Here is a 115,343-nt window from a genome sequence, read left to right on the forward strand (position 1 = left end):
AAGCTAGTAAGATCCCTGAAAGATGATCAGGTTGATAGGTTCGAGGTGGAAGCATGGTGACATGTGGAGCTGACGAATACTAATAGATCGAGGACTTAACCATATAATATGAAGCAAATGTTATCTAGTTTTGAAGGAATATACCTTCATCAGTTTGGTGATGATGGCAGAGAGGTCACACCCGTTCCCATACCGAACACGGAAGTTAAGCTCTCTAGCGCCGATGGTAGTTGGGACCTTGTCCCTGTGAGAGTAGGACGTCGCCAAGCAAGAACCTAAGTCATTTTGACTTAGGTTTTTTTGTGCATTTTTATTTTCTAGTAGAAACAATGAGATGTTATAAAGGCAGGCTTGATAATGGCAGCTATTACTGTAATCAAAAAGAATAAATATGGTGATATAATCGTTTATTCTATAATGATCCTATTTTTAGTTGAATATGAAAAATAAAATAATCTTAATTCTAATAAGGTCATACACAACATAAAGGTAAAAATAAAGAACTGTTATTGTGATAAGTTATAAATATTGAAAATAAAATTCGAGTAGTGATTGCAGTTTTACTGAATGGTTATATAACTGAATCTTTATAAGATGTTAGCCTACCAATCTATTTTAAATCCCTTTTTCCCTTGTATATACTTGCATTTCTTCTTTTAAATACAACTAAAACACGAACGTTATTAATAAGTTATAAAAAAACATTCGATTATTTATTGACATTGTTTATGAAATGTTGTTAATATAGCCATAGAAACAATATTATATCGCACCTCATATAATCGCGGGGATATGGCCTGCAAGTCTCTACCTAACGTCCGTTATTCGTTAGACTATGAGGGAAAGTCACTCGGTATTTTCTATTCACAAGGGATACGTATGCCTGGATAGAGCGCTTTCTCTCATAGTAGTGGAGAAAATGTTCTATGTCAGGCTTTTTTTATTTGAATCGGGGGGATTCTAATATGAAATCACTAGTTGGAATCATAATGGGAAGCACGTCAGACTGGGAAACAATGAAATATGCTTGTGACATTTTAGATGAATTACACATTCCGTATGAGAAGAAAGTTGTATCCGCTCATCGGACTCCAGATTATATGTTTGAATATGCAGAAACAGCTCGTGAACGTGGATTAAAAGTTATTATTGCTGGAGCTGGTGGAGCCGCTCATTTACCAGGAATGGTTGCAGCGAAGACGAATCTTCCTGTAATCGGCGTTCCTGTTCAATCAAAAGCGTTAAATGGTCTAGATTCGTTACTCTCTATTGTTCAAATGCCAGGAGGAGTTCCAGTGGCAACTGTAGCGATTGGTAAGGCTGGTTCAACAAATGCAGGACTACTTGCAGCACAAATACTTGGATCATTTCATGATGATATACATGATGCATTAGAACTGAGACGAGAAGCAATTGAGAAAAATGTGCGTGAAGGTAGTGAACTACGATGACAAGAATCATTTTACCAGGAAAAACAATTGGAATTATTGGTGGTGGCCAACTTGGAAGAATGATGGCACTAGCAGCGAAGGAAATAGGTTATAAAATTGCTGTACTAGATCCGGTAAAACATTCACCATGTGCACAAGTTGCTGATATTGAAATTGTTGCAGCATATGATGATTTGAAAGCGATTCAGCATTTAGCAGAAATAAGTGATGTTGTCACATATGAATTTGAGAATATTGATTATAGATGTTTACAATGGCTTGAAAAATATGCGTACTTACCACAAGGTAGTCAGCTATTAAATAAAACGCAAAATCGTTTTACAGAAAAGAATGCAATCGTAAAAGCTGGATTACCAGTAGCACCATATAGACTTGTGCAGAAGCAAGATGAACTTTTAGAAGCAATTACGGAACTTTCCTTCCCTTGTGTGTTAAAAACAACAACAGGAGGATATGACGGAAAAGGGCAAGTTGTTTTAAGAAGTGAAGTAGATGTTATAAGAGCAAAGGAACTGGTAAGTCAAACTGAATGTATTCTAGAAAAATGGGTGCCATTTGAAAAAGAAATATCAGTTATTGTAACTCGCAGTGCCGGTGGTGAAACGAAGGTATTTCCAGTAGCTGAAAATATACATGTAAATAACATCTTACATGAATCCATCGTGCCAGCTCGCATTACTGAAGCACTTTCACAAAAAGGAATCGCATATGCACAGGTACTTGCGGATGAACTTCAGCTTGTGGGAACACTAGCAGTAGAGATGTTTGCTACGGTAGATGGTGAGATTTATATTAATGAATTAGCACCAAGACCTCACAATTCAGGACATTATACAATCGATGCATGTGAAATAAGTCAATTTGGGCAACATATTCGAGCGATCTGTAATTTACCTCTAGGAGAAACAAATTTGTTAAAACCAGTTGTCATGGTAAACATTTTAGGCGAACATATAGAAGGGGTCCTAAAGCAAGTGAATAGATTTACCGGGTGTTATTTACACTTGTATGGAAAAGAAGAAGCAAAAGCACAGCGTAAAATGGGACATGTAAATATTTTAAGTGAAAATATTGAAGTTGCTTTAGAAAAGGCGCAGAGTTTGCATATTTGGGACCATCAAGAACAACTTTTGGAGGGAAAAATATGATTAGTCGTTATACACGCCCTGAAATGGGTGCGATTTGGACGGAAGAAAACAAATTTAAGGCATGGTTAGAAGTTGAGATTTTAGCTTGTGAAGCATGGGCTGAGCTTGGTGATATTCCAAAAGAAGATGTGAAAAAACTTCGTGAGAATGCATCATTTGATATTGATCGCGTTTATGAGATCGAGAAAGAAACACGCCATGATGTAGTTGCTTTCACTCGTGCGGTATCAGAAACGCCAGCGTTAGGTGAAGAGCGTAAATGGGTTCATTACGGTTTAACATCTACAGACGTAGTAGATACAGCGTTATCTTACATTTTAAAACAAGCGAATGAAATCTTATTAAAAGACTTAGAGAACTTTGTTACCATCTTAGCTAACAAGGCAAAAGAGCATAAATACACAATTATGATGGGAAGAACACATGGCGTTCATGCAGAACCAACAACATTTGGTTTAAAGCTTGGTCTTTGGTATGAAGAAATGAAACGTAACTTAGAACGTTTCAAACAAGCAGCTAATACAGTTCGCGTTGGTAAACTTTCTGGTGCGGTTGGTACATACGCGAACATTGATCCATTCGTAGAAAAATATGTTTGCGAAAACTTAGGATTAGAGGCAGCACCGATTTCAACACAAACATTGCAACGTGATCGTCATGCACATTACATGTCAACACTTGCACTAATTGCAACATCTATCGAAAAAATGGCAGTTGAAATTCGTGGTTTACAAAAAAGTGAAACTCGTGAAGTAGAAGAGGCCTTTGCGAAAGGACAAAAAGGTTCTTCTGCAATGCCGCATAAACGTAATCCGATTGGCTCTGAAAATATGACTGGTTTGGCTCGTCTTATCCGTGGTTATATGCTAACTGCTTACGAAAACGTTCCGTTATGGCACGAACGTGATATTTCTCACTCTTCTGCAGAACGCGTTATTTTACCAGATGCAACAATCGCATTAAACTACATGTTAAACCGCTTCGGTAATATCGTGAAAAACTTAACGGTATTCCCAGAAAACATGAAACGTAATATGACACGAACATACGGTTTAATTTATTCTCAGCGTGTAATGCTTACGTTAATTGATAAAGGTATGGTACGTGAAGCAGCGTATGATATCGTACAACCTAAAGCGATGGAAGCGTGGGAGACCCAAGTACAATTTAAAGAACTTGTAGAAGCTGATGAGCGCATTACAAGTAAATTAACACAAGAAGAAATCAACGAATGCTTTAACTACGAGCATCACATGCAACACGTTGATACAATCTTTGAACGTCTTGGATTGAACTAGGCTGAAAATCTTATATGGCACAGAATAGAGTCATTCTGTGCCATTCTTTATAAAAATACTATTCATATTTTTCAAACTACAGGGGGCTTGCGAAATGCAAAAGCTAGAATTGCTGTATGAAGGTAAGGCAAAAAGAATTTATCGTACAGAAGCAGCAGATATGGTTTGGGTAGAGTACAAAGATAGTGCTACTGCTTTCAATGGGGAGAAAAAAGCGACAATTACAGGAAAAGGTCGTCTGAATAATGAGATTACAACTCTTTTGTTCAGAAAGTTACAAGAAGTAGGAATTAAAACACACTTTGTTGAGAAGTTATCAGACACAGAGCAGCTAGTGCAAAAAGTTAGCATTATTCCGCTAGAGGTTGTCACAAGAAACGTAATTGCAGGAAGTCTTTCAAAGCGATTAGGAATGGAAGAAGGAACTGTACTTGCAGAACCAATCGTAGAATTTTACTACAAAGATGATGGTTTAGGAGATCCGCTTGTAACAGAAGATCATATTCGTGTGTTAAACGTTGCAACGCCAGAGCAAGTAAGTACATTACGAGAAAAGGCTCTACAAATCAATCAAGTATTGATTGAGCACTTCGCAAGCTGTCGTGTAAGATTAGTAGATTTTAAACTAGAATTTGGGTTAACAGAAGAAGGCGAAATTGTATTAGCGGATGAAATTTCACCAGATACTTGCCGTTTATGGGATGAAGAGAGCAATGAGAAATTTGATAAAGATGTATTTCGCCGTGATCTTGGTAATTTAACAGAGGCATATGAAGAAATTTTAAAACGTTTAGGGGGAGCTTCACATGTATAAAGTTAAGGTATATGTAACATTAAGAGAGAGCGTATTAGATCCACAAGGAACAGCGGTGAAAGGTGCTCTTCACAGTCTTTCTTTCACAGAAGTACAAGATGTGCGTATCGGTAAATATATGGAGTTAACAATTGATAGATCAGTAACTGATCTAGATAGCAAGGTAAAGGAAATGTGTGAAAAACTATTAGCAAACGTTGTAATGGAAGATTTCCGTTACGAAGTTGAGGAGGTTGTCGCACAGTGAAATTTGCCGTAATCGTTTTTCCGGGTTCGAACTGTGATGTTGATATGTTTCATGCAATTAAAGATGAGCTTGGCGAAGAGGTAGACTACGTTTGGCATGATGCAGAGAATTTAGATGAATATGACGCAATTCTTTTACCAGGAGGTTTCTCTTACGGGGACTATCTTCGCTGCGGTGCCATTTCTCGCTTTGCAAATGCAATGAAGGCTGTGCAAAAAGCAGCTGAGCAAGGAAAGCCGATTTTAGGCGTATGTAACGGATTTCAAATTTTAGTTGAATCAGGATTGCTACCAGGTGCATTAATGCGAAATAAAAACTTAAAGTTTATGTGCCGTACAGTTCAGTTACGTGTAGAAAATAACGAAACGATGTTTACATCGCAATATGCAAAAGGTGCAGTAATAAACATTCCAATCGCGCACGGTGAAGGGAATTACTATTGTGATGAAGCAACTCTTAAAGAACTAGAAGAAAAGAATCAAATCGCATTCCGTTATGTAAATAATCCAAACGGAAGCGTTTCAGATATTGCAGGTATTGTAAATGAAAAAGGGAATGTACTTGGCATGATGCCACATCCAGAGCGTGCTGTGAATGAAATTCTTGGCGGCGCTGAAGGTTTAAAAGTCTTTCAATCTATTTTGAAACATTGGAGGGAAACATATGTCGTTAATGCTTGAACCAAATCCAACACAAATTAAAGAAGAACGTATATATGCGGAAATGGGGCTAACAGACGAAGAGTTTGCCATGGTTGAAAAGATTTTAGGTCGTTTGCCGAACTACACAGAAACAGGATTATTCTCTGTTATGTGGTCAGAGCATTGTAGTTATAAAAACTCGAAACCAGTTCTTCGCAAGTTCCCAACGACAGGAGAGCGCGTCTTGCAAGGACCTGGCGAAGGTGCAGGGATTGTAGATATTGGTGATAATCAAGCGGTCGTATTTAAAATGGAAAGTCATAACCATCCTTCAGCAATTGAGCCATATCAAGGTGCGGCAACGGGTGTTGGTGGTATTATTCGCGATGTATTCTCTATGGGAGCACGTCCAGTAGCTTTATTAAACTCTCTTCGCTTTGGTGAACTACAATCACCACGTGTGAAATATTTATTTGAAGAAGTAGTTGCAGGGATTGCAGGATACGGTAACTGCATCGGCATTCCAACTGTGGGCGGAGAAGTACAGTTTGATCCATGTTATGAAGGAAACCCACTTGTAAATGCAATGTGCGTTGGTTTAATTAATCACGAAGATATTAAAAAAGGGCAAGCACACGGTGCTGGTAATACAGTGATGTACGTAGGTGCTTCAACAGGACGTGATGGTATTCACGGTGCAACTTTCGCATCAGAAGAACTATCTGAGAGTTCAGAAGCGAAACGTCCAGCGGTACAAGTAGGCGATCCATTTATGGAGAAACTTTTGATTGAAGCATGTTTAGAGCTGATTCAATCTGATGCTCTTGTCGGAATTCAAGATATGGGAGCTGCAGGCTTAACATCATCTTCTGCAGAAATGGCAAGTAAAGCAGGAATGGGCATTGAAATGTATTTAGATGATGTACCGCAACGTGAAACAGGTATGACGCCGTATGAAATGATGTTATCTGAATCACAAGAACGTATGTTGATTGTGGTGAAAACAGGTAGAGAGAAAGAAATTGTAGAGCTATTTGAAAAGTATGGTTTAGCAGCAGTTACGATGGGGAAAGTAACGGAAGATAAAATGCTTCGATTATTCCATAAAGGTGAAATGGTAGCGGAAGTTCCAGCAGATGCATTAGCAGAAGAAGCACCAATTTATCATAAGCCTTCAAAAGAGGCAGCTTATTTTAAAGAGTTCCAAGAAATGAAAATGGAAACACCGAGAGTGGAAAACTATAAAGAAACATTACTAGCTTTATTACAGCAACCAACGATTGCAAGTAAAGAGTGGGTATATGATCAATATGATTACCAAGTACGTACTAGCACGATTGTTACACCTGGATCAGACGCTGCAGTTGTACGTGTGCGCGGGACAGAAAAAGCATTAGCAATGACAACAGATTGTAATTCTCGTTACATTTACTTAGATCCTGAAATGGGCGGTAAAATTGCAGTAGCTGAAGCTGCGCGTAATATCGTATGTTCTGGCGGGGAACCACTTGCAATTACAGACTGTTTGAACTTTGGTAATCCGGAAAAACCAGAGATTTTCTGGCAAATTGAGAAATCAGTAGATGGTATGAGTGAAGCTTGTCGTACATTACAAACTCCAGTTATTGGCGGAAACGTATCAATGTACAACGAACGTAGCGGTGAAGCGGTGTATCCAACACCAACCGTTGGTATGGTCGGTCTCGTTCATGACTTAAAACATGTAACAACACAAGAGTATAAGCAAGCTGGAGATCTTATTTATGTAATTGGGGAAACGAAAGCTGAATTTGGCGGAAGTGAATTACAGAAGATGGTATACGGTAAAATCTTCGGTCAATCACCAAGCATCGATTTAGAAGTAGAATCAAAGCGTCAAAAACAATTACTAGAAGCAATTCAAGCGGGACTTGTTCAATCTGCACATGACGTTGCAGAAGGCGGATTAGCAGTTGCGATTGCTGAAAGTGCAATTGGCGCTAAAGGCTTAGGTGCTACCGTGAAATTAGATGGGGAAGCAACAGCAGCATTATTCGCGGAATCACAATCACGCTTTGTTGTAACAGTAAAGCGTGAACAACAAGAAGCATTTGAAAAAGCAGTCGAAGCAATTCAAGTTGGGGAAGTCACAGATACAAATGAAGTAACAATTTATAATAAAGAAAATGAAGTGTTACTTACAGCAAACGTTGATGGAATGAGAAAGGCTTGGAAAGGGGCAATCCCATGCTTGCTGAAATAAAGGGGTTAAATGAAGAATGTGGCGTGTTCGGAATTTGGGGGCATGAAAATGCAGCACAAGTTACGTACTACGGATTGCATAGTTTGCAGCACCGTGGGCAAGAAGGCGCAGGCATTGTTGTCAATAACGGGGAGAAAATTGTTGGTCATAAGGGATTAGGTTTAGTATCAGAAGTGTTTTCAAGAGGTGAGCTAGAAGGATTAAACGGAAGATCGGCAATTGGTCACGTACGCTATGCAACAGCAGGCGGAAATGAGGTAGCAAATGTACAACCATTATTATTCCGCTTCTCTGATCATAGTATGGCATTAGCTCATAACGGGAATTTAATTAACGCAAAAATGCTTCGCCGTGAATTAGAGGCAGAAGGAAGTATTTTTCAAACGAGTTCAGATACAGAAGTACTACTTCATTTAATTAAACGTAATACAAAAGGTTCACTAATCGAGAGTGTGAAAGATGCGTTAAATAAAGTAAAAGGTGCATTCGCTTACCTATTGTTAACAGGTAATGAAATGATTGTTGCGTTAGATCCGAATGGGTTCCGTCCACTTTCAATTGGGAAAATGGGAGATGCATACGTTGTCGCATCTGAAACATGTGCTTTTGATGTAGTTGGTGCAACATACATTCGTGACGTAGAACCTGGAGAACTACTTATCATTAATGATGAAGGTATTCAAGTAGATCGTTTTACAAATGATGTAGAACATGCGATTTGCAGTATGGAATACATTTACTTTGCACGCCCAGATTCTAATATTGCAGGCATCAACGTTCATGCGGCGCGTAAAAGTATGGGGAAACGTTTAGCGGCGGAGGCTCCTATTGAAGCAGATGTTGTAACGGGTGTACCTGATTCTAGTATTTCTGCGGCAATTGGTTATGCAGAAGCAACTGGCATTCCATATGAATTAGGATTAATTAAAAACCGTTATGTCGGTCGTACATTTATCCAGCCATCGCAAGAATTGCGTGAGCAAGGGGTAAAAATGAAGCTTTCAGCAGTTCGAGGAGTAGTTGAAGGAAAACGTGTTGTTATGATTGATGATTCTATTGTACGAGGAACAACAAGTAAACGAATTGTCCGTATGCTTCGGGAAGCAGGAGCGACAGAAGTGCATGTGAGAATTGCTTCTCCACCACTTAAGTATCCTTGTTTCTATGGAATTGATATTCAAACAAGAAAAGAATTAATCGCAGCAAACCACTCTGTAGAAGAAATACGTCAAATCATCGGTGCAGATTCGTTAACATTTTTAAGTGAAGATGGCTTAGTTGATGCGATTGGTCGTCCATATGAAGGGAAATACGGCGGCTTATGTATGGCTTACTTTAATGGCGATTATCCAACGGCTCTTTATGATTATGAGCAAGAGCTTTTAGAAAGTATGAAATAAAAAGCGAAAAGCTTCTACTTTACTTTAAGTAGAAGCTAGCTTTTCTTAAAACATACTTTATAGAGAGTGCCCGCTCCTTGGGTGGGAGAAATTAAAAGACGAGGTGTAAAAAACGATGGCGAATGCATATAAGCAAGCAGGAGTAGATATTGAAGCTGGATATGAAGCGGTATCTCGCATGAAAAAACATGTACAAACAACAATGAGAAAAGAAGTACTAGGCAGTCTTGGCGGTTTTGGAGGTATGTTTGATTTATCAAAAATGCTACTCGAAGAACCTGTATTAGTATCTGGAACAGACGGTGTGGGTACAAAATTGATGCTCGCTTTCATGATGGATAAGCATGACACAATTGGTATTGATGCAGTAGCAATGTGTGTAAATGATATTGTTGTCCAAGGAGCAGAGCCGCTTTTCTTCCTTGATTACATTGCTTGTGGTAAAGCAGAACCTAGTAAAATTGAAAACATCGTCAAAGGTATATCAGAAGGTTGTCGCCAAGCGGGCTGTGCGCTTATTGGTGGAGAGACTGCTGAGATGCCAGGTATGTATTCCACTGAAGAGTATGACTTAGCTGGTTTTACTGTTGGTATTGTTGATAAGAAGAAAATTGTAACAGGTCAGTCTATTGAGGCTGGTTATGTGTTAATTGGCTTAGCATCTAGTGGTATTCATAGTAATGGGTATTCTTTAGTACGAAAAGTGTTGTTAGAAGATGGACAGTTATCTTTAGATCGTATACATGGTCGTTTGGAACTACCTCTTGGTGAAGAACTATTAAAGCCAACGAAGATTTATGTCAAACCTATTTTAGAACTATTGAAAAAATATGAAGTGTACGGCATGGCACATATTACAGGTGGAGGCTTTATTGAAAATATTCCACGTATGTTACCAGAAGGAATCGGTGCAGAAATTGAACTAGGATCTTGGCGAATTCAACCGATTTTTAGCTTGCTTCAAGAAGTTGGAAAACTAGAAGAAAAAGAGATGTTCAATATTTTTAACATGGGTATTGGTATGGTAGTCGCAGTAAAAGAAGAAGATGCAAAAGATGTTGTTAAGCTTCTTTCAGAGCAAGGAGAAAAAGCACATATTATTGGACGTGCTGTAGAAGGATCGGGTGTTACTTTTAATGGAGGCATAGGACTATGAGTAGATTGGCAGTCTTCGCCTCTGGAAGTGGGTCTAACTTCCAAGCACTAGTTGATGCAGTGGAAGAAAAAAGATTACATGCTGAAATGAGTTTGTTAATATGTGACCAACCTGAGGCACGTGTTATTGGACGGGCGCATTATCATCATGTTCCATGTTTTGCTTTTTCAGCGAGACAATATGAATCAAAAGAAGTATTCGAAAATGAGATATTAAAAAAATTGCGAGAATACGAGATTGATTGTGTTATTTTAGCGGGATATATGCGTCTTATCGGGCCAACATTACTAGAAGCATACGGTGGAAAGATCATTAACATTCATCCATCATTATTACCAAGTTTTCCAGGGAAAGATGCGGTGGGACAAGCGCTAGAAGCAGGTGTGAAAGTAACTGGCGTGACGATTCATTACGTAGATGCAGGAATGGATACAGGACCGATTATTGCACAAGAAGCAGTAACTATTTCAGAATCGGATACGAGAGAGAGTTTACAAAAGAAAATTCAGCAAGTTGAACATAGATTGTACGTAGATACGGTGAACGAAATCGTTCAATCTATGAAAGAGAAGGCTGTTAAATAACATGCAACTAGGGGTGAAGGATAAATGAAAAAGCGTGCATTAGTAAGTGTTTCAAATAAAACAGGTGTTGTAGAATTTGTTAAAGGGTTACTTGAGCAAGGGATTGAAGTTATTTCAACAGGTGGAACGAAAAAATTATTAGAAGAAAACGGCTTACAAGTGATTGGGATTTCTGAAGTAACAGGCTTCCCAGAAATTATGGATGGTCGCGTGAAAACATTACATCCAAACATTCATGGTGGTTTACTTGCAGTACGTGATAATGAAACGCATGTGGCGCAGATGAATGAACTAGACATTCAGCCAATCGACTTTGTTGTTGTAAACTTATACCCATTTAAAGAAACAGTTGCTAAACCTGATGTGACATTCGCTGATGCAATTGAAAATATTGATATCGGTGGTCCAACGATGATCCGTTCAGCTGCGAAAAATCACAAGTTTGTATCAGTGATTGTCGATCCAACAGATTATGATGTTGTACTAGCTGAGCTAAAAGAAAACGGTGAAGTTACAGACGAAACAAAACGTAAATTAGCGGCAAAAGTATTCCGTCATACAGCAGCATATGATGCATTAATTTCAAACTATTTAACGGAACAAATGGGAGAAGAAAGCCCAGAAACATTAACAGTAACATTCGAGAAAAAACAAGATTTACGTTATGGTGAAAATCCACATCAAAAAGCAACATTCTATAAAGCTCCATTTGCAGCAACCTCTTCTGTTGCATATGCAGAGCAGTTACACGGAAAAGAACTATCTTATAACAATATCAATGATGCAGATGCAGCGCTGAGCATTGTGAAAGAATTTACAGAACCAGCAGTAGTAGCTGTAAAACATATGAATCCATGCGGGGTTGGCGTTGGAGCTGATATTCAGGAAGCATATACACGTGCTTACGAAGCGGATCCAGTATCAATCTTTGGTGGTATTATTGCAGCAAACCGCAAAATTGATAAACGGGCAGCAGAAAAGCTGCATGAAATTTTCTTAGAAGTCATTATTGCACCTTCATTCTCAGAGGAAGCATTAGAAGTGTTACAAAGTAAGAAAAACTTACGTCTATTAACTGTTGATATGGCTAAAGTTACAACAGCTAGTAAGAAGTTAACTTCTATTCAAGGTGGTTTACTTGTACAAGAAGAGGATACATTAGCATTAGAAGACGCAACAATCACTATTCCAACGAAGCGTGAACCAACAGAACAAGAATGGAACGATTTAAAATTAGCATGGAAAGTTGTGAAACACGTAAAATCTAATGCAATTGTTTTAGCAAAAGATAATATGACAATTGGTGTTGGTGCTGGACAAATGAACCGCGTTGGCTCAGCCAAAATTGCCATTGCGCAGGCTGATGACAAAGCACAAGGTAGTGCCTTAGCATCTGACGCATTTTTCCCAATGCCAGATACAGTAGAAGAGGCTGCGAAAGCAGGTATTACAGCAATCATCCAACCAGGCGGATCAATTCGTGATGAAGATTCTATTAAAAAAGCAGATGAGTATGGTATTGCTATGGTATTCACAGGAGTACGTCATTTCAAACATTAATAGAAATATACAAGCACATGAAATTTTATCGGCACAAATTCAAATATATTAGCGTTTCGACATGAGATATCGACTTATCTACAAAATACAACACGGAAAATAGGATGCTCCTATTTTCCGTTTTAAAAAGTGGAGGATGAAATATGAATGTTTTAGTAATCGGCCGCGGTGGGCGTGAGCATGCTTTAGCTTGGAAGTTTGCACAATCTGGGCAAGTGGGAAAAGTATATGTAGCACCAGGTAATGAGGGTATGCGAGATGTGGCAACGCCAGTCGATATTGATGAAAACGATTTTGACGCACTTGTTCTGTTTGCGAAAGAAAACAATATAAGTTTAACATTCGTTGGTCCTGAAATTCCACTTATGAATGGAATTGTCGATCGTTTTGAAGCAGAGGGACTTCGTGTTTTTGGCCCGAATAAAGCAGCTGCTGTAATTGAAGGAAGTAAAGCTTTTACAAAAGAATTGATGAAAAAATACGATATTCCAACGGCGGCATATGAAACATTTACGAACTATGAGGAAGCGGTAGCATACATTCAAAAAGTCGGTGCACCTATTGTTATTAAAGCGGACGGTTTAGCAGCTGGTAAAGGTGTAACAGTAGCAATGACGTTAGAAGAGGCACTCAAAGCTGTAAAAGAAATGCTACAAGACGTAAAGTTCGGTGAGGCGAGTAAAAAGGTTGTGATTGAAGAGTTTTTAGATGGACAGGAATTCTCTTTAATGGCATTCGTAAATGGAACAACTGTTTATCCAATGGTAATTGCACAAGATCATAAACGTGCTTTTGACGGTGACAAAGGGCCAAATACAGGAGGAATGGGTGCGTATTCTCCAGTACTGCAAATTCCAGAATCAGCAGTTCAGGAAGCAATTGAGACAGTTTTACATCCAACTGTTAAGGCAATGATTCAAGAAGGCCGTTCATTCACAGGTATTTTATACGCGGGTCTTATTTTAACAAGTAATGGTCCAAAAGTAATTGAATTCAATGCTCGTTTTGGTGATCCAGAAACAGAGGCTGTATTACCTCGTTTAGAAAGTGATTTAGTTGATGTATGTAATCGCGTATTAGATGGAGAAGAATTAACATTGAAATGGTCCGAAGAAGCGGTTATTGGTGTTGTTCTTGCCTCAAAAGGATACCCAGAAGCATATGAAAAAGGTGCTGTGATTCGTGGGTTAGATACATTAGAAGATGTAATTGTCTTTCATGCAGGTACAGCTATGAAGCATGGAGATTTTGTAACCAACGGTGGTCGTGTGTTATTTGTTGCTTGTAAAGCAAAAGACTTACAAGCAGCGAAAGATAAAGTATATAAAGAGATAGAAAAAATTGAGAGTGATGGTTTGTTTTATCGAAGTGATATAGGATACCGTGCAATTGAAAAGGTTGCTAGAAGCTAACATGTTTTATGTTAGCTTCTTTTCAGCTTTGTCTCAGTTTTTGGAGAACATATAAAAGTATCATCATATAGTTTTAGAACGAGATAGGAAAATGAGGGTAATTTGTTGAAAGTTTTCAATAAAATCATAATCTATTCGCATTTGTATAAACTTGTTTTTTCGTTATTTGTTTGCATTTTAGTTCACCAATTAATAACAATAAGATTGAAATAACTAATGTAAGTGCAGCACCAATGAGTGGAAAATAGAAGCTTTGCGTTTGTTTCGCAATGATACCTGTAAAGATTGGCCCAATAATTTGGCCAATGCCGTAAATACCGGTTGTATAACCAATAATTTTATTGCTATCATTCGGCTTAATTCTTTTTGCTTCTGTCGTTGTTAAAATTGTGATACCTACAAAAGTAGCGCCAAGCAGGAACGCACTTAAAAATGCTCCGATCACGTTTGGTATTAGGATGGGAGAAAGTACGCTTATCATTTGCAAAATGTAGGCAGAGATGAGCGAGTTTGTTGTCCCATACTTTTGAGCGATGTTTGCCCAAATATAGCTAGATGGAATAACAGCGATACCAACAATAATCCAGCTATAAGATGCATAAAAAGGAGATAGTGTAATTCTTTCTACGATAGTGACGAGGAAAGTTCCAGTAATAATATAGCCAAAACCTTCAAATCCATAAGCTAAAATGAGCCAAAATAAATACTTTTTTCTATAAGTCGTATCTATTGTAGTAACTTTTGATTTTTGTATAGTATGTGTAGTATCTTCTTTTAACCATTTCCATACAAAAATAGCTAAACTAAAGCTAATAAGACCTAATCCAATCCAAGCGCCTTGCCAATACCAAAGTGAGTTTAATAATGGAGCAAATAATCCAGCCAAAATAATTCCGATGCCAACACCACTGTAAATCATCCCGCTTAGTACAATCTTATTCCGATGAAATAAATAATCTAAAACAATGCTGGAAGCAAGAACAAATACGATAGCACTTGTGAAACCACCAATAAACCGAAGCGGAAACCAAACAAAAACTTCAGAGGTAAAACCCATAAAAAGGGTCGAAAGAACATTAAGAAGTAAACAATAATGTAGCACTTTTTCACGATTTTGAAGCGTAATGAATCCAATAAAGAAGGCGCCAAGCAGGTAGCCAAGATAGTTACTTGAGGCTAAATATCCAGCGAGATCTTCCTCTACATGAGCTTGCTTTTCCATAAAAGAAATAATCGGTGTGTAGGCAAAGCGACTAATTCCCATAACAGCGACTAAAGAAAATATGCCAGATAGAATCATTTTCCATGTCTTTGTTTCGTTCATATAATCCCCTCTTCTTGAAACAGCTTCTAATACATATGATAGGCGAATATGTATAGCTCGTAAAATGCTGATTTTTAATGTGTAATATCAAAAATAATGATATGAATAAAGAGAGGATTAAAATATGAATTTACAAGATTTTGAAGCTTTTTATATGGTAGCGCAAGAAAAAAGTATTTCAAAAGCAGCAATACGGCTTAATTTCGTTCAATCGAATATAACAGCTAAAATAAAAAGGTTAGAAGTAGAATATGAAACGCAGTTATTTTATCGACATAGAAATGGAGTGACATTAACGCCTACAGGAGAGACATTGCTGAAATACGCTGAAAAGATGATTCACTTATTGGATGAATCTAAAAGAGAGATTAAATATACGAATTTATCAGGAGGGACGTTGAAAATCGGGGCGATGGAAACGGCAGCAGCAGTTAGGTTGCCGGGTATTCTTTCAAATTATCATACAAAATATCCCGAAGTTGAAATTGCACTGCAAACGAATAGCACAGAAGAATTAACGAAAAAGGTACTGTTACATGAATTAGAAGGGGCATTCATAGCTAATAGTACAGATGATCCAGCACTCGAAAAAATTGAAGTGTTTCAAGAAGAAATGATGCTCTTGTCAAAGAGGCATTTAGTATTAGATTGTCATGATATAAATGAACAGTCTTTCATCGTTTTTCAGTCAGGTTGTTTTTATAGGAAAGTATTAGAGGATTGGTTGCTATCAGAGGGAATCGTTCCAAAGAAGGTAATGGAGTTAAATTCTTTAGATGGTATTATTGGCTGTGTGAAGGCTGGATTAGGGGTATCTATGCTTCCAAAAGAGGTGGCAGAACAGTTTGATTCGTACGGGGAGCTTGTGCGCACACCATTATTAAATGAAAATAGGTTTATTCCAACGTATTTTACTTATCGGAAAAATAGTGTAAAAACGGCGGCGTTATATAAGTTCATTGAGGAAGTATCTTCTATACGAGAAGAGAAGAAGAGAGGATTTTCATAAATAATAAAAAAGGACCACTAAAAAATTATAGCGGTCTTTTTTTCTTAGGAATCCTTCTCTTTTTTCAGTCTTCCTTGTTGCTTTGCCATTTCTCGAAGTAAATACTCGATGTGAGCGTTAACACTGCGAAATTCATCATTCGCCCATTTTTCGATGACTGCGTGTAATTCAGGATCGATACGTAATGGAAAACTTTTCTTTTTAGCCATAATACATACAACCTTTAGTATAGACTTCCTGTGTTAATAACGGGTTGTGCTCCTTTGTCTGAAACGATGGCAACTAATAAGTTGTTAACCATGTTTGCTTTACGCTCATCATCTAAATCAAGTATGCCTTCTTCATCTAGCTTTTGAATAGAATCTTTAGCCATTTGAACAGCGCCTTCAACAATTTCTTTACGTGCAGCTAATACCGCTTTTGCTTGTTGACGTTGAAGCATTGCATGAGCAATTTCCGTTGCATAAGCTAAATGTGTTAAGCGAGTTTCTAATACTTCTACACCAGCAATTTCTAAGCGTGCTTCTAATTCACGCTTTAATTCCTCAGAAATTTCTTCAGCATTTCCGCGTAGTGTGACGCAAGTATCATCTTGGAAATTATCATACGGATATTTCGTTGCTACGTGACGAATAGCTGTTTCACTTTGAATCTCTACAAATTCGTCATAATGTTCAACCCCGAAAATTGCTTTTGCTGAATCGACAACTTTATAAACAACAACAGCTGCAATTTCAATTGGATTTCCATCGACATCGTTCACCTTTAGTTTTTTACTATTAAAGTTTTCTACGCGAAGGGAAACAGTTTGACGAAATGATAAAGGAATCGTTAAATATAACCCGTTTTCACGGATTGTACCTAAATAGTTACCGAAAAATGTAATTACTTTTGCTTGGTTTGGCTGAACAATGCCAATACCTGTTCCAAGAATGGCTGCTAAAATAAGACAAAGTGCAGCTACTACAAATATTTCTTGTACGAGACAAAATACACCAATACCTGCTAAGGCTAAAAGTCCGATAACGCCTAGAAAACCATTTACATAAAATACTTGTTTTTCTTTCATACGAATCGCCTCCTTTTGATATAAAAATGATATCACTTTTATATCATTAAATACAAGGGGTAAAGAACTAATTTTCTGAAAAAAGGAATAATGCCTATTCATGTCATCAATGAACTTGAATATTACTTTTTCTTGTCCTATATTCCGTTCTAAAGTAATATATAGGGGTTATTTAATGTTTGTAATAGACAACAGGGGGAATACGTATGAAAAAAGTGTTTAAATCATTGACTTTAGTCATGATGATCGGATTAGTAATGAGTGTACTGACTGGATGCTCTAATCCGGATGATACTGTACAAGAATTTTTGACAACAGTAAAAAATGGAGATTTTAAAAAAGCGAATACTTTTGTTTATGAAAGTAAGGATGGATACGATTTTAACAATTTAAACAAAGAGCAAGATGGTATCGATGGGAAGCAAATCTTTAGTGCGATCGTAAAGAACTATAAATTTGAAAAGCCAGAGCAAGTGTCCAAGAAAGATGATACAGCAAAGGTTAAAGTAAAGATTACTTCGGTTGATATGGCTATTGCCACTACAAAGACAATCGGAGAGGTCATGCCTATGGCCTTTGCAAGTGCGTTTAGTGATAACAAAGACCAATCAGAAAAAGCAATGGAACAAATGATGACGACAAACCTTGTGAAGAATTTGTCTGATAAAGATGCGGCAATGGCGACCCGTGAAGTTACACTAAATTTAAAGAAAGATAAGGAAGGTAACTATAAAATCGTTTCTGATGAAAATTTACAAGAAGCATTGCTTGCAAATTCAAAATCAATAGATAAAATGTTTGGCAATAAAAATGAATAATTATGATATGTAAAATAGTGAAGAGGTCACCTAAAAGTAGAAATTTCAGGTGACCTCTTGGTTTACGGCAATAAATTAAAGAAGACTTAGCCGCCCACTGCAGCAGCTAAGTCTCTTTGAGAGCATCTTACATCGTGACAAATGATTCAAAGCGGTTTTGCCAGGATTACTTCCTCAATCGCTGACTCAATCTCTTTGTCAGAAGCATCATAACTTCCTTTTGACTGCTGTGCGTCAGGACTGGAAGTGTGATTTACTTCTTCTTGTTTAGCATGTCCTTTTTTAGTAAAATCCATGCTAGGTATTTTAACGGCACCAAAGTTCATGTATTTCCCTAATTTACATGCTTCAGTAATAGGACAGAAACGCAAAATTCCTTCTGCAATTTTCATCGCACCAAGCCACAGTAAAACCTTTGACCAAGTGCACCATGGTTTACGTGTAAGTTTCGCTGTACTACAACTTAGCGCGACAAAACCGAGTGTAATTCGAATTAGAGCATTCAGTATTCCGATGTTTTGCTTCATCAATGAAAACACTCCTTCTTCATTAACTTAGAAATAGCAAACGCTATTTCAGTTGTTATTATTCCATGTAAGTTTTGCGATATGTAATCCAACATTTGACGGTGAAAAAGATGTTGGATTGGGCGTGTGTATAGGTGTCTTTTTTTGTTATAATGTAAGAATGCATAAAAGGAAGTTTAAAAAGTCCGGTCAAGATAACCTCCTTTTTAAACAAGCACATAAAGGTGATTAGATAAAAGAAAGGGTGTTTTCATGTACGACATTTCACAGTGGAAACATGTATTTAAGCTTGACCCAAATAAGGAATTAAGCGATGAGCATTTAGAAATGATTTGTGAATCTGGAACAGACGCAGTAATTGTAGGCGGAAGTGATGGAGTAACGATAGATAATGTATTACATATGTTAGTGAGCATCCGTAGATATGCAGTTCCTTGCGTGTTAGAGGTTTCTGACATTGAAGCACTTACACCAGGTTTTGATTTTTATTACATCCCAAGTGTTTTAAATAGCCAAAAAGTAGAATGGGTAACGGGAATTCACCATGAAGCATTGAAAGAATTTGGGGATATTATGAACTGGGATGAAATTTTCATGGAAGGATATTGCGTTTTAAATCCAGAAGCAAAAGTAGCTAAGCTTACAGAAGCAAAATGTGATCTAACAGAAGATGATGTAATTGCATATGCACGTATGGCGGACAAGCTTCTGAACTTGCCGATTTTCTATATGGAATATAGTGGAACTTACGGCGATGTTGAACTTGTTAAAAATGTAAAAGCTGAATTACAACAAGCGCAGCTGTATTACGGCGGGGGGATTTCAAATGCAAAAGAGGCAAAAGAAATGGCTCAGCATGCTGATACAGTCGTTGTTGGAAATGTAATTTATGATGATATAAAAGCAGCGTTACAAACAGTAAAAGCTGTAAAAGGAGAGTAGGTGAAGGCACATATGAGTATAACTGATAAATTATTAAATGGTTTAAACCCGCAGCAACAAAAGGCAGTACAAACAACAAACGGACCACTTCTACTAATGGCAGGCGCTGGTAGTGGTAAGACGCGTGTGCTAACGCATCGCATCGCATATTTACTTGGTGAGAAAGGTGTAGCACCGTGGAATGTATTAGCAATTACCTTTACAAATAAAGCAGCTCGTGAAATGCGAGAGCGTATCGATACGCTTGTTGGCCCGGAAGCAGAAGATATTTGGATTTCTACGTTCCACTCAATGTGTGTGCGTATTTTACGACGTGATATTGACCGCATTGGGATTAATCGTAACTTTACGATTTTAGATGCAAGTGATCAACTTACTGTTGTGAAAAAAATTATGAAAGAGCGTAACATCGATCCGAAGAAATTTGATCCACGCTCTGTTCTTTCTGGCATTAGCAATGCAAAAAATGAATTGTTATCTGCTGATAAATACGCAAAGCAAATTTCGATTGCTGATCCATTTGAAAAATTAATAAGCGATGTATATACAGAATATCAAAAGCGTCTTTTGAAAAATAATTCATTAGACTTTGATGATTTAATTATGACGACGATTCATTTATTTGAGCGAATTCCAGAAGTATTGGAATTCTACCAGCGTAAATTCCAGTATATTCATGTTGATGAGTACCAAGATACGAACAGAGCACAATACATTCTTGTAAAGAAATTAGCTGCTCGTTTTAAAAATCTTTGTGTTGTTGGTGATTCTGATCAGTCTATTTATCGCTGGCGTGGTGCGGATATTTCTAACATCTTGTCATTTGAAAAAGACTATGAAAATGCACAAGTTATCTTGTTAGAACAAAACTATCGTTCATCACAAAATATTTTAAATGCAGCTAACGCCGTCATTGAAAAAAATTCAAATCGTAAACCGAAAAAATTATGGACAGACAATCAAATTGGAAGTAAGATTTCGTATTACCGTGCTGCAACGGAAAAGGATGAAGCATATTTTGTAGCGAAAAAAATTCGCGATGAAATTCAAATGGGAAATCGGAAATATACAGACTTTGCGGTTCTGTATCGTACGAACGCGCAGTCTCGTATGGTCGAGGAGATTTTCTTAAAGTCCAATATTCCGTATAAAATCGTCGGTGGCATTAAGTTCTATGATCGTAAAGAGATTAAAGATATTTTGGCTTACTTACGTTTAATTGCAAATCCAGATGATGAGATTAGTTTTGCTCGTATTATTAACATGCCGAAGCGCGGAATCGGTGCCACGTCTATCGATAAAATCATTAACTACGGTGTACAAAATGGGATTTCATTAACGGCTACAATGGATGAAATCGAGCATGTTGGAGTAAGTGCCAAAATCACAAAAGCAGTAAAAGAATTCGCAAGTCAATTACACAATTGGGTAAACATGCAAGAATACTTATCTGTTACAGAACTAGTAGAAGAAGTGATTGAAAAAACAGGTTACCGTGACATGCTAAAGAATGAACGTTCTTTAGAAGCTGAAGGAAGACTTGAAAACTTAGATGAGTTCTTATCTGTTACGCAAACATTTGAGTCGCAAAGTGAAGATAAGAGTCTTGTTGCTTTCTTAACAGATTTAGCTCTTGTTGCAGATATAGATCGTGTAGATGAAGATCCAACTGCGGGTGAAGAAGTTATTTTAATGACGATGCACTCGGCAAAAGGACTAGAGTTCCCGGTTGTCTTTATTATTGGTTTAGAGGAAGGGGTCTTCCCGCATACTCGTTCTCTTATGGAAGAAGATGAAATGCAAGAAGAGCGCCGCTTAGCTTATGTAGGTATCACTCGTGCGGAAGAAGAGTTATATTTATCAAATGCTCAAATGCGTACTTTATTTGGTAGAACAAATATGAATGCAGCTTCTCGATTTATTTCAGAAATTCCGACGGAGTTATTAGAGCCATTAAATGAAACAGCACCAAAGCGTGAAACATTTAGTGCAAAAGGAAGAACGGCTAGCGCGACGACAATGACAACACGTTCTCGCTCGGCATTTGTACGTCCGGCAGTGAAAACAACAGGAGGAGAGCAAATTGGCTGGGCTGTAGGTGATAAAGCTTCCCATCAAAAATGGGGAGTGGGTACAGTTGTGAGTGTAAAAGGAGAAGGAGATGCAAAAGAATTAGATATTGCATTCCCAAGCCCGATTGGTATTAAACGTTTATTAGCAAAATTTGCACCTGTAACGAAACAATAGAAAGGAATAAGGATATGTCAAAAGAACAGGTAAAGCAGCGTATAGAAGAACTTCGTGATATGTTAAATGCATTTAATTATCAATATCACGTATTAGACAATCCTTCTGTTTCTGATGCGGAATATGACCGCGATATGCAGGAGCTTATAAAATTAGAAGCAGAGAATCCAGAATTTTTAACAGAAGACTCTCCCACTGTTCGAGTTGGGGGAGCAGTGCTTGATATATTTGAAAAAGTAACGCATAAATCACCAATGTTAAGTTTAGGAAATGCCTTTAATGAAGGAGATTTACGTGACTTTGATCGCAGGGTACGTCAAGGAATTGATGGTTTGAATGTAAGATATATATGCGAACTAAAAATTGACGGTCTGGCTGTTTCCCTTCATTATGAAAAAGGACGCTTCGTTCAAGGGGCAACACGTGGTGATGGTGTAACTGGTGAAGATATTACGCAAAACTTAAAAACAATTAAAGCGATTCCCCTTCGTTTGAAAGAAGAAGTAACATTGGAAGCGCGCGGCGAAGCATATATGCCCAAGCGTTCATTTGTGAAATTAAATGAAGAGAAAGAGCAAAATGGTGAAGCTGTTTTTGCAAATCCACGTAATGCAGCAGCAGGATCACTCCGTCAACTTGATCCGAAAGTTGCTGCGAAGCGGAATTTGTCTATGTTTGTGTATGGTCTTGCTGATGTAGAAGAGAAGACAATTGCATCACATAGCGCGTCATTGGATTTTTTAGGTGAACTTGGATTTAAAACGAATCCAAATCGCCGCATATGCGAAACGATTGACGACGTAATCGCTTATGTAGAAGAATGGCAAGAAAAGCGCCCAAATCTTGATTATGAGATTGATGGGATTGTAATTAAAGTAGATGATGTAGCGTTGCAAGAAGACTTAGGAACAACAGCGAAGAGCCCTCGCTGGGCGATTGCATATAAGTTCCCAGCAGAAGAAGTCGTAACGAGATTAACAGGTATTGAACTAAGCGTAGGACGTACTGGTGTTGTGACACCAACTGCAGAGCTTGAACCAGTTCGAGTAGCTGGAACAATTGTCCGTCGTGCATCTTTACATAACGAGGATTTAATTCGTGAAAAAGATATTCGAATTGGTGATTACGTTGTTGTGAAAAAAGCTGGAGACATTATTCCAGAAGTGGTTAACGTTATTTTTGATAAACGCACAGGTGAAGAAGAAGAGTATCATATGCCAACTCATTGTCCGGCTTGTGATAGTGAACTTGTTCGTTTAGAAGAAGAAGTAGCTCTTCGCTGTATTAATCCAGCCTGTCCAGCACAAATTCGTGAAGGACTCATTCATTTCGTTTCCAGAAATGCGATGAATATTGATGGACTTGGAGAGCGTGTTATTACACAGCTTTTTGAAGCTGATTATATTCGAACATTTGCAGATTTGTATCCACTCACGAAAGAGCAATTGTTACAATTAGAGCGCTTTGGTGAAAAGTCAGCTTCTAAATTAGTACAGGCAATTGAAGCGTCTAAGGAAAATTCGCTAGAGCGTCTATTGTTTGGTCTTGGCGTTCGTCATGTTGGCGCTAAAGCGGCACGTACGTTAGCTGAGCATTTTGAAACGATGGACCATCTTGTAAAAGCAACAGAAGAAGAGTTAAAAGAGATTAATGAAATTGGCGAGAAAATGGCCCAATCAATCGTAACGTACTTTGATAATGAAGACGTATTACAATTGGTACAACAATTTAAAGAGTACGGCGTTAATATGACATATAAAGGTTTAAAACGTGCTGATTTACAAAATGTCGAATCTTATTTCGCTGGAAAAACAATTGTTCTAACAGGGAAACTAGAAATTATGGGCCGAAGCGAAGCGAAGAAACAGATTGAAGCGCTAGGTGGAAAAGTAACAGGTAGTGTGAGTAAGAGTACTGATTTAGTCGTGGCTGGTGAAGCAGCAGGATCAAAATTAGCACAAGCAGAGAAGCATAATATTGAGGTTTGGAATGAAGAGAGGTTCTTACAAGAGCTGAATAAGTAAGAGGTGCAAACTTACCATGAAAAAAATAGCGTTAGCGGTATTAAGTCTAGGTCTACTTGTAAGTGGATGTAGTACAGGCATAAAAAAAGAAGAAAAAGTTGTTGAGAAGTCAGGGAACTCAAAAGAACAAGCGATTGTTCCGAAATATTCTATTTCTGAGGATTATTATAAAACAACAGTGCCATTTGATCCAGGTTCTGCACGTGGCTTAGTTGTACAGGGACTAAATAGTCGTCTAGATATAGATGAATTTGAAACTGGATTAATGCGTATTGCGAAAGAATCGTTTAGTACAAAGGATTATCTATTCAAAGGTGGTAAATATTTAGATAAAGAAACAGTTCAAATGCTTGTAAAGAGGAAGCGTACAGATGCGGAGCAAAAAGAGTTAGAAGAGGGTCTGAAAAAAGACGCAGTGAAAGTTCCTAACATTGGATTGAATCCAATGTTACAAGAAGGCTCAGAATCATTAGAGGTTCGAAATAAAAAAACACCAATGTATCTTTCGAATATTTTAGAGCATGATTATTATAAAAAAAATGGCGATCAAGTCGAATTAGGTGGCATTGTGGTTGGCCTTGCAATGAACTCAGTTCATTATTTTACTGAAGAACATGGGTACCCGCGTGAAACGGAAATTAGTGAACAAGAGATGCTAGAAAAGGCTAAGCCAATGGCACAAGAAATTTTGAAAGTGTTACAGAAAAATCCAGACACGAAAAAAGTTCCAATTACGTTTGCGATCTATCGTCAAGGACCGAAATCGACACTCGTACCAGGGAAATTTGTATCTTACGTGCAAGTAGATAAAGGTAGTGAAAGCATAGGGGATTGGAAAGCAATTAATGAAAAATATTACTTGTTCCCTTCGGAATCAGCTAAAACAGATGTACGTGAAGACTATACAACTGTAGAAAACTTTAAAGCGAAACTGAGCGAGTATTTTAAAGGTGATTATACAGCTGTAGTTGGTACAGGGTTTTATAACGATGATCAATTAAAAGAAATGAAGATAGATATTCCGGTTCAATTTAACGGAAAAGCAGAAGTAATTGGATTTACGCAATATGTTGCAGGACTTGTTATGCAATACTTCCCGAATTATGTGAAAGTACAGGTGACCATTAAATCGGTGGAACGCCCAGAAGCAATCATTATTCGTGATGCGAAGCAAGATGAACCATTTGTGAAAATTTTAGATTAAGAAAAAAGCTGTTCCGCTTTGGAATGGCTTTTTTTTTGCTGTAATTTTGTTATAATTTTTAATGTTGTGAACAAAAAGGGGTAAGGAGAAAAGACATGGATGAGTTAAGTTTACAGATTATTGTATTACTCGTTGCTTTTGGTTTTTTGGCCGCATTTATTGATTCGGTTGTTGGGGGAGGAGGGCTTATTTCACTTCCAGCACTTATGTTTGTAGGCTTACCACCAGCTTCGGCAATCGCGACAAATAAGTTAGCTTCGACGATGGGGTCATTAACAAGTACAATTTATTTTATCCGTTCAAAAAAAGTTGATTTTCGTATAGTAGGAAAGTTAATCCCATTAACTATTATTGGGGCTGTTTTGGGAGCTTTAGTTGTAAAATTTATTCCACCAGATATTTTACGTCCACTTGTACTGGTTATGTTGGTATTTATTGCAATTTATATTATTGTAAAAAAAGATTGGGGAAGTGTCTCCACCTATAAAAAGATGACAAAAGGAAAAACATTAATGTTTTACTTCGTTATTTTAATTGTAGGATTTTATGATGGATTTTTTGGACCGGGGACAGGATCATTTTTAATTTTTGCATTTTTATTAATTGGTTTGGATTTTATTCGAGCAGCTGCATCTGGAAAAGTTTTGAATTTCGTTAGTAATATTGTATCTTTAATTACATTTTTATTTTTAGATATTATTCATTTTGAATACGGTATTATTATGGGATTATCTATGATTTTAGGAGCATATTTAGGATCGAAGTTTGCTGTACAAAAAGGTGTTGGATATGTTCGTACTTTATTTTTATTAGTAACAATTCTATTAATTGGAAAAAACATTATGGAATATGCTCATATTATTTAGCTTCATACGTACGTATGAAGCTTTTTTTAATTATTATATTTTAAAAATTAATTAATTTTTAAAATATAAGTCTAGGAATATTTGAATAAATCTAAATTATCGTGTAGAATAATGTTGTAAAATGTAAACGTTTTTCTAAGGGGAGGCTAAAAAGAATGGTAGTAGCATACAAACATGAGCCATTTACAGATTTTTCAGTAGAGGCTAACAAGTTAGCGTTTGAAGAAGGTTTAAAGACAGTAGAATCTTATCTTGGACAAGACTATCCATTAATTATCGGGGGAGAAAAGATCACTACAGACGAGAAAATCGTTTCTGTAAACCCTGCAAATAAAGAAGAAGTTGTGGGTAGTGTTTCAAAAGCAAGCCGTGAATTAGCTGAAAAAGCGATGCAAGTGGCGGATGAAACATTCCAAACTTGGAGAAAGTCAAAACCAGAAATGCGTGCAGACATTTTATTCCGCGCTGCAGCAATCGTTCGTCGTAGAAAACATGAGTTCTCTGCTATTCTTGTAAAAGAAGCAGGTAAACCATGGAATGAGGCGGATGCTGATACAGCAGAAGCAATCGACTTTATGGAATATTATGGTCGTCAAATGTTGAAATTAAAAGACGGTATCCCAGTAGAAAGCCGTCCAATTGAATATAATCGTTTCTCTTACATTCCATTAGGAGTAGGTGTTATCATTTCTCCTTGGAACTTCCCATTCGCAATTATGGCGGGTATGACAACAGCTGCAGTAGTTTCTGGTAACACAGTATTACTAAAACCAGCTAGTACAACTCCTGTAGTAGCAGCGAAATTTATGGAAGTGTTAGAAGAAGCTGGTTTGCCAGCTGGCGTAGTAAACTTCGTTCCAGGTAGTGGTTCTGAAGTTGGTGACTACTTAGTAGATCATCCCCGTACACGTTTCATTAGCTTCACTGGATCACGCGATGTAGGTATTCGTATTTACGAACGCGCAGCAAAAGTAAATCCAGGCCAAATTTGGTTAAAACGTGTTATCGCTGAAATGGGCGGTAAAGATACAATCGTTGTTGATAAAGAAGCAGATCTTGAATTAGCAGCAAAATCTATCGTTGCATCTGCATTTGGATTCTCAGGACAAAAATGTTCTGCTTGTTCTCGCGCAGTAATTCATGAAGATGTATACGATCATGTATTAAATCGTGCTGTTGAATTAACAAAAGAATTAACTGTGGGTAACCCAGCTGAACAAGGTCTAAACATGGGGCCAGTTAATGACCAAGCTGCATTTGATAAAGTAATGAGCTACGTTGCAATTGGCAAAGAAGAAGGTAAAATCGTTGCAGGTGGAGAAGGAGACGACTCTAAAGGATGGTTTATCCAACCAACAATCGTTGCTGACGTTGCGGAAGATGCTCGCTTAATGAAAGAAGAAATCTTCGGACCAGTAGTAGCATTCTGTAAAGCGAAAGACTTCGATCATGCGCTTGCAATTGCAAATAATACAGAATACGGTTTAACAGGAGCTGTTGTTTCTAATAACCGTGAACATATCGAAAAAGCACGTGAAGACTTCCATGTTGGTAACTTATACTTCAACCGTGGATGTACTGGTGCGATCGTAGGTTACCAACCATTCGGTGGCTTTAATATGTCTGGTACAGACTCTAAAGCTGGTGGACCTGACTATATCGCACTTCACATGCAAGGAAAAACTACTTCTGAAACATTATAAGTTTAAGAAGTGTGAGAAAGACCTTCCCAGAGTGGTGAAGGTCTTTTTTATTTTTTTTGTAACCACACCTTGTAACAAATTATGGTAAATGATAGTATAGAATATGAAATGTTCTGAAAAATCCCTATTATTAGATGGTAGTGAATAATATACAGTACTGAATGATAAAATTTATATGGATCGTAATTTTTAATAATTGTATCGAAGGTATAAGAAAAAATAAGAGAAAGGGGGTGCTATTATATGAAGAAGATTATTCTAATTGCATTATCATTGCTCTTTATTGGAGGGATTGGTGTTGGTGCAATGACTGTTTTCGGATTAGCTTTTAACAAAACTGAAATTCATAAAAAAGAAACGGTGGCTGGTGAGAAGATTGATGAAATTGAAGTAAAGACTTCGGCAGCAGATGTTGAAATTGTTGCAGTTGATTCAAAAGATATTGAAGTGTTACTGGATGGAGAGATAAGCAAAGAGCTAGTAGATAAATATAAATTTGGGGTGAAAGAAGAAAAAAATAGATTGAATGTTACATTTAGTAAAGGTATAAATTCTGTTGGTTGGGAAACTGGGACTACTACAGGAGTCAAATTACAAGTGAAAGTTCCCAAAAAACTATATGAAAATATAAAAGTAATTACATCATCAGGAGATTTTGTAGCGAAGGAAATTGAAACAAAGATAGCCGAATTAAACACTTCTTCTGGAAATGTATCACTATTACATGCGAAGATAAATGGGAAATTAACGGTTGAAACGTCTAGCGGAGCAATTGAGACAGACAAAAGTGAAGTTGAAGTAGTGAAATTGAAAACCAGTAGTGGGAAAATTAGTGTAGATGGTTTGCATACTAAAGAAGCCGTATTCACAACATCGTCGGGGGATGTTGAGTATAATGATCGTAGTTTGCAAGGGGAGATAGAATGTAATACATCCAGTGGGGATGTTGAGATGAAATTTGATGATATTCCTGAATCTTTAAAAGTTGAATTTGATGGGAGTTCTGGTAAGGCGGATCTAGACATTACAGATCTTTTATATAAAGAGAAATCAAAGCATAAATTGATTGGAATAAAGGGAGCAGGAGAAAATAAAGTGAAAGTAAAAACAAGTTCGGGGGATTTTAAGTTACGATAGTTTGTGAATAACAGTAAAAATCATGTCTTCAATTGAGGAAGACATGATTTTTTTAGTTCAGACGAGACTTCTTAAGTTGAAAAACTCTTCTGTGCTCATAACATCTGCATATACGGTGTTCAAACTTGCTAAAATTGTATTATGGATATAGACAGCAGGGATGGTAGCATTTTTAAAGAGAAGATCTTTTGTTGCGCATGCATCGTGTATAATCGTGCAACGAAAACCGAAATCAAAAGCGGCTCTTACTGTGGCATCAATGCACATGTGAGTCATCATCCCGCATATAATGACATGTTCAATTTCTAAGTTTTGTAATTGCTCTAGTAAATTTGTTTCTCGAAAACTGTTTGGGTAGTGTTTGAGAATCACAGTTTCATTTTGTAAAGGGCGAACATTTTCATGAATATGGACACCTTCTGTATTAGGAAGAAAAAAGGTAGCAGTTTCTTTCATAGATACATGTTGGATATGAAAAATAGGTTGGTTCACTTCTCGGAAATGCTGAAGTAGTTGACTTGCATACTCGCTAGCTTCAACGGCACCACGTAGTTCCATTTTGCCATTTGGAAAATAATCATTTTGAATATCAACGAGTAAAAGGGCTGTTTTCATATCATTTATCGTCCTCCATTTTCATTTCGTATTCATGTAATGTTATTCAATTAGAAAGGGATATTTTCCTTTTCATAATGTTAATGAAAAATAAAAGTGTTATTTTCTAATATTTTCATTGACTCTCACTTTTCTGAGTTTTATAATAAGAATTAATTAAATGACAATTAAATCGATACACTCTTATCCAGAGAGGTGGAGGGACTGGCCCTGTGATACCTCAGCAACGGATTTTTTAATACCGTGCTAATTCCAGCAAGCTTATAAAAGCTTGGAAGATGAGAAGATGCGAACGAGTATATAAGTGCTCTTCTTCTTATTTTTTACGGATAAGAAGGAGGGCACTTTTTATTTTGCCTCATGGTCCTGCTCCGAGTTATTACAGCAAATAGGAGGGAAGAAAATGATTTCTTTTGAAAATGTAAGTAAAGTGTATGAATCAGGTGGTCAACCAGTTCATGCTGTTGAAAATGTAACATTATCGGTTAAACAAGGTGAAATTTTTGGCATTATCGGTTTTAGTGGTGCTGGAAAAAGTACGCTTTTACGTTTAGTGAATATGTTGGAGCGTCCAACGTCAGGAACGATTTTAATAGATGATAAAGATATTACGTCTTTATCAGGAAAAGAGTTACGAAAGCTAAGACAAAGAATCGGGATGATTTTTCAAAGCTTTAATTTATTTAACTCAAGAACTGTGTTCGGTAATATCGCTTACCCATTAAAATTAGCGAAATTGCCAAAGAATGAGATAAAAGAAAGGGTAAATGAGCTGTTAAGGTTTGTTGGGTTAGAAGATAAAGCCAATTATTATCCAGAGCAGCTTTCAGGTGGTCAGAAGCAACGTGTAGGGATTGCGAGAGCACTTGCAACGTCACCAGATATTGTGATTTGTGATGAAGCAACATCGGCATTAGATCCTGAAACAACAACAGAAATTTTGAAATTGTTAAAAAAAGTAAACAAGGAATATAATGTAACAATTCTCCTTATTACCCATGAAATGCAAGTTGTGAAAGAAATTTGTCATCGTGTAGCCGTGATGGAAAAAGGAAAGGTAATAGAGGAAGGAACATTATTTGATGTTTTTACAAAACCAAAGACAAAGACGACACAAAATTTTGTCCGTTCTGTTATTAATGACCATTTACCAGAAAGTGTTCTTACGAAAATTCAAAATGGTGGACAGATATATCGCTTAACATTTACTGGTGAAGAGACCGGACAACCGGTATTATCGTATATTGCTAAAAATTATAATGTAGACGTCAATGTACTCTACGGAAATATTATTGAACTGCAAAGTATTCTATGTGGAAATCTTCTTGTAGAGCTGCAAGGTGAACAAAAAGAAATTCAAAAAGCATTGCAACATTTAAGACTACAAGTGCAGCTGAAGGAGGTAGAAGCTCATGCGAGTTGATTGGAGTATATTTTGGCCCCGTATTTTAGATGCGACAGGGGATACCCTCTTAATGGTAATTGTAACCCTTATATTTGCTACAATACTTGGTATACCTCTAGGTTTACTTTTATATGTTACAAGAAAAGGGAATTTTTTAGAAAATAAACTGGTCTTTTCTATTCTTAATATTGTTATTAATACGATTCGTCCGATTCCATTTATTATCTTTTTAGTAGCATTAAGTCCTTTAACACGTACTGTTATTGGAACAACAATCGGAACGGCGGCAGCAATCTTTCCAATGACACTTGTCGCTTCCATCGGAATTGCAAGAATGGTAGAAACAAATCTTGTTTCGGTTCCAAAGGGAGTAATTGAAGCAGCACAGGCGATGGGAGCGTCGCCACTCAGAATTGTTTTTGAAATTCTTGTTCCAGAGGCGCTAGCGCCATTAATTTTAGGCGTGACGTTTATGACGGTTGGTTTAATTGAATTTTCGGCAGTTGCTGGTCTTGTTGGCGGCGGTGGCCTTGGTGATTTAGCAATGACATATGGTTATCAACGTTTTGATACATCGGTTATGTTCGTGACGGTTGTATTGCTGATTCTTCTTGTACAAATTGCACAAAACTTAGGAAATTATTTTGCGAAAATATTTTTACGTAGATCATAAGAGGAAGAGAGGGAAAAGAAATGAAAAAAATTTTAGCATTTGCCTTATCAGCTTTGGTTAGCGCATCAGTATTAAGCGGTTGCGGAGCTGATGCGAAAGAGAAAGTGGTTCGCGTTGGTGTAACTGGAACAGATGGAGACAGTTGGACTGTCTTGCAAAAGAAGGCTGAAAAAGAAGGAATTAAGGTTAAACTGGTAGAGTTTTCGGATTATACAACACCTAATAAGGCACTCGCTGATGGGGATATCGACTTGAACTCATTCCAACATATTGCCTTCTTAGAGCAATTTAAAAAGGAGCATAAGTTAGATATTACATCTGTTGGAACAACGCAAATTGCACCAATGGGACTATTCTCTGAAAAGTATAAGAAACCAAATGAGATTCCTGACGGTTCAGAAATTGCAATTCCTAATGATCCAACGAATCAAGCGCGTGCACTAAAACTTCTTGATGCAGCGGGATTATTAAAGCTCAAGAAAGATTTCGGCTTATTTGGAGATCCAAGTGGTATTGCTGAAAATCCAAAGAAATTAAAAATTACACCGGTAATTGCGCAGCAAACACCACGTGTATTAAAAGACGTAGCAGCTTCTGTCGTTAACAATGGTGTTGCGGGGCAAGCTGGTTTAAATCCAGTGAAAGATCCTATCTTCTTGGAAGATCCAAAAAATGAAAATGCGAAGCCATATATTAATATTTTCGCAGCTCGCACGAAAGACAAAAATGATCCAACAATCAAAAAAGTAATTGAATTGTATCATTCAAAAGAAGTAGAAGAAGCAGTGAAGAAAGAAACAAAAGATGGTGCGATTTCAGTAAATCTTTCACTTGATGAGCTTGAAAAAATCGTAAAATAAAATTGGGTTTAACGGACTAATGGTGAGAACCCCTCCGCTGTTAGCTCGTTCAACATATAATCATACCTAACAGACGATACCCTAATTTTGTACCTTCCAATTCTGTATAAAGAAATCCAATGTCTGTTAGGTAGAGTGAAAAGACCAGGAGTTTTCCTAGTCTTTTTTATTTAATTAGGTAAAGAAACTAGCTAAAAATAAGGTAATCCAAATCACGACAGGGTAGGAGAGTAAACTAAAAACTAGTGTAAAGACTAGTTTCTTTTTTTGAACTTTTATTAAGGAGAATAAATAGAGGGAAAACAGTACAATGATACATGCTGATATTACCCCAGGATTGTATGAGCGATGAACGAAAAATAAAATCATGTGTTGAACCGCATTAAAGAAAATAGCACCTTGTATGAAAATAATCCAGTAAATAGACGATATAACATGAAGTTGGTATAGAATGATAAAGAGCAGAACAATGGTTGTTAATATACAAATTGCTAGTAGAAATTGATGAGTATTTATGAATTTGATAGAGAATTGATTAGCCAGATATTGAGGCATACTAATAGATTCTTCAAGATTATGAATGAAAAATAATAAGGGAATAACCCAAACCATAATATTGGTAGATACATGTTTAATTTTAAGTGTTTGAATCAAATAAATCATCTCCGAGTACAGGAATAGAAAGCCCCTAAGGAGAGGGCTTCCTATATTGTTATTCAATAGTAATACTTTGCAAGTTGGTTTTCGTAGTTTGCGTTTTTTCTTGTGTACAAGAAGAAAACTCTTCTTGTAAGATATTTAGAATTTTCTTAGCTGATTGTTGAACAGGAATCGGTAGTTCATCTAGTATATACATCCCAACTTCTACTTTTTTCCGAATGATTCGTCTTAGCAACTCCTCATGCATGAACCGCACCTCCAAAGCGAATATTTAGTACATCTCCTTCAAATTTTGCACCTTGAATGGATAGATGTGTCAATGTTTTTGGTAACGTAATGTTTCGTTTGAAAGAACCTGCGCGAATGATAAGTTCATCACCTTTTTGGTTTAAGGATAGTTCACTTTTATCAGAGAATGGGATAGAGAGAACAAAGATATATTCATCGCCATCTTTTTTTACATATTGTGTACGACCATTAAATTTTACTTCAGTAGGAGAAGAGTCGGATTCAAATAAAGCATTCCCTACACGCTCTAACATCGGTAAACCAACAACTTCTTGTTCAAACATTGGAGCTTCATAAATCGGAAGTGGCTCGAAGCTATCTTGGATTAGTGCTTTATATTTCTTTTGCGCATCTTTCCATGCTTGGAAATAAGGATCAGTGACAGTGTTAGGGATGACACGGTTAATCATGATGGCATCGACGTTATAATCATATAAATTTAAATAGGTAAAACTGCGCTGCGCTTCTTTAATAACCATCTTTTCAGGGTTTACGACAACTCGAATACTTGTTACCTCACGGTTAGATAAAATATCTCTCATTTCACCGAGCTGTTCGAGCGTATTCGTTAATTCTCCCATTACATCATCGGTAGGAAGAGGGATACCAAGAAGAGGCTGAGCAACGGGACGGGCTATTTTTAATATTTTTCGTTTAATTGGAAAGAGTTTTTCCATCCACCAGCCAAGCATATCAGGAAAGCTTAACATAGCCAGCGTTTCTCCAGTTGGTGCACAGTCGATAATGATGACGTCATATGTTTCTTGTTTATAGTAATCGAGGACACGAAGCAAACTAATTAAGTCTTCCATGCCTGGAAACATTGTCAATTCTTCTGTTGTAATATCGTCAGCTGCTTTTGATGTAAACAGCAGTGTAATATATTTTTGTAATTTTCCCCAGCCTTTTTCCATTTCATAAATTGTATTGATTTCTTGTGCCCATAAATTTTTACGAATCTCTTGAGGCTCAGAAGACAATTTTATGCCAAGTGAATCGCCTAAACTGTGAGCTGGATCTGTACTCATGACTAATGTTTTTAACCCCTGTTTTGCGCTTTGAAGTGCTGTTGCTGCTGAAATGCTAGTTTTTCCTACGCCGCCTTTACCTGTATACAAAATAATTCTCATATTTATATCCCCTTTGTTTCGGTTGTCGAATATTACGAGTTTCGAAATATTTTTTTGAATAAAAACCCATAAAGGGTTTTATTCAATCGGGATGTTTTTCATCTTAGGTGTAGGAAACTTCTCGACTTGTTTTTGTTGTGATGTAGCGATGTGGTTCATAATTTTTTGGAAGATTTGTAGTAAGAATGCTTCCTCTTCCTCTGATAATGCTTCTGTCACAAGAGTAAAGTAATGAGCCGCATTTTGTTTCACTTCTTGAACGAGTAGCATACCTGCTTCTGTTAAGCGAATTAATACAATGCGTCGGTCACTTTCATTTCGATAGCGCTCAATATATCCTTTTTTCACAAGGCGATTTACAACACCTGTTGTTGTGCTCATTGGAATATCAAGCAGTTCAGTGATTTTTGTCATCGTAATATCTGTATTTCGCTCCATCCATAGCAAGCAGAATACTTCCGTTTTAGAAAGTGATAAATCAATGGTTACCCATTCTTCTGGATAGAAAAGCTTCTTTGCATTATCTAGCAGTAAATCTAAAAAATGTTCGTATTGCAACAATTATTTCCACTCCCGTATATTTCGAGGTTCGTAATATTTACTTTTATTCTATGCTGGATAGGGATAAATGTCAAATGGTTATTTAGATTTTTCAGTTTATTTATAGGGAGGTTATTCTTTCTAAGAGTTAATATAAGGATAAGAAAAAGGAGAGAGTAATGATTTTCTCCTTTTTCTCATAACTTTAAAAGAGAATAGCGCTATTTATGTTAACGGGAGATAAACAAAAAATGTAGTTCCTTCGCCAACTTTACTTTTCACTGATACTGTTCCGCCATGTGCATGAACAATAGTTTGCGTAATAGAAAGGCCTAGACCAGCCCCGCCGTGCTGCCTTGTTCGAGAACTGTCTATTCGATAAAAACGATCGAATAGATGGGGGAGATTTTCTTGTTTTATACCGGAGCCATTATCCCGAATAGAAAGTTCCACTTGATTGTCTACGACCATTAAAGAGAGTGTGATTTTTCCTGTAATCGGGTCAGTATGTTGAACTGCATTGTGAAATAAGTTTAAGACGACTTGTTTCATTTTATCGGCGTCATAATGCCCTTTTATACCTTCTGTTAGATCGTGTTCTATCGTTCTGTTTCCGCCTAGAACGCTTAACTGTGGCCCCATTTGTCTAATAAGGTTGGTAATATTAGTTTCCGATAAATATAGTCCAGGTTCGCGGTCCATTTTCGCAAGAAACAATAAATCTTCCACCAATTTAATAATACGTTTTGATTCGCCGTGCATACTATTTAAAGCATTATAGAGTTGTTCCGGACGATCTGCGGCACCTCGTAATAACACTTCTAAGAAACCATGAATTGATGTAAGTGGTGTTCTGAGTTCGTGAGAAGCATCGGCGATAAAACGCCTCATTTGTTCTTTCGTTTCCCTTTCATACTCAAAGGATGCTTCCAATCGTTCGAGCATCTCATTATACGTTTCTGATAAACGATCGATTTCTTCTTGTCCTTGATTTGTGGGTAGGCGCTTAGCTAAATTACCTGCATTTGTATTTTTTACTGCGTTTACAATGTTCGAAAGAGGAACAAGTGTTTTTTTCAGAACTGGCAAATATAGTGTTAAACCAGCAATTAATGCAAGACCAGACAGAATAATGAAAGTAAGGAGTTGCTGAAATAGAATATCACGTAAAGGTCCAGTATCCGTTCCGATTTGAAGGACATAATCAGGAGCTGGGTCTAAATTTCCATCCGTACCATCAGGAATGCCTCGAATTGGTCTAAATACGATTAACTGTTCCATTCCTTCTTTATTACGTACGACTCTATATTCGATTTGTTTATGACTCGAGAATTGCTCTAATATTTTTGTATAATCGTTGTTTGGCAGCTTTGGTGAAGACATCCCTGTACTTTCTGCGAGATCTTCGTAACGACCGTCTTTCCCGATAACTGCTAATGAAATATCTTGTGAAAATAGAAATTTTGGTCGGTTTGGTGTAGGAGTGTCTCCCGCTGTATCTTTACTGAAGGGAAGTAAATCTGTTTCCGATCTAATTTCAGGAGGTAAAGACATCATCTTTGCTCGTAATGTTTCAGCCTCATTTTTATATAAAAAGTCTTTCATTACCCAATACTGTAAAAGGCCAATGCTTAAAAGAATAAGAGATACGATAAATAATGTGCGCGTTAAAAGTTGACGACGCAAAGAGTGAGGGGAAATGCCCTTTTTTATAAAAGAAATAAAACGCCTAATCATGGTAGATCCACACGGTAACCCGCTCCCCTAATTGTACGAATGAGTCGATGTTCTTTATCTTTTAATTTCTCCCGAAGTGAGCGAATATACACCTCTACAATATTTTCATCTCCTTGAAAATCATAGCCCCATACCTTATCAAGTATCATTCCTTTGCTTAATACAATTCCATGATTGATTACAATGTATGTAAGAAGTTCATATTCAGTCGGAGAAAGTTCCAAAACTGTACCGTTAAATAGTACCTCTTTTCTACGATCGTCTAACTTAAACGGACCGTAAATCACTTCGCCAAATAGGTTCGGAAATTGATTGCGAAGACGGGCGTGTATACGAGCGAGTAATTCATCGAAACTGAACGGTTTTATCATATAATCATCTGCGCCTAACGTCAGTCCCTTCACCCGGTCATCCACTTCGTCTTTTGCGGTAAGCATAATTACAGAGGTGTGTGACCCGCTTTTTTTAATCATACGACATACTTCAAATCCGTCGATGCCGGGCATCATGACATCTAGTATTGCAACATGTGGCTGAAATTCTTGTGCCGAGTTAATAGCGCTTATCCCGTCAGAAGCTTTTTTTACCTCATATCCTTCGTTCATTAATCCTATCTCTAAAAATTGTAAAATGTGTGGTTCATCATCTACTAATAATATTTTAACCCCATTAAGAGAGTTCATCTTTTTCATGCCTCCTGTGCTGTACTTATTACTATTATTTACGATTATGCTGAAAATTTGCTGAAAGTAGTCTGAAATAGTAGTGGAATTTTGGGATTCCTTCCTATTTAACTCTTAAGGTTAAAGGTATTTTACGTATTCAGGAAACTTTCAGCTTATCTTCAAGTCCATTTCAGGTAGAAGGATGATAATACAGTCATGGCCTAGTTCAAAATATAAAATAATGAAGAAGGAGCTGCAATATCATGTTTTCACGATTACAAAAACGATTAGATGTGCCGTTAATAGTAATAATTTTATTGGCAGTCTTTTTAAATGGATATAACATTTGGACCGATCAATATGCAAATACTTATTACACCACTACAGTAGCAAGTATGTTGCAAAACTTCCATAACTTCTTTTTCGGTTCTCTCGATTCAGCAGGATCTGTAACAGTGGATAAACCACCTGTTACATTTTGGATACAAACAATAAGTGCTTATATTTTTGGTTTGCACGGCTGGAGTGTGATTCTTCCTCAGGCATTGGCTGGGGTGGGATCAGTACTGCTCATTTATTTTTTAGTAAAACCATCTTTTGGTTTAGCTGCAGCACGACTTAGTGCTTTAGCTTTTGCATGTACGCCAATTGCAGCGGCAGTGAGCCGAACAAATAATATTGATAGTATGCTCGTATTTACCCTTTTGTTAGCTACTTGGCTGTTATTTAGAAGTGTTAAGCGAAGTAGTATTTGGAGTCTCTTTGGTTCCTTTACAGTAATAGGTGTAGCTTTCAATATGAAGATGCTACAGGCTTATATGGTGCTTCCGGCTTTTTATATTTTCTATGTTTGGGCTGCAAAAGTAAATTGGAAGAAAAAGATCGGTTTACTTTCTGGAGCAACAGCAATCATGCTTACTATTTCTCTTTCATGGGCAGTTATCGTGGATGCTATTCCTGGAGATAAAAGGCCATATGTCGGTAGTAGTGAGACGAATTCGGTTCTGGAATTAGCGTTTGGTTACAATGGACTTTCGCGTCTTACAGGAAATCAAGGAGGCGGCGGGGGAGCACCCGGTGCGAATGATAAACAGCAACCACTTGATAATAATGGAAGCATGACGAATAATGATGCTGAAAATGGAGGTAACTCAGTAAATAATGGTGATGGTAACCAAGAAGTTCCTAATATAGATAATTCATATCAATCACCTCAAGATAACAATGAGGTAAAGCCGAACGATGGCAATGAAAATGGAGATGATGATAGCGAAGGCGTTCAAATGGGTAAAGGAGACGGCCCGCCGGGAGGTAATAATGGTGGTCCTAATGGTAAGGCAGGCGGTAATTTTGGAACTGGTGAAAAAGGGCTACTTCGTTTATTCCAGTCTGAATTGTCAGGACAAGCTAGTTGGCTTCTTCCATTTGTTGCAATCGCAAGTGTCGGCTTACTGGCTGGTTTACGAAGAAGCAATATAACACTCAAACATAAAGAAACGGTCTTCTGGCTCGTATGGTTAATCCCAGCAATGGCATTCTTTAGTATTGCAGGTTTCTTCCATCACTATTACTTGATTATGCTTGCAGCTCCTATTGCAGCTCTATTTGGAGCTGGTTCGTCGCAGCTTTTTGAGGATTATAAAAATAGTGCTGGTTGGAAATCTTGGTTATTGCCAGCAGCAGTTGTAGGAACAGCGGGATTCCAGTGGTACATTATTCATCCGTATGATGATGTAATTGGAGCTGTTTGGTCTATCGGTATCGCGTCTGCAGGAGTAGTATTTGTCCTATTGCTTGCACTGTTTAAATATAGAAAAGCGAATGTAAATCGTATCGCAAGTGTTGCAGGATTACTTATATTGCTAATTGGACCATTGTATTGGGCTGCTACGCCGATTACATATGGCGGGAACAGTATGTTGCCACAGGCGGGACCAAGCTCGGCAGATGGTAAAGGGAATATGGGTGGTTTCCCAGGAGGAATGGTGCCTCCAGTGAATGGACAAGGAGATCCGGGCGCTGGTGAACTTCCGACTGAGCAAGATCGTGACGATAAAATGGACAATGCATCAGAAAATGATACGAAAGCGCCGATGAATAGTGAACAACCTTCGGGAATGCCAAGAAACAAGCAAGGTGGAATGAATAGCGAGAGTTTAGATAGTAAAACATTGTCATACTTAAAGAAAAATAATACTGGTGAACAATATTTATTTGCTACAACAAGTTATCAAACGGCAGCACCTTACATGATAGATAAAGGAGAATTCGTGATTACGATGGGTGGATTTTCTGGTTCCGATCCAGTTTATACCGTTGAGAAATTGAAAAAATTAGTATTAAGTGGGAAAGTGAGATACTTCCTTATTTCAAATGAAGGAATGCGCGGTGGAAGTTCTGAAGTGACAACATGGATTCAGGAAAATGGTGAGGAAATTCCATCTGAAGAATGGCAGACAACGCAAAACAGTGACAAGGAAAGCGGTAATATGGGTGGTCCTGGGCGCTCAAATACTTTATATAAAGTAACGTTGTAAAGGAGTCGAATGAGAATGGGAAACGATATATGTTATTCGATTATAATCCCTATGTATAACGAAGAATCAGTGATTGAAGAAACGTATCGAAGACTGAAAAAAGTCATGAAAGATACGAATGAGACGTATGAGTTACTGTTCATTAACGATGGAAGCCAAGACAAATGTGCGGATATTATAAAGGACTTTGCTAGATGGGATAAAACAGTGAAACTCATTGACTTTTCCAGAAATTTTGGTCATCAGATTGCAATCACAGCTGGCATGGATTATGCAAAAGGGGATGCTGTCATTATCATCGACGCTGATCTACAAGATCCACCTGAGTTAATTTTGCAAATGATTGAGAAATGGAAAGAAGGTTATGAAGTCGTCTACGCAAAACGAATGAAGCGCAAGGGCGAAACATGGTTTAAAAAGTGGTCGGCAAGCACGTTTTATCGCGTGCTTCGCGCTTCCACAGATATCGATATACCAGTAGATACTGGAGATTTTCGTCTTATGGACAAAAAGGTATGTAAAGAAATGAAACGGATAAATGAGAATAATAGATTTGTTCGGGGATTAGTCAGTTGGGTTGGATTTCGTCAAACAGCAGTTGAATATGTTCGAGATGAACGGTTAGCAGGCGAAACAAAATATCCTCTTAAGCGAATGATAAAGCTATGTTTGGATGGAATTCTTTCTTTCTCTTATAAACCATTGAAGTTGGCGGTTTATTCAGGTTTACTCTTATCTGGATCGGGTTTCCTATACTTTATGTATGTTGTATACCTGACCTTATTTACTGAGGCAACCATGAAAGGCTGGTCTTCTATAATTAGTATCATGCTAATTTTTAACGGCTTTATGTTATTTATGCTAGGGATCATTGGTGAATATATCGGACGGATTTATGATGAAACTAAAGGAAGACCTTTATATATTGTTCGGGAATTTTATGGAGAATAAGAACAGTTAAAGTAGAACTATGAAGTCATGTATAAATAAGAATTTGATACATGTTTTTACTAATAACAAAAGCATAATCAAAAGGGTTACTATATAAATTCAAATTGAAAAACCGACATAAAAACCATTTCTTTTTAGATGGGAGAGAGGATCCGGCCCAGCATAGAAGCGGTCAGTGCCTTTTTTAACCCCATTCCATGTGAAAACAGAAGGAGAAAGTGAGTGAATGTCTCTGTCTGTTCTTCATAACCATAATGTATCTGTTAGTAAATCAATTTGTATTTATATAATAATATTTAGTAAATATCTATTAACGTTTTTCTAAGAAAGACAAACATATTCTATTAGGGAAATTGATAATTAATATAGAACGGAGAGAAAGAAACATGAAAAAAACAATTGCAGCGTTATCTTTTAGTCTAGCACTTACGATGGGAATGGTAGGATGCTCATCCTCCAGTAGTGAAGCCATAGTAAAAACAGATGCTGGGAATATTACAAAAGATGACTTATATGAGGTGCTCAAAACATCGAACGGAGCAACAGCATTAGAAAATTTAATTGAAGAAAAATTATTAAGTACAAAATATAAAATTTCTAATGAAGAATTAAATAAAGAACTTAAGGAAATAAAATCTCAGTATGGTTCAGATGATACATTTGAACTAGCGTTAACTAGTAACGGATACGCTGACGAAGCTGCTTTTAAAAAGCAATTAGAGTTAAGCTTACTGAAAGAAAAGGCTACTACAGAAGGGATTAAGACGTCTGAGAAAAAGTTAAAAGCGTATTATGATGAAAATAAGGTGAACTATGAATATGTGACAGCATCTCATATTTTGGTTAGTACAGAAGAAGAAGCGAAAGAAATAAAACAACAGCTGGATAATGGAGCGGATTTTGCTACATTAGCAAAGGAAAAATCTACAGATACAACTTCTGGTGAAAAAGGCGGTTCTCTTGGTGAATTTACGCGCAGTGAAATGGTAACGGAATTTGCAGAAGCTGCATTTAATCAAGAAGTTGGTACAATCAGTGATCCGGTGAAAACAGATTATGGTTACCATATCATCAAGGTTACTAAGCATGAACAAAAGAAATATAATGATAGTAAAGAACAAGTGAAAACAGATTATTTAAATACGAATGCTAAATCGATTGACGATGTAATGAATAAATTGAAGGAAAGTGAAAATGTGGAGATTATAGATAAGGATTTAAAGAAACAACTATCTACGGATAAATCTTAATGTCTGTATCTTGTTACAGAATACCTTCGTTTTAGAAGAAGATAAAGAAAAGTTAGCTATACTATTTTAAAAATGATCTAAAACCCGATTTTTAAGTAGAAGAGAGCATCCGCCCGGTAACGGTAGTCTATGCTAAGTGAAAACAAACAGAGAAAATGAGTGCAGATCTTCTTTTGTTTTCGTAGCCCGGGCTTATATGTCAAATAGCTAATTCTAAAAGCGTTTGTATTTTAATTGTCACTAATGAATGTTTTAGTAGTTCTCATATTGCTTTTTATTCCATGTTCAGCTGAAATATATGTAAAAACATTTTCAATTTTCGCATTATACAAAAAATACAATTTATAATAGAAAATGTGTGTGATAGAGTAATAAAAAAGAGAAAAATATTTTACATAAAAATCCATAGTAGGAATAGTAATATATGTACCTATTATAGATGTCAGCTAATAAGGGGGCGAACCATGAGAAGAAGAAATACGCAAGCATTCACGTTTTTGGCATGGACTTCATTCGTTTGTGCTCTTTCAGGGATGTTAATCGGGATTTATACATTAGATGAAACGCTTAGTGTGAAAGGGTATTACTTAATTGGAACATTATTTTTAACAATGTCATGCTTTGTACTCCAAAAAACAATTCGTGATAATGAAGAAGATAATGAACGTTTTCCAAAAAATAAACCGTTAGATAAAGAGTAAGTGGTGAAGAAAGGCGAGGGCCTTTCTTTTTTTATGCAAAAATGCTGTAAGTGCCGTGTGTTGACTTGCTTGAAGTACTGAAAATTTGGTATCATCAATAGTATTGTAGATTGAACGATATATTATGGAGGTGGCTTAGCCGTGTCAAGAATTTCCGTTGAGAATGTAAAGCACGTAGCACATTTAGCACGTCTTGCGATTACTGATCAAGAAGCAGAAAAATTTCAAAAACAACTAGATGCAATTGTTACATTTGCAGAACAGTTAAATGAATTAGATACAACAAATGTAAAACCAACAACTCACGTATTAACTATGAAAAATGTTATGCGTGAAGATGTTCCAGAAAAAGGTTTACCAGTAGAAGAAGTATTAAAAAATGCACCGGATCACAAAGATAATCAAATCCGTGTTCCAGCAGTATTAGAATAGAGGAGGGGAATTTCGATGTCATTATTTGATCATTCTGTATCAGAGTTACATAAGAAGTTAAACAACAAAGAAATTTCCGTTACGGATTTAGTAGAAGAATCTTACAAACGTATTGCGGATGTTGAAGATAACGTAAAAGCTTTTCTTACATTAGATGAAGAAAATGCGCGCGCGAAAGCGAAAGAGTTAGATGCAAAGATTGGTGCTGAAGATAATGGTTTATTATTCGGTATGCCAATTGGTGTGAAAGATAACATTGTAACAAATGGTCTTCGTACGACTTGTGCGAGCAAAATGTTAGCAAACTTCGATCCAATTTATGATGCGACAGTTGTGCAAAAGCTAAAAGCTGCTGACACAATTACAATCGGTAAATTAAATATGGACGAGTTCGCGATGGGGTCTTCAAATGAAAACTCAGGTTTCTATGCTACGAAAAACCCGTGGAACTTAGATTACGTTCCAGGCGGATCTAGTGGTGGTTCTGCAGCAGCAGTAGCAGCTGGAGAAGTATTATTCTCTCTAGGTTCTGACACTGGTGGTTCTATCCGTCAGCCAGCTGCATATTGCGGTGTTGTCGGCTTAAAACCAACTTACGGACGTGTATCTCGTTACGGACTAGTAGCATTCGCGTCTTCACTTGACCAAATCGGACCGATTACACGTACAGTAGAAGACAATGCATACTTATTACAAGCTATTTCAGGTATTGACCGCATGGATGCAACTTCTGCAAATGTTGAAGTTGGAAACTATTTAGCAGGTTTAACGGGCGACGTTAAAGGGTTACGCATTGCTGTACCAAAAGAGTACTTAGGCGAAGGTGTTGGCGAAGAAGCTCGTGAGTCAGTACTAGCTGCTTTAAAAGTATTAGAAGGTATGGGCGCAACTTGGGAGGAAGTATCTCTTCCGCACTCTAAATACGCTCTAGCAACGTATTACTTACTATCTTCTTCAGAAGCATCTGCTAACCTTTCACGCTTTGATGGCGTACGTTACGGTGTTCGTTCTGATAACGTGAATAATTTATTGGATCTTTACAAAAACACACGTAGCGAAGGATTCGGTGATGAAGTAAAACGTCGTATTATGCTTGGTACATTTGCACTTAGCTCTGGTTACTATGATGCATATTACAAAAAAGCACAACAAGTACGTACATTAATTAAGAACGACTTTGAAAATGTATGTGCTAATTATGATGTTATTATTGGACCAACAACGCCAACTCCAGCGTTCAAAGTAGGCGAAAAAGTTGATGATCCAATGACAATGTATGCAAATGATATTTTAACAATCCCAGTAAACTTAGCGGGTGTTCCAGCGATTTCTGTTCCATGTGGATTTGGTGCTAACAACATGCCACTTGGTTTACAAATCATTGGTAAACACTTCGATGAAGCGACAATTTACCGCGTTGCACATGCGTTTGAGCAAGCAACAGACTATCATACAAAAAAAGCAAGTCTGTAAGGAGGCGAGCATAGATGAATTTAGAAACAATTATTGGTTTAGAGGTTCACGTTGAGTTAAAAACAAATTCGAAAATTTTCTCTGCGAGTCCAACAGAATTCGGAGCAGAGCCAAATACACAAACAAGTGTAATTGACTTAGGATACCCAGGGGTACTTCCAACTTTAAATAAAGAAGCAGTTAACTTTGCAATGAAAGCTGCAATGGCACTAAACTGTGAAATCGCAACGGAAACAAAATTTGACCGTAAAAACTATTTCTATCCAGATAATCCGAAAGCGTACCAAATTTCTCAATTTGATAAGCCGATTGGAGAAAATGGTTGGATTGAAATTGAAGTAGACGGCAAGAAGAAGCGTATCGGTATTACACGTCTTCACTTAGAAGAAGATGCAGGTAAATCAACGCATACAAGTGAAGGTTACTCATTAGTGGATTATAACCGTCAAGGTATGCCGCTAATTGAAATTGTATCTGAGCCAGATATGCGCACTCCAGAAGAAGCATATGCATATTTAGAAAAACTAAAATCAATCATTCAATATACAGGCGTATCCGATTGTAAGATGGAAGAAGGTTCTCTGCGCTGTGATGCAAACATTTCTCTTCGTCCAGTTGGACAAGAGAAGTTTGGTACAAAAGCAGAGCTGAAAAACTTAAACTCTTTCACTTATGTACAAAAAGGTCTTGAACATGAACAAGTGCGCCAAGAAAAAGAATTATTGTCTGGTGGTATCATTCAACAAGAAACACGTCGTTATGATGAAGCAACGAAGAAAACGATCTTAATGCGTGTAAAAGAAGGATCTGACGATTACCGTTACTTCCCAGAGCCAGACTTAGTTGAGCTTTACATTGATGATGAGTGGAAAGAGAGCGTTCGTGCTTCTATCCCAGAACTTCCAGATGCTCGTAAAGTTCGCTATGTCGAAGAGCTTGGCTTACCAGCTTATGATGCACATGTATTAACATTGACGAAAGAAATGTCTGATTTCTTTGAAGCAACAGTTGCAGACGGTGCTGATGCAAAATTAACATCAAACTGGTTAATGGGTGAAGTACTAGCATATTTAAACAAACAACAAAAAGAGTTAAAAGACGTAGCATTAACGCCAGCTGGTCTATCTAAAATGGTTCAATTAATTGAAAAAGGTACAATCTCTTCTAAAATTGCGAAGAAAGTATTTATCGAGTTAATTGAAAAAGGTGGAGACCCAGAAGAAATCGTTAAGGCAAAAGGTCTTGTTCAAATCTCTGATGAAGGTACACTTCGTAAAATCGTAACAGACATTCTTGATAATAACGAACAATCTATCGAAGACTTTAAAAACGGTAAAGACCGTGCAATTGGCTTCTTAGTTGGTCAAATTATGAAGGCAACAAAAGGACAAGCAAATCCACCACTTGTTAATAAAATCTTACTTGAAGAAATTAATAAGCGATAATAACGAAAAGTGGAAGCGAATTGTTTAGAATAGGGGGTCATTGGAGCTTCTAACAGAGGGGGCTTTGCCTCGGAGGAAGAAGTGAAATGGCTGAGTATTTTAGTCGCTGGAACTGGATATCTATTAAAGATTAAACAGAGGAAGCACCCATATTTGGGTGTTTTTTCTGAGTTAATCAAACGTTTGTTTAAATTCAGAAATTATTTAAACAAACGTTTGATTAACTAACAAAAGTGAGAAAATGATTGTATAGCAAATATGGTATGATAGTTGCAAAAAGGTGGGAATAATGATAAATCTAGACATAGAGGTTTTTTTCATCTCATGAAATAATAGATAATTGTTACCCTTGTTTTGTATGTAAGAAAGAGAAAGTACTAGGATGAATGAAATAATATATATTGCTTGATGAATGGAATAAAGCAAAGCAAAGCTATACGTTAGTAGAGTGTTTTTACATGTTGCTGATGTCAAACAGTAAGAACTCGGAATCTAATGTGCTACAAAAAGGATATGGAGATGAGAGGAGGTAGGCATAGGAACGCTGATATAGGTTCGGTGTGTTCTTTTTTCGTAAATAAGGAATTTCCTGTGCCAATGAATGATGAAGCGAGCAAGAATAATTTATAACCCTACTTCTGGTCGAGAGTTATTTAAAAAGAGCTTACCAGAAGTATTACAAAAGTTAGAACAAGCAGGATATGAAACATCTTGTCATGCGACAACGGGACCTGGAGATGCAACTGTGGCAGCGAGGCAAGCGGCAGATCGTAAGTTTGATGTTGTCATTGCAGCAGGTGGTGATGGAACGTTAAATGAAGTGGTAAATGGTTTAGTAGGGAACGAACATAGCCCAAAGTTCGGTATTATTCCAGTTGGGACGACAAATGATTTTGCGCGTGCAATCGGTGTGCCCCGTTCTATTGAAGAGGCTGCTGATATTATTTGTGAAGGCAATACGGTTCCATTAGATCTTGGTAGAGCGAACGATACATATTTTATTAACATTGCTGGCGGCGGACGTATTACAGAATTAACATATGAAGTACCAAGTAAGTTAAAAACAGTATTAGGACAACTTGCGTATTACTTAAAAGGTATTGAAATGCTACCATCGTTACATCCAACATATGTTGAAATTGAGTATGATGGAAAGCTATTAAAAGAAGAGATTACAATGTTTTTAATTACGAATACGCGTTCAGTTGGCGGGTTTGAAAAGGTAGCCCCATATGCGTCAATTAATGATGGTTTATTCGATTTATTAGTGTTAAAGAAGGGCTCTATTGCTGATTTAATTAAAGCAGCAACACAAGCGCAGCGCGGGGAGCATATTAATAATCCAAAAGTTTTATATACGCAGGCAAATCGTATTAAAGTTCATTCGCCGGATAAATTAATGATTAACTTAGATGGTGAATATGGCGGAGATGCGCCAATGGAATTTGAAAATATGTATCATTGTCTAGAGCTATTTGTTCCTGAACATACAGAGGATGCCTTATAAGGGCATTCTTTTTTCAGTTTGTTTGAAAACAGAAGCTAGGGAGCTTTTGTTTTTTTGTCGTTTTTTGTTGGTTAGTCGATATCCTTTGTCGAATCGCTGATATATTGTAAGAAACGGTTGATATATTTGAAAAATCGCTGATAAAATTTCATTCACCATTTTATATGAACAAACTTAGTCAGCTTACCATGTTTCACTTTATAATTTTGTAGCATTTCTCTTTCTCCACAGCCTCTTTTATTAATTGTAAATCGTTTTAATCTTAAGGGGGGAGTAGTTGTTAGAGATACGCCAACAAATTTACATGTAGCGAAAAATAGCGGGGCTTGTTAGGCAATTGGAGTTCTTTCTGGGACAGACATTAGCTAATCTTGTACAACATTCTGGGGCCTTATTTCTAGCTTTAGTGAATTCATTTGGAAACAACGGAAGTCTAGTGTATAAACAAAATAAGTCTATAACGACTTGTTGCAAGTCGTTATAGACTTATTTTTTGTGTCGAAATACTGAGAGGATTAGAAGGGTACTACATTTATAAGTTGGCATGCATCTTGCAATATAGAAAAAGAAAATCAATAGTGTAGAAAAGGATGGGAGAAACAATGGATACAAAATTCGCTAAAGTAAACGAACAAATTCCAGGACCAAAAGCAGCTTCTTTATTAGAGCGACGTCAAAATATCGTCCCAAGAGGCGTGAGTAATGGGATTTCAACATTCGTACAGTCAGCTGATGGTGCGCTTGTAACAGATGTTGATGGAAATCAATTTATCGATTTTGCAGGAGCAATTGGCACAATTAATGTAGGACATTGTCACCCTGCTGTGAAAGAGGCGCTTCATAAACAAGTAGATCAATATATCCATACTGGCTTTAATGTAATGATGTATGAGCCGTATATTGAATTAGCGGAGAAGCTTGCGGCATTAGCTCCTGGAAACTTTGAAAAACAAGTACTATTTTTAAATAGCGGTGCTGAAGCAGTTGAAAATGCTGTGAAAATTGCTCGTAAATATACGAAAAGACCTGGCATTATTGCGTTTTCAAAAGGATTTCACGGCCGTACTTTGATGACAATGACGATGACGAGTAAAGTAAAGCCTTATAAATTTGGATTTGGCCCATTTGCACCGGAAGTATATAAAGCACCATTCCCGTATGAATATCGCCGTCCAGAAGGTCTAACAGATGAACAATACGATAACTTTATTATTGAGGAATTTAAGAACTTCTTAATATCAGAAGTTGCACCAGAAAGCATAGCGGCCGTTGTGATGGAGCCAGTTCAAGGTGAGGGTGGCTTTATTGTTCCAAGTAAAAAATTTGTACAGGAAGTACGTCGTCTTTGCTCGGAACATGGCATTTTATTTGTAGCGGATGAAATTCAAACAGGTTTTAGCCGTACAGGCAAATACTTTGCAATAGATCACTATGATGTCATTCCAGATTTAATTACTGTATCGAAATCATTAGGGGCAGGCGTACCAATTAGTGGTGTTATAGGGAAAAGAGAAATTATGAATGAATCAGCACCAGGAGAACTAGGCGGAACATATGCGGGAAGTCCATTAGGATGCGCTGCTGCATTAGCTGTTTTAGATATTATAGAGAAAGAAAATTTAAATGATCGAGCTCTGTATGTAGGAAAGGTTGTAATGGATCGATTTGAAGAAATGAAGAAAAAATATAACTGTATTGGTGATGTACGTGGTTTAGGAGCGATGTGTGCATTCGAACTTGTTAAAGACCGTACAACGAAAGAAGCAGATAAAGCATTAACGGCAAGTTTATGTGCTGAAGCAAATAAACGAGGTCTGCTCTTATTATCTGCTGGAACGTATGGGAATGTCGTTCGTGTATTAATGCCGCTTGTCATTACAGATGAACAACTAGAAGAAGGGCTTACAATTATTGAAGATTCTTTGCAAGTTTGTTACGAGCAAGCAGATATCGCTCGTGTGTAGAAAATAGAATACAAATTGAAAAATAAAAGCTTTTCTTTTTTGGAAGAAGAGAGAGCGTTCGGTCGTGTATGGAAGCGGTCAATTCCTTTTTTAGCCATATGCTAAGTGAAAACGAGTGAAAGTCCTTTTTCTTTTAATAGCAGCGACTTATAAAGTGCGTATATAACATATTTGTGACCAGTCTAGTTTGTTTTGTTTAAAAAACAGAAAATTCCCTTAAATTAAGGTTTCACTTTATAATAAAATGTAGGTGATAATAAAGTGAAGTGGTGGACCTTGAATTTGAGGAGTGGCTGGGATGGTTGCAGAAAAGGAACGAGTATTTATGGATTTAAAAGATGTATTTGAATATGCATTTGATGAAATTTTTGTCACGGATGAGGAAGGTACTGTTGTTCGTGTAAATAGCACATGTGAAAGACACTATCAATTATCTGCTAAGGAGTTAATAGGTAAGCATGTAAAAGAGTTACAAAAAGAAGGGGTTTTTTATCCATCCGCAACACTGGAAGTGATTGAAAAGAAAAAGCCGATTGAACTTGTGCAGACAACAAAATCGGGAGAGTGTTTGCACGTTCGCACGAGACCTGTGTTTGATGAACAAGGAAATTTACGCAGAGTGATTAGCTATTCGCGGGACCTCACTGAACTCTACCAATTAAGAAAAAAGGTAGAGGAGATGGATAATCAGTTAAAGACATATAAAAAAGAGTTAAGAGAAACGTATGAACATGAAGGGCTTATTTTTAAAAGTATAGTTATGCAAAAAATAGTCGCAACAATTAAAAAAGTATCTGTAGTAGATAGTACGGTCCTTATTTTAGGTGAGACTGGAGTAGGGAAAAGTAGATTAGTACGTCATTTACATGAAGTGAGTCATCGGAAAAATGAAATGTTTTATGAAATTAATTGTGCGGCATTACCGACAAATTTAATTGAATCAGAACTGTTCGGTTATTCAGGTGGCTCATTTACAGGAGCAAATCGTGAAGGGAAAAAAGGGATTTTAGAGCTAGCCCATAAGGGAACGCTTTTCTTAGATGAGATTGGTGAAATGCCTCTTGAAATTCAAGCGAAGCTGTTGCAAGTATTACAGGAAAAAACGTTCCGTCCGGTAGGAGGAAGAGAATTAAAAAAAGTAGATGTTCGTATTGTGGCAGCTACGAATAGAGATCTAGCTGAAATGGTAAAACAAGGAACATTCAGGAAAGACTTATATTATCGTCTGAATGTAATACCGATTCAAATTCCTCCACTTCGTGAGAGAACGGAAGATATTTTACCTTTAGTTTATCACTACTTACAACACTTTAACGAAAAATACGGGCGTGATGTGAAATTGTCTCCTAGCACTTTACAAATGTTTGTAGGGCACTCTTGGGAAGGAAATAATAGAGAAATAGAAAACATAATTGAACGCATTGTCATTACTGCAGACAATATTGTCACGATAGAAGATTTACCATTATCTATGCAAGAATCAACAGTCGAACAATCTGGTCAAAGCCTGTATAAAATGCTAGAAGAAGTAGAACGGAATATTATTATTAAAGCGTATAAAACATATGGATCAAGTTATAAAGTTGCAGAGTTTTTGAAAATAAGTCAATCGGCGGCAACTAGGAAAATTAAGAAATTTGTCGGGGAAGAAATTGTATAAATATATAAATACAAACTGAAAAAATGACATAAAACCATTCTTTTTAGGTGGGAGAGAGGATCCGGCCATGCATAGAAGCGGTCAGCCCCTCTTCCTGCCCCATGCTAAGTAAAAACAAAGAGAGAAAATGAGTGTAGTTCACTTTTTGTTCCTCATAGCAGCGGGTTATGTGTCGAAAAATCAAAATGGATTTATATACAAATAGAAGCGGTCAGGCCCCTTTTTCCGTCCTGTGCCGAGTAAATGTCATTTTGCTAACTTATACGTTGGAGATATATGAAAAAATGATATTAGAATAAAATGGTTTTTGAAGGTTATTTCTTTGTTCCTATGCTTTTTTGAAAGTATGATAGAAATATAGAAAGAAATGAAGTGAATATAAAGGAGGAAGAGAACATTGGATAAGAAAGTGACATATGTAAATTTAGAACAGAAAGCTATGTATATAAATGGAGAGTGGGTCAAGCTACAAGAACAAATTGAGATTAATAACCCTGCAACACAAGAAGTCTTTGCAACTGTTCCGAAGGGTGGAGTTACAGAAGCAAAGCAAGCTGTAGATGCTGCACATGATGCGTTTAAATCTTGGTCAAAATTAACAGCTGCTGATCGTGCACAAAAATTAAAGAAGTGGTTTATGTTAATTGATGAAAATAAAGAAGAAATTGCGGCGATTATGACAAAAGAACAAGGAAAGCCGTTTACAGAAGCGCTTGGAGAGGTAAACTATGCAAATAGTTTTGTAGAGTGGTATGCAGAAGAGGGAAAACGAGTATATGGTGAAATGATTCCGGCTTCTCATCCAAATAAACGCATTTTAGTAACGAAGCAGCCTGTGGGCGTTATTGCAGCGATTACACCATGGAATTTTCCAGCTGCAATGATTACAAGAAAAGTTGCACCAGCACTTGCAGCAGGCTGTACAGCAGTTGTAAAACCTGCGAGCCAAACGCCGTTAACAGCATTTAAATTAGCTGAATTAGCGCATGAAGCTGGTATTCCAAAAGGTGTTTTAAACATTGTAACAGGTAGTGCAAAGGCAATTGCTGATACTTGGATGGAGGATGGACGTGTAAGGAAAGTTTCATTTACAGGCTCAACTGAAATTGGAAAAGAGTTAATGGCTGGAGCAGCGAAAACGATGAAGAAAGTTTCGCTTGAACTAGGTGGTCATGCCCCATTTATCGTAATGAATGATGCAGATTTAGATAAGGCGGTAGAAGCAGTGATTGGTTCGAAATTCCGTAATGCTGGGCAAACATGTATATGTACAAATCGCGTATTCGTACAAGAAGCGGTGTATGGAGAATTCACGATGAAATTCCAAAAAGCAGTAGGGCAGCTTAAAGTAGGAGATGGATTTGGAGAAGATACGACTGTAGGGCCACTTATCGATGCAAATGCTGTAGAAAAGGTGCAGGAGCATATTGAAGATGCAATTAAAAAAGGCGGCGAAATTTTGAACGGGGGCCAAACACTTCCAGAATTAAATGGTCACTTCATTGAGCCAACTGTCATCGGATATGCAAATGATACAATGTTATGTATGACTGAAGAAACATTTGGACCAGTCGCACCAGTTGCAAAGTTTGAAACGGTAGAAGAAGTAATTGAGCGTGCGAATAACACACCATATGGCTTAGCGGCTTATGTATTTACAAAAGACATTAGCCAAGCTTTTCAAATTAGTGAAGCGTTAGAATATGGAATTATTGGCTTAAACGATGGACTTCCATCTGTTGCGCAAGCGCCATTTGGTGGATTTAAGGAAAGTGGAATTGGGCGCGAAGGTGGTCACTTCGGAATCGAAGAGTATTTAGAAGTTAAGTATATTTCGTTAGGATTGTAATCTTGTTTAAACAGAAATAAAAATAGTATACTAGAGTCTCTATAAGTTAACAGATAAGGGGATCTAGATGATATATTGGTTATTATTACTTATAACGATTATATTCGAAATTGCTGGAACTGTTGCAATGAAACTATCAAATGGTTTAACAAAGCTTGTTCCAAGTGTATTGATTTTCATATGTTATGGCATTTGTTTTAGCGTATTTGCCATTGTTGTAAAAAAGATTCATTTAAGTATTGCCTATGCGATTTGGTCTGGTTTAGGGACACTATTTATTACAATTATTAGTGTATACTTTTTTAAGGAGCATATTAGCTTATTTCAAGTATTTTGTATCCTTTGTATTGTACTTGGAGTAGTAGGGCTGAAAGTATCAGCATCATAAAAAAAGGCCGTTTTCTAAAGTGAAAACAGCCTTTTTTGTTCCTTAAAACGCCCAGTTACCTTTACGGAAAATCGGTTCATGTTTACCATCAGCGGTAATGCCGTCGATATCAAGTTCAGCAGAACCAATCATGAAGTCTTCATGCGTAATACTAGAGTTTGCGCCATTTTCAGCAAGCTCTTCTTTTGTCATTGTTTTACCACCTTCTAAGTTAAAAGCATACGCATTTCCAATTGCTAAATGGCAAGATGCATTTTCATCAAATAATGTATTGTAGAACAAAATATTTGTATTAGAAATTGGTGAATCATGAGGTACTAATGCAACTTCTCCTAAGAAATGAGAACCTTCATCTGTCTCAACTAAATGTTTTAAAGCCTCTTCGCCCATATCAGCTTTATAATCTACAATACGCCCGTTTTCGAATGTAAGTGTAAAGGTATCGATAATATTGCCGCTAAACACTAACGGTTTCGTGCTCGATACTTGCCCATTTACACCTGTTTTTAATGGCATTGTAAACACTTCTTCTGTTGGAATGTTAGCCATAAATGGTACATTTTTTTCATTTAGGCTCCCAGCTCCAGCCCACACGTGTTTTTCTGGAAGTTCAATTGTTAAATTCGTTCCAGGGCCTGTATAATGAAGAGCTTTATAATGTTTTTCATTTAAGTAATCTACTTTTTTATGTAATAGTACATCATGCTCTTTCCATGCTTCTACTGGGTTTTCTAAATTCGCGCGAGTTGCTTGGAAAATCGCATCCCACAATTTTGCTTCTTGTTCTTCTGATGCAACATCAGGGAAAACTTTGGCTGCCCATTCTTTCGTAGGAACAGAGATCACACACCAGCTTACTTTATCAGCTTGTACATAATCGCGGTATACTTTCATGGCTTCTCCAGCAACCTTATGAGCACTTGCAATTTTTTTAGCATCTACACCTTTTAATAAATCTGGATTTTCTGCATAAATAGACATAAATGCCGCGCCTTCTTTTGCAAGTTCTTCCCGTGCATGAGCCTTCCAAGCAGGAAATTCTGAGAATGCTTCTTCAGGAGCTAAATCAAATTTCAAACGTGTTAATACTTCGTCGTTCCAATCTACATATACATGCTTTGCACCTGATTTATATGCTTTCTCTGTAACAAGACGGACAAATGGAGCCGCCTCAAGAGGGGCGTTAATAGATAATGTTTGTCCCGGCTGAATATTAACACCGACATTTACTGCAAGAGCAGCATATTTTTCTAACGTTTGTTCAAATGACATATGGTAATCTCCTTTTTTGTGAAATGTGTATTATATCTATAATACACAAAATATTCAAAAATATAAACAGTCCCTTAACGCCATATTTGTACGGGATATCGTAAGAAAAGGGCGATAATATGGAGCAAGATTCAATTCGAAAAAGAAAAGATTGTTACCCATATATAGATAAAAAATGTGAGGTAGGACTGATGTCTCCATGTGAGCGTCTGAATGAGACATTTCACGTTCGTCTCCAAGCCGCAAAGTATCAAAGGAATATTCCTTTAGCAGTTCAATTATGTAATGGAGATAAAAAAACGTTTTCATGGGAAAATTGCTAGTTTTTCCAAATCCTTACCGCGTAATGCTTTAGGTGAGGTCGATATAGATGCTTATAAAAATTTGATTAAAGCACTTAAGAAGGGAAACCCGAATGATTTTGAACATATAACACTTGGCGGTGTAATAAAGCTTGCTTATGGATTCGAAGGGGCTGATTCACATCATTTAAGTGTGGCAGTACCACCAGCTTTTAGTAGGAGCTGGTGTGACAATATTAAAGGCGTTTTTTAATGAGTCGTTTGTCATTCCAGAACCAGTTATAGCAAGTTCTGACGGTCAGCCGTTACTTTCTTATTCAGGAGAGTCTTTAACGGTTGGAGGAGAGTTGAATAAACTTGCTACGAATATTGCCATTGGACGAGATACAGCTGGCGTCCAATGGCGCTCTGATGGCATAGAAGGTTTACATCTTGGGGAAGCAGTAGCAATAGGAACTTTACAAGATTACAAAGCAACCTATAACGAGAATTTTCAGGGCTTTTCTTTTACTAAGTTTAATGGTCAGTCTATAACGATTTAATGAATAGTATAAAAAATGAGTACAATAGGAAAAATATTGGACTCATTTTTTAGTTATATGAATCTCGGTTTGTTGGTAAGTTACAATACTTTCCTTATATTTTCTTATAACGATGATCTTCTATTGTGTATTATTTTTTTGATAGCATTTTAGAAAAATGAAGATCCGTAATGAAAATTATGAGGATTTACTTCGAAGTCGTTTTCTTTTTACAGGTTTGTTCAACGTGATGAGCATGTAGCCGACAACAAAGAGGAGAGGGATCAAAAACACGTAACTAGGGATGCCCAACACATAATAACTTTTTATGCTTAAAAATAATAAATGTAGGAATTCAAAAAGAGCATGTACTTTCATAAAAGCCTCCAATAACCTTTTTTACAAATTATAACAGTTAAAGAGGGGGGGCTACATAGTTAAGGCTATTATTTAAGCTAACTTTAAAGTTAGCTTAAATAATAGGATAGAACAGGCTACTTTTATAAAAAAGTAGCCTGAAAAAAGATTAATACTTTTCTTTTACAAGTGATATAAACTGCGCCATTGTTGTATTTGGTCCAACAAAATGACGTTTAATTAAGTATTGTTCATTCGGTGTGCCTTTTGTAATGTGAGTACCATGGTCCGTCGTTACGGCAAACTCGTAATGTTTTTTTGTTGCTTCTACAGCTTGGTCATTATAAGAACCTACCGGATAGGCAAGGGCAATGATTTTTTTTCCTGTCAGATTTTCAATTTTTTCTTTAGATGTGCGTAATTCTTCATCGTAATTGTTTGTGTAAGCCATCATTGTATGATTAGCGGTATGAGATTGAATAGAAAAAATACCTGAATTAAGCATTTGTTTGACCTCGTCTGTTGTAAGGCGATTTGGTTTATCGATATCATTTGAAACAAGGAACTCTGTTGCTGCTGGTTGGAATCGATCATCTTTTAATTTTTGCAAAATATGAAGGGCATTCATATTATTTTTTCGACCATCATCCATTGTTATAAAGATTGGTTTATTGACACGATTTACATCACTCCAACGTTCAAACGTTAACATTGTATAACCGTTATCTTTTAAATACTGCATATGTTTTTCAAATTGCTCTGGTGGTACATATAATCCTAACTCGCCGTCGCTTGGTCCAGGGTATTTCTCAATAGCGTGGTACATAAGGACAGGTACATATTGTTGGAATGTAATCGTAGATTTTACTAGCGGAACTTCTTTGTTATCTTCTTTTATCCCGACTGTTTCAATTTGAAATTCTCCACGCTTTAAATGAAACGATTGTAAATGAAACGGGAGAGCAAAATCACGGGTTTTATCTTTTGATACAAATGTTTGTTTACTTTCAAGCCCATCAGCTGTGCGCCAAATATTGTAACGTACTTCTTTAAAAGAATCTTTTACATTTTTTGTATAAAGTGTAGTGTTTTGTGCATTGTATTCAAATGGCTCCCATGAAATGATTCCTTGTGCTAAAGCTACTTCTACTGCTTTGGCTTGTACTTCCTTCGTTTCTTTTTGATTTTTGGAGGTTGTTTCTTTTGTCTGTTTCTCGCTAGTTGTGCTAGTATGACAACCTACGAGAATAGCAGAAGACAGTAAAGCAATGCATGCATATTTTTTCATAATATCATCCTTCTATTGTGTTTTTATCTCTCTATCTCTCTTATGTAATAGATTCTCTCTTTGTACTTTTATAAGAGACTGTTTATTCGAATATTTCTTTATGAAAAAATATTCGATACCCTTGTCCATCATATCATTATGAAATATAGAGAGGAATATCTTTTTTGGGAGAATTCGGAAAAGACGGTTCGTTCGTATGGAATTTATCCTATGCAAAATGTTTGTGAAGAAAACGAAGTGTAACTATGTAGTTTCTTGTATAAAAAAACATCTCCGAAAATAGCTATTTTCGGAGATGTTTTTAAAAACGTTGTTCTACTTTTGGGGTTGTGCTGTTGGATATTTCTTTCACTATAAACAGAAAAAATACATCTTCTTGCCGTTACTATTATATATTGATTTCTTAATATAAAAAAGGGAAATCGTTTTGAAAAGTGTATGCAATATTGCATATAAATTATATTTTTAATTATAAAAAATCACCCTAACATCCTAAAGTAAAAGGAAAGAAAGGGTGATTTGTTATTAAATAAATAATCCAGCAATTGTAGCAGATAAAATAGAAGCAAGTGTTGATGCAAATAGCATTTTCCAACCAAACTTAGATACAACACTTCCTTGTTTTTCAGAAAGGGCACGGATTGTACCGACAATCGCACCAATTTGGCTAATACTTGCGAAACTAATTAAGAATACAGTAACGATTCCAACTGTACGTGGAGATAACGTTTTGGCAACGTCTTTTAAATCAAGGATAGCGACAAATTCATTTAAGACAATTTTTGTTCCCATGATGCCACCAGCTGGGATAATATCGTATGTTGGGATCCCCATTAGGAATGCAAATGGAGCAAGAATATAGCCGAAGATTTGTTGCAATGTAATAGCATATCCCATTGCGCCTGAAGCTGCACTAATTACATAGTTGACAACTTCCATAACACCGATAAAGGCGATCATTAAAGCGGCAACGATTCCAGCTACTTTTAAACCATCTAATGCACCGTTAATCATGGCACCAATCAGGCTATCACCGAATAGACTTCTATCAAATTTTTGAATCGTTTCTTCTTCTTTTTTCGTATCAACTGGTGTTAATAATGAACAAACAATTAAGCTAGAAAATAAGTTCAGTGGCAGTGCTGCTAGTACATATTTTGCATCTAGCATCATCACGTATGATGCTGTAACAGAAGCTGAAACTGAGCTCATTGCTGAACAGCAAATGATAAACATACGGTTTTTATTAAAATGTTTTAAATCATTTTTAATAACGATTAATGCTTCACTTGAACCGAAGAATACAGAGTTTACCGCATGGAACGATTCAACGCGTGGTAAACCAGTAATTTTTGAAATGGCACCGCCGACAACACGAACGATAAACGGCAAAACGCCTAAATAACTAAAAATAGAAAGTAGTGTTGAGAAAAAGACGATAATTAATAGTACGTTGAAGAAAAAGACAAAGTCTTTTTGGATGCCGTTAAACAGGAAGTCAACACCTGTTGTACCAAGTTTAATGAGTTTGTTAAAGACTTTACTAATAAAAATAATGATTTCTTGGCCAATTTTTGTGCCAAACATAAACCAACCAATTAAAATTTGGAAAACGATCATAATAGCAATTGCACGGTAGTTGATTTTACTTTTGTTGTTTGACAAAACAAAACATAAACCTAACACGGTAAGAATACCGATAACGCTTATTACATATTGCATGTAGTTGCTCCTTTCAGAAGTTCGTATAAAGTTTGTACATAAAACGCTCATTATATGACTACTAAATAAAACAGAAGAGGCTTTATGTCATACGTAAGATGTCTGACCTTTTAGAAAAATAAAAAATAAAAAAGACCTATATGGATTTACTTTCATCTATGAGAGAAAGCTAATCAATATAAGTCTTTATATACACAAACATAATATTCATTAGTTTTCCCCATAGTCCAGCAATTTGCGGTTGCCGGGTAGAAACTCTCGATCCATATTATCAAGTATATATGAGGTAACATCGTCCGTATTAAATTATTAGTAGCGTAACATTAATAGAGAAGCATCGTCAATAGCTTTTTTTCTTCCGATAGATAAAGACCATATAAGTATGATAAAATGTAACGCAGTGTTATGAAAAAGAGAGGTCGGAAAATGAGTAATAAAATGACGCCACCAGTTGAAAAAAACGAATTTATAGATGTAGTATTTGAAGATTTAACGCATGATGGTGCCGGTGTTGCGAAAGTGAAGGGATATCCTATTTTCGTGAAAAACGGATTGCCAGGTGAAGAAGCACAAATTAAAATTATTAAAGTAAAGAAGAATTTCGCATTTGGTCGTTTAATGAAGCTTCATATAGAAAGCCCGTATCGTAAAGATGCAGAATGCCCAGTATATAACCAATGCGGCGGTTGTCAGCTTCAGCACTTAACGTATGAAGGACAATTAAAAGCAAAAGAAAAGCAAGTACGTGACGTGATGCAGCGCATCGGTGGACTTCATGATGTACCAGTGCATCCTGTTCTTGGCATGGAGAATCCTTGGATTTATCGAAACAAAGCACAAGTACCAATTGGAGAACGTGAAGGCGGACTTGTCGCAGGTTTCTATCGTCAAGGAACACATGACATCATTAATATGGAAACATGCTTAATTCAAGCAGAAGAAAACGATACATTAATTCAAGAAGTAAAACGTATTTGCGAAAACAAAGGCATCACAGCGTACAACGAGGAACGTCATAAAGGAACGCTGCGCCACGTAATGGCTCGCTACGGGCAAGTAACAGGGGAAATCATGCTTGTCTTTATTACACGTACGGCAGAACTTGCAAATAAAAAGGCAATCATTGAAGAAATTACAGCGAAGTTCCCAAATGTAAAATCAATCGTTCAAAACGTAAATACGAAACGTACAAACGTAATCTTTGGAGATACAACGACAGTACTGTACGGATCAGAATATATTTATGACTTTATCGGTGACATTAAATTTGCGATTTCAGCACGTTCATTCTATCAAGTAAACCCAGAACAAACGAAAGTACTATACGATAAAACGTTAGAATACGCAAAGTTAGATGGTAACGAAACAGTAATTGATGCATATTGCGGAATCGGATCAATCTCGCTGTTTTTAGCGCAAAAAGCGAAGAAAGTATACGGCGTTGAAATTGTCCCAGAAGCAATCGAAGACGCAAACCGTAACGCAGCATTAAACAACATGACAAACGCTGAATTCGCAGTCGGAGAAGCAGAAGTAGTCATTCCAAATTGGTACAAAGAAGGCGTAATCGCCGACACAATGGTCGTCGACCCACCGCGTAAAGGCTGTGACGAAGCACTACTAAACACAATTATCGACATGAAGCCAAAACGCGTCGTATACGTATCATGCAACCCAGCAACATTGGCACGCGACTTAAAAGTACTAGAAGAAGGCGGATATAAAGCACAGGAAGTACAACCTGTTGATATGTTTCCGCATACGACTCATGTGGAGTGTGTGGCTTGGCTTAAGTTGGTATAATAGAAAAGCAGTTGATATAGAAAAAATCTATACCATCTGCTTTTTGGTTTATAAAAATACCATTCAGGCCCGATTTTAATTAAAATAAACATTGTTGATTTTCACAAATTATAAATGTCCAAATGGACTGGTGTTTGATAATAAGCTATTGTAACATTTGGCTTTATGTTATTTGACTGAGAGTTTGAATTTGTATTCATAGTGAGAGGATTTGAGTTTGAAATGATAGATAATTTTTGGCGTGATTTACCACGACCATTTTTTGTACTTGCACCAATGGAAGATGTGACAGATGTTGTTTTTCGTCACGTAGTAAGTGAAGCCGGTCGACCGGATGTATTTTTCACAGAGTTTACAAACTCGGATAGCTATTGCCATCCAGAGGGTATGAAAAGTGTGCGTGGCCGTTTGATTTTTACAGAAGATGAACAGCCAATGGTGGCACATATTTGGGGGGATAATCCCGAATATTTCCGTCAAATGAGTATTGGCATGGCAGAGCTAGGATTTAAAGGCATCGATATTAATATGGGCTGCCCAGTACCGAATGTGGCATCGAGAGGGAAAGGTAGTGGTCTTATTCTACGTCCAGACGTTGCGGCAGAACTTATTCAAGCGGCAAAAGCGGGCGGATTACCTGTCAGCGTAAAAACACGACTTGGCTTTAAAGAGTTAAGTGAGTGGGAGGATTGGTTAACGCATATTTTCAAACAAGATATTGCGAACCTTTCTATTCATTTACGTACAAGAGAAGAAATGAGCCAAGTAGATGCGCATTGGGAGCTAATTCCAGAAATCAAAAAACTACGTGACCGTATCGCACCCAATACGCTCCTAACAATCAATGGGGACATTCCTGACCGTCAAACTGGAATGGAACTTGCTGAAAAATATGGTATTGATGGCGTTATGATCGGGCGAGGTATTTTTAAAAATCCATTTGCTTTTGAAAAAGAGCCAAAAGAGCATAGCAGTAAAGAACACCTTGATCTTTTAAGACTGCAGCTTGATCTTCAAGATCAATATGCAGAAGTACTGCCACGTTCAATCACAGGGCTTCATCGCTTTTTCAAAATTTATGTCAAAGGATTCCATGGAGCTGCTGAATTAAGAAATCAATTAATGAGCACGAAATCAACAGATGAAGTGCGTTCATTGCTTGATAAATTTGAAAAGAGTGTTGATGGGACAGAGGACAGTGAAATGATGTAACTCTCAAAAAGTTAGAGGGGAAATGAATCACATCAACCCATGTGTACTTATTTTAAAATAAAGCAGCCAGCTCTCTAATAAGGGAGCGCTGCTTTTTTTAGTTTTTTGAGAAGGATTAGCGAAACTATATTGAATCCGAATATTTCCCAGCGATATCATAAGAGATGCTTTCTACTAGTGAATGTAGAATTGGAGGCGTAAGTTTTTTAGCGTTAGAAAACTATTTAACTTAGTTGAAAGGTAAGTGGTGTAGTTTTCCTCGGGATGATCGGGAATGTTCCCTGTTTTTTATTTTTGATAATATGAATAAAGCTTAAGTGGGATAGATCTTATGGAGGTTATTATGAAAAAAATCGCTGTAATACAGGATTTATCATCTTTTGGAAAATGTTCATTAACAGCCGCGATTCCGGTTCTTTCAGTAATGGGGGTGCAGGCATGTCCTTTACCAACTGCTATATTGTCTTCACAAACAGGTTATCCAAGTTTTTTTTGTGAAGACTTTACATCTAAAATGCAATATTTCGAAGAGGAATGGAGCAAGCTTCATGTAACTTTTGATGGAATCTATACCGGATTCGTAACTGGCCGAGAGCAAATTGATAATATTTTTCGTTTTTTAGATACATTTCATACAAAAGAAACCATCTTGCTTGTGGATCCTGTGATGGGGGATATAGGTGAGGCCTATAAACTTTTTACAGAAGAATTGCTAGTGCGAATGAGAGAACTTGTGAAATGTGCAGATGTGATTACACCAAATGTAACGGAGTGCTGTCTATTAACCGGATTATCTTATGAAAAACTATATAGCTATTTAAATGAAAGTGATTTTATCGAAGCGTTAGAAGAAGCTGGAAAGACATTGCATCAAGAAACTGATGCTAAGGTGATCATAACTGGTGTGAATCCACCATCAGTAAATCCCGATAAACAGTTTATCGGGAATATGTATCTGGACGGGAATAAAACCTTTTATAGCACAATTCCGTATAATGGTAAAAGTTATTCTGGTACGGGGGATTTATTTGCCTCTGTCATAATGGGAAGCATGATGCGAGGAGAGGGTCTAGAAAAATCTGTACAGCTTGCAGAGGCTTTTTTAACAGCAGCCATTCATGATACCTCCTTGGAACAAATTTCTGAAGTAGAAGGAGTTAACTTCGAAAAATATTTGAGAATGTTATTATAAATTGAAACTTTAATCAGGATAAAATGTTAAAGTATTAATTTAGCGGACATTAGTTTAAAAGTGCCCGGAGATACAATCTTAAGGACGGTTCTTAGTGAAACTATTATATTTAACATAATAGTTTAAAGCATGTTGGAGAATGCACTTTAACTGTTGTATAAATAATTAACATTTCAGGAGGAAAAACAATGGCAATGAGCAACAACGATATATTAAAAAGAGTAAGGTATGCTCTAGATATAAAAGATACAGATATGGTAGAAATATTTAAACTTGGTGGCATGGAAGTAACGAAAGAAGAAGTAGTTGATATGCTTACAAAAGTAAAGAAAAGTCCCCAGCATGAAGCTGAAAATGCTGATGTAATCGAAGATGATTACGTATTAACATGCGATATGCTGATGTTAGAGTCATTTTTAAATGGATTTATTACTTTAAAAAGAGGGAAGCAAGATTCGAAACCAGGGCAATCGGCACCTTTACAGAGCAATGAGAGCGCCAATAATCTCCTTTTAAAGAAAATGAAAATAGCACTATCTTTAACGAGTGAGGATGTGCTTGATATATTAGATAGCGTAGGAGTTAAGGTGACAAAGGGAGAACTAGGCGCCTTATTAAGAAAGAAAGGTCATAAGAATTACAAAGAGTGCGGCGATAGATATGCAAGGAATTTCATAAAGGGATTAGCTGTAAAGTATAGAGGATAAGGAATAAGCGTTGTAACATTTATGTTGAAACAGTAAATGATATAATAGATGGAGTAGGACGTTTGTAGCCTACTCTTTTTTATTTGTAAAAATAACATGAACGAATCCTGTAGGTGATGAAATGATACATACATATTTAGGCGAGACAATTAATTTTCATATAAATTACAAGAAGAAAAAATCCGTACGTATTTACATAGATTCTTACGGAAATGTTGAAGTTCAGGCTCCTAAAGGAACACCTGTTGAATACGTAATCCAATTGCTAGAGGGGAAGTGGGATTGGATTCAGAAAACACGCAAGGAAATGAAGGCGCGAGTGCTTGGGCCACAGGAGAAAGCTTATAATCAAGGCGAGAGCTTTCTATATTTAGGGAATACATATCCGATACAAATCTCTCAAGATGCAAATGTTCAGCAAGACAATGCAGTGTTTGAAGGGGATAAGCTGCATATATATGTGAAAGAGCTTGAAGATGAGAAAATAAAACAAGCCCTAAAACGATTCTATTATCAGCAGTGTAAAGCGTTAGTAGAGAAGCGTATTAAATCTTATCAAAGTAACTTTAAAACAAAACCGCGTTCAATCCGTATTTCAGATAGTAACCGTACATGGGGAACTTGTGATTCAAATCTACAGTTAACCTTTAATTGGAAGCTGGCAATGGCACCGCCGAGCGTAATTGACTATGTAGTCGTTCACGAAATGTGCCATATGGTTCATTTGAATCATGATCGTTCTTTTTGGCGTCTTGTTGGGAAGATAATGCCTGATTATAAGGAAATGGAAGATTGGTTAGCATTATCTAGTTGGAAGATGACGGTTTAGTAGTGCGTATTATTGCTTAAAGTAGAAGAAGCTGTCCACAAAGACTTTTCGGAACAGCTTCCTCTTATTATATAGGTTGCTACTATTGTCAATCTTTGTCGGTAAATCGATATATTTTAAAAATCGCTGATATATTTGGAGTTGTGGTCGATATATTCAAAAAATCGCTGATATAATTTCATTTACTATGGCACCGTTCACCAAGAAGAAAATAAAAAGGAATACCACTTAGTCAAAGATTTCGACTTATGGGGCATTCTCTTATTTTCACATATAGATCATCGCCCAAACTTCACAACCAAATCTCCATCTATTTTCTTCATCTCATATCCACGATACCCCTCTGCAAGTAATGCCTGTTGTTCACTAGTATCATTCATCGGAATACTTTTAACATCAGTCCAATCTCCTTTTTGAACCTTACGCAACCCCTTCACAAAAACATACCGCATACTCCCGCCATACTTCTCCTTCAGCGCAGCGATCGCCATCCCTTGTGCAAACTTATCTTTTAAACTAGGGATATTAAATGGCGCAACGGTACAACAAACATAATCGTATTTGCTGCCTGTTTGTGTTAATTGTTCCATAATCACTTTTGCTAATATTTTCTGCATGCCGTTTCCGCGGCACTTTGGATGAACATTTGAGATTTCTTGATAGATAACTCGGTCTAATTCTTCATGTGTTAAACCGATATCAAGTCCTAAATGCTCTTCATCAATAGGAGGAACTAATAGGGCCCGGAATGCAATGAGTTCATCTTTTATAAAGGCACCAAGCATCATGCCGTTACCATCTAGTATATATTGAAATTCCTCGCGTAAGAGAGGTTGTAAGCTAGCTTTATTTTCTAATGCTTCAATTACAATATTTTGTAAGGATAAGATTTGTTCCATGTGATCTAAAGATAATGGTGTAACTTGAAAGCTTTGCTCGTTTTGTTTTAATGTTCCTTTATAAAGAATGTTCATAATGTGGCTCTCCTTTAACGCACAATGTCTTGAAAAACAGTTAATTCTTGTAATATATCTTCATTCACTTCAACGCCTAGTCCTGGTTCTTCGTTTAAGCGAATGAACGGTATGTCGTACGATAAATTTCCGATATCTTTCGTGAACTTTAATGGTCCTGTTAGCTCAACGCTTGTAATAATTTTTTTCGAAAAGGCAACATGGAATCCGGCGGAAGAGGCAACAGATGATTCAACCATGGAGCCCACTTGACATTCAATTCCAGCCATTTCTGCTTGATGAGCGAGTTTGACAGCGGGATAAATGCCCCCACATTTCATTAGTTTAATGTTCACTTTATCAGCTGCTTGCAGCCTAATAATTTGACGCATTTCACGAGAACTTTTTAATCCTTCATCGATCATAAGTGGAAGATCTGTTTTGGAGCGAATATAGGCCATTGCTTCAATATCGTCAGCTATAACAGGTTGTTCAATCCAGTTAATGTTTACATGCCCAAGTGAGCGCAGGGCGGTTAATGTATTTGCGCTGTTTTTCCAACCTTGGTTTACATCAACACGAATTGCGATATTATTTCCTACTCGTTCACGTACAGCCTCAATTCTCTCCACATCTTTTTTGACATCTGTTCCGACTTTCATTTTAAAAGATTGATAACCTTTATTTATCATGGACGCAGCTTCTTCTGCCATATCTTCTGGAGAAGCGATGCTTAAAACATGAGTAATCGGAAACTCTTCATGGTAACGACCGCCAATGAGTTGATAGACAGGTTGCTTTAATTTTTTTCCCATTACATCAAAGCAAGCGATGTCAATCGCAGCTTTTGCGGTCGGAACACCGTAAATCATTTGATTCATGATGTCATGTATTTTCTCGAGATTCATTGGGTTTACACCGATTAGGGCTGGTGCTAATGTATGTTTTAAAACATGGAAGGTGCTTTCCCATGTTTCACCTGTGACGTGATCATCAGCTACTCCTTCGCCATAACCGACGATTCCTTCATCTGTCTCGATTTTTACAATAATAGAAGGCATATCAGGGTAAGTGCCGTAGCTAATAATAAATGGATTGCGAAGTGGTAAACGAATTGCATAAAGATGAATGGCTGTAATTTTCATTGGATGAACTCCTTCCTTTGTAGAGGACTTGTTTATTTGGTTTTACAATGATCTATAAGAAGTTTGGACGAATGATGAATGTTATAAAAAGAATTTTCGGAATTAACCTATATATTTTATTATATTTCAAAATAAATAGGGCGACAATCTCTTGACATTTACGTGAATATTCAATATGTTTTTCGGAATAGGACTTTTATATATAAATCCAATTAAAAAACTAACATCAAACCATTCTTTTCAGATGGATGGGAGCATCCGGCCAGGCATATCGGGGTAAGTGCCTTTTTTTAGCCCCATTCCATGTGAAAACAGAAGGAGAAAATGAGTGAAGGTCTCTGTTTGTTCTTCATAACCATAATGTATCTGTTAGAAAATCAAATTGGATTTAAATACCCTTCAAAGAACTTCTTTTAGCGGAGGAAGGAGCTAGGAAAAATGAAAACAGTAGCGTTTCAAGAGCGTTTACATGAAATTTTTCAGTATTTGCATAAGCATCCTGAAATTAGTTGGCAAGAATATAATACGACAGCTTATATTACTAAATTTCTTGAAGAAGAAGGAATTTCATATACAGCTTTTGATGATTGTCCAGGAGTAGTTGCTGAAATAGGAAGCGGGAAGCCGGTTATCGCGATTCGTGCAGATATGGATGCGTTATGGCAAGAAGTAGATGGACAGTTTAGGGCGAATCATTCTTGTGGTCATGATGCTCATATGACGATTGCGCTGGGACTTATTTTGCAGTTGAAACATGCAGTATGGGAAAAAGGAACGGTTCGATTTATTTTCCAGCCAGCAGAGGAAAAAGGGAACGGTGCTTTAAAGATGGTAGAGAAGGGGGCCGTAGATGATGCAGATTACTTATTTGGTGTTCATTTACGACCAATTGAGGAGCTACCTTTAAAACAAGCGGCACCATCTATTCGCCACGGAGCAGCAGGATTTTTAGAAGCGCACATACACGGAGATGATGCACACGGTGCAAGGCCACATCAAGGGGTGAACGCTATTGATGTTATATCTATGATTAATATAGGATTGAAAAATATTTGGCTTCCCCCGCAAAAATCGTACTCTGTCAAAATGACGAAATGCCAAGCTGGCGGCGACAATTTAAATATTATTCCAGGGAATGGCGTATTTGGTTTAGATACTAGGGCAGAGAATAATATGCTACTAGAGGAGTTAATGAAAAAGGTAGAGCATGTTATTCAATCAGCTGGATCAATGGGACTGGATATTTCTTATGAATGGGTCGATATTGCACCTGGGGCAGAAGTGTCAGAAGAGGCGGAACAGTTCATGCGGAAAGGGATTCTTGCAGTATATGGAGAAGAAAGATGCGCACCACCACTTATTACGACAGGGAGCGATGATTTTCACTATTACACAGTTAAGAGACCACATTTAAAAGCGGTTATGTTAGGGTTAGGAGCGAATTTAAAGCCAGGATTACACCATCCTCATATGGTTTTTGATGAGGCTTGCATTATAGATGGTGTAAAAATATTAAAGGCAACGGTACTGGAAGCCTTAAAATAATACGATTTAAAGTAAAGGCCTGATGCAATCAGGCTTTTTATAGTGTTGTATAATGAAAGTATTATGTTTTAATAGGAGAAAACGAATGAACGAACAATACTATGATGCAGTACTAAATATAAAAACGGTAGGAGAGCAAAAAGGATTCAATAAATCTTTACATTATCATCGCTATGAACCAACACCATATAGTGCGCTAGAAGCGTTATTTCAACAATATGAATTAACAAGTAATGACCGAGTAGTTGACTTTGGATGCGGAAAGGGGCGGCTAAATTTCTATATCCACCATATATGTGGTGCTTCAGCTGTTGGGATAGAGATGAACGAGATTTTTTATAAAGAAGCGATGGAAAACTTAGAACGTTATGCGAGGAAAGCGAAGCGTAGTAAAGAGAAAATTCAATTTCAATGCTGTTTAGCACAAGAATATCAAATTGATTCACGTGACAATCGCTTTTATTTCTTTAATCCGTTTTCTGTGCAGGTGTTTATGAATGTCGTAAATAATATATTGCTTTCGGCGGAGGAAGTAGAAAGAGATATAGAAATTATTTTGTACTATCCATCAGAGGATTATATCTTTTTCCTAGAGAATCAGACGGCGTTTGAATTGAAGATGGAAGTTCGGTTGCTGGGGGCTTATGAGAAGAATGGAAATGAGAGGTTTTTAGTTTACCGGAATCATTGTAATAAAAATTAGAATGAAGAAATTAGCACTGATCTTTACAGGATAGAGTGCTTTTTTATTTGTCTTTAATACCGGTTACTTTAACTCGTACATAATCAAATGATTTATAGTAATATTTAGAAAAAAGGGTATACTTATATAATATAATGAACAAATTTGGTCAGGAGGGATTTATATACTTAGGAAAAATATAAAAAGGATATGTATATCATTATTAACAAATCCAATATTCATAATTGGATACTGGATTTTTTGTTATGAGTTAGCCTTATTTTGTATGTATGGAAGAGCTAATAATAATTTTTATATTTTACTAGCATGTATAATATTTTTTATATGTATCATTACATTTACTACAATCAGAATTATAGAAGAAAAAGAATATGACTCTAAAAAATTAATGAATAGAAGTGTATGGAAATATATTTCTATTATAATTATTGTTGTAATAACATCATTTTATGGAATGAAGATTTATAAAAGTGCAACAAATTATGGAGGCAAACTTGCATGGTTTATAGAAAAAGTAAAAAATGAAAGATCAGTTAAATTTGAACATGATAATATATATAAATATGGAGTAGAAGGTATTTTTGAAGATATAAATAAAAAATATACGTTGTCAAAGAAATTATATTTGGCAAATAATTTTGACCTTGAATTTAATTCAGATGGAACAATAACATCTTTTTATACATTTGTTTATGGGAAAAATACCGATGGGAAAGAAGAAACTTACTTAATAGATTATAATAAAAGTAAGTCACAAGATGTTACTATCATACGGAATGGATATGCAAATGCTGATTATGATGATGATAAACTAGTAGAACCTTTAATTAAAACAGTTAAGGCTATTCCAGTTAAGCAAAAAGTTAGTAGATGGAGTAAAAATAAATATGGATTAGTTTATTATGGAAAAAGGAATTGGGGATATAATAAAGAGGGAATCATTAATATTAGTGAAGACGGTAAGGAGTATAAGCTTGAAGAAGCTACTTCTGAAATAATTGGATACACTGTATCTATATTTGTTCCTGGAAAAGAGAAAGAGATAATACCTGCTAGATATCATTTAATAGGTTACCCGAATTGGAGTAAACCAAATCCAAAGATTTCTAAAGAGCAGCAACAAGAGGTAATTAATGACAAAGAACAGTTTTACCTATCAAAAGAAGTTGGCTATAAACTTAAAGTTACAGATAAAGCATTAGGTAGTACGTTTTATTCACTAAACAAAACGATTGATGGCGGTAAAACATGGGAAGTTATAAATGGAGATCCATTTGGTGAAGCACTTGGTAGTGCAGCAGGAATAACCTTTATAAATGATAAACTTGGATTTTTAGGGAGAAAGAATGCGGCTGGTACAGAGGGAGAGTTATATCGTACAGATGATGGAGGCATCTCTTTTAAAAAGGTAAGTTATATACACCATGAAGTAAAATTAGATACCGGACACTCAATAACTCCTTTTGATTTTCCAAGCATGCCTTATGAGAAAGATGGCGTATTGAATATGTTAGTTGGACAAGGATCAGATGGAGATTACAATGGTGATAGTAGCGCACTTTATCAATCAAAAGATAAAGGAGAAACGTGGGGGTACGTAAAAGAAGTTAAAAATAGTTAGAGTTAATACTAAAATGATATATATTGACCATTTTAATCGATAAGAATTCCTTCTTTCAATGTAGTGACGGTCGGGACGGATCGTATTGAGGAAACGAACTTATTGCCAGAAGAAGAGATAGTAACGCCAAAGAAAAAGTTTACAGGATATGGCCTACAATAACAGAAATAAAAAATCCCTTGAGAGAAATATTTTTCTTCTCAAGGGATTTTTCTATTTCTTCAACAACAAATACATAAAATAAGGTGCCCCAATTAAAGCAACGACAATGCCTGCTGGAATTCCGCTAGGTTCGACGATGTGACGACCGATCGTGTCTGCTAGTAGCAATAGCCATCCACCGATTAAAACGGCGATAGGCATGAACATTTGATGTCTCGGGCCTATTAAAGCTTTTGCGATGTGAGGAGCAATTAGTCCAATAAAGCTGATTCCTCCTGTTACTGAAGCGGCAGCGGCAGCTAATGCGACAGCTGCTATTAATAAGATGCGGCGTTCTTTTTCAATTTCAATGCCGACTCCAATTGCAACTTGTTCGTTCAAGGAAAGGATATTTAAACGGTTTGCTTTATAGAAAATGAATGGAATGAGTATAACTAACCAAGGAAGCATTGCTAAAACAAAGATCCAGTCATCTCCCCAAATGTTTCCGGCAATCCATTTTGAGATAAAGTCTACTTTCACACGATCAGCGGATGAAATAAGTACAATCATTGTCCCTGAAAGGGCGAATGCAAATCCAATCCCAGTTAGTGTTAACCGTATTGGCTGAAGTCCTTCTGTTCTACTATATGAAAATACGTAGATAAGAAAAGCTGTAAGAAAAGCACCGATAAATCCAACGACTGGTAGTAAGTAAATAAATGAACCTACGTCTATTGGAAAGTATAAAAAGAAAAGAGCAACTGTAACGCCAGCACCTGAATTAATTCCAAGAATACCAGGTTCGGCTAAATCGTTTCGAGTAATTCCTTGGAATATAGCTCCTGATAAAGCAAGCGCCATACCAGCTAATAGGGTAATAACAATTCTAGGTAATCTAAGGGAGTACAAAACGAATTCTTCTTTAAAAGTTCCTTGTCCCAGAAGCGTTGGAATTAATCGATCATAAGATAAAGATGCAGAGCCAAGCCCCATCCCCACTACAATTGTTGTGATAGTGAGTACAAGTAAAGCAAGTATAATAAGACGTTGTTTTTTTACAATAGATCGTTGCATCATGAGAATGATCTTCCTCCTTTACGTACGATGAATAGGAAGAATGGCAATCCTACAATAGCGACAATTGCAACAACTGGTGTTTCATATGGTGCATGAATTGTACGTCCGATTGTATCTGCAAGTAGCATAAAGGAGGCTCCGGTGATTGCTGACATTGGGATGACAAAGCGATAGTCTGGACCAACGATTGGGCGAACCATATGAGGAACCATTAAGCCGATAAATGCCATGTTTCCAACAAGTGCTACAGAAGCACCAGCAAGTAGGATGATGATAATAAATAAAATTGTTTTAATGAAAATAATTTTTTGACCTAATCCAATAGCGACTTCTTCACTAAAACTAAGAACGGTTAATTTCTTTGAAAGTAAAATAGCGATGCATATACTTACTGAAATAACTGGAATGATGATTTGGAGTTGGCTCCAAGTCGTTCCAATTACGCCCCCAGCAGTCCACATGGATACATCTTGTGAAATTTTAAAGTAAATGCCAATGCCTTCTGAAATTGCGAGTAAAAATGCTGAAACAGCAGCACCGGCTAGTACAATTCGAAGGGGAGAAAGCCCACCTTTTTTGACCATACCAATTCCGAAAACCATAATAGCGCCAATTGCTGCACCGATAAAGCAAGCAATTGTTAAGGAAAGATAACTAACAGAAGGAATAAAAGCAATTGTCAGTGCAAGTGCGGCATTTGCACCACCTGTTAGTCCAAGTAGCCCTGGATCGGCAAGTGGATTTCGTGTTAGTCCTTGCATAATAGCGCCAGATACAGCGAGGGCAGCCCCTACAAAAATGGCTGCAACCTCACGTGGTAATCGTATTTCACGAATAATGGATAACTTATCTCCTTTAGCAGAAGAGGTAAGTGCTAACCATACATCTTTTATGGTAGTATCGGCAGCACCGAATACCATTGCGACCATAAAAATAAGAGAGAATGCAACAATTCCTAAAATGAATTTGTATGTAAAAGCGGTGGAACGTATATTATCATCTTTTGTCATCAGATTCACATCATTTCTTTTCATAGAATAAAGGAAGAGGAATTCTTAAATTAAGAATTCCTCACTGTTGTATTATTGGCCAAGAAAGCTCTTTTTGAAGAAGTCTAATTGGAAATCTAATGTAAGTGGATCATTAAAGTAGAATTCCATCATGTTTGCTTCAAATGCACGATTATTTTTTACTGCTGGAATGTTTTTGTATGACTCTGTCTCTTGGAATGAGTTATCAGTATCTTTGTTTTTACTTACGATTAAGTAATCTCCAGCAAACTCAGGTAACACCTCAGTAGATAATGCATAGTAACCATCTTTTAATGCTTTTTCTTTTACTTTTTCAGGCATTTTTAATTTCATTTCTTGGTAAAGAATTTCTGTTCCACGGCCCCAGTTATCGCCGTATACATAAATTTGTTTATTGAAGTTTTCGATAACAGAAACGGTTGCATCTTCACCGATCTTCGCTTTAATTTCTTTTCCTGCTGTTTGAGCGCGTTTCTTGAAATCGTCAACCCAAGTTTGTGCTTCTTTTTCTTTATTTAATAATTTACCAATTTCTACATGTTGTGTTAAGTAATCAACTTTTCCGTATGTAAATGTTACAGTAGGCGCGATTTTCTTTAACTTATCAACATTTTTAACATTTGATAAACCGATGATTAAATCTGGATTTAATTCAGCGATTTTTTCAACATTTTCATCTGATACTTCAGCAACGCTTTTTAATTTGCTATCAAAACGTGGGTTTTGTTTAGACCATGAGTCTACTCCAACAAGATTTACATCTAAAGACATGACGTTACCTGCAAATGATGAGAGTACAACAACACGCTTTGGATTTGCAGGAACTTCAACTTTACCATTTTCAGACTGGTATGTAATTGTTTCTGACTTGCTACTTTTTGCGTCGTTCTTCTTGTCTGTAGAGCCATTGCTACAAGCACTCATAACGAATACAAATAAAACTGAAAGTGAAATGAATAATTTTTTCATTTTTTTCTCCTTTGTATGAATTGGATGTAATATATAGCTTTCTAATAGGATAGATATTTCATGCTTATATATTCATTGTATTCTTCTAGAAATCACCATTTTTGTTGATAGTTTACATATTGATAATGATTATCAATACTAACTCTTTAAATAATATAATTTTATCTTTTTGTCTTGTCAATAGTAATTTTGATTGTAAATAGAACGAAAAAAAGGTATATTTTATTGAGAATGATAATCAATTTAATTTGGTGACCGAGGAGTGAACGCAAATGAATCAAGAAGAGCTATTTGATGTGACCGTAATTGGCGGTGGTCCAGCAGGACTTTATTCAGCGTTTTATAGTGGACTAAGAGAAATGAAAACGAAGATAATTGAATTTCAGTCACAGTTAGGTGGAAAGATACACGTTTATCCTGAAAAAATGATTTGGGATATCGGAGGACTGCCCCCGGTTACGGGAGCGCGGTTAATCGAGCAACTGGTGGAGCAAGGATTAACATTTCATCCAGAAGTAGTGTTAAATGAAAAGGTAGAATCAATTACTCGGAATGAAGATGGGATTTTTGTGTTAACAACTTTCTCCGGTCAAAAGCATTTTTCAAAAACAGTGGTTGTAGCTACTGGAAGTGGAATATTGAAACCACAAAAATTAGCAATTGAAGGTGCAGAGAAGTTTGAAGTATCGAATTTAAATTATACGGTAAAATCTTTGAAGCGTTTTAAAGATAAAACAGTAATTATTTCAGGTGGGGGAAACTCTGCGATAGATTGGGCAAATGAATTAGAGCCCATTGCGAAAAAGGTTTATTTAACATATAGAAAAGATGCGTTAGCTGGTCATGAAGCACAAGTGACACAGCTTATGAATAGCTCGGCGGATTGTTTCTTTCATACATCAATTACAAAGCTAGTGGCTGATGACAAGCACGAAACGATTGAATATGTTGAGTTAACGAATCACGAAACAGGTGAAGTTTCTCATTTATCGATTGACGAGGTCATTATTAATCATGGATATGAACGTGATATGACATTATTGGAGAATAGTGAACTAAATGTTGAAATCGTTGATAACTATTTTATTTCTGGGAGTGCAAGTAGTGAATCTTCCATAGAAGGATTATATGCTGCTGGAGATATTTTAAAGCATGAAGGGAAATTGCATTTAATTGCAGGCGCTTTCCAAGATGCTGGAAATGCTGTAAATAAGGCGAAGCAATTTATTCAGCCAGAGGCGAGTGAATACGGAATGGTTTCTTCACATAATGATGTTTTTAAACAGCGTAACCGAGAACTTATTAAGCAAATGATGAAATAATGGATCTTGCTGAGAAGTTTAAAACGTGGGAAGAACAAAATGTTTTTTACAGATAAACACCCAGTTACTTTCTTGTCTTTATAAAGTAGCTGGGTGTTTATTTGTTTTCTAGCTTTTTTTTCATTTATATGACACCGGTTTCTTCAGTGCACGTCTTTTACATGTATTTTGAAAGAGGGGAATATGGCGACGTGAACGATTTATTTGTAAATGTTTTTTATTACTCATCTGTTTTTAAAGGGAATTTATGCTGTTCCTTGTGTGTAATGATTAGGAAATTGCTTATTTTGCATTGAAGCAATGTATTGTTTGCCATGCTTTCTTGCAACAGATTCTAATATGTGACGCACACGTTTAGTTAGGTGGCCTTGATTTTGTAATGCCTCGCAGTACGCATCATAGTAAGCATATTTAGCCCAAAGAAAATCATCTTGTTGGAATAAGAAATGATTTTGATACCAGTCCCCAATTGTAGTATAGTTCATGTTTTCATTTGTTACTTTTTTTTGCTCGATAATTCTTTTTGGCAATTCTTTAGAAAGCTGAGAAGCAGTGTTTGTTGTTGCAGCTTGTAATGATTGTTCTAACATTGTAATGATGTGACGAGTAGCCATATGTTAACTCTCCTTTGTATAAATGGATAAATGCCATTTTATATTTTTATACCACTCTATGTATTATACAATATATGGAATGCATCTACCTGCTTTTTGGTTTGTATTCACAAAATCTTTTTATTTTACCTCGCAAAAGCCTGATTCGTGAAGATTAATAATTAGTGGAGGTTGAAGAAAACCCCTACTGATTAAAGTTTCACTTTATGTATAAAAATCTTTTATAATGATGGAGAGGTAAAAAATCGTAAGGGAATGAAAGAATTGTATATAACAATAAAGGAAGCAGCAGAATATTTAAATCTTCCGGAGTCTTATATTGAAGAATTGGTTCAACAAAAACGAATTCGATCTGTGTATGATGGTGAGCAATATTTGCTGAATAAAGAACAGTTCAATACGCATTTAGAACAAATGGAAAAATATAAGCAGTTAGTAGAAGAAATATTAAATGAACCAATTCCAGAGGATATGGATGTAAAAGATGAAGATTAAATTACATGGATAAAGTTATATAGTATCATTTTTTCTAAATACCGTTTCAAGAGCTATAGAATAAGTATCTTGAAATGGTTTTTTTTACAATAAAATATATAACGGCTTTGTTTACAAGTATATAAGTTGCAGTTACGAAAATAAAAAAGGTTCCCAACTCGTTTGCTTTTTCTGTTTTGCATAGCATGATATAGTGACAAATTAGCAGTATCCTTGTCAATTATATAGAATGAAAAGACAAGCGGATTTTTCAGAAAAGTGTTCTTGTTATGTAAATATAAACATTTTATAAAAAGCATCAAGAATGCTTTTTTTTCTAAAATACTTAGTTTATAATGGAGGAAAATATCGACATGAAGTTTGATTACTCATGTACCGGTTTGTAGTTTTCATTTCTATGAATGTTTAGAATGAATTAGATTTCTGTGAATTAAAAAAGAGGGGTGCACACGCATCCTTTTTTCTATGCAGATATTATGAAAGAGGTGGTATGATGGAATTAACATTAAATTCGACTGTATGTTTACACACGATTCAATTTCGAAAAGAGCAAAAGAATTATATTGTAAAAGATACAATTACAGGCGAAAAATATGAAATGCCGCCACTTTGTATTGATGCACTTGCCATGATGCGTGACGGATTTTTATTGGGAGAAATTGAGGGAAAGTTAAAAGAAGAATATCCAAAAGAAGAAGTGAACATTCTAGAATTTACGAGGCAACTGTTAGAACTAGAGCTTGTCGGGATGGTTGACGGAGAAGAAATCATTTGTACGAAAAAGAAAGATAAGGATTATTTTGCATGGGTTCGTCCTCGTGTTGAAAAGCTTTTTCTTAATGTAAACCGAAAATATCGAAGCAGAGGTCAATGATGATCTCTGCTTTTTTAGTGAATTAGAAAATAACCGCAAATGCTCTAGCAAAGGCGCCGTCACTATTTTTAATTTTCAGTGGTGCTGCTGAAAAGAAAAAGCGTTTTGTTTCAATTGCAGCTAAGTTTGTTAAGTTTTCAATTAAGTAAATATTATTTCCTAATAAAATATGATGAATTGGTGATGTTTCAGTTGTCACTTCATCAGGAGAAATGAAATCTAAACCGACAGCTTTTACTTTTAATCTAACTAATTCTTCAGCAAGTTCTTCTGAAAGATAAAAGGCTTCCTTTTCATATGCTGCTGTATTCCATTTGTTTGAGAGATTAGAATGGAAAATGACGATATCTCCTTCTTTTATTCCTGCATCATGTAATACTTCTTTAGGTAATTTTCGTTCTTGTACATGTGTTACATCAATGAGAATAGCTTCACCTACAAACTGATTAAGTGGTAATTGCTCAATTGTCGATGCACCTGAAATAAAATGGGCGGGTGCATCACAATGTGTACCAACGTGAACTATTGAATGAAAATCTGTGACTTGAAATCCAGCCTCTTCAACACTTGTAATAGATTCTAAATGAATCGGCGGTGTTCCAGGAAATTGAGACATATTGTTTTCGAATGTTTGTGATAAATCAATTACTTTCATTGGTAATACCTCCAATAATTTTTTTGAAATATAAAAAGCCTATCTTTCAAATCAAGAAAGGTAGGCTTTGCATACTTACATGTAAGTTCATTTTCTATCTTCCAAAATGCGTTGCATTTTGCAGGATTTAGCACCTATTCAGTCTATATAAACTGAGGTTGCTGGGCTTCAAAGGGCCAGTCCCTCTGCCTCTCTCGATAAGGAAATTATTCAGTTTTAAAATTTGAAATTTTCTGTTATTTAAATTGTAATTCATTTCCTTTTTTAATGCAAGAATGAAAATAGGTATTCACCCAACTAAGGGATCCAGCATATGGTGGCTTATGTAAGCAAATTGCTGCAAAGGAGTGAGTGCAGTGACAGGAAAAGTTTTGAATTATTATGCTGGTGGGAATACTGCTAGAGGTTTTTATAGCTTATATGAGGAGAACTTAATTGGACTGGAAAGACTTTTTATTTTGAAGGGTGGTCCAGGAACTGGGAAATCTTCGCTAATGAAAGCAATTGGACGTGAGTGGACTGAAAGAGGCTATGATATTGAACTTTTGCATTGTTCTTCTGATAACAAATCTATCGACGGTGTTATTATTCCAAAATTAAAAGTAGGAATTGTAGATGGAACAGCACCACATGTTATTGAGCCTAAAACACCTGGAGTTGTAGAAGAGTATGTAAATTTAGGAGAGGCTTGGGATTCAGAAAAATTACGAAACCGTAAAGATACGATTAAACGATATATGTCAGAAGCAAGCCGAGCATTTCAATCAGCATATAATTGTTTCAAAGAGGCATTAGTTATACATGATGATTGGGAAAAAATTTATATTAATAATATGGATTTTCAAAAAGCAGATAAATTAACAAATCAGCTTATCCAAAAATTATTTGCAGATAGCAAAGGAAAACAAGCGGTTGTAAAGCACCGTTTCTTAGGAGCAGCGACACCAAAAGGTGCGGTTGATTTCGTTCCAAATTTAACAGAAGGAATCCCGCATCGTTATTTTATAAAAGGGCGTCCAGGAACTGGAAAATCAACAATGTTAAAAAAAATAGGAGCGACAGCAGAAGAAAAAGGCTTTGAAGTTGAAGTATATCATTGTGGTTTTGATCCAAATAGCCTTGATATGATTATTGTAAGAGAGTTAGGCTTTGCAATCTTTGATAGTACAGCGCCTCATGAATATTTTCCGGAACGAGAAGGTGATGAGATTATTGATATGTATAATTTCATTGTTAAGAAAGGAACGGATGAAAAATATGCTAAGGAAATTCGAGATGTTTCCATTCGATATAAAGCAAAGATGAATGAAGCTATGTCGTTCTTAGCGGAGGCAAAAGCAGTGCGAGATAAATTAGAACGAATTTATATTGCTGCGATGGATTTTAAAAAGGTGGATATGTATCAAAATGAAATAAAGAGAGAGTTTGAGCAGATTGCTAAATTTCTTGGCGAGCAGCAAAAATAAAACGATTGTAAGCTGTTAGGAAGAACCTAGCAGCTTCCATACATATTAATGGCGGCATGATATATTTTAGAAGTAGAATCTTACTTTAATGGTGAGTATATTTGTCGAATTTCCAGGGAAATGATCAAAAAATGAGGAGGATACATATGCAAAGTAAAATTCAATTGGAATTAGAGAGAATTGAGAAAGAGAATAACGTAAAAATTTTATTCGCGGTGGAATCTGGAAGCCGTGCATGGGGATTCCCGTCGAAAGATAGTGATTACGATGTTAGATTTGTATACATTCATCCAGTAGAGTGGTATTTATCTATAAATGAAAAACGCGATGTCATTGAATATCCAATTAGCGATGCTTTAGACATAAGTGGCTGGGATATTAGAAAAGCTCTGCGATTATTTGCAAAATCAAATCCTGCATTATTAGAATGGATCCGCTCTCCAATCTTTTACTCTAAGGATTCTGACCTTCCAGAACGTCTACAGAAGGTGAGCGAAAATGATTTTGATCCAAAAGCAACAATCTACCATTACTTACATATGGCATCAAAAAACTATCATGAATTTCTACAAGGAGAGAGTGTGAAGTTAAAAAAATACTTCTATGTATTGCGGCCTATTTTAGCTTGCAAATGGTTAGAAGAGAAAGGGACATTACCGCCTGTAGAATTTGACCGATTAATTACTGAACTATCAATAGAACAAAAAATTTTAAATGAGATTGAAGATTTACTAATCAAGAAAAAAGCAGGCGTTGAGCTAGATGCTGGTCCAAAAATTATAGCATTAAATGAATTTTTGGAGGAACAAATAAAGTACTACCAGGAGTATGTGAAGGGAATTGAAAAAGGACAGGGTATTGAAATTGAAAGATTGAATGTCTTGTTTCGGGACATGTTATCTGAAACAGAGTACCAATAGATTGAATGATTTGTTTCAGGCTGCGTGGAAAGGGAAATGCCTACGAACTTCTAAAAAGAAACATTGTAATTTGACGAGGTTGGTTCGTATAAAATGGTGAATGAAATTTTATCGATGATTTTTCAAATATATCGACCGTTTCTCATCATATATCGGCGCAAATTAAAATATATCAGCGATTCGACAAAGGATATCGACTAACCAGCAAAAAATGACAAAAAAACAGGAGCCACCTAGCTCCTGTTTTAGCTAACTTTACTTTGTTTAGGAATAAAGAAAACAGCAACAGCTGCAATAAATCCAGCAATTGCAAATAAGTAAAAGTTCCATACTTGATCATATTGTAGAGTCATTAATACTCCTATAATAATTGGGCCAGCGATTGCGCCAATAAGTCCCCATCCTAAAGATGTAGCACGAGCGTGTGAAGGGAAGTATTGGGTTACATAAGCGTTTAATATTTGGGTAATGCCAACGGACCCAATTCCAGCAAGTCCGATTAAAATATAAATAATAGAAATATGAGGCTTTATTGTCAACAATCCAATACAGATAGCGGCTATAAGATAAGAAATGCTAATAACAATCTTAGCTCCGATGCGATCTGCAATCGCTCCTGCCAACAATGCACCGATTGCAGCTGTTATATTAAGCATAAGTAAGAAAGATAAACTAGAACCTAGTGGATATCCGGCTTGGCGCATCATCTGTGGTAACCATGTATTCAACCCGTAAATAAGAAACATACCCATAATATAAGTAACCCAAAAAAGTAGAGTGGCTGTTATATAAGATTTTGAGAATAGAGTAATGATCCCGCTCTGCTTATGTTTTGTTGAAGGTTGATTCGTTATTTGCTGGGAAGGTAATTCAATTTGATAACGTTTACTAACTTGCGCAGCTTCTTCATGGCGGCTACGTGAGAGTAAAAATTGAATAGATTCTGGTAAGTAACGAATGATAAAGGGGATGAGGAGAAGTGGAATCATTCCAATACCAAACATGACTCTCCAGCCAAAATCTTGTAACATAAACATAGATAAAATAGCTCCTAAAACGATTCCTAGTGGATAACCAGTAAACATAAGTGCATAAGTGAAAGATTGTCGTTTTGCAGGCGAATATTCAACTGTGAGTGCAGAAGCAGTTGGGATTACCCCGCCAAGACCAATACCCCCGATAAAACGAAATAGGCCGAATAGTTCAGGTGATGAAGCCATTGCAGCAAGACCCATTGTAATAGAAAAAAGGGCCAAACAATAGATTAGAGTCCATTTTCTTCCAATGAAGTCTGTGATAGTACCAACAAAGATGGCTCCGATAAACATACCAAATAGCGCATAACTGGCAATTGTGCCAGCCTCTGCGGGGGACAGGGCCCAGCTTTTATCTTCTAGAAGTGATGGTAAAACAGCACCGTAAATGCCTAAATCGTATCCATCCGCTAAAATAGCGAGCCAACAGATGAAAACGACAAGTTTTGTAATAGAGTTTGAAAAACTCGTTTTTGTGGATTCTGGATGAAGTGTAGAAGATGGTTGCATAGCATACACCTCTTTTCATAGATTAATATACTATTTTGTTGAATATTACAATTTTCCTTCTATTGTCGAATTCTATCGATGATTAAATAAGAGTTCGTACATGAAAAATTGGCTACTGCAAAAATAATCTTCTTTTGCAGTAGCCAATTTCTTTCTGTTGTAAAAACGATCTATTCTCCATCAACCCGTTTCAGTGGTTTCTCTGCTGGCCCCTCAATGACATCTCCTTCAATTGAAAAGCGCGAACCATGACAAGGGCAATCCCACGTACAATCACCGCTGTTCCATTCTACTTCACACCCAAGGTGCGTACAGGTCGTATCGACAATATGTAGTTTTCCTCCATCATCTTTATAAGCACCTGCACGTTTCCCGTGAACTCTTACAACGGCACCCTCACCATTTTCAAGATCTTCTGGTTTACGGAGAGCGAATTCTAGCTTGCCCTCAATCAAATGTTTTGCCACATCAAGATTTTGAGAAACAAATGTTTTTATATCTGGATCCGCATGGAACCGTGATGGTGTAAAGAGTTCTTTATAAGGGTTATTTGTTTTTGTAATAGCGTCTGTTAATATGTGTGCTGCAATTGTTCCTGTTGTCATCCCCCATTTTCGATACCCTGCTGCAACGAATATGTTTGAGTTCCTTTCATTAATATGGCCAATATAAGGTAATTTATCTAATGTAATTAAGTCTTGTGCGGACCATCTGTAAGGAATTTCATCTATTCCAAATGTTTCTTCTGCAAAAGAGTGCAATGCTTCATAATGAAGCATCGTATTAATCCCTTGTCCTGTTTTATGGCTTTCACCGCCAACAAGAATGAGTTTTTCTCCATTCATTGTTGTGTAACGTAAGGAACGTGTAGGATTATCAATACTTAAGTACATGCCTCCAGGATAATCTGTCTTTGCTTTTATAGCGAGAACGTAGGAACGCTCTGCATACATTCTCGTGAAAAAAAAGCTGTTCGCATCATAGAAAGGGAAATGAGAGCAGGAGACAACATATTCACATGTAATCCGATGGCCATCCTTTGTAATAATTTGTGGGGATGAGTCTTTCTCGACATCAATCGCAGTAGTTTGCTCATAGACAGATCCGCCTGCTTCAATAAACTGTTCAACAAGATTTTTTAAATAATGAAGAGGGTGGAACTGTGCTTGGTTTTTCATAACAAGTGCTGCTTGAACTGAAATAGGAAGCGGAATGGACTCTACATAGTCACAAGGAATATTTAGCTTTTTATAAGCTTCGTATTCTTTTGTTAATTTCCGTAATCCATCGTTGCAAGTTGTATATAAGTAGGCGTCTTCTTCAGTAAAATCACAGTCGATGTTATTTGTTTGGATTGTTTCTTTAATAAATTGCAACGCTTTTTCGTTTGCCTTATAGTATAGCCGAGCTTGATCAGCTCCAAAATGATGAATCAGTTCATCATAAATGAGATCGTGTTGTGCAGTAATCTTTGCGGTCGTATGGCCTGTTGTTCCATTTAAAATGTTTCCAGAATCAATTAAAACAACTTTCACACCCTCCTTTGCCAGTAAATAAGCAGTTGTGATACCTGTAATTCCAGCGCCAATAATTGCAACCTCTGTTCTTATATGTTCTGACAGTTTAGGGAAGGTAGAGAGTGAAGTAGAATCACGCCAGTACGGTTCTGGAAATTGGGGAAATGAATTGTTTGTCATCTTGTATTCCTCCTGTTTTAAAATAATTTACTACTTAATTTTTCCAATTTATATGAAATTCATGTAGAGTATTTTAATCGAGTCATCCTTCTTTATATAGAGTAAGGATGGGGGAGGGCAATTTAGGAGAAAGGGATACTATGCAAGTAAGAATAAATTATTAAATATTTGTAAAACAAAAATATTATTTTGATATAACAAAAATACATACTTTACCATAAGGATCTTTTTAATTAAAGTCAATCTTATTACGAATTATTTGTCTTTATATATAAGCTATTATTGAATGAGACTGTTTTTCAATATGTGAAAGTATCTATATATATAACGGATAAAAGCTTATAAAATCTATGTTTTTTCTTTGTTGAAATAAAATATGATTATAAAAATATAACCACATTTTAATACTAGGTCATAAAAGTTATTGACAATGCAGAAAGTCTATTGATATGATTCATCATGTGGAAAGGTTGATAAAGAGTAAAAAGAGAAATATTTTTCATTGATAATAAAAGTGAAAATGAGTGACGATAGAGTGAGTATGATTTATGTATTAAAAATGATTTTTGAAATTAACTGGTATTATCAATCTGGAAACAAGAATTGATTTATGCAAGTTGCGTAAGCGCGGCATAGGAAAGGGGCAAAATGATGAAGGAGCTTCATACGTTTGGATGGTATGCAGCACGTGTATCGCCGCATTTGCCAAAGAAAGCATTTAAACCAGTTCCAACTCGTTTATTTGGTGGACTGGCTTATTTACTTGTGGCGGTAGCTGGGTTAATAACGATTGGTTTATTTGACTTGAATGTGTGGGCAAATCTTGGGATCGCAATTGTTCTCGGGTTATGTTTTGCTTCACTTGGATTTTTAGGACATGAAATTTTGCATGGGACAGTTGTAAGAAAAGCATGGCTTCGTGATTTTTTAGGAGCAATTGCATTTATGCCATTGTCTACAGGACCAAAATTGTGGAGAAAATGGCACAATGCGACGCACCATGTTCATACGCAGCATGAAGAACATGATCCGGATGCGTGGCCAACGCTTGAAAAGATGAAGAAAAGCAAATTTTTAAGATGGGTATATCGTATGCCGCTTCATGTACGTTCTTTCTTTAGTTTTCTGTCATTAACGATTCAATTTACAATACATTCAACTCGTATGTTCTTTCATTTTATAAAAGAATTTAAGTCATCGAATCAAAAATCTGTATGGCTTCAACTTCTTTTGCCGTGGACGGTTTGGATTAGTTTATTATTTATTATGGGGCCTGGGAAATGGTTGTTTGCTTATATAATTCCATTATTAATTGCCAACTTTATTGTAATGGCATATATTGCAACGAACCATCGCTTAAACCCAATCGTTCCAGTAAATGATCCACTAGCAAACTGTTTATCTGTAACGGTGCCGCGTTGGGTTGATGTTTTGCATTTTAATTTCTCATATCATACGGAACACCATTTATTCCCTGCTATGAGTTCAAAGTATTATCCATTAGTGAAAGAAAAAATTAAAGAAATGTGGCCGGAGCGTTATCATGAAATGCCGATGACGAAAGCATTAGCAGCGCTTTGGAACACGCCTCGCGTATACTATCAAGGCAGTGAATTAGTTGATCCTCATAGGGAACATTTCTATGGTTCTCTAGGGAATGGATTAGATCCTGAGAATATTTCGTATCGTGAGGAGCATATAGAGGAACAGGAAACTGTTAAAAAAGTAAATCCGTGAGTTTAGATTAATTATTTTGAAGTTTTTAACAATATAAAGCAAGCTACTTTTCAGTAGCTTGCTTTTATTTGTATTCCGCTATTTGCGGATAGTAATACTCTCGGTTTAAAATTTGGTGAAAACAAAAAAGTTAGATGGAGATAAACTATTCGTAAAGGAATGCTTTTTGAGGAAGCGTAGTGTAAATGAAATTTAGATAGAGAAAAAGGTCAATGAGAGCAATACATCATTGACCTTTTTAAGCAGAAGTTTTGCTATTATTTTTTCTATAAGGAAACAGCGTTTTCTTTTTCTTTATGTGTCTTCAGAGAATTGTGTTGTTTGCGCTGAAGTCTTTTTTCGAGCAGATTTACGAAATAAGTAAATAAAAGCACAAGTACAAGATAGTAGATACCGACAACAGCATATGTTTCTAACTGTTGGAAGTTACCAGCAGCTATTGATAAGCCTGAGCCCCATAGTTCTGGCATTCCGACATATGCAACAAGTGAAGAATCTTTTAACCCAATAATAAATTGATTGCCTAGCGGAGGGATAGAAAGGCGGAATGCCTGTGGTAAAATAATGCGACGCATGGCAAGTGGATAAGGCATTCCTAGAGATCGAGCAGCTTCTAATTGACCACGATCGACAGATTGAATAGAACCGCGGAAAATTTCTGTAATGTATGCTCCGTTATGAATAGCCAATGCAATTGCTCCTGCCCAAAACGGAGACAGGACGATAATAGAAGTAATCCCAAAGTACAAAATTGCAATTTGAACGATAAGGGGTGTACCTCGTATAACGGCAATATATACGTGCGCAATACTGTTTAAAAACTTGTTATTGGAAATGCGAAAGAAGGCAAATAGGAGCCCAATTAATGATCCGAGTAGTAATGAAGTTAATGTTAATTGTAATGTAATGACAACAGCTTTCAGAAGTGTTGGATAAGTAGATATGAAAATATCAATCATTAGCGTCACCTCATATGGAATGAATTTTAAGATATAGATACAAATGCCCCACGGCTTAGGTGGGGCATTGCTTATTGAGAAAAAGAAATCAAACTTTGAATCTGGTTTTATCTTTACTTATAAAATGAAGTAAGCCAATCTATTTTGTCTTTGCTTCTTCCCCAAGAATATTACGCCCAAACCACTTTTTACTGATTTTTTCATATGTGCCATCTTTAATAATTTCATCTAATGCTTTGTTTACCTTCTTTACCATTTCTTGATCGTCTTTGCGAATAGCGATTCCCATTTCATCAAGATTTAATGGCTTGCCAGCTTCTTTTATATTTGATTTACCTTCTTTTATCATACGAAGTCCGACCATTTGATCAGTAATTACTGCATCTACACGTCCAGGTTCTAAATCCATAAGTGCAGTAACGTCACTGTCATATTCTGTAATTTGATCTGTCTGCTTTGCAACAAGTTCCTTAAATGTACTCGCTTTTACAACACCGACTTTTTTCCCTTTCAAACTTTCCTCTGAAGAAATGGAATTGTTCTTTTTTGTTACGAAAATTTGGACGCCAGATCGATAATAAGGTTTTGAAAAATTAACCGCTTTCAATCGATCTTCTGTAATGGCCATACTACCTAATATCACATCATATTTTTTTGCTTTTAATCCTTGAATTAATGTTTCCCACGGATTTGTAACTGGTACAGGCTTCATTCCCATTTTTTTTGCGAGAGCCTCACCGATTTCGACATCAAAACCTTGTAATTTTCCATCATTTTCTTTGAAATTAAAGGGTTTATATAAGCCACTCATTGCAAAGCGGAATTCCTTTTCTTCATTTGTTGAAGTTTCCTTACTACAGGCACCAAGTATGAAAGATACACATAGTGTAATCATTGCAAAAACAGTAAATATTTTCTTTTTCATAAAAACCCCTCCTATATATTTACCCTGTACATACAGGCGACGCCGTATTTTATATGGGAGTTTCTAAGATGGAGCAATGCAGGCTACCCGTATGGATTGTAACGTTTGAAGTACTTGTAGGAAATGAAGTCTATGTTTATAAAACGTTACGTAAAAACTGTTTTGCTCTTTCATTTGAAGGTGCTGAAAAAAATTGTTCCGGCGGTGCATCCTCTACAATTTTTCCATCATCCATAAAGATGACGCGATCCGCCACATCACGCGCAAAGTTCATTTCATGGGTGACGATTACCATTGTCATCCCTTCATGAGCGAGCTCTTTCATAACTTGTAGCACTTCTCCAACAAGTTCGGGATCAAGAGCTGATGTAGGCTCATCGAATAGCATAATGTTTGGGTTCATTGCAAGTGCACGTGCAATCGCAACACGTTGCTTTTGACCACCGGATAAAAGGTGGGGTGTTACGTTTGCTTTGTCTTGTAATCCTACTTTTTTTAAAAGGTCGTATCCAATCTCTTCTGCTTTTGTTTTGTTCATTTTTTTTACATGAATAGGTGCTTCTATGATGTTTTCTAATGAGGTCATATGCGGAAAGAGGTTAAAATGTTGAAATACCATTCCAACATTTTCGCGGACTTTGTTTAAGTTTGTACGTTTCGGATCAATTTGTTCGCCTTGTAAGTAAATGTCACCTTCATCGTACATTTCTAAAAAGTTGAGGCAACGAAGTAACGTGCTTTTTCCTGAACCACTTGCACCAACTAAAACAACAACTTCTTTTTCTTTTACTTCTAAATTAATCCCTTTTAAAACATCTAACGAGCCAAACGATTTTACTAAATTTTGAACTTGAATCATACCAATCCCCCAGACAAGTTTGTATTTTACAAATAACCCTCCTTATTTTTGTTATTAGTCACAAAATGGCAAATCCCTTTATTTTTTGCAAAAAAAACATTGTCTGAGAGACGCAAAATGAGGGAGATATTGCAGGTAATAAGATGATAGAAGTTTATATTTTGTTTACTTTACGCAGTTTTATAAACTTTGTATCTTTGTTATATATATTTACAACATTAACTGTGTTATTATAGTGATTTTGAATAGGCAAATTTGTATAGATATATAGTCCATATGGATTCTTTGTTGTTAGTGTAGAAAAATATGTAACTTTTTTAATAGATAGGGCTTTTAGAGAATTTAGGCTTGAAAGATTTTGAGGTTATGTAGTTGATACGTAGCGGTAAAAACATGGATTGCTGACGCGTATAAAGAGCGATTACGTGGAAGGAAAAATATAAAGGAACTCTTTCATCTAGAATTCTATGATGATGTAGATACTATATACAAGTTTGATGCTGAGGAGACAAATAAGAGGAAGTGATATTGTAAATTAATTTGCTAGTTGAAAAAGTATATGTGCATCAAGAGAATTCTTAATTTTCGTATAATATAAATATTCAGATTTACAGATTAATGAATAATCTATAAAAATAGATCACAAAGTTTTGAGCTTAAGGTAATGGACTTTATTACCAAAATTGTCGAGAGATAAATAGAGAGGTGCGAGGATGAAAGGTAAACAGATTAGTATTTTTATCATTTGTTTGATGATACTACAAATTATTGCACAACCATATATACATATGGTAGAAGCAGCAACATACGACAAAGAAGCAAATGTTAGCTTAAAGCTTTCAGTTGAAGGCGGGGATGGTTCGCAAAAAGATGTAGGTAAAGAGTTTGTGTATCAACTTGATATGAGTACATTTGGATTAGAAGGTGGGCATAATGATGCAAAAATTATTGTTAAATTGCCACCTGAAGTTGAATATGTAAGACATGGGAAAATTAGCGGTACGGATGCAGTATATGATAAAGCGACGCATTCGGTTATTTATACATTCAAAGATTTTCTTCCCAATGGGGATTCTAAGGCAATCCCTATTACAGTGAAGTTTCCAAGTGGAACAAAGAATGGAACGACAGCTACAGCTGTAGCAGATTTTGTATCAGACCAAGGGGGGAAAACGTCTAATCAAGTGGCTGTTGTAGCATATGAAAAAGAAGTTCCACCTGAACCACCTAAGAAACCAGAATGGAATATGAGCAAAACGCCTAACAAGTGGCAGGTTAAACCAGGAGAAGAAGTGGAATATACAATTCGTGTTCAACACGTTAGTGGTCCTACTACACTGGATTCACTTTCAATAAAAGATATATTGCCAAAAGAGGCTCAGTTTATATCAGCAAGTGATAACGGGAAGTATGACGCAAATTCCCATACTGTAGCATGGGAATTACAAAATGTAGCAGGTGAAAAATTCGTTAAAGTTAAAGTGAAGTTCCTAGAAGAATATTTTGGTGAAAACGAAAGTAAATCAATTCCAAATATGGCTGAGGCAAAGCTGAAGCCGACAGGGGAAGATGAGTTAACAAAAGAAACGCATGTATATGTTGATGTTTCTAACAAAGAGATAACGCCTCCTGTTGTTCCACCAGAGCAAGCTTTTTCAGACTTAATAAAAGCTGCTCAAAAGCCTGAGTACAGTAAAGAGGAAGAAGTTGCTTTTACACTATACAATGTTAAAAATCAGTATGCTAAAGAAATAGATAATTTTGTACTTCAAGACGATCGATTTGATGAACAACTACATTTTACAAAAATGCATACCGGTACGTTTTCTGGTGTAAGCGAATATAAGCTTTTATATAAAACGAAGAATAATCCAGAGTGGAAAGAATGGAAAGTTATTCGTAACAATATGGGAGAATGGTTAGATGCTTCTTCACTATCATTAGCTGAAGGTGATAAAGTAACCGGAATTCGCTATGAATTTGGTAAAGTACCTGCAGATTTTTATATGAGCTCTGGGACATGGTTGAACTTTAAAGTGGACGATCCTAACTTTTCAGAAGGCGTTTTGAAAAACACAGGACATATTTCATATGATATTGATGGAAAGAATTATATAAAAGAAGCAACAGCACAAGTAAAAATAAAAGACAATCCAGAATCAAAAGTTAGCTTTAAGAAAAAAGCATTAACACCGCCCGGAGAGAAGTATAGTAAGGGAGAAGAAGTTGAATTTGAGCTAACTGGTAAAACAGAGTGGAATACTTCTACTTTGAACCAACCTATTATTGTAGATTGGTTACCAAAAGGATTGGAATATGTGCCGGGCTCAGAGGTGTTTACTTTTGTCAAAGGTGAATGGGATAAGCAATCTTATGATGCTACAAAAGTAAAAATAGAAGCAATCCCCGATTATAAAGAAAAAGGTAGAACACTATTGCGATGGAATTTTGCTGAATTAGGTGTTGCAGCGGGGGATGCGATAACTGTTAAGTTCAAAGTAAAGGTTACTAACTTGGCTATGGCAGGTAAGTATTACAATAAAGCAGGTTTGATGTCTAATGAAACAACGATTAAATCTGGAGATGGGTGGACTCAACCAACAGGAAAAGATGAAAATGATCTTGATGGAGATGTAGATACAAACGACCCGATTATTGAAAGTCAAGATGCTATCGAGATTGAAGAAGAGCAATCTTTAAAATCTATTAAATATGTAAAAGGTGAATTAGACGATGATTGGAAAGATTCACCAGAAGTAGCCACGACTGTACCAGGTGGAGAAGTAAAATATCGCTTAAAAATTGAAAATGGGGGTACTGTAGCCATAAGGAATGGTGTGTTAATTGATATATTCCCTGCGGCGGGCGACCAGTCAGTTCTACAGACACAGAATCATGTACAAGAACGTGGGAGTAAGTGGACGCCGTATTTAACCTCACCAATTCAAATGACTGAGGGTGACTTTCTTAAAATTTATTACACGACTGTTCCAAACCCTAAGCGTGATGATGTAATTCAAGGAAACGATACTTTTGTAAATCCAGATGGGGCGAATGATCCGAATTGGTCTTTAGAGCCACCAGCAGATTTAACAAAGGTAACGGCAGTTAAGTTTGAATTTGATAAGGACGAACTTGTATATCCTGGTGAAGAAGCGGTATTAGAATGGTCAATGCGTGCACCAGTTGATCTGGATGATTCAGCGGGAATTGCATGGAATTCATTTGGATATAGTGCAATTAATGATGTAACTGGAAATTGGATTCAACCAGCGGAGCCAAACCGAGTAGGTGTACAGTTAAAAGCACCCCAAAAGAGTTCATTAGGAGAGTACGTCTGGTTAGATAAAAATAAAGACGGAATTCAAAATGATGGAAACACTGGTATGAACGGTGTAGTCGTAGAATTACTAGATAAAGATGGAAAAGTTATTAGTATGACGAGAACTGGTAATGACAAAAAGGGAAATCCGGGTTATTACAAATTTGTAAATTTAGATCCAGGTGAATACCAAGTGAGATTTACGTTGCCGGATGGGTACAAGTGGACAAAGAAAAATGCTGGAACTGATGAAACACGTGATTCGAATGTGGATAAATATGGGTACTCGGAAATTATCAAGCTTGGTGAAAATGAACACAATATGACAATCGATGCTGGACTAGTTGAAGATACAGCCGATGATGGAGAGTTAGAAGTTACGAAAGTAGCAAAAGGTAGTAACACTCCATTAGAAGGCGCTGTTTTCGAAGTTCAAAGTAAAGATGGACAAGTCATTCAAACCATTACATCAGGTAAAGACGGAAAAGTTAGCGTAACAGATTTACCAATTGGTGAGTATAAACTGGTTGAAATTATAGCTCCGGAAGGTTATAAGCTAAGTGATACATCCTATGATTTTGCAATCAGCAAAGACACAAAAACACCGATAGAAATCACTATCGAAAATGAGGTATTAGACAAAGGTGTAATTGAAATTGAGAAAGTGGACGCTTCAAATTTAAATCTAAAATTAGCAAATGCTATATTCCAAATTTTAGATAAAGATGGTAAAGAAGTTGGGAAATTAACGACAGATGAAAATGGTAAAGCGCTATCTGAGCAATTAGTATTTGGTAAGTACACAATTAAAGAAATTCAAGCACCAAATGGCTATATGCTTTTAAGAGATCCAATTGAAATAGAAGTCGGATCAAGCGTACAAAAACTAACAATAGAAAATACAAAGAACGAATGGATGATTCCGCATACTGGTAGTATCGGTACGACTATTTTTTATTTAATAGGTGTTCTAGTTATGGTAGGCGCTCTATTCTTATTTTTCCGCAAGAGAAAATAAATAGATGTTAACATGTATAGAGAAATTGAGGAGAAGAGGGAAGGCTATATGCTTTCCCTTTTTTATATTGTTAGTTGTTTTCATTTGTGAGCGGTAAGACGCTATTTCTAAACTTTGTAAAATAAAGAAGGTAGGTAGAAGAACAAGTCTATGTTCTTCTTTTTACATTATGAGAAGGAGGAATGCTCTGTTGAAAACGAAAAACATTGCAAGGGTCATATACGGTCTTCACTTTACGTAGCTTTTGAAAATTAGAGCCATAATAACTAGTCTGCCAGTTTTGTATATCAATATCAGGCCAGTTAACATAGTCTCCTAACGTATAAGGTGCTAAGCTTTCTCGTAAATCTTTAACCCAACGTATATTGTGATTTTCTTCATCATCGTATTTCCAAGAGGTAATATATTCTTGGGCAATAATTGCCTTGCGGTGGAAATAAGCTGTTTCATTAGGAGGAATATTTTCTACAGCACCTACAAGTGATTGGTGCCAAACACTCGCATCCTTATTTGGTGAATGAGAAAGAAAGTGTTGTAAGATTTGAATGCCTTTAAGAGGAATAGGTTTATATACATAGGAACCAGAGCGTTTAAATTTTTCAGGAATATTACCGCTATTAAAGAATTGAACAGCCTTTATATAAGGGACTTCATCTACAAAGAGAGAAGGACTACCTGTTTCAAGAAGAGGGGATAATAGTGGATAGAGTTCAGAAGGAGGACCAACAAATTCACCTTTTACTTCAATTTTATTTCTTTGTTTAGCGAATAATTCGATAGACGAGGTTAGGCGCTCATCTATATAGGGTGCCCAATTCTGCCAAGCTTGAAATGCGGCAACGAAATCATCCCATTTCCATGTAAGCGAGAAGATTGAGACAGTATTTATAGGATGGACGCGAAAAGTTAGCGAAGTAACAATTCCGAAATTTCCACCACCACCACCGCGGCATGCCCAAAATAAGCGAGCGTTTTCTTGTTCATTTGCGTGAATGATTTTTGCGCCAGTTTTTCCGCACGCTTGTACCATCTCGACTTCCACTAATTGGTCACATGTCAAGCCAAATAAACGTGAGAGCATGCCAATTCCACCACCAAGCGTTAATCCAACAACCCCAACACTTGCACTTGTACCAGCAGGTATTGTAACACCGTATTTCCAAAGCTCGTTGTAGACAGTACCGAGATTTGCACCAGCTTCGATTTTTGCTGTTAAATGCTCTGTATTAACGGCAATTCGATTCATTTCACTTACATCGATAATCAGTCCATTGTTTACAAGAGAGAAATTTTCATAACTATGGCGCCCACTTCTTAAACGAAATGGTATATGACGTTCACGTGCCCATTTTAAAGCGTTACACACATCATATTTATTTTGACAAAAAACAATAATGCAAGGGAGTTTTGGAATACTTAAATTTAAATTTATTCGGGCTACATCATATTCAGGATCTGAGGGAACGACGATGCGCCCAGTTAACTTTGTTTGTTTCAAGTTATATCTCCTTTCTAAAATGATCTGAGCCTGTTATTAATATATGAACAGCATATGTAACGTGTGTGGACAAGAGCGGTGAAGAATGAGATTTACCTTTATGAGAATAAATAAAGCATAAGAATAAGGAATCTACATAGAGTTCGATGAAAACAGTTGCAAACTCCTCATATTTTGTTATGATAATGTTACGAAAACGTTTGCATAAATTTTTCAAAAAAGAAAATGCAAAAGGAGAGAACTATTATGAATAAAACATGGTGGAAAGAAGCTGTTGCTTATCAAATTTATCCACGCAGCTTTATGGATTCTAACGGCGACGGTATTGGAGACTTACAAGGTATTATTGCAAAGCTTGATTATTTAAAGGATTTAGGAATAGATATAATTTGGATTTGCCCGATGTATAAATCGCCAAATGATGATAATGGTTATGATATTAGTGATTATCAAGACATTATGGATGAGTTTGGCACGATGGCTGATTTCGATGAACTATTAGATGAAGTTCATAAGCGTGGTATGAAGCTTATTATTGATTTAGTTATTAACCATACGAGCGATGAACATCCTTGGTTTATTGAATCACGTTCTTCGAAAGATAATCCAAAGCGTGATTGGTATATTTGGCGTGATGGTAAGAATGGAGAAGAACCGAATAATTGGGAAAGTATTTTTAATGGTTCTGCTTGGGAATATGATGAAGTAACAGAGCAATATTTCTTGCACATATTCTCGCGTAAACAACCGGATTTAAACTGGGAGAATGCAGAGGTTCGTGAAGCTTTATATGATACTGTAAACTGGTGGTTAAATAAAGGAATCGATGGTTTCCGTGTAGATGCGATCAGTCATATAAAAAAAGAAGAAGGCCTAAAAGACATGCCAAATCCAAAAGGATTAAAGTATGTGTCTTCTTTTGATAAACATATGAATGTAGATGGAATTCAGCCACTTTTAGAGGAATTGAAAGAGAATACATTTTCAAAATACGATATTATGACTGTTGGAGAAGCTAATGGGGTCAAAATTGAAGATGCTGATCTTTGGGTTGGGGAAGAAAACGGTAAATTTAATATGGTATTCCAGTTTGAGCATTTAAGTTTATGGGATGCAGAAAAGAAAAAAGAACTCGATATTGTAGAGCTGAAAAAGATATTAACAAAGTGGCAAAAAGGATTAGAGAATAAAGGCTGGAACGCACTTTATATTGAGAATCATGATAAACCGCGTATTGTTTCTACATGGGGAGATGATAGCCAGTATTGGCGTGAAAGTGCAACGGCTTTAGGGGCAATGTACTTCTTTATGCACGGAACTCCATTTATTTACCAAGGGCAAGAAATTGGTATGACAAACGTTCAGTTTCCAAATATTGAAGATTATGATGATGTAGCAATTAAGAACCTATATCGCGAGAAAATTGCAGAAGGAGTATCACATCAAGAAATGATGGAGATTATTTGGGCATCTTGCCGCGATAATTCACGTACACCAATGCAATGGAGTGATGAAGAAAACGCTGGCTTTACAACGGGTATACCGTGGTTTGGTATGAATCCAAATTACAAAGAAATTAATGTTCAAAAGCAGTTTGGAGAAGCTGACTCTATTTTTAATTTCTATAAAAAGATGATTGCATTAAAAAAAGAGCATGATGTATTTAATTATGGAACGTATGATTTAATTTTAGAGAGTGATCCACAAATTTATGCGTATACACGTACATTGAATGATGAAAAAGTGATTGTGATTAGTAATATATCTAGAGAAAATGCTGTGTATAATGAAGATACATTCTCTCTAGAACGCAAACGTTTGCTTTTAAATAATTATGAAATAGTAGAACATGAAACAAGTAATACAATTACGCTTAAACCTTATGAAACAAGGGTTTATCGTATTTCTTAATAAAAAAAGATGCTCTCGTGGCATCTTTTTTTATGAAAAATCATAAATTTATATTGCAATGTGAAAACGCTTTTATTAAAATAGATTTATGAAAACGTTTGCGCTATAAAAGGGTATCGTTTTCATAAGCAAAGAGAAATTATTATTTATATCATTAGGGATCTTATAAATAAAAAGGGGAGGAAAAAATAGATGAAAATTACGTCTTTTGATTTTTGGCAGAAATTTGGAAAAGCATTGTTAGTTGTTGTAGCGGTTATGCCAGCTGCAGGTTTAATGATTTCCATCGGTAAGTTAATTGGTATGTCTGCTGGGGATGTAAATGCAGTACATACAATTGCTAGAGTAATGGAAGACATCGGTTGGGCGATTATTACAAACTTGCATATTTTATTCGCAGTAGCGATTGGGGGATCTTGGGCGAAAGATCGTGCGGGCGGTGCATTTGCAGCACTGTTAGCATTCATCTTAACAAATCGAATTACAGGAGCTATATTTGGCGTTAACGCTGAAATGTTAACGGATTCAAAAGCAAAAGTTTCTTCATTATTAGCTGGGGATTTACTTGTAAAAGATTATTTCACTTCTGTACTTGGTGCACCAGCACTTAATATGGGAGTATTCGTAGGGATTATCACAGGTTTCTTAGGAGCTACTTTATACAATAAATATTATAACTATAATAAATTACCACAAGCGTTAGCATTCTTTAACGGAAAACGTTTTGTACCGTTCGTTGTAATTGTTTGGTCTACAATTACTGCTATTGTTTTATCACTTTTATGGCCATTCATCCAAAGTGGATTAAATGAATTTGGTCGCTGGATTGCAGCATCAAAAGATAGTGCGCCAGTTGTTGCACCGTTCGTATATGGGACATTAGAACGTTTATTATTACCATTTGGATTACATCATATGTTAACGATTCCGATGAACTATACAGAGCTTGGCGGAACGTATACGATGTTAACTGGATCGAAAGTTGGTCAAGTGGTCGCAGGACAAGATCCGTTATGGCTTGCATGGATTACAGATTTAAATAACTTGTTAGCAAATGGTGATACAAAAGCGTATAACGATGTATTAAATAATGTTGTTCCAGCTCGTTTCAAAGCAGGGCAAGTTATTGGTTCTACAGCAGCATTAATGGGTATTGCGTTTGCAATGTTCCGTAATGTTGATAAAGACAAACGTGCAAAATATAAACCAATGTTCTTATCTGCAGCATTAGCAGTATTTTTAACAGGTGTAACAGAACCAATTGAATTCATGTTCATGTTTATTGCACCAGTATTATATATTGTATACGCAATTACAACAGGACTGGCATTTGCATTAGCAGATTTAATTAACTTACGTGTTCATGCATTTGGATTTATTGAATTAATTACACGTACACCGATGATGATTAATGCGGGATTAACAAGAGATTTAATTAACTTTGTTGTTGTGTCAGCGGTATTCTTCGGTTTAAACTTTACATTATTCAATTTCTTAATTAAAAAATTCAATTTACCAACGCCAGGACGCGCAGGTAATTATATTGATAATGAAGATGAATCTTCAGAAGAAGCAGCGAATGTAAAAGAAGGTTCATTAGCAACAAAGGTTATTGATTTGTTGGGCGGGAAAGATAATATTGCTGATGTTGATGCTTGTATGACACGTCTACGTGTAACAGTGAAGAATTTAGATGTAGTTGCACCAGAGGCGCAGTGGAAACAAAATGGAGCTTTAGGTCTTATTGTAAAAGACAAAGGTGTTCAAGCGGTATATGGTCCGAAAGCTGATGTATTAAAATCAGACATTCAAGATATGTTAGGTGCATAATAAAATGAAATTACTCACTTTAAACTGCCATTCATGGCAAGAGGAGAACCAACTAGAGAAGATAAGACATCTTGCGAAAACGATTCAAGAAGAAGATTATGATGTGATTGCTTTGCAAGAGGTTAGCCAATCTATAAAAGCTCAAAACGTATGCGATAATAAGAAAAAAGACAATTTCGGCCTTGTATTACTTACAGAGCTTGAGAAGCTAGGTTTAGGAAATTACAGTATTGTTTGGGATTTCTCGCACATTGGTTATGACATATATGAAGAAGGTTTAGCTATCCTCACGAAACATCCTATTGTAAAGCAAACTTCTTTCTTTGTATCAGAAAATAGGGATACTTCTTATTGGAAAACGCGTAAAATTGTTAGCGCAACAATCTCTTATAAAGGTAAAAAGATAACTTGCTATTCTTGTCATCTTGGCTGGTGGAATGATGAGGAAGAATCGTTTCAAAATCAAGTGGAGCGTTTTATGCAGCATGTGAATGATACTGAACTTTCATTCTTAATGGGTGATTTTAATAATAATGCTCATTTACAAGGTGAAGGATACGATTATCTTATCAAAAAAGGGCTCTACGACACATATGAGCTAGCTTTGGCCAAAGATGAGGGAACAACTGTGCAAGGAGAAATTGCTGGTTGGGATGAAAATAAGCAGAATTTACGAATTGATCTCATATTCAGTAACAAACCAGTAAAGGTGCTTTCATCAAACGTTATTTTTAATGGTATGAACAGAAACGTGATTTCGGATCATTTCGGAGTAGAAGTTCAATTAGATATATAATATAGAAGGAATCCTCATAGCAATGTAAGCGCTATGAGGATTTTTTTCGGTGAATACAAGTATTTCCAAGATAAAATACTTGTATTTTTTATGACATTTCCTATATATTTGTTATTACTGAATGTAAAACTGATTTGGTCATTTTGTATAATTACTTTATTAACTTTGTTATATAATAAAGTAGGTAAAAGAATTTGAGGAAATAGTATATTTTCGTTTAATCCATGATGAGGAAAATGATATAATTGCAAAATGCATGCATCATTTTCTAAAGAAGGAAAACTATATAATTAGGTGATAGCTTATATGAAACAAATATGGCGTATTTATACGACTGATTTACGGAATGTAGCCAAACATTGGGCTGCGATTGTAATTGTGTTAGGACTTATGATTTTGCCATCATTATATGCGTGGTTTAATATCAAAGCATCTTGGGATCCTTACGGTAATACAAAGGATGTCCCGATAGCAGTGTCTAATGAAGATGCTGGGGCAAACTTACGAGGAAAAGATATTAACATTGGGGACGAAATTGTAGATTCACTTAAAGAGAATAAAAACCTTGGTTGGAAGTTTGTGGATGAAAAACAAGCGATTTATGGAGTAGAACATGGAGAGTACTATGCAAGTATTACGATTCCAAAAGATTTCTCAGAAAAGATTGCAACGGTAATTAGCGATAATCCACAAAAACCAGAGCTAGATTATTTTGTGAATGAGAAAGTAAATGCCATTGCACCAAAAATTACAGCAAAAGGTGCATCGGGAATAACAGAAGAAATAAGTAAAAACTTTGTTAAAACAGCGAACGGTGAGATTTTTAAAATTTTCAATGACCTTGGAATTGATTTAGAAACAAACTTACCGAGCATTGAAAAAATGAAAGATCTTGTATTTAAGTTAGAAGCGCAGTTCCCGGAAATGTATACACTTGTGAACACAGCGCTGGATGATGCGACGAGAGCAAAAGATATTGTGAAGGTCGCACAAGAAGATTTACCGGTTGTGGAAAGTATTATTAATGATAGTCAGGAAACATTGAAAAACTTAGATAAATTCTTTGCAAACAATGACCAAAGGTTAAAAGATGCTCCTGGAGCGATACGGAAAGACTTAACTGTGATGAAAGATGGCATGGATAAGGCAACAGCCTTTACTAATTTCTTAATGAATCCAGGAGTCGACCTGAATCTTCCTGACTTTTCTCAGTTGCCTAAACTTCCAGAGTTCCCGGCAATGCCACAACTTCCCGATCTTCCGAAGTTGAATACTGAGGGATATAAAAATATTGCGAGAAATATTAATCAAACAGTGAACACTGTTTTAAGCTCGGCACGTGCAGGAACTGCGTATGCACAAAGTGTGATGGATGGATTACAGAATGGAAAGTTTGATCCAGAGAGAGCGAAACAAGAACTCAATAAAGCTTCTGATAATCTGCAAGGTCATACTGATGGGGTTTCTTATCTTATTGAAGTTTTTGCTAGCCTTAAAGAATCAGCACCGCATGATTTTGGAAAAGAGTTCTTCCAAAAGAGAATAGACCATCTAACTAATTTAAAAAAGGGTATGGATAATACAAACAATGGTATTAAAGATCTTGTAAATATCATTGGTACAGGTCAAGAAGTAAAACAAGATGTGAGAGATGCAGTTAATCAAAAATTAAATGCAACAAATACTTTAATTGATCAAGCTGAGAAAGACTATAATGAAACGTTTGTAGCGGATTATCAAAAAGCAGTCAGCACTGCTGAACAAATTAAAGATGAAGCAGGTCAGTTTAAAGATCAAACAACTAATACAATAAACGAAACATATGAAAAAACAAAGGCTGAATATAATAAAGCAAGAGATAGTATTGAGAGTGCTAAATCTGACCTTCAAAAAGCAAAAGAAGATTTGCAAAATAAAGGTGTCAATGGACTAGACTCTACAAAAGTAGCTTTAAATAGCTTAAATGGCCAATTCCAAGCAGGTATTAGTATGATTGATGATATGATTCCTGTACTAGAGAGTGCGAATAAGGTTTTAGCTGATGTAAACAGTGATAAAAACCTTGATAATGGAATTGCAAAATTAAATAAAGCGAAAAGTGCATTACAAAAAGGTAGTGATGCTACAAATAAAGCAATCACACTCATTAACAATGGGCAACAACCTACAAAAGATGTAATCGAAAGTATTAATGAAGCATCGAAAAATGGTTCAGTACAATTGGCTGATTTCTTAGCAAAATACGATTCCGAAATCGTTCCAAGCTTTAACGAAGCAATTGCTCGTACAAAAGAGATGTCAAAAAATACATCTAAAATTTTAAACGACGCAGATAAAAAGCTGCCAGATGTGAAAAAACTGCTAGAAGATTCATCAAAAGGCTTAGTAGAAGGTACGAAGAAAGTTGAAGATATTAAAGCAGAAATGCCAGCTACTGAGAAGAAGATTAAAGAATTAGCAGATAAGATTCGTGAAATTGATTCAGAAGAGGATATAAAAGATATTATCCGTTTACTGAAAAATGATGTGGAACAGCAAAGTGATTATTTTGCGAATCCAGTAAATTTAAAAGAAAATAAATTATTCGCAATGCCAAACTACGGTTCAGCGATGTCACCATTCTATACAGTGCTTGCACTATGGGTAGGGGCATTGTTAATGGTTTCGTTATTAACAGTAGAAGTTCATGAACCAGGTGCAGAGTATAAGAGTCATGAAATTTACTTCGGACGATTCTTAACGTTCTTAACAATAGGTCTTGCGCAGGCATTTATTGTATCAATGGGAGATATATTCTTGCTTGGTACGTACGTAGTCGATAAATTCTGGTTTGTGTTATTTAGTTTATTTATTGGAGGAGTCTTTGTTTGTATCGTGTACTCACTCGTTTCTATTTTTGGAAACGTTGGGAAATCGATGGCGATCATTTTACTTGTACTGCAAGTAGCGGGATCTGGCGGGACATTCCCGATTCAAATGACACCAGCTTTCTTCCAAGCAATTTATCCGTTCTTACCATTCACATATGCAATTAGTGCAATTCGTGAAACAGTAGGTGGAATGCTTTGGGATATAGTAACAAGAGATTTACTTGTATTAAGTGTTTTCGTAGTCGTTATGATTGTTGCTGCATTACTACTGAAGACACCAATTAACAAATCAAGTGAAAAATTTGTTGAGAATGCAAAAGGAAGTAAAATCATTCATTAAAAATAAAAGGTTCCTACTGAAAACGGTAGGAACCTTTTTGTTTAATCAAATTTTAATTTCTTTAGTGCTTCTGCTAGTGCATTATTTAATGGCTCTTCTTCTTCTTTTTGTTGCTGCTTCATATATTTTTGAACGTATCGTTTATCTGCCTTATTTCCAGATTCTTTCTTGCGGCGTTCTTGGAATGTAGAAAGTTTTTCGCGATAGCCGCATTTACATGCGAAGATTTGACCGTCTCCTTCACCGCGAAGTTCTAATTTTTTCTTACATTGAGGACAGCGTGCATTTGTCGTTCGGGACACGTTTTTACGGTGACCACATTCGCGATCTTGGCATACAAGCATTTTCCCTTTTTTGCCGTTTACTTCTAACATCGGTTTACCACAGTCTGGACAAGTTTTTGTTGAAATGTTGTCATGTTTATACTTTTTATCGCTTGATTTAATTTCAGCGACAATTTCTTTTGTATAGTTTTTCATTTCTGAAATAAATACATCTTTTTTTAACTTGCCCTTTGCAATGGCTTCAAGTTTTTGCTCCCACTGGGCAGTTAATGTAGGCGATTTTAGTTCTTCCGGCACTAAATCAAGTAACTGGCGACCTTTTGATGTAATGTGAATGTCTTTACCGCGCTTTTCAATTAGGAATGAATTGAAAAGTTTGTCGATTATGTCAGCTCGTGTAGCTACAGTACCTAATCCACCAGTTGACTTTAACGTATCAGCAAGTTGTTTATTTTGCGTGCCCATATATTTCGTAGGATTTTCCATTGCTGAAAGTAACGTTGCTTCATTAAAGCGTGCAGGTGGTTTTGTTTGACCTGATGTTTGTGCAATTAGTTTTACATGTAATGTATCGCCTTTTTCGATGCGAGGTAAGATTTGTTCTTTTAAATCGTCTGCTGCATCGTCGTCTTCAAAGCGATGTTCATATACTTCTTTCCAGCCAGAGTTAAGGATTGTTTTTCCGCGTGCAATGAATGTTTCATCACCAATTTTTGCTCGTAACGTTAGTTGTTCGTATTCGAAGGCAGGGAATAGGACGGCTAAGAAGCGTTTTACAACTAAATCGTAAATTTTGCGTTCTTTATCTGTGAAAGCTGAGAAGTTTACATAGCTCTCTGTTGGAATGATTGCATGGTGATCACTTACTTTACTATCATCAACAAACGATTTAGCCGCTTTTATAGGTTTATTTAAAACTTTAGTAGCTAAAGGACGATATTCTCCTACTCCACACGCTTTTAGACGTTCTGGAAGTGTTCCAACGATATCAGATGAGATATAGCGTGAATCTGTACGAGGATATGTTAATACTTTATGCTGCTCATACAGTTTTTGCATAATATTTAATGTTTCTTTTGCAGAGTAACCAAAAATTTTATTTGCATCACGTTGTAGCTCTGTTAAATCATAAAGCCCAGGAGCAAATGATTTTTTTTGCTTTTTCTCAATCTCCACGACAGTAGCATTTTGTTTGCCAAGTTTTTTCACGATCGTATCGATTTTTTCTTTATCAAAATTACGACTATTTCCTTTCGCATCTTGCCATGTCAGTTTTAAATTTTCTGTTGTGTTGGCTTCAATGCCGTAATAAGTTTGTGCTTTGAAGTTTTTTATTTCATCCTCACGCCCTGCGATTATGCCTACAGTAGGAGTTTGCACACGGCCGCAATTTAGTTGGGCGTTGAATCTTGTAGTTAAGGCACGTGTTGCATTAAGACCGATATACCAGTCAGCTTCTGAACGTGCAACAGCTGAAGCGTATAAATTGTCATATGCTTTCCCTGGTTTCAAGTTTGCGAAGCCATCTTTTATTGCTTTATCAGTAACAGATGAAATCCATAGACGTTTAATAGGTTTATTCATTTTAACTTTATCAATAATCCAACGAGCGACTAGTTCTCCTTCACGCCCTGCATCTGTAGCTACAATGATTTCACTTACATCTTTTCTAATCAATTGGCTTTTAACGGCATGAAACTGTTTGCCAGTTTGTTTAATCACTGTCAATTTCAAACGCTCAGGTAGCATTGGTAGATCTTCTAGATTCCATTTTTTATATTTCACATCATAGCTTTCTGGGTCTGCTAATGTAACGAGATGCCCTAAAGCCCAAGTAACGATATATTTATTACCTTCAAGGTAACCATTTCCTTTTTTATTACACTGTAGTACACGTGCAATATCACGTGCAACAGAAGGTTTCTCAGCAATTACAACACTTTTTGCCATATTTAAAACATCCTTTCAAGTTTCCATAACTTAAATATAGCATACATCCTTTCTTGATTCAGTTATGCCGAAGATTCTAACCTTTTTTATGAACCTTATAGACGCGATAAGTTTCCTTATATGAATAAAAAAGCGATATAAATAAATGGTATCCGTTGACATCGTAAATGAATTTCATTATCATTAAAGATGATTGTCTGACTATGACTAAAATGTCAGATAGCAAATTAATTATTACATACTAGTAGAGTGTAATTTTAATTGATAATTAAAATCATTTTGTATCCCGCATGAACGGGTAGTAGGGAGTTTTACTTTATATCATTCTATGTATAGATGAGGGGGATAAAATGATAGGATTATAATCTGTTTGAAATCAAATGATGGCGACAGAACATAATCTGCACCATGAAGAAATTATGAAAAAAAGATATTTGTTTATCATGCTTATTATTTTATCAGTTGCGTCTATTTTTATCGGTGTAAAAGATGTGAAGCCGACAGATATTTTTCATTTAGATCAAGGACAAGCTCAAATTCTACTTATTAGCAGATTGCCACGCTTAATTAGTATTATTGTAGCCGGTGTAAGTTTAAGTATAAGTGGTTTAATTATGCAACAACTCAGCAGAAATAAATTTGTATCTCCAACAACTGCGGGGACGATGGATAGTGCGAAATTAGGCGTTTTAGTTTCATTATTGCTATTTACAACAGCGAGCCCTCTTGAAAAAATGCTTGTTGCATTTGTTTTTGCGTTAGCTGGTACATTTTTATTTATGCAAATTTTGAAGAGAATTAAGTTCAAGGATGCGATTTTTATTCCGCTTGTGGGAATTATGTTTGGGAACATTATTAGTTCTATAACGACATTCTTTGCTTATAAGTATGACTTAATTCAAAATATCTCTTCATGGTTACAAGGTGATTTTTCGATGGTGATGAAAGGGAGATATGAAATTTTATATTTAAGTATCCCACTTGTCATTATTGCATTTTTATATGCGAATCGCTTTACTGTTGCTGGAATGGGTGAAGATTTTGCGGCGAACTTAGGGATGAACTACAATCGAGTGTTAAATATCGGATTAATTATTGTTTCGCTAATCTCCGCATTAGTTGTGTTAACTGTCGGAATGATTCCGTTTTTAGGGCTTATTATTCCAAACATTGTTTCGATTTACCGCGGGGATAATTTGAAAAATAGTTTACCTCATACCGCTTTACTCGGAGCTGTTTTCGTACTTGCTTGTGATATAATCGGCCGCGTCGTAATTTATCCGTATGAAATTTCTATTGGTCTTACAGTAGGGGTAATCGGAAGCGGAATCTTCCTTTATTTATTGATGAGGAGAAACGCATATGCAGCATAGAAAACAAATAAGTCATAAAAAAATGTTGGTAGCGCTTGCATTTTTAGCGGTTGTAGCCATTGGGATATTTTTATTTATTAACTTAAATATGAATACGTTAGAGTATGCCTTGCCAAGAAGAGGTAAAAAAGTGTTGGCGATGGTCATAACGGGCGGAGCGATTGCGTTTTCGTCGATGATTTTCCAAACGATTAGTAATAACCGGATTTTAACACCAAGTGTCATCGGTTTAGATTCACTTTATATGTTTATTCAAACGTTTGTTGTGTTTGTGTTTGGATCGCAGCATATAGCGATGATGAATGCAAACGTGAACTTTCTTATATCTATAAGCTTAATGGTTGTGTTTTCACTCTTTCTTTATAAATTTCTCTTTAAGAGAGAGGGCAGCAATATTTATTTCTTATTGTTAATTGGATTAATATTTGGGACATTCTTTCAAAGTTTATCCTCTTTTATGCAAGTACTCATTGATCCGAATGAGTTTCAAATTGTCCAAGGGAAAATGTTTGCAAGTGTAAATAATGTAAAAACAGAGTTACTTGTAACGTCTATTATTGGGATTATATTGGTTATTGCATATGTTTATAAAGAACTGAAGTTATTAGATGTACTATCGCTAGGAAGAGAAGAGGCAATTAATTTAGGAGTCGATTACGACAAGGTTGTGAAGAAGTTTTTAATTGTAATTGCGATTTTAGTGTCCATTTCTACAGCGTTAGTTGGTCCCATTACATTTTTAGGACTACTCGTCGTAAACGTGGCACGCGAATGTTTACGTACATACAAGCACAAATATTTAATAGCAGGTTCTATCTTTATTAGTATTATTGCCCTAGTTGGGGGACAGTTAATTGTCGAAAGAGTATTTGAATTTAATACGACTTTAAGTGTCATTGTGAATTTTGTTGGTGGAGTATACTTCATCTATCTTCTATTAAAGGAGAGCAAGACATGGTAGAAGTAAGAAATGTATCAAAGCAATATGGAAATAAAAATGTTGTTGAAGATGTTTCTATTAAAATAGCAAAAGGGAAAATCACATCTTTTATTGGACCGAATGGAGCTGGGAAAAGTACAGTTCTTTCCATGATAAGTAGGTTATTAAAAAAAGATGCTGGTGAAATTTATATAGAGGATAAGGAAATTGGCGAATGGAATAGTAATGAACTTGCCAAAAAAATCTCTATTTTAAAGCAAACGAATCATATTAATTTAAGACTTACAATTCGGGAATTAGTTAGTTTTGGAAGGTTTCCATATTCACAAGGAAATCTGTCGAAAGAAGATTGGAATCATATTGAGGAAGCCATTCGCTATATGGAACTTGAAGATATCCAATATAAGTACTTAGACCAGCTTAGTGGTGGGCAAAGGCAAAGAGCTTATATCGCAATGGTCATTGCTCAAAATACAGAATATATTTTGCTAGATGAGCCACTTAACAATTTAGATATGAAACATTCCGTTCAAATTATGAAAGTGCTGAGACGCTTAGTTGAAGAACTTGGTAAAACAATTGTAATTGTCATTCATGACATTAACTTTGCTTCTTGTTACTCAGATCGGATCGTTGCTTTGAAAGATGGAAAAGTTATGAAAGAAGGAGCAACAGATGAGATTATAGATCCGGCCGTTTTGAAAGATATTTATGATATGGATATTCATATTGAAGAAATAGCAGGAAATAACATTTGTATTTACTTTTCATAGTGGAAGTTATTTTGATAGTACTAACTTACTATCGATTTAAAATAATTTTAAAAAATTTATAGAGGTGATTGAAGTGAAGAAATTAGCAATGTTACTATTAACATTCATGCTTGCTATTGTTGCTGTAGCATGTAGTAATAACGCTTCTTCTGAGAAGAAAACGGAAGCAAGTGAAAGTAAAGAAATTACCATTAAGCACAAATTAGGAGAAACGAAAGTTAAAACAAATCCGAAAAAAGTTGTCGTATTTGACTTCGGTTCTTTAGATACGTTAGATAAATTAGGTGTTGACGTAGCTGGTGTACCACAAAAGAATATTCCAGAATATCTTTCTAAATATAAAGATAAAAAGTATACAAACGTTGGTGGTTTAAAAGAGCCAGATTTTGAAAAAATTAATGAAATCGCACCGGATTTAATTATCATTTCTGGTAGACAATCTGATTCATACAAAGAATTTGAAAAAATTGCCCCAACAATTTATGTAGAACAAGATACAAAAGAGTATATGAAATCATTTAAAGACAACACAGAAATGTTAGCGAAAATCTTTGGTAAAGAAGATAAAGCGAAAAAAGAAATTGCAGCAGTTGAAAAAGACGTAAAAGCATTGAATGAAAAAGCTACAAAGAGTGATAAAAAAGGTTTAATTATCTTAGCAAATGATGGTCAAGTAAGTGCATATGGTCCAAATTCTCGTTTTGGTATTATTCATGACGTATTTGGTGTAGCTCCTGTTGATACAGGACTGAAAGCAGATACACATGGTAATAAAATTTCATTTGAATATATCTTAGAGAAAAACCCAGATTACTTATTTGTAATCGATCGGGGTGCTGTTGTTGGCGGGAAATCTTCTGCGAAACAAGTTGTAGAAAATGAAATTGTTAGCAAAACAAACGCTGCGAAAAATGGTAATGTAATCTATCTAGATGCAAACTACTGGTACCTATCTGGCGGCGGACTTGAGTCTGTTTCAGAGATGGTAAAAGAAGTATCTAAAGGCTTAAAATAATGTACAAAAGAGTGAGAGGAATTTTAATTTCCTCTCACTCTTTTTTAAAATCGTGGTTATAAAAAAAGAAGTCCTCAGCTTATTTCCTCCTTCTGTTTTCACATGGAATGGTGCTAAAAAAGAGAGGTTTTAATATCAGATGTTTAACTTGTTATTTTAAGAGAATAAGAGTAGACTCTGAAGTAGATGAATAAGAAAACACATGGGAGTTTGTGGATGCAGACTGAGAGTACGGCTAAACCGCCGTTGACCATTAGAACCTGTTGGATAATGCCAGCGTAGGGAGAGTGTACAAGCACATGTTCAGACACTTTGCATACGCAAAGTGTCTTTTTGTGTATCTCCCATTACTAAGTTAGGAGATGAGAAGAATGAATATACAAGAAATCATAAAAGTAGTCGAAGTAGTGAGAGAGTCTAATCCACTTGTGCATAATATTACAAATGTTGTTGTGACAAATTTTACAGCTAATGGTTTGCTTGCGTTAGGGGCGTCGCCAGTTATGGCGTATGCAAAAGAAGAAGTAGCGGAAATGGCTCGTATTGCAGGAGCACTCGTTTTAAATATGGGTACACTTCGTCCTGAAGACGTAGAAGCGATGCTTCTTGCTGGGAAATCAGCAAACATGCACGATGTACCAGTATTATTTGATCCAGTTGGTGCAGGAGCAACCTCTTACCGAACAGAGGTTGCAACATATATACCGAGTGAAGTGAAGTTAGCGATGATTCGCGGAAATGCAGCAGAAATTGCGAATGTAATTAATGAAAAATGGGAAATTAAAGGTGTCGATGCCGGAAATGGAAACGGTGATGTTGTAGGAATTGCGAAACAAGCAGCAGATGAACTAGATACAGTTGCAGTGATTACTGGAAAAGAAGACGTTGTAACAGATGGTGAGCGAACAATAATTGTTCGTAACGGTCATCCCATTTTAACGAAAGTAACAGGGACCGGTTGTCTATTAACTTCTGTAATGGGAGCATTTGCGGCAGTGGAAAAGGATTATGTAAAAGCGGCAGTTGCTGCATTAACCTTTTATGGTGTGGCGGCAGAAATCGCTGCAAGTAAAACGGTAGAGAAAGGACCAGGAAGTTTCCAAATTGAGTTTTTGAATCAATTAGCAAACGTTACTGCTATTGAGGTTGAACGATATGGAAATATTCAAGAGGTGCAGTAAGAAGGGATGAGGGAAATGGCACGTATTGAAGCAGAGAAAATGTCCAAATTATTGCAAGTCTATTTTATTATGGGTAGTAACAACTGCCAAAAGAATCCGTTACAAGTAATGAAAGAAGCGCTCGATGGTGGAGTGACCCTTTTTCAATTTCGTGAAAAGGGTAAGGGAGCTTTAATTGGAAAAGAACGGGTCCACTTTGCAAAAGAGTTACAAGCACTTTGTAAAGAACATGGTGTTCCATTTATCGTAAATGATGATGTAGACTTAGCAATTGAATTAGATGCAGACGGTGTTCATGTCGGACAAGATGATGAAGGAATTACATCAGTCCGTAAAAAAATGGGTGATAAAATTGTTGGGGTATCTGCTCATACGATAGAGGAAGCGCACTTTGCCATTGCAAATGGAGCGGATTATTTAGGAGTAGGACCTATCTTTCCAACGAGCACGAAGAAAGATACGAAAGCCGTACAGGGAACAAAAGGGTTACGTCATTTTAGAGAAGAAGGGCTTACAATTCCGATTGTTGGAATTGGAGGGATTACGGCTGAAAATGCTGCTTCTGTTATAGAGGCTGGGGCAGATGGCGTTTCGGTTATTTCTGCAATTAGCCTAGCAGATTCACATTATGAAAGTACAAAGAAACTTATGGAACAAGTAAATAAATAAGAAAGAGACAGCAGCTTAAAAAGAAATAAGCTGCTTTTTCTTATAAAAGATTTATATAACGCATATAGGGAAGTGAAAATTTGAACACCAAAAAAGATATAAGGCTATATAAAGGGATTTATTATAGTGTTTTTTTTCCGTTCGTTTTTGGGTGTGCATGTTTAGTTACATGGCCGGATAGTATATTATATGTTATTTCCGGTTTGCTTTTAAACTTTTTGTTAGCTGTACTTTCTTATATATTTAAGTGCGAGAAGTATTTAGGTTGGCGAATTTATTTTGGTATTATTCAGTTTGATTTATCTTGCATATTTACTTTGATGGCAACGTGGTATAAATGGGGAAGTATGTGGGAAATTGGTGTTGGAATGGTAGGGTGTTTTCTGATATGTAAAATAATAGGTTATAAATTCCGGGAAACTATTTTAAAAGAAGCAATAAATCCTAAAACAGCAGTTGGAAAAATTATTTATGGATTAGGTTTTTTAGGGGGGGGAACTGCGGGGTTTGTAGGACATTTTTTAAATACAGAGCTGCAGGGAAGATATGGAGAACATGTAGGCGGTGGAATTGTATTAGGAATATTATCGGTGGGACTTTTATTACTCTCAATGTTTTTTCAAGCTACACATTATAAAATTGATCATCCGAATTTTGATGATTTTGGAAAGGGAAATCAAAAATTGAATGGGTTTTAATTTAGGGAGGGAGAAATTTGATTAAATAAACAAGCACAAACTTTATTCAGAAAAAGTTTGTGCTTTTTGTTCGTTAAAACATAATTGAAATTAAGAGCATGCCAATCCCAATGGCAGAAATTGTTGCGACTAGGCCAGGGATCATAAAGCTATGATTTAATACATATTTACCAATACGTGTCGTTCCTGTACGGTCAAAGTTGATCGCAGCCACAATTGTTCCGTAGTTTGGAATGAAGAAATAACCGTTTACGGCAGGGAACATGGCAATAAGAAGTGCTGGCGAGATGCCAAGTGATAATCCAAGTGGCATTAAAGCACGTACTGTTGCAGCTTGGCTATATAGTAAAATGGATAGAATAAATAGCGCAATAGCGAATAACCACGGTGCACTTGTTACTAAATGTTGGATTGATCCTTGAATCATATTCAAGTTTCCATTAAAGAATGTGTCTCCCATCCAAGCGATACCGAAAATAGCCACAACAGCTGTAGCACCAGCTTTAAAGACGTTTCCAGATACTATACTTTCTACATTTGGCTTACAGAAAATAATAATAAGAGCAGCGATCGTTAGCATGACCATTTCAATTGTATTCGGCATTGAAAGACGAACTAATTTTCCATCGACGATCCATCCTGGACGAAGTGCTTCAAATGAACCAAGAAGAACAACAAAAAGAGTTGCGAATAAGAAGAGAATAACGGATAATTTAGCGCCCTTTGCACCAACAAACTCTTTCTTTTCTTCCAATTTTGGAATCATGCCTTCTTTTAAACGTTGTAAGTATTCGGGGTCTTCATTTAGCTCTTTACCCATTTTGCTTGCAACGAAAGCAGCTAGCATACAAGCGATAAATGTAGAAGGAATACTTACTTTTAGAATATCTAATAATGTAATTTTATAATCAGCTACCATTGCTAACAGTGCGACAGTTGCGGCCGAGATTGGACTTGCCGTAATGGCTTGTTGCGAAGCGATTACAGCGATTGACATTGGACGTTCTGGTCGAATTCCTGATTCACGCGAGACTTCTGCGATAACGGGAAGTACTGAATAGGCAACATGTCCAGTTCCAGCACACAATGTAAATATATATGTCACAATAGGAGCGAAAAATGTAATCCGTTTCGGGTTTTTACGAAGTGCGTTCTCTGCAAGATGAACAAGATAGTCCATTCCTCCTGCAGCTTGCAAAGCACCGGCAGCCGTAATAACTGCTAAAATCATTAGCATAACGTCGATAGGAGGGGCGGTAGGTTGTAGGTGGAAGACAAATACGAGGATTGCCATACCAACACCACCCATAACTCCTAGACCTACTCCGCCAAGGCGTGCACCGATAAAAATGCAGAGTAGTAAGGTAAGAAATTGTAGCCAAAACATAATAAACTACCTCCAAAATTCATATGGTAAGATAATTTTGAATAATTTAATTTCTGGGATGATTATTAAATTAAACAAATAAAAACTGTATATATAAGCCTTTTTTATTATATAACACGTAAAAAGTTACATTCACTATATTTTGTGAAATTATTTCAAGAAAATTAAATGTAAAGTGATGGGATAAATATGATAAAAAGACTACGGATTTGTTTGAAAAAATAAAACATGCTACAATGAAAACGAATTAAGACCGGGGAGCCAAGTGGCTGAGAGGATGTAAGTAAGCATCGACCCTCAACCTGATCTGGATAATGCCAGCGTAGGGAGTTACTTAAAGTTATGTAAGCAGATGTTATCATATAATAATTTGCATGCAAGGCTTTCCTACGTATTTTGTAGGAAAGCCTTTTCTTTTTCAAAAACATATTTTGTAAGGGGGATTTTAATATGTCACAACAAGTTACAATTTCATTTTCAGTCGTACCACAAGCAAAAACGAAAGATGTATATACAGTTGTTGATAGAGCAATTGAAGTTGTACAACAATCGGGAGTTCGTTATGAAGTAGGAGCGATGGAAACAACACTAGAAGGAGAATTAGATGTGCTTTTAGATGTCATTAAGCGTGCGCAACAAGCTTGCGTCGATGCTGGAGCGGAAGAGGTTATTACTTCTATTAAAATTCACTATCGCCCAAGTACAGGTGTAACGATTGATGAGAAAGTTTGGAAGTACCGTGATGAATATGAAAAACCAGAAACGATCTAGCATAACAATTACAACAATTTGGCTGATCCTTCTCATTGTCATATGGGAAGGAGCGGTTTCATTATTTCAAGTTGAACAGTGGATTTTGCCGAAACCTTCTGCAATTGTACAGGAACTAATTGGAATGAAGGATTTATTATTACCAAATACGATACAAACATTGCAAGAGGTTGTCATTGGCTTATTTTTTGCGATTGTACTTGGAACGAGTATTGCAATTATTATGGATGTTATTCCGTTATTCCGCATTTTAATTAATCCATTACTCGTTATTTCACAAACCATTCCGATTGTCGTGTTAGCCCCTTTATTTATTATTTGGTTTGGATATGGGATGCTTCCGAAAGTGATGGTTGTTATTCTTGTTTGTTTCTTTCCGATTGCACTTAGTATTTTAGAAGGTTTTCAAACGGTAGATAAAAACATGCTCAAGTTATTACAAACAATGCGTGCAACGAAATGGCAAATCTATCAAAAGGTGAAATTCCCCGCTATTCTTCCATACTTTTTCTCTGGATTGAAAATTGCTGTTACATATAGCGTGATGGGAGCGATTATTGGGGAATGGCTTGGAGCGAGTGAAGGTTTAGGTGTCATGCTTACACGTGCAACGAAATCCTTTTTAACAGCTCGTGTATTTGGTATTGCAGCAATTATTGTTATGGTGACCTTGTTCTTGTATTTTATCGTAGAATGTATGGCAAGACTAACAGCACCTTGGATATACAGAAAGGACGACAGAAAATGAAAAAAGGTCTAAAAGTAATGCTAGCTGCAATACTAGCAGCTGGTGTTGTTGGTTGTAATGCAGCGAAGAAAGAAGAGAGTACAGATAAAGGGAAAAAAGTAAAAGTTGTTTTAGACTGGTTCCCAAATACAAACCATACTGGTTTATATGTAGCAAAAACGAAAGACTACTATAAAAAACAAGGTTTAGACGTAGAAATTATTCAGCCAGGTGATAATGTTACAGCGGAGCAAATGATTGCTTCAGGAAAAGCAGATTTTGGCATAAGTGCTCAAGAAAACGTAACATCAGCTCGTGTTGAAGGAATTCCAGTTGTTTCAGTTGGAGCAATTATTCAACATAATACATCAGCATTTGCATCACTAAAAAAAGATAATATTACTTCTCCGAAAGATTTTGAAGGGAAGCGTTATGGAGGCTGGGGAACACCAGCAGAAGAAGCGACGTTAAAAACAATTATGGATAAGCATCAAGCAGATTTTAGTAAAGTAGAAAAAATTGTTCTTGGACAAACAGACTTCTTTAAATCAATTGGCCGTGATGCAGATTTTGAATGGATTTATTATGGTTGGGATGGCATTGAAGCAAAACGCCAAGGAAAAGAATTAAATACAATTATGGTAAAAGATTTAGATCCGGCATTAGATTTTTATAGTCCAGTCATTATTACGAGTGAAAAACATACGAAAAATGATAAAGATTTTGTGAAAAAATTTATGAGTGCAACAGCAGAAGGGTATAATTTCGCAATTAAAGAGCCGAAAGAAGCGGCTAATATTTTAATTGAAAATGTACCTGATATTAATAAAGAGTTAGTACGAGAGAGTCAAGAGTGGTTAAGTACGAAGTATCAAGATGATGCGAAAGCGTGGGGGGTACAGAAGGAAGAAGTTTGGACGAATTACATGAATTTCTTACATGATAATAAGGTGATTAAAAAGAAAATTGATGTAAAAGATGCTTTTACAAATGAATTCCTTCCAAGTGAAAAATGAATGGATTACAAATAAAAGATGTTGTGAAAGCATTTGATGGAAAAAATGTATTAGAACAGATTAATGCCTCTATACAAGAAGGAGAATTTGTCTCTTTCGTAGGTCCAAGTGGTTGCGGAAAAAGCACATTATTAAATTTGATTGCGAGCGTTGAAGAGACGACTAGTGGTGAGGTAATCTATAACGATACTCTTGTTCAAAAACAGGATATTGTAAGTTATATGCCGCAGCAAGATTTGTTACTGCCGTGGCGCTCAGCATTGCAAAATATTGTGTTGCCGTTAGAAATTGAAGGGAAGCCAAAGAAAGAGCGACTTACAGAAGGAATGGGAGCCTTAGAGCAGTTTGGTCTAGCTGAATATGCAAATCATTATCCAGACGCACTATCAGGTGGTATGCGCCAGCGTATTAGTTTCCTTCGTACCTACTTATGTGAAAAGCCGATTATGTTACTGGATGAACCGTTTGGTAAGCTAGATGCCTTTACAAAAATGGAAGTGCATCGCTGGCTTTTACATTCTTGGCATCAAGAAAAACAAACAATTGTAATGGTAACGCATGACTTAGATGAAGCGATTTTATTATCTGATCGTGTTTTCATTCTATCACAAAGGCCAGCTACGATTATTGGGGAAGTACATGTGAATTTACCACGTCCTCGAACGATGGACATGTTAACGTCCCTTGAGTTAAAAGAAGACAAAGCGGAGATTTTAAGTATATTAGCTCCTTACATGCAGAAGTAATGAAAGTCTCTTAACAGTTTTTGTTATAATTACTGTTAAGAGGCTTTTTTTTGTGGAGGAGATATGATGAGTAAAACGATTCAACAAATGATAGATGAATTAAATGCAAGTAATGTAGAAGAGATAAAGCCAAAATTAAAGAATAAGATTAGCATGATGCAGCTTGGTTTAGTGGCAGATTCTGATGTAACAGCAGAAGAGGTAGAAAAATTAGT

At 36.3% G+C, this 115,343-nt stretch carries 98 protein-coding genes, 2 rRNA genes and 6 riboswitches (1 of these 106 running past the window's edge); of the genes, 71 read left to right on the forward strand and 29 right to left on the reverse strand.

Features of this window, described 5'->3' with window-relative positions:
* From ACX5JI_RS16135 to purD, 14 genes are all read left to right on the forward strand, one after another.
* A 23S ribosomal RNA gene (locus ACX5JI_RS16135) occupies positions 1-103 on the forward strand; the annotation flags it as partial.
* Positions 104-153: 50 nt separating this feature from the next.
* Positions 154-269, forward strand: a 5S ribosomal RNA gene (gene rrf, locus ACX5JI_RS16140).
* Positions 270-754: 485 nt separating this feature from the next.
* Positions 755-856: riboswitch (purine riboswitch) on the forward strand.
* Positions 857-965: 109 nt separating this feature from the next.
* Positions 966-1,451, forward strand: coding sequence for a 5-(carboxyamino)imidazole ribonucleotide mutase (purE, locus tag ACX5JI_RS16145; protein ID WP_459502050.1), 486 nt, complete (start codon positions 966-968; stop codon positions 1,449-1,451).
* Complete coding sequence (purK, locus tag ACX5JI_RS16150) at positions 1,448-2,599, forward strand: 5-(carboxyamino)imidazole ribonucleotide synthase (RefSeq protein ID WP_459502051.1); 1,152 nt, start codon at positions 1,448-1,450, stop codon at positions 2,597-2,599. Before purE ends, purK begins: the two co-directional genes overlap by 4 nt.
* Positions 2,596-3,897, forward strand: coding sequence for an adenylosuccinate lyase (purB, locus tag ACX5JI_RS16155; protein ID WP_459502052.1), 1,302 nt, complete (start codon positions 2,596-2,598; stop codon positions 3,895-3,897). The genes purK and purB overlap by 4 nt, the downstream gene beginning before the upstream one ends.
* A gap of 94 nt (positions 3,898-3,991) precedes the next feature.
* Positions 3,992-4,711 (forward strand): phosphoribosylaminoimidazolesuccinocarboxamide synthase, encoded by a 720-nt coding sequence (purC, locus tag ACX5JI_RS16160; protein ID WP_459502053.1) that lies wholly within the window; start codon positions 3,992-3,994, stop codon positions 4,709-4,711.
* Complete coding sequence (gene purS / locus ACX5JI_RS16165; protein ID WP_459502054.1) at positions 4,704-4,958, forward strand: phosphoribosylformylglycinamidine synthase subunit PurS; 255 nt, start codon at positions 4,704-4,706, stop codon at positions 4,956-4,958. Before purC ends, purS begins: the two co-directional genes overlap by 8 nt.
* Positions 4,955-5,638, forward strand: a complete 684-nt coding sequence (gene purQ / locus ACX5JI_RS16170; RefSeq protein ID WP_459502055.1) for a phosphoribosylformylglycinamidine synthase subunit PurQ — start codon at positions 4,955-4,957, stop codon at positions 5,636-5,638. Before purS ends, purQ begins: the two co-directional genes overlap by 4 nt.
* Positions 5,622-7,841 (forward strand): phosphoribosylformylglycinamidine synthase II, encoded by a 2,220-nt coding sequence (gene purL, locus ACX5JI_RS16175; protein WP_459502056.1) that lies wholly within the window; start codon positions 5,622-5,624, stop codon positions 7,839-7,841. Before purQ ends, purL begins: the two co-directional genes overlap by 17 nt.
* Positions 7,826-9,241: an amidophosphoribosyltransferase gene (gene purF, locus ACX5JI_RS16180; protein ID WP_459502057.1), complete on the forward strand. Its 1,416-nt coding sequence runs from the start codon at positions 7,826-7,828 to the stop codon at positions 9,239-9,241. Before purL ends, purF begins: the two co-directional genes overlap by 16 nt.
* Before the next feature lie 115 nt (positions 9,242-9,356).
* Positions 9,357-10,397: a phosphoribosylformylglycinamidine cyclo-ligase gene (purM, locus tag ACX5JI_RS16185; protein ID WP_459502058.1), complete on the forward strand. Its 1,041-nt coding sequence runs from the start codon at positions 9,357-9,359 to the stop codon at positions 10,395-10,397.
* Positions 10,394-10,981, forward strand: a complete 588-nt coding sequence (purN, locus tag ACX5JI_RS16190) for a phosphoribosylglycinamide formyltransferase (protein WP_459502059.1) — start codon at positions 10,394-10,396, stop codon at positions 10,979-10,981. The genes purM and purN overlap by 4 nt, the downstream gene beginning before the upstream one ends.
* A gap of 24 nt (positions 10,982-11,005) precedes the next feature.
* Positions 11,006-12,541 (forward strand): bifunctional phosphoribosylaminoimidazolecarboxamide formyltransferase/IMP cyclohydrolase, encoded by a 1,536-nt coding sequence (gene purH / locus ACX5JI_RS16195; protein ID WP_459502060.1) that lies wholly within the window; start codon positions 11,006-11,008, stop codon positions 12,539-12,541.
* 143 nt (positions 12,542-12,684) lie between these two features.
* Entirely contained in the window at positions 12,685-13,953 is a 1,269-nt protein-coding gene (gene purD / locus ACX5JI_RS16200) for a phosphoribosylamine--glycine ligase (protein WP_459502061.1), read from the forward strand.
* Between the two features lie 124 nt (positions 13,954-14,077).
* Here purD and ACX5JI_RS16205 read toward each other — a convergent pair whose 3' ends face one another.
* The gene (locus ACX5JI_RS16205) at positions 14,078-15,277 is read right to left on the reverse strand and encodes a YbfB/YjiJ family MFS transporter (RefSeq protein WP_459502062.1); all 1,200 of its coding nucleotides are present in this window, start codon (positions 15,275-15,277) and stop codon (positions 14,078-14,080) included.
* Positions 15,278-15,401: 124 nt separating this feature from the next.
* On the opposite strand from ACX5JI_RS16205, the gene ACX5JI_RS16210 reads away from it, so the two are divergent.
* Positions 15,402-16,286, forward strand: coding sequence for a LysR family transcriptional regulator (locus tag ACX5JI_RS16210; RefSeq protein WP_459502063.1), 885 nt, complete (start codon positions 15,402-15,404; stop codon positions 16,284-16,286).
* A gap of 44 nt (positions 16,287-16,330) precedes the next feature.
* Here ACX5JI_RS16210 and ACX5JI_RS16215 read toward each other — a convergent pair whose 3' ends face one another.
* Together ACX5JI_RS16215 and ACX5JI_RS16220 are read right to left on the reverse strand one after the other, a co-directional pair.
* Positions 16,331-16,495, reverse strand: a complete 165-nt coding sequence (locus ACX5JI_RS16215; protein ID WP_459502064.1) for a type II toxin-antitoxin system antitoxin — start codon at positions 16,493-16,495, stop codon at positions 16,331-16,333.
* 14 nt (positions 16,496-16,509) lie between these two features.
* A complete protein-coding gene (locus ACX5JI_RS16220) occupies positions 16,510-17,355 on the reverse strand; it encodes an SPFH domain-containing protein (RefSeq protein WP_459502065.1) in 846 nt (281 codons plus the stop codon).
* Between the two features lie 206 nt (positions 17,356-17,561).
* Between ACX5JI_RS16220 and ACX5JI_RS16225 the strand changes: the two genes are divergently transcribed.
* Complete coding sequence (locus tag ACX5JI_RS16225; RefSeq protein ID WP_459502066.1) at positions 17,562-18,173, forward strand: hypothetical protein; 612 nt, start codon at positions 17,562-17,564, stop codon at positions 18,171-18,173.
* A 146-nt stretch (positions 18,174-18,319) separates the two neighbouring features.
* Here the strand turns inward: ACX5JI_RS16225 and ACX5JI_RS16230 are convergent, their stop codons facing one another.
* Positions 18,320-18,700, reverse strand: coding sequence for a YgaP family membrane protein (locus tag ACX5JI_RS16230; RefSeq protein ID WP_459502235.1), 381 nt, complete (start codon positions 18,698-18,700; stop codon positions 18,320-18,322).
* Between the two features lie 252 nt (positions 18,701-18,952).
* On the opposite strand from ACX5JI_RS16230, the gene pcrB reads away from it, so the two are divergent.
* The 7 genes from pcrB (at position 18,953) to ACX5JI_RS16265 (ending at position 28,823) form a co-directional block, all read left to right on the forward strand.
* Positions 18,953-19,642, forward strand: a complete 690-nt coding sequence (gene pcrB, locus ACX5JI_RS16235; protein ID WP_459502067.1) for a heptaprenylglyceryl phosphate synthase — start codon at positions 18,953-18,955, stop codon at positions 19,640-19,642.
* A gap of 12 nt (positions 19,643-19,654) precedes the next feature.
* Positions 19,655-21,889, forward strand: coding sequence for a DNA helicase PcrA (gene pcrA, locus ACX5JI_RS16240; protein ID WP_459502068.1), 2,235 nt, complete (start codon positions 19,655-19,657; stop codon positions 21,887-21,889).
* Positions 21,890-21,903: 14 nt separating this feature from the next.
* Positions 21,904-23,913 (forward strand): NAD-dependent DNA ligase LigA, encoded by a 2,010-nt coding sequence (ligA, locus tag ACX5JI_RS16245; protein ID WP_459502069.1) that lies wholly within the window; start codon positions 21,904-21,906, stop codon positions 23,911-23,913.
* Between the two features lie 16 nt (positions 23,914-23,929).
* Positions 23,930-25,117 (forward strand): CamS family sex pheromone protein, encoded by a 1,188-nt coding sequence (locus tag ACX5JI_RS16250; protein ID WP_459502070.1) that lies wholly within the window; start codon positions 23,930-23,932, stop codon positions 25,115-25,117.
* Positions 25,118-25,212: 95 nt separating this feature from the next.
* Positions 25,213-25,983: a TSUP family transporter gene (locus ACX5JI_RS16255; protein ID WP_174102321.1), complete on the forward strand. Its 771-nt coding sequence runs from the start codon at positions 25,213-25,215 to the stop codon at positions 25,981-25,983.
* Positions 25,984-26,138: 155 nt separating this feature from the next.
* A complete protein-coding gene (gene pruA, locus ACX5JI_RS16260) occupies positions 26,139-27,686 on the forward strand; it encodes an L-glutamate gamma-semialdehyde dehydrogenase (protein WP_459502071.1) in 1,548 nt (515 codons plus the stop codon).
* Positions 27,687-27,929: 243 nt separating this feature from the next.
* Positions 27,930-28,823, forward strand: coding sequence for a DUF4097 family beta strand repeat-containing protein (locus ACX5JI_RS16265; RefSeq protein WP_459502072.1), 894 nt, complete (start codon positions 27,930-27,932; stop codon positions 28,821-28,823).
* A gap of 57 nt (positions 28,824-28,880) precedes the next feature.
* Here the strand turns inward: ACX5JI_RS16265 and ACX5JI_RS16270 are convergent, their stop codons facing one another.
* Entirely contained in the window at positions 28,881-29,438 is a 558-nt protein-coding gene (locus ACX5JI_RS16270; RefSeq protein WP_459502073.1) for a cysteine hydrolase family protein, read from the reverse strand.
* Positions 29,439-29,618: 180 nt separating this feature from the next.
* Positions 29,619-29,723: riboswitch (SAM riboswitch) on the forward strand.
* 118 nt (positions 29,724-29,841) lie between these two features.
* On the opposite strand from ACX5JI_RS16270, the gene ACX5JI_RS16275 reads away from it, so the two are divergent.
* The 3 genes from ACX5JI_RS16275 to ACX5JI_RS16285 are packed head-to-tail and all read left to right on the forward strand — an operon-like array spanning position 29,842 to position 32,376.
* Positions 29,842-30,861, forward strand: coding sequence for a methionine ABC transporter ATP-binding protein (locus ACX5JI_RS16275; protein WP_459502074.1), 1,020 nt, complete (start codon positions 29,842-29,844; stop codon positions 30,859-30,861).
* Complete coding sequence (locus tag ACX5JI_RS16280; RefSeq protein ID WP_459502075.1) at positions 30,851-31,516, forward strand: methionine ABC transporter permease; 666 nt, start codon at positions 30,851-30,853, stop codon at positions 31,514-31,516. Before ACX5JI_RS16275 ends, ACX5JI_RS16280 begins: the two co-directional genes overlap by 11 nt.
* A 20-nt stretch (positions 31,517-31,536) precedes the next feature.
* A complete protein-coding gene (locus ACX5JI_RS16285; protein WP_459502076.1) occupies positions 31,537-32,376 on the forward strand; it encodes a MetQ/NlpA family ABC transporter substrate-binding protein in 840 nt (279 codons plus the stop codon).
* A 174-nt stretch (positions 32,377-32,550) separates the two neighbouring features.
* Here the strand turns inward: ACX5JI_RS16285 and ACX5JI_RS16290 are convergent, their stop codons facing one another.
* From ACX5JI_RS16290 to ACX5JI_RS16315, 6 genes are all read right to left on the reverse strand, one after another.
* Complete coding sequence (locus ACX5JI_RS16290) at positions 32,551-33,039, reverse strand: HXXEE domain-containing protein (RefSeq protein ID WP_459502077.1); 489 nt, start codon at positions 33,037-33,039, stop codon at positions 32,551-32,553.
* A gap of 49 nt (positions 33,040-33,088) precedes the next feature.
* On the reverse strand, positions 33,089-33,283 hold the full coding sequence (locus ACX5JI_RS16295; RefSeq protein ID WP_459502078.1) for a DUF3926 domain-containing protein: 195 nt from the start codon (positions 33,281-33,283) through the stop codon (positions 33,089-33,091).
* Positions 33,276-34,454, reverse strand: coding sequence for an ArsA family ATPase (locus ACX5JI_RS16300; protein WP_459502079.1), 1,179 nt, complete (start codon positions 34,452-34,454; stop codon positions 33,276-33,278). The genes ACX5JI_RS16295 and ACX5JI_RS16300 overlap by 8 nt, the downstream gene beginning before the upstream one ends.
* A gap of 78 nt (positions 34,455-34,532) precedes the next feature.
* Complete coding sequence (locus tag ACX5JI_RS16305; RefSeq protein ID WP_459502080.1) at positions 34,533-35,015, reverse strand: MarR family winged helix-turn-helix transcriptional regulator; 483 nt, start codon at positions 35,013-35,015, stop codon at positions 34,533-34,535.
* A gap of 204 nt (positions 35,016-35,219) precedes the next feature.
* A complete protein-coding gene (locus ACX5JI_RS16310; protein WP_459502081.1) occupies positions 35,220-36,731 on the reverse strand; it encodes a sensor histidine kinase in 1,512 nt (503 codons plus the stop codon).
* Positions 36,728-37,414 carry a response regulator transcription factor gene (locus ACX5JI_RS16315; protein ID WP_459502082.1) on the reverse strand — a complete coding sequence of 229 codons (687 nt, stop codon included), beginning with the start codon at positions 37,412-37,414 and terminating at the stop codon, positions 36,728-36,730. Before ACX5JI_RS16315 ends, ACX5JI_RS16310 begins: the two co-directional genes overlap by 4 nt.
* A gap of 245 nt (positions 37,415-37,659) precedes the next feature.
* Here ACX5JI_RS16315 and ACX5JI_RS16320 point away from each other — a divergent pair, with 245 nt between their 5' ends.
* From ACX5JI_RS16320 to ACX5JI_RS16375, 12 genes are all read left to right on the forward strand, one after another.
* Positions 37,660-39,933 carry a glycosyltransferase family 39 protein gene (locus ACX5JI_RS16320; RefSeq protein WP_459502083.1) on the forward strand — a complete coding sequence of 758 codons (2,274 nt, stop codon included), beginning with the start codon at positions 37,660-37,662 and terminating at the stop codon, positions 39,931-39,933.
* A 15-nt stretch (positions 39,934-39,948) separates the two neighbouring features.
* Positions 39,949-40,884, forward strand: coding sequence for a glycosyltransferase family 2 protein (locus ACX5JI_RS16325; RefSeq protein WP_459502084.1), 936 nt, complete (start codon positions 39,949-39,951; stop codon positions 40,882-40,884).
* A 386-nt stretch (positions 40,885-41,270) separates the two neighbouring features.
* Positions 41,271-42,134 carry a peptidylprolyl isomerase gene (locus ACX5JI_RS16330; protein WP_459502085.1) on the forward strand — a complete coding sequence of 288 codons (864 nt, stop codon included), beginning with the start codon at positions 41,271-41,273 and terminating at the stop codon, positions 42,132-42,134.
* Between the two features lie 464 nt (positions 42,135-42,598).
* Positions 42,599-42,835, forward strand: a complete 237-nt coding sequence (locus tag ACX5JI_RS16335; protein WP_001254393.1) for a YiaA/YiaB family inner membrane protein — start codon at positions 42,599-42,601, stop codon at positions 42,833-42,835.
* Positions 42,836-42,976: 141 nt separating this feature from the next.
* Positions 42,977-43,267: an Asp-tRNA(Asn)/Glu-tRNA(Gln) amidotransferase subunit GatC gene (gene gatC / locus ACX5JI_RS16340; protein ID WP_000087000.1), complete on the forward strand. Its 291-nt coding sequence runs from the start codon at positions 42,977-42,979 to the stop codon at positions 43,265-43,267.
* Positions 43,268-43,282: 15 nt separating this feature from the next.
* Entirely contained in the window at positions 43,283-44,740 is a 1,458-nt protein-coding gene (gene gatA / locus ACX5JI_RS16345) for an Asp-tRNA(Asn)/Glu-tRNA(Gln) amidotransferase subunit GatA (protein ID WP_459502086.1), read from the forward strand.
* A 14-nt stretch (positions 44,741-44,754) separates the two neighbouring features.
* Positions 44,755-46,185, forward strand: coding sequence for an Asp-tRNA(Asn)/Glu-tRNA(Gln) amidotransferase subunit GatB (gene gatB / locus ACX5JI_RS16350; protein WP_459502087.1), 1,431 nt, complete (start codon positions 44,755-44,757; stop codon positions 46,183-46,185).
* 601 nt (positions 46,186-46,786) lie between these two features.
* Complete coding sequence (locus ACX5JI_RS16355) at positions 46,787-47,692, forward strand: diacylglycerol kinase (protein ID WP_459502088.1); 906 nt, start codon at positions 46,787-46,789, stop codon at positions 47,690-47,692.
* Positions 47,693-48,294: 602 nt separating this feature from the next.
* Complete coding sequence (gene gabT / locus ACX5JI_RS16360) at positions 48,295-49,656, forward strand: 4-aminobutyrate--2-oxoglutarate transaminase (protein WP_459502089.1); 1,362 nt, start codon at positions 48,295-48,297, stop codon at positions 49,654-49,656.
* A 298-nt stretch (positions 49,657-49,954) separates the two neighbouring features.
* On the forward strand, positions 49,955-51,316 hold the full coding sequence (locus ACX5JI_RS16365) for a sigma-54 interaction domain-containing protein (RefSeq protein ID WP_459502090.1): 1,362 nt from the start codon (positions 49,955-49,957) through the stop codon (positions 51,314-51,316).
* Between the two features lie 397 nt (positions 51,317-51,713).
* Positions 51,714-53,165, forward strand: coding sequence for an NAD-dependent succinate-semialdehyde dehydrogenase (locus ACX5JI_RS16370; protein WP_459502091.1), 1,452 nt, complete (start codon positions 51,714-51,716; stop codon positions 53,163-53,165).
* 67 nt (positions 53,166-53,232) lie between these two features.
* Positions 53,233-53,553 (forward strand): DMT family transporter, encoded by a 321-nt coding sequence (locus tag ACX5JI_RS16375; protein WP_459502092.1) that lies wholly within the window; start codon positions 53,233-53,235, stop codon positions 53,551-53,553.
* 42 nt (positions 53,554-53,595) lie between these two features.
* Here ACX5JI_RS16375 and ACX5JI_RS16380 read toward each other — a convergent pair whose 3' ends face one another.
* On the reverse strand, positions 53,596-54,825 hold the full coding sequence (locus ACX5JI_RS16380; RefSeq protein WP_459502093.1) for an aminopeptidase: 1,230 nt from the start codon (positions 54,823-54,825) through the stop codon (positions 53,596-53,598).
* Between the two features lie 285 nt (positions 54,826-55,110).
* Here ACX5JI_RS16380 and ACX5JI_RS16385 point away from each other — a divergent pair, with 285 nt between their 5' ends.
* Entirely contained in the window at positions 55,111-55,380 is a 270-nt protein-coding gene (locus ACX5JI_RS16385) for a hypothetical protein (RefSeq protein WP_459502094.1), read from the forward strand.
* Positions 55,319-55,669, forward strand: a complete 351-nt coding sequence (locus ACX5JI_RS16390) for a phosphatase PAP2 family protein (protein WP_459502095.1) — start codon at positions 55,319-55,321, stop codon at positions 55,667-55,669. Before ACX5JI_RS16385 ends, ACX5JI_RS16390 begins: the two co-directional genes overlap by 62 nt.
* Before the next feature lie 505 nt (positions 55,670-56,174).
* Here ACX5JI_RS16390 and ACX5JI_RS16395 read toward each other — a convergent pair.
* Complete coding sequence (locus tag ACX5JI_RS16395; RefSeq protein ID WP_459502096.1) at positions 56,175-57,293, reverse strand: polysaccharide deacetylase family protein; 1,119 nt, start codon at positions 57,291-57,293, stop codon at positions 56,175-56,177.
* Positions 57,294-57,818: 525 nt separating this feature from the next.
* Entirely contained in the window at positions 57,819-59,015 is a 1,197-nt protein-coding gene (locus tag ACX5JI_RS16400; RefSeq protein WP_459502097.1) for a NupC/NupG family nucleoside CNT transporter, read from the reverse strand.
* Positions 59,016-59,218: 203 nt separating this feature from the next.
* Positions 59,219-59,320: riboswitch (purine riboswitch) on the reverse strand.
* Positions 59,321-59,441: 121 nt separating this feature from the next.
* Here ACX5JI_RS16400 and rlmD point away from each other — a divergent pair.
* From rlmD to ACX5JI_RS16425, 5 genes are all read left to right on the forward strand, one after another.
* Positions 59,442-60,818, forward strand: coding sequence for a 23S rRNA (uracil(1939)-C(5))-methyltransferase RlmD (gene rlmD, locus ACX5JI_RS16405; protein ID WP_459502098.1), 1,377 nt, complete (start codon positions 59,442-59,444; stop codon positions 60,816-60,818).
* 222 nt (positions 60,819-61,040) lie between these two features.
* Positions 61,041-62,030: a tRNA dihydrouridine synthase gene (locus ACX5JI_RS16410; protein WP_459502099.1), complete on the forward strand. Its 990-nt coding sequence runs from the start codon at positions 61,041-61,043 to the stop codon at positions 62,028-62,030.
* A gap of 343 nt (positions 62,031-62,373) precedes the next feature.
* Positions 62,374-63,222, forward strand: a complete 849-nt coding sequence (locus ACX5JI_RS16415) for a pyridoxamine kinase (protein WP_459502100.1) — start codon at positions 62,374-62,376, stop codon at positions 63,220-63,222.
* 188 nt (positions 63,223-63,410) lie between these two features.
* The gene (locus ACX5JI_RS16420) at positions 63,411-63,929 is read left to right on the forward strand and encodes a YehS family protein (RefSeq protein WP_459502101.1); all 519 of its coding nucleotides are present in this window, start codon (positions 63,411-63,413) and stop codon (positions 63,927-63,929) included.
* Positions 63,930-64,050: 121 nt separating this feature from the next.
* Positions 64,051-64,758, forward strand: coding sequence for a M48 family metallopeptidase (locus ACX5JI_RS16425; protein ID WP_459502102.1), 708 nt, complete (start codon positions 64,051-64,053; stop codon positions 64,756-64,758).
* A gap of 278 nt (positions 64,759-65,036) precedes the next feature.
* Here the strand turns inward: ACX5JI_RS16425 and ACX5JI_RS16430 are convergent, their stop codons facing one another.
* Together ACX5JI_RS16430 and ACX5JI_RS16435 are read right to left on the reverse strand one after the other, a co-directional pair.
* On the reverse strand, positions 65,037-65,732 hold the full coding sequence (locus ACX5JI_RS16430) for a GNAT family N-acetyltransferase (protein ID WP_459502103.1): 696 nt from the start codon (positions 65,730-65,732) through the stop codon (positions 65,037-65,039).
* Between the two features lie 14 nt (positions 65,733-65,746).
* Complete coding sequence (locus tag ACX5JI_RS16435; protein WP_459502104.1) at positions 65,747-66,856, reverse strand: mandelate racemase/muconate lactonizing enzyme family protein; 1,110 nt, start codon at positions 66,854-66,856, stop codon at positions 65,747-65,749.
* 438 nt (positions 66,857-67,294) lie between these two features.
* Here ACX5JI_RS16435 and ACX5JI_RS16440 point away from each other — a divergent pair, with 438 nt between their 5' ends.
* The 3 genes from ACX5JI_RS16440 (at position 67,295) to ACX5JI_RS16450 (ending at position 70,725) form a co-directional block, all read left to right on the forward strand.
* Positions 67,295-68,401, forward strand: a complete 1,107-nt coding sequence (locus ACX5JI_RS16440; protein ID WP_459502105.1) for a M20 peptidase aminoacylase family protein — start codon at positions 67,295-67,297, stop codon at positions 68,399-68,401.
* Between the two features lie 85 nt (positions 68,402-68,486).
* A complete protein-coding gene (locus ACX5JI_RS16445; RefSeq protein ID WP_459502106.1) occupies positions 68,487-69,104 on the forward strand; it encodes a class I SAM-dependent methyltransferase in 618 nt (205 codons plus the stop codon).
* Between the two features lie 178 nt (positions 69,105-69,282).
* A complete protein-coding gene (locus ACX5JI_RS16450; RefSeq protein ID WP_459502236.1) occupies positions 69,283-70,725 on the forward strand; it encodes a WD40/YVTN/BNR-like repeat-containing protein in 1,443 nt (480 codons plus the stop codon).
* 213 nt (positions 70,726-70,938) lie between these two features.
* On the opposite strand, the gene ACX5JI_RS16455 is transcribed toward ACX5JI_RS16450, so the two are convergent.
* Genes ACX5JI_RS16455 through ACX5JI_RS16465 form a run of 3 tightly spaced genes read right to left on the reverse strand, consistent with a single transcriptional unit; the run spans position 70,939 to position 73,946 of the window.
* A complete protein-coding gene (locus ACX5JI_RS16455) occupies positions 70,939-71,943 on the reverse strand; it encodes a FecCD family ABC transporter permease (RefSeq protein WP_459502237.1) in 1,005 nt (334 codons plus the stop codon).
* The gene (locus tag ACX5JI_RS16460) at positions 71,943-72,980 is read right to left on the reverse strand and encodes a FecCD family ABC transporter permease (protein WP_459502107.1); all 1,038 of its coding nucleotides are present in this window, start codon (positions 72,978-72,980) and stop codon (positions 71,943-71,945) included. The genes ACX5JI_RS16455 and ACX5JI_RS16460 overlap by 1 nt, the downstream gene beginning before the upstream one ends.
* Before the next feature lie 48 nt (positions 72,981-73,028).
* Entirely contained in the window at positions 73,029-73,946 is a 918-nt protein-coding gene (locus tag ACX5JI_RS16465; protein ID WP_459502108.1) for an iron-hydroxamate ABC transporter substrate-binding protein, read from the reverse strand.
* Between the two features lie 272 nt (positions 73,947-74,218).
* On the opposite strand from ACX5JI_RS16465, the gene ACX5JI_RS16470 reads away from it, so the two are divergent.
* The gene (locus ACX5JI_RS16470; RefSeq protein ID WP_459502109.1) at positions 74,219-75,268 is read left to right on the forward strand and encodes an NAD(P)/FAD-dependent oxidoreductase; all 1,050 of its coding nucleotides are present in this window, start codon (positions 74,219-74,221) and stop codon (positions 75,266-75,268) included.
* A 245-nt stretch (positions 75,269-75,513) separates the two neighbouring features.
* On the opposite strand, the gene ACX5JI_RS16475 is transcribed toward ACX5JI_RS16470, so the two are convergent.
* A complete protein-coding gene (locus tag ACX5JI_RS16475; protein WP_459502110.1) occupies positions 75,514-75,882 on the reverse strand; it encodes a hypothetical protein in 369 nt (122 codons plus the stop codon).
* A 255-nt stretch (positions 75,883-76,137) separates the two neighbouring features.
* Between ACX5JI_RS16475 and ACX5JI_RS16480 the strand changes: the two genes are divergently transcribed.
* The gene (locus ACX5JI_RS16480; protein WP_459502111.1) at positions 76,138-76,377 is read left to right on the forward strand and encodes a helix-turn-helix domain-containing protein; all 240 of its coding nucleotides are present in this window, start codon (positions 76,138-76,140) and stop codon (positions 76,375-76,377) included.
* A gap of 493 nt (positions 76,378-76,870) precedes the next feature.
* Positions 76,871-77,251 (forward strand): hypothetical protein, encoded by a 381-nt coding sequence (locus ACX5JI_RS16485; protein WP_459502112.1) that lies wholly within the window; start codon positions 76,871-76,873, stop codon positions 77,249-77,251.
* A 22-nt stretch (positions 77,252-77,273) separates the two neighbouring features.
* Here ACX5JI_RS16485 and ACX5JI_RS16490 read toward each other — a convergent pair whose 3' ends face one another.
* On the reverse strand, positions 77,274-77,906 hold the full coding sequence (locus ACX5JI_RS16490) for a cyclase family protein (RefSeq protein ID WP_459502113.1): 633 nt from the start codon (positions 77,904-77,906) through the stop codon (positions 77,274-77,276).
* 91 nt (positions 77,907-77,997) lie between these two features.
* Positions 77,998-78,110, reverse strand: a riboswitch (SAM riboswitch).
* A 152-nt stretch (positions 78,111-78,262) separates the two neighbouring features.
* Between ACX5JI_RS16490 and ACX5JI_RS16495 the strand changes: the two genes are divergently transcribed.
* Together ACX5JI_RS16495 and ACX5JI_RS16500 are read left to right on the forward strand one after the other, a co-directional pair.
* Complete coding sequence (locus ACX5JI_RS16495; RefSeq protein ID WP_459502115.1) at positions 78,263-79,372, forward strand: PRK06851 family protein; 1,110 nt, start codon at positions 78,263-78,265, stop codon at positions 79,370-79,372.
* A gap of 146 nt (positions 79,373-79,518) precedes the next feature.
* Positions 79,519-80,292 (forward strand): nucleotidyltransferase domain-containing protein, encoded by a 774-nt coding sequence (locus ACX5JI_RS16500; RefSeq protein ID WP_459502116.1) that lies wholly within the window; start codon positions 79,519-79,521, stop codon positions 80,290-80,292.
* A 245-nt stretch (positions 80,293-80,537) separates the two neighbouring features.
* Here ACX5JI_RS16500 and ACX5JI_RS16505 read toward each other — a convergent pair whose 3' ends face one another.
* Together ACX5JI_RS16505 and ACX5JI_RS16510 are read right to left on the reverse strand one after the other, a co-directional pair.
* Complete coding sequence (locus ACX5JI_RS16505; protein WP_459502117.1) at positions 80,538-81,836, reverse strand: MFS transporter; 1,299 nt, start codon at positions 81,834-81,836, stop codon at positions 80,538-80,540.
* A gap of 170 nt (positions 81,837-82,006) precedes the next feature.
* Entirely contained in the window at positions 82,007-83,533 is a 1,527-nt protein-coding gene (locus tag ACX5JI_RS16510) for an FAD-dependent oxidoreductase (RefSeq protein ID WP_459502118.1), read from the reverse strand.
* Between the two features lie 651 nt (positions 83,534-84,184).
* Here ACX5JI_RS16510 and desB point away from each other — a divergent pair.
* A complete protein-coding gene (gene desB, locus ACX5JI_RS16515; protein WP_459502119.1) occupies positions 84,185-85,270 on the forward strand; it encodes a Delta(10) desaturase DesB in 1,086 nt (361 codons plus the stop codon).
* A gap of 266 nt (positions 85,271-85,536) precedes the next feature.
* Here desB and ACX5JI_RS16520 read toward each other — a convergent pair whose 3' ends face one another.
* The 3 genes from ACX5JI_RS16520 to ACX5JI_RS16530 form a co-directional block, all read right to left on the reverse strand.
* The gene (locus ACX5JI_RS16520; RefSeq protein WP_459502120.1) at positions 85,537-86,229 is read right to left on the reverse strand and encodes an amino acid ABC transporter permease; all 693 of its coding nucleotides are present in this window, start codon (positions 86,227-86,229) and stop codon (positions 85,537-85,539) included.
* 139 nt (positions 86,230-86,368) lie between these two features.
* Positions 86,369-87,154, reverse strand: a complete 786-nt coding sequence (locus tag ACX5JI_RS16525) for an ABC transporter substrate-binding protein (protein ID WP_459502121.1) — start codon at positions 87,152-87,154, stop codon at positions 86,369-86,371.
* Between the two features lie 136 nt (positions 87,155-87,290).
* A complete protein-coding gene (locus ACX5JI_RS16530) occupies positions 87,291-88,013 on the reverse strand; it encodes an amino acid ABC transporter ATP-binding protein (RefSeq protein ID WP_459502122.1) in 723 nt (240 codons plus the stop codon).
* Between the two features lie 713 nt (positions 88,014-88,726).
* On the opposite strand from ACX5JI_RS16530, the gene ACX5JI_RS16535 reads away from it, so the two are divergent.
* Positions 88,727-92,353 carry a SpaA isopeptide-forming pilin-related protein gene (locus ACX5JI_RS16535; RefSeq protein ID WP_459502123.1) on the forward strand — a complete coding sequence of 1,209 codons (3,627 nt, stop codon included), beginning with the start codon at positions 88,727-88,729 and terminating at the stop codon, positions 92,351-92,353.
* A 148-nt stretch (positions 92,354-92,501) separates the two neighbouring features.
* Here ACX5JI_RS16535 and ACX5JI_RS16540 read toward each other — a convergent pair whose 3' ends face one another.
* The gene (locus ACX5JI_RS16540; RefSeq protein ID WP_459502124.1) at positions 92,502-93,851 is read right to left on the reverse strand and encodes an FAD-binding oxidoreductase; all 1,350 of its coding nucleotides are present in this window, start codon (positions 93,849-93,851) and stop codon (positions 92,502-92,504) included.
* Positions 93,852-94,097: 246 nt separating this feature from the next.
* On the opposite strand from ACX5JI_RS16540, the gene ACX5JI_RS16545 reads away from it, so the two are divergent.
* The 4 genes from ACX5JI_RS16545 to ACX5JI_RS16560 all read left to right on the forward strand — a co-directional run bounded on the left by ACX5JI_RS16545 (position 94,098) and on the right by ACX5JI_RS16560 (position 101,598).
* Complete coding sequence (locus ACX5JI_RS16545; RefSeq protein WP_459502125.1) at positions 94,098-95,762, forward strand: glycoside hydrolase family 13 protein; 1,665 nt, start codon at positions 94,098-94,100, stop codon at positions 95,760-95,762.
* A gap of 192 nt (positions 95,763-95,954) precedes the next feature.
* Positions 95,955-97,592, forward strand: coding sequence for a PTS transporter subunit IIBC (locus ACX5JI_RS16550; protein ID WP_459502126.1), 1,638 nt, complete (start codon positions 95,955-95,957; stop codon positions 97,590-97,592).
* A gap of 4 nt (positions 97,593-97,596) precedes the next feature.
* Positions 97,597-98,388: an endonuclease/exonuclease/phosphatase family protein gene (locus ACX5JI_RS16555; RefSeq protein WP_459502127.1), complete on the forward strand. Its 792-nt coding sequence runs from the start codon at positions 97,597-97,599 to the stop codon at positions 98,386-98,388.
* A gap of 306 nt (positions 98,389-98,694) precedes the next feature.
* Complete coding sequence (locus ACX5JI_RS16560) at positions 98,695-101,598, forward strand: YhgE/Pip domain-containing protein (RefSeq protein ID WP_459502128.1); 2,904 nt, start codon at positions 98,695-98,697, stop codon at positions 101,596-101,598.
* Between the two features lie 41 nt (positions 101,599-101,639).
* Here ACX5JI_RS16560 and ACX5JI_RS16565 read toward each other — a convergent pair whose 3' ends face one another.
* A complete protein-coding gene (locus ACX5JI_RS16565) occupies positions 101,640-103,832 on the reverse strand; it encodes a DNA topoisomerase III (RefSeq protein WP_459502129.1) in 2,193 nt (730 codons plus the stop codon).
* A gap of 419 nt (positions 103,833-104,251) precedes the next feature.
* Between ACX5JI_RS16565 and ACX5JI_RS16570 the strand changes: the two genes are divergently transcribed.
* From ACX5JI_RS16570 to ACX5JI_RS16600, 7 genes are all read left to right on the forward strand, one after another.
* A complete protein-coding gene (locus ACX5JI_RS16570) occupies positions 104,252-105,205 on the forward strand; it encodes an ABC transporter permease (RefSeq protein WP_459502130.1) in 954 nt (317 codons plus the stop codon).
* On the forward strand, positions 105,195-106,166 hold the full coding sequence (locus ACX5JI_RS16575; RefSeq protein WP_459502131.1) for an iron chelate uptake ABC transporter family permease subunit: 972 nt from the start codon (positions 105,195-105,197) through the stop codon (positions 106,164-106,166). Before ACX5JI_RS16570 ends, ACX5JI_RS16575 begins: the two co-directional genes overlap by 11 nt.
* Complete coding sequence (locus ACX5JI_RS16580) at positions 106,160-106,918, forward strand: iron ABC transporter ATP-binding protein (RefSeq protein ID WP_459502132.1); 759 nt, start codon at positions 106,160-106,162, stop codon at positions 106,916-106,918. Before ACX5JI_RS16575 ends, ACX5JI_RS16580 begins: the two co-directional genes overlap by 7 nt.
* A gap of 73 nt (positions 106,919-106,991) precedes the next feature.
* Positions 106,992-107,933: a siderophore ABC transporter substrate-binding protein gene (locus tag ACX5JI_RS16585; RefSeq protein WP_459502133.1), complete on the forward strand. Its 942-nt coding sequence runs from the start codon at positions 106,992-106,994 to the stop codon at positions 107,931-107,933.
* Between the two features lie 192 nt (positions 107,934-108,125).
* Positions 108,126-108,235, forward strand: a riboswitch (TPP riboswitch).
* A gap of 69 nt (positions 108,236-108,304) precedes the next feature.
* Positions 108,305-109,114 (forward strand): hydroxyethylthiazole kinase, encoded by an 810-nt coding sequence (thiM, locus tag ACX5JI_RS16590; protein WP_459502135.1) that lies wholly within the window; start codon positions 108,305-108,307, stop codon positions 109,112-109,114.
* Between the two features lie 15 nt (positions 109,115-109,129).
* Positions 109,130-109,783 carry a thiamine phosphate synthase gene (thiE, locus tag ACX5JI_RS16595; protein WP_459502136.1) on the forward strand — a complete coding sequence of 218 codons (654 nt, stop codon included), beginning with the start codon at positions 109,130-109,132 and terminating at the stop codon, positions 109,781-109,783.
* A 347-nt stretch (positions 109,784-110,130) separates the two neighbouring features.
* Entirely contained in the window at positions 110,131-110,481 is a 351-nt protein-coding gene (locus ACX5JI_RS16600) for a hypothetical protein (protein WP_459502137.1), read from the forward strand.
* A 73-nt stretch (positions 110,482-110,554) separates the two neighbouring features.
* On the opposite strand, the gene ACX5JI_RS16605 is transcribed toward ACX5JI_RS16600, so the two are convergent.
* On the reverse strand, positions 110,555-111,868 hold the full coding sequence (locus tag ACX5JI_RS16605; RefSeq protein WP_459502138.1) for an anaerobic C4-dicarboxylate transporter family protein: 1,314 nt from the start codon (positions 111,866-111,868) through the stop codon (positions 110,555-110,557).
* Positions 111,869-112,112: 244 nt separating this feature from the next.
* A riboswitch (TPP riboswitch) is annotated at positions 112,113-112,214 on the forward strand.
* Positions 112,215-112,318: 104 nt separating this feature from the next.
* Between ACX5JI_RS16605 and ACX5JI_RS16610 the strand changes: the two genes are divergently transcribed.
* From ACX5JI_RS16610 to ACX5JI_RS16630, 5 genes are all read left to right on the forward strand, one after another.
* Entirely contained in the window at positions 112,319-112,639 is a 321-nt protein-coding gene (locus ACX5JI_RS16610) for an MTH1187 family thiamine-binding protein (protein WP_459502139.1), read from the forward strand.
* A complete protein-coding gene (locus tag ACX5JI_RS16615) occupies positions 112,611-113,387 on the forward strand; it encodes an ABC transporter permease (RefSeq protein ID WP_459502140.1) in 777 nt (258 codons plus the stop codon). The genes ACX5JI_RS16610 and ACX5JI_RS16615 overlap by 29 nt, the downstream gene beginning before the upstream one ends.
* Positions 113,384-114,382 (forward strand): ABC transporter substrate-binding protein, encoded by a 999-nt coding sequence (locus ACX5JI_RS16620; protein ID WP_459502141.1) that lies wholly within the window; start codon positions 113,384-113,386, stop codon positions 114,380-114,382. Before ACX5JI_RS16615 ends, ACX5JI_RS16620 begins: the two co-directional genes overlap by 4 nt.
* Positions 114,379-115,128: an ABC transporter ATP-binding protein gene (locus ACX5JI_RS16625; RefSeq protein WP_459502142.1), complete on the forward strand. Its 750-nt coding sequence runs from the start codon at positions 114,379-114,381 to the stop codon at positions 115,126-115,128. Before ACX5JI_RS16620 ends, ACX5JI_RS16625 begins: the two co-directional genes overlap by 4 nt.
* Before the next feature lie 66 nt (positions 115,129-115,194).
* Positions 115,195-115,343, forward strand: partial view of a hypothetical protein gene (locus ACX5JI_RS16630; RefSeq protein ID WP_459502143.1) — the beginning only. The gene runs 616 nt beyond the window's last position; the window shows 149 of its 765 coding nt (coding positions 1-149); it begins with the start codon at positions 115,195-115,197; its stop codon lies off the right edge, out of view.

The organism is Bacillus sp. C1 (assembly GCF_054570475.1).

Coding starts and splice junctions, on each gene's coding strand:
- gabT (WP_459502089.1), top strand. CDS start 48,295: ATGGATACAAAATTCGCTAAAGTAAACGAACAAATTCCAGGACCAAAA.
- ACX5JI_RS16230 (WP_459502235.1), bottom strand. CDS start 18,700: ATGAAGCAAAACATCGGAATACTGAATGCTCTAATTCGAATTACACTC.
- purM (WP_459502058.1), top strand. CDS start 9,357: ATGGCGAATGCATATAAGCAAGCAGGAGTAGATATTGAAGCTGGATAT.
- ACX5JI_RS16215 (WP_459502064.1), bottom strand. CDS start 16,495: ATGGCTAAAAAGAAAAGTTTTCCATTACGTATCGATCCTGAATTACAC.
- ACX5JI_RS16430 (WP_459502103.1), bottom strand. CDS start 65,732: ATGAACATTCTTTATAAAGGAACATTAAAACAAAACGAGCAAAGCTTT.
- ACX5JI_RS16295 (WP_459502078.1), bottom strand. CDS start 33,283: ATGCATGAGGAGTTGCTAAGACGAATCATTCGGAAAAAAGTAGAAGTT.
- ACX5JI_RS16610 (WP_459502139.1), top strand. CDS start 112,319: ATGTCACAACAAGTTACAATTTCATTTTCAGTCGTACCACAAGCAAAA.
- ACX5JI_RS16315 (WP_459502082.1), bottom strand. CDS start 37,414: ATGAACTCTCTTAATGGGGTTAAAATATTATTAGTAGATGATGAACCA.
- ACX5JI_RS16570 (WP_459502130.1), top strand. CDS start 104,252: ATGAAAAAAAGATATTTGTTTATCATGCTTATTATTTTATCAGTTGCG.
- ACX5JI_RS16325 (WP_459502084.1), top strand. CDS start 39,949: ATGGGAAACGATATATGTTATTCGATTATAATCCCTATGTATAACGAA.
- ACX5JI_RS16265 (WP_459502072.1), top strand. CDS start 27,930: ATGAAGAAGATTATTCTAATTGCATTATCATTGCTCTTTATTGGAGGG.
- ACX5JI_RS16330 (WP_459502085.1), top strand. CDS start 41,271: ATGAAAAAAACAATTGCAGCGTTATCTTTTAGTCTAGCACTTACGATG.
- desB (WP_459502119.1), top strand. CDS start 84,185: ATGAAGGAGCTTCATACGTTTGGATGGTATGCAGCACGTGTATCGCCG.
- purF (WP_459502057.1), top strand. CDS start 7,826: ATGCTTGCTGAAATAAAGGGGTTAAATGAAGAATGTGGCGTGTTCGGA.
- ACX5JI_RS16490 (WP_459502113.1), bottom strand. CDS start 77,906: ATGAAAGTAATTGATTTATCACAAACATTCGAAAACAATATGTCTCAA.
- pcrB (WP_459502067.1), top strand. CDS start 18,953: ATGTACGACATTTCACAGTGGAAACATGTATTTAAGCTTGACCCAAAT.
- ACX5JI_RS16565 (WP_459502129.1), bottom strand. CDS start 103,832: ATGGCAAAAAGTGTTGTAATTGCTGAGAAACCTTCTGTTGCACGTGAT.
- ACX5JI_RS16415 (WP_459502100.1), top strand. CDS start 62,374: ATGAAAAAAATCGCTGTAATACAGGATTTATCATCTTTTGGAAAATGT.
- ACX5JI_RS16395 (WP_459502096.1), bottom strand. CDS start 57,293: ATGAAAAAATATGCATGCATTGCTTTACTGTCTTCTGCTATTCTCGTA.
- ligA (WP_459502069.1), top strand. CDS start 21,904: ATGTCAAAAGAACAGGTAAAGCAGCGTATAGAAGAACTTCGTGATATG.
- thiE (WP_459502136.1), top strand. CDS start 109,130: ATGGCACGTATTGAAGCAGAGAAAATGTCCAAATTATTGCAAGTCTAT.
- purL (WP_459502056.1), top strand. CDS start 5,622: ATGTCGTTAATGCTTGAACCAAATCCAACACAAATTAAAGAAGAACGT.
- ACX5JI_RS16435 (WP_459502104.1), bottom strand. CDS start 66,856: ATGAAAATTACAGCCATTCATCTTTATGCAATTCGTTTACCACTTCGC.
- pruA (WP_459502071.1), top strand. CDS start 26,139: ATGGTAGTAGCATACAAACATGAGCCATTTACAGATTTTTCAGTAGAG.
- ACX5JI_RS16280 (WP_459502075.1), top strand. CDS start 30,851: ATGCGAGTTGATTGGAGTATATTTTGGCCCCGTATTTTAGATGCGACA.
- ACX5JI_RS16460 (WP_459502107.1), bottom strand. CDS start 72,980: ATGAAAAGAAATGATGTGAATCTGATGACAAAAGATGATAATATACGT.
- ACX5JI_RS16440 (WP_459502105.1), top strand. CDS start 67,295: ATGAAAACAGTAGCGTTTCAAGAGCGTTTACATGAAATTTTTCAGTAT.
- ACX5JI_RS16550 (WP_459502126.1), top strand. CDS start 95,955: ATGAAAATTACGTCTTTTGATTTTTGGCAGAAATTTGGAAAAGCATTG.
- ACX5JI_RS16400 (WP_459502097.1), bottom strand. CDS start 59,015: ATGCAATATGTAATAAGCGTTATCGGTATTCTTACCGTGTTAGGTTTA.
- ACX5JI_RS16275 (WP_459502074.1), top strand. CDS start 29,842: ATGATTTCTTTTGAAAATGTAAGTAAAGTGTATGAATCAGGTGGTCAA.
- ACX5JI_RS16425 (WP_459502102.1), top strand. CDS start 64,051: ATGATACATACATATTTAGGCGAGACAATTAATTTTCATATAAATTAC.
- ACX5JI_RS16250 (WP_459502070.1), top strand. CDS start 23,930: ATGAAAAAAATAGCGTTAGCGGTATTAAGTCTAGGTCTACTTGTAAGT.
- purC (WP_459502053.1), top strand. CDS start 3,992: ATGCAAAAGCTAGAATTGCTGTATGAAGGTAAGGCAAAAAGAATTTAT.
- ACX5JI_RS16225 (WP_459502066.1), top strand. CDS start 17,562: ATGAAAAAAGTGTTTAAATCATTGACTTTAGTCATGATGATCGGATTA.
- ACX5JI_RS16555 (WP_459502127.1), top strand. CDS start 97,597: ATGAAATTACTCACTTTAAACTGCCATTCATGGCAAGAGGAGAACCAA.
- ACX5JI_RS16205 (WP_459502062.1), bottom strand. CDS start 15,277: ATGAACGAAACAAAGACATGGAAAATGATTCTATCTGGCATATTTTCT.
- purS (WP_459502054.1), top strand. CDS start 4,704: ATGTATAAAGTTAAGGTATATGTAACATTAAGAGAGAGCGTATTAGAT.
- ACX5JI_RS16220 (WP_459502065.1), bottom strand. CDS start 17,355: ATGAAAGAAAAACAAGTATTTTATGTAAATGGTTTTCTAGGCGTTATC.
- ACX5JI_RS16310 (WP_459502081.1), bottom strand. CDS start 36,731: ATGATTAGGCGTTTTATTTCTTTTATAAAAAAGGGCATTTCCCCTCAC.
- ACX5JI_RS16575 (WP_459502131.1), top strand. CDS start 105,195: ATGCAGCATAGAAAACAAATAAGTCATAAAAAAATGTTGGTAGCGCTT.
- ACX5JI_RS16470 (WP_459502109.1), top strand. CDS start 74,219: ATGAATCAAGAAGAGCTATTTGATGTGACCGTAATTGGCGGTGGTCCA.
- purH (WP_459502060.1), top strand. CDS start 11,006: ATGAAAAAGCGTGCATTAGTAAGTGTTTCAAATAAAACAGGTGTTGTA.
- purB (WP_459502052.1), top strand. CDS start 2,596: ATGATTAGTCGTTATACACGCCCTGAAATGGGTGCGATTTGGACGGAA.
- ACX5JI_RS16600 (WP_459502137.1), top strand. CDS start 110,131: ATGTGGGAAATTGGTGTTGGAATGGTAGGGTGTTTTCTGATATGTAAA.
- ACX5JI_RS16545 (WP_459502125.1), top strand. CDS start 94,098: ATGAATAAAACATGGTGGAAAGAAGCTGTTGCTTATCAAATTTATCCA.
- thiM (WP_459502135.1), top strand. CDS start 108,305: ATGAATATACAAGAAATCATAAAAGTAGTCGAAGTAGTGAGAGAGTCT.
- ACX5JI_RS16455 (WP_459502237.1), bottom strand. CDS start 71,943: ATGCAACGATCTATTGTAAAAAAACAACGTCTTATTATACTTGCTTTA.
- ACX5JI_RS16580 (WP_459502132.1), top strand. CDS start 106,160: ATGGTAGAAGTAAGAAATGTATCAAAGCAATATGGAAATAAAAATGTT.
- ACX5JI_RS16290 (WP_459502077.1), bottom strand. CDS start 33,039: ATGATTTATTTGATTCAAACACTTAAAATTAAACATGTATCTACCAAT.
- ACX5JI_RS16480 (WP_459502111.1), top strand. CDS start 76,138: ATGAAAGAATTGTATATAACAATAAAGGAAGCAGCAGAATATTTAAAT.
- purD (WP_459502061.1), top strand. CDS start 12,685: ATGAATGTTTTAGTAATCGGCCGCGGTGGGCGTGAGCATGCTTTAGCT.
- purN (WP_459502059.1), top strand. CDS start 10,394: ATGAGTAGATTGGCAGTCTTCGCCTCTGGAAGTGGGTCTAACTTCCAA.
- ACX5JI_RS16445 (WP_459502106.1), top strand. CDS start 68,487: ATGAACGAACAATACTATGATGCAGTACTAAATATAAAAACGGTAGGA.
- ACX5JI_RS16420 (WP_459502101.1), top strand. CDS start 63,411: ATGGCAATGAGCAACAACGATATATTAAAAAGAGTAAGGTATGCTCTA.
- ACX5JI_RS16355 (WP_459502088.1), top strand. CDS start 46,787: ATGATGAAGCGAGCAAGAATAATTTATAACCCTACTTCTGGTCGAGAG.
- ACX5JI_RS16475 (WP_459502110.1), bottom strand. CDS start 75,882: ATGGCTACTCGTCACATCATTACAATGTTAGAACAATCATTACAAGCT.
- ACX5JI_RS16335 (WP_001254393.1), top strand. CDS start 42,599: ATGAGAAGAAGAAATACGCAAGCATTCACGTTTTTGGCATGGACTTCA.
- ACX5JI_RS16520 (WP_459502120.1), bottom strand. CDS start 86,229: ATGATTGATATTTTCATATCTACTTATCCAACACTTCTGAAAGCTGTT.
- ACX5JI_RS16620 (WP_459502141.1), top strand. CDS start 113,384: ATGAAAAAAGGTCTAAAAGTAATGCTAGCTGCAATACTAGCAGCTGGT.
- ACX5JI_RS16285 (WP_459502076.1), top strand. CDS start 31,537: ATGAAAAAAATTTTAGCATTTGCCTTATCAGCTTTGGTTAGCGCATCA.
- gatB (WP_459502087.1), top strand. CDS start 44,755: ATGAATTTAGAAACAATTATTGGTTTAGAGGTTCACGTTGAGTTAAAA.
- ACX5JI_RS16535 (WP_459502123.1), top strand. CDS start 88,727: ATGAAAGGTAAACAGATTAGTATTTTTATCATTTGTTTGATGATACTA.
- ACX5JI_RS16380 (WP_459502093.1), bottom strand. CDS start 54,825: ATGTCATTTGAACAAACGTTAGAAAAATATGCTGCTCTTGCAGTAAAT.
- ACX5JI_RS16525 (WP_459502121.1), bottom strand. CDS start 87,154: ATGAAAAAGAAAATATTTACTGTTTTTGCAATGATTACACTATGTGTA.
- ACX5JI_RS16410 (WP_459502099.1), top strand. CDS start 61,041: ATGATAGATAATTTTTGGCGTGATTTACCACGACCATTTTTTGTACTT.
- ACX5JI_RS16300 (WP_459502079.1), bottom strand. CDS start 34,454: ATGAGAATTATTTTGTATACAGGTAAAGGCGGCGTAGGAAAAACTAGC.
- ACX5JI_RS16500 (WP_459502116.1), top strand. CDS start 79,519: ATGCAAAGTAAAATTCAATTGGAATTAGAGAGAATTGAGAAAGAGAAT.
- ACX5JI_RS16510 (WP_459502118.1), bottom strand. CDS start 83,533: ATGACAAACAATTCATTTCCCCAATTTCCAGAACCGTACTGGCGTGAT.
- ACX5JI_RS16465 (WP_459502108.1), bottom strand. CDS start 73,946: ATGAAAAAATTATTCATTTCACTTTCAGTTTTATTTGTATTCGTTATG.
- ACX5JI_RS16625 (WP_459502142.1), top strand. CDS start 114,379: ATGAATGGATTACAAATAAAAGATGTTGTGAAAGCATTTGATGGAAAA.
- ACX5JI_RS16320 (WP_459502083.1), top strand. CDS start 37,660: ATGTTTTCACGATTACAAAAACGATTAGATGTGCCGTTAATAGTAATA.
- ACX5JI_RS16485 (WP_459502112.1), top strand. CDS start 76,871: ATGGAATTAACATTAAATTCGACTGTATGTTTACACACGATTCAATTT.
- purE (WP_459502050.1), top strand. CDS start 966: ATGAAATCACTAGTTGGAATCATAATGGGAAGCACGTCAGACTGGGAA.
- ACX5JI_RS16505 (WP_459502117.1), bottom strand. CDS start 81,836: ATGCAACCATCTTCTACACTTCATCCAGAATCCACAAAAACGAGTTTT.
- ACX5JI_RS16270 (WP_459502073.1), bottom strand. CDS start 29,438: ATGAAAACAGCCCTTTTACTCGTTGATATTCAAAATGATTATTTTCCA.
- ACX5JI_RS16385 (WP_459502094.1), top strand. CDS start 55,111: ATGGAGATAAAAAAACGTTTTCATGGGAAAATTGCTAGTTTTTCCAAA.
- ACX5JI_RS16375 (WP_459502092.1), top strand. CDS start 53,233: ATGATATATTGGTTATTATTACTTATAACGATTATATTCGAAATTGCT.
- ACX5JI_RS16255 (WP_174102321.1), top strand. CDS start 25,213: ATGGATGAGTTAAGTTTACAGATTATTGTATTACTCGTTGCTTTTGGT.
- ACX5JI_RS16530 (WP_459502122.1), bottom strand. CDS start 88,013: ATGATTCAAGTTCAAAATTTAGTAAAATCGTTTGGCTCGTTAGATGTT.
- rlmD (WP_459502098.1), top strand. CDS start 59,442: ATGAGTAATAAAATGACGCCACCAGTTGAAAAAAACGAATTTATAGAT.
- ACX5JI_RS16560 (WP_459502128.1), top strand. CDS start 98,695: ATGAAACAAATATGGCGTATTTATACGACTGATTTACGGAATGTAGCC.
- ACX5JI_RS16605 (WP_459502138.1), bottom strand. CDS start 111,868: ATGTTTTGGCTACAATTTCTTACCTTACTACTCTGCATTTTTATCGGT.
- ACX5JI_RS16615 (WP_459502140.1), top strand. CDS start 112,611: ATGAATATGAAAAACCAGAAACGATCTAGCATAACAATTACAACAATT.
- purK (WP_459502051.1), top strand. CDS start 1,448: ATGACAAGAATCATTTTACCAGGAAAAACAATTGGAATTATTGGTGGT.
- pcrA (WP_459502068.1), top strand. CDS start 19,655: ATGAGTATAACTGATAAATTATTAAATGGTTTAAACCCGCAGCAACAA.
- ACX5JI_RS16210 (WP_459502063.1), top strand. CDS start 15,402: ATGAATTTACAAGATTTTGAAGCTTTTTATATGGTAGCGCAAGAAAAA.
- ACX5JI_RS16365 (WP_459502090.1), top strand. CDS start 49,955: ATGGTTGCAGAAAAGGAACGAGTATTTATGGATTTAAAAGATGTATTT.
- gatA (WP_459502086.1), top strand. CDS start 43,283: ATGTCATTATTTGATCATTCTGTATCAGAGTTACATAAGAAGTTAAAC.